This is a genomic window from Burkholderia sp. AU45274 (assembly GCF_030482505.1).
In the GTDB taxonomy this organism is placed as follows: Bacteria; Pseudomonadota; Gammaproteobacteria; order Burkholderiales; family Burkholderiaceae; genus Burkholderia.
The window spans coordinates 566589-680994 of the sequence record NZ_JAUJQE010000001.1; the positions used below are offsets into that span (position 1 = coordinate 566589).

Annotated in this window: 98 protein-coding genes and 1 tRNA gene; 55 read left to right on the forward strand and 44 right to left on the reverse strand. The window is 67.3% G+C overall.

The window, feature by feature from the left end; all coding sequences use genetic code 11:
• The first annotated feature begins 70 nt into the window (after window positions 1-70).
• The 9 genes from QZM35_RS02635 (at window position 71) to QZM35_RS02675 (ending at window position 11444) form a co-directional block, all read left to right on the forward strand.
• Window positions 71-1483 carry a UDP-glucose/GDP-mannose dehydrogenase family protein gene (locus QZM35_RS02635; RefSeq protein ID WP_089428043.1) on the forward strand — a complete coding sequence of 471 codons (1413 nt, stop codon included), beginning with the start codon at window positions 71-73 and terminating at the stop codon, window positions 1481-1483.
• Window positions 1484-1512: 29 nt separating this feature from the next.
• On the forward strand, window positions 1513-1956 hold the full coding sequence (locus tag QZM35_RS02640; protein WP_089428042.1) for a low molecular weight protein-tyrosine-phosphatase: 444 nt from the start codon (window positions 1513-1515) through the stop codon (window positions 1954-1956).
• A complete protein-coding gene (locus tag QZM35_RS02645; RefSeq protein WP_069251045.1) occupies window positions 1950-3128 on the forward strand; it encodes a polysaccharide biosynthesis/export family protein in 1179 nt (392 codons plus the stop codon). Before QZM35_RS02640 ends, QZM35_RS02645 begins: the two co-directional genes overlap by 7 nt.
• A gap of 50 nt (window positions 3129-3178) precedes the next feature.
• A complete protein-coding gene (locus QZM35_RS02650; protein ID WP_089428041.1) occupies window positions 3179-5404 on the forward strand; it encodes a polysaccharide biosynthesis tyrosine autokinase in 2226 nt (741 codons plus the stop codon).
• Between the two features lie 64 nt (window positions 5405-5468).
• A complete protein-coding gene (locus tag QZM35_RS02655; protein WP_089428040.1) occupies window positions 5469-6428 on the forward strand; it encodes a glycosyltransferase family 2 protein in 960 nt (319 codons plus the stop codon).
• 43 nt (window positions 6429-6471) lie between these two features.
• Window positions 6472-7620, forward strand: coding sequence for a glycosyltransferase family 4 protein (locus QZM35_RS02660; RefSeq protein ID WP_089432343.1), 1149 nt, complete (start codon window positions 6472-6474; stop codon window positions 7618-7620).
• Window positions 7621-7630: 10 nt separating this feature from the next.
• Window positions 7631-9097 carry a glucose-6-phosphate isomerase gene (locus QZM35_RS02665; RefSeq protein WP_089428038.1) on the forward strand — a complete coding sequence of 489 codons (1467 nt, stop codon included), beginning with the start codon at window positions 7631-7633 and terminating at the stop codon, window positions 9095-9097.
• Window positions 9094-10278: a glycosyltransferase family 4 protein gene (locus QZM35_RS02670; RefSeq protein ID WP_089428037.1), complete on the forward strand. Its 1185-nt coding sequence runs from the start codon at window positions 9094-9096 to the stop codon at window positions 10276-10278. The genes QZM35_RS02665 and QZM35_RS02670 overlap by 4 nt, the downstream gene beginning before the upstream one ends.
• A complete protein-coding gene (locus QZM35_RS02675) occupies window positions 10278-11444 on the forward strand; it encodes a glycosyltransferase family 4 protein (protein ID WP_046549987.1) in 1167 nt (388 codons plus the stop codon). Before QZM35_RS02670 ends, QZM35_RS02675 begins: the two co-directional genes overlap by 1 nt.
• Window positions 11445-11590: 146 nt before the next feature.
• Here QZM35_RS02675 and QZM35_RS02680 read toward each other — a convergent pair whose 3' ends face one another.
• Window positions 11591-12826, reverse strand: a complete 1236-nt coding sequence (locus QZM35_RS02680) for an MFS transporter (protein WP_301775351.1) — start codon at window positions 12824-12826, stop codon at window positions 11591-11593.
• A gap of 154 nt (window positions 12827-12980) precedes the next feature.
• Here QZM35_RS02680 and QZM35_RS02685 point away from each other — a divergent pair, with 154 nt between their 5' ends.
• Entirely contained in the window at window positions 12981-13433 is a 453-nt protein-coding gene (locus QZM35_RS02685; protein ID WP_301775809.1) for a helix-turn-helix domain-containing protein, read from the forward strand.
• A 27-nt stretch (window positions 13434-13460) separates the two neighbouring features.
• Here QZM35_RS02685 and QZM35_RS02690 read toward each other — a convergent pair whose 3' ends face one another.
• Window positions 13461-14894, reverse strand: a complete 1434-nt coding sequence (locus QZM35_RS02690; RefSeq protein ID WP_301775352.1) for an MFS transporter — start codon at window positions 14892-14894, stop codon at window positions 13461-13463.
• A 142-nt stretch (window positions 14895-15036) separates the two neighbouring features.
• Between QZM35_RS02690 and QZM35_RS02695 the strand changes: the two genes are divergently transcribed.
• Window positions 15037-15480, forward strand: coding sequence for a GNAT family N-acetyltransferase (locus QZM35_RS02695; RefSeq protein WP_089457794.1), 444 nt, complete (start codon window positions 15037-15039; stop codon window positions 15478-15480).
• A gap of 61 nt (window positions 15481-15541) precedes the next feature.
• Here QZM35_RS02695 and QZM35_RS02700 read toward each other — a convergent pair whose 3' ends face one another.
• Window positions 15542-16315, reverse strand: a complete 774-nt coding sequence (locus QZM35_RS02700; RefSeq protein WP_089432347.1) for an AraC family transcriptional regulator — start codon at window positions 16313-16315, stop codon at window positions 15542-15544.
• Window positions 16316-16350: 35 nt separating this feature from the next.
• A complete protein-coding gene (locus QZM35_RS02705; RefSeq protein ID WP_011355854.1) occupies window positions 16351-16692 on the reverse strand; it encodes an FKBP-type peptidyl-prolyl cis-trans isomerase in 342 nt (113 codons plus the stop codon).
• A gap of 581 nt (window positions 16693-17273) precedes the next feature.
• On the opposite strand from QZM35_RS02705, the gene QZM35_RS02710 reads away from it, so the two are divergent.
• Both QZM35_RS02710 and QZM35_RS02715 read left to right on the forward strand, forming a co-directional pair.
• On the forward strand, window positions 17274-18191 hold the full coding sequence (locus QZM35_RS02710; RefSeq protein WP_301775353.1) for a metal-dependent hydrolase: 918 nt from the start codon (window positions 17274-17276) through the stop codon (window positions 18189-18191).
• A 450-nt stretch (window positions 18192-18641) separates the two neighbouring features.
• On the forward strand, window positions 18642-20123 hold the full coding sequence (locus QZM35_RS02715) for a sigma-54 dependent transcriptional regulator (protein WP_089432348.1): 1482 nt from the start codon (window positions 18642-18644) through the stop codon (window positions 20121-20123).
• Window positions 20124-20151: 28 nt separating this feature from the next.
• Here QZM35_RS02715 and QZM35_RS02720 read toward each other — a convergent pair whose 3' ends face one another.
• On the reverse strand, window positions 20152-20538 hold the full coding sequence (locus QZM35_RS02720) for a GtrA family protein (protein ID WP_089428031.1): 387 nt from the start codon (window positions 20536-20538) through the stop codon (window positions 20152-20154).
• Between the two features lie 1094 nt (window positions 20539-21632).
• A complete protein-coding gene (locus tag QZM35_RS02725) occupies window positions 21633-22415 on the reverse strand; it encodes an ABC transporter substrate-binding protein (protein WP_089428030.1) in 783 nt (260 codons plus the stop codon).
• Window positions 22416-22649: 234 nt separating this feature from the next.
• Between QZM35_RS02725 and QZM35_RS02730 the strand changes: the two genes are divergently transcribed.
• Window positions 22650-23069 carry an MbcA/ParS/Xre antitoxin family protein gene (locus tag QZM35_RS02730; RefSeq protein WP_089428029.1) on the forward strand — a complete coding sequence of 140 codons (420 nt, stop codon included), beginning with the start codon at window positions 22650-22652 and terminating at the stop codon, window positions 23067-23069.
• 2 nt (window positions 23070-23071) lie between these two features.
• Complete coding sequence (locus QZM35_RS02735; RefSeq protein WP_089432349.1) at window positions 23072-23767, forward strand: RES family NAD+ phosphorylase; 696 nt, start codon at window positions 23072-23074, stop codon at window positions 23765-23767.
• 44 nt (window positions 23768-23811) lie between these two features.
• Here QZM35_RS02735 and QZM35_RS02740 read toward each other — a convergent pair whose 3' ends face one another.
• Complete coding sequence (locus QZM35_RS02740; protein ID WP_089432350.1) at window positions 23812-24543, reverse strand: metallophosphoesterase; 732 nt, start codon at window positions 24541-24543, stop codon at window positions 23812-23814.
• Between the two features lie 139 nt (window positions 24544-24682).
• Here QZM35_RS02740 and QZM35_RS02745 point away from each other — a divergent pair, with 139 nt between their 5' ends.
• Window positions 24683-25336: a DUF1345 domain-containing protein gene (locus QZM35_RS02745; RefSeq protein WP_089433271.1), complete on the forward strand. Its 654-nt coding sequence runs from the start codon at window positions 24683-24685 to the stop codon at window positions 25334-25336.
• Between the two features lie 24 nt (window positions 25337-25360).
• Here the strand turns inward: QZM35_RS02745 and QZM35_RS02750 are convergent, their stop codons facing one another.
• Entirely contained in the window at window positions 25361-26029 is a 669-nt protein-coding gene (locus tag QZM35_RS02750; protein WP_089432351.1) for a glutathione S-transferase, read from the reverse strand.
• A 125-nt stretch (window positions 26030-26154) separates the two neighbouring features.
• On the reverse strand, window positions 26155-26862 hold the full coding sequence (locus QZM35_RS02755; RefSeq protein ID WP_089432352.1) for a class I SAM-dependent methyltransferase: 708 nt from the start codon (window positions 26860-26862) through the stop codon (window positions 26155-26157).
• Between the two features lie 310 nt (window positions 26863-27172).
• Between QZM35_RS02755 and QZM35_RS02760 the strand changes: the two genes are divergently transcribed.
• On the forward strand, window positions 27173-28825 hold the full coding sequence (locus tag QZM35_RS02760) for a DUF3459 domain-containing protein (protein ID WP_089433272.1): 1653 nt from the start codon (window positions 27173-27175) through the stop codon (window positions 28823-28825).
• 72 nt (window positions 28826-28897) lie between these two features.
• Here QZM35_RS02760 and QZM35_RS02765 read toward each other — a convergent pair whose 3' ends face one another.
• From QZM35_RS02765 to QZM35_RS02785, 5 genes are all read right to left on the reverse strand, one after another.
• Entirely contained in the window at window positions 28898-29482 is a 585-nt protein-coding gene (locus QZM35_RS02765; RefSeq protein ID WP_089432353.1) for a thiamine phosphate synthase, read from the reverse strand.
• Window positions 29483-29504: 22 nt separating this feature from the next.
• Window positions 29505-30848: a hemolysin family protein gene (locus QZM35_RS02770; protein ID WP_089428023.1), complete on the reverse strand. Its 1344-nt coding sequence runs from the start codon at window positions 30846-30848 to the stop codon at window positions 29505-29507.
• A 76-nt stretch (window positions 30849-30924) separates the two neighbouring features.
• Window positions 30925-31704 carry a sensor histidine kinase KdpD gene (locus tag QZM35_RS02775; protein ID WP_089432354.1) on the reverse strand — a complete coding sequence of 260 codons (780 nt, stop codon included), beginning with the start codon at window positions 31702-31704 and terminating at the stop codon, window positions 30925-30927.
• A gap of 67 nt (window positions 31705-31771) precedes the next feature.
• Complete coding sequence (locus QZM35_RS02780; protein ID WP_089432355.1) at window positions 31772-32695, reverse strand: DMT family transporter; 924 nt, start codon at window positions 32693-32695, stop codon at window positions 31772-31774.
• 41 nt (window positions 32696-32736) lie between these two features.
• Window positions 32737-33594: a LysR substrate-binding domain-containing protein gene (locus QZM35_RS02785; protein ID WP_039358052.1), complete on the reverse strand. Its 858-nt coding sequence runs from the start codon at window positions 33592-33594 to the stop codon at window positions 32737-32739.
• Between the two features lie 115 nt (window positions 33595-33709).
• Between QZM35_RS02785 and QZM35_RS02790 the strand changes: the two genes are divergently transcribed.
• From QZM35_RS02790 to QZM35_RS02800, 3 genes are all read left to right on the forward strand, one after another.
• On the forward strand, window positions 33710-34093 hold the full coding sequence (locus QZM35_RS02790; protein ID WP_089428020.1) for a tautomerase family protein: 384 nt from the start codon (window positions 33710-33712) through the stop codon (window positions 34091-34093).
• A gap of 126 nt (window positions 34094-34219) precedes the next feature.
• Window positions 34220-35854, forward strand: a complete 1635-nt coding sequence (locus QZM35_RS02795) for a CHAD domain-containing protein (RefSeq protein ID WP_089432356.1) — start codon at window positions 34220-34222, stop codon at window positions 35852-35854.
• A 48-nt stretch (window positions 35855-35902) separates the two neighbouring features.
• Window positions 35903-36739 carry a TOBE domain-containing protein gene (locus tag QZM35_RS02800; RefSeq protein ID WP_089432357.1) on the forward strand — a complete coding sequence of 279 codons (837 nt, stop codon included), beginning with the start codon at window positions 35903-35905 and terminating at the stop codon, window positions 36737-36739.
• A 167-nt stretch (window positions 36740-36906) separates the two neighbouring features.
• Here the strand turns inward: QZM35_RS02800 and QZM35_RS02805 are convergent, their stop codons facing one another.
• The 4 genes from QZM35_RS02805 to QZM35_RS02820 all read right to left on the reverse strand — a co-directional run bounded on the left by QZM35_RS02805 (window position 36907) and on the right by QZM35_RS02820 (window position 39988).
• Window positions 36907-37608 (reverse strand): sulfate/molybdate ABC transporter ATP-binding protein, encoded by a 702-nt coding sequence (locus tag QZM35_RS02805; RefSeq protein WP_089432358.1) that lies wholly within the window; start codon window positions 37606-37608, stop codon window positions 36907-36909.
• A 55-nt stretch (window positions 37609-37663) separates the two neighbouring features.
• On the reverse strand, window positions 37664-38341 hold the full coding sequence (modB, locus tag QZM35_RS02810) for a molybdate ABC transporter permease subunit (RefSeq protein ID WP_069251074.1): 678 nt from the start codon (window positions 38339-38341) through the stop codon (window positions 37664-37666).
• A 10-nt stretch (window positions 38342-38351) separates the two neighbouring features.
• A complete protein-coding gene (gene modA, locus QZM35_RS02815; RefSeq protein ID WP_089432359.1) occupies window positions 38352-39152 on the reverse strand; it encodes a molybdate ABC transporter substrate-binding protein in 801 nt (266 codons plus the stop codon).
• A 137-nt stretch (window positions 39153-39289) separates the two neighbouring features.
• Entirely contained in the window at window positions 39290-39988 is a 699-nt protein-coding gene (locus QZM35_RS02820; protein WP_089428015.1) for a phosphatase PAP2 family protein, read from the reverse strand.
• 248 nt (window positions 39989-40236) lie between these two features.
• Between QZM35_RS02820 and QZM35_RS02825 the strand changes: the two genes are divergently transcribed.
• Both QZM35_RS02825 and QZM35_RS02830 read left to right on the forward strand, forming a co-directional pair.
• Window positions 40237-41331 (forward strand): PHB depolymerase family esterase, encoded by a 1095-nt coding sequence (locus tag QZM35_RS02825; protein ID WP_089432360.1) that lies wholly within the window; start codon window positions 40237-40239, stop codon window positions 41329-41331.
• Between the two features lie 96 nt (window positions 41332-41427).
• On the forward strand, window positions 41428-41604 hold the full coding sequence (locus QZM35_RS02830; protein WP_069251078.1) for a DUF3563 family protein: 177 nt from the start codon (window positions 41428-41430) through the stop codon (window positions 41602-41604).
• A 113-nt stretch (window positions 41605-41717) separates the two neighbouring features.
• Here QZM35_RS02830 and QZM35_RS02835 read toward each other — a convergent pair whose 3' ends face one another.
• The 5 genes from QZM35_RS02835 to QZM35_RS02855 form a co-directional block, all read right to left on the reverse strand.
• Window positions 41718-42137, reverse strand: a complete 420-nt coding sequence (locus QZM35_RS02835; protein ID WP_011355825.1) for an organic hydroperoxide resistance protein — start codon at window positions 42135-42137, stop codon at window positions 41718-41720.
• A 156-nt stretch (window positions 42138-42293) separates the two neighbouring features.
• Window positions 42294-42746: a MarR family winged helix-turn-helix transcriptional regulator gene (locus QZM35_RS02840; RefSeq protein WP_089432361.1), complete on the reverse strand. Its 453-nt coding sequence runs from the start codon at window positions 42744-42746 to the stop codon at window positions 42294-42296.
• Window positions 42747-42932: 186 nt separating this feature from the next.
• The gene (locus QZM35_RS02845) at window positions 42933-43742 is read right to left on the reverse strand and encodes a BPSS1780 family membrane protein (RefSeq protein WP_089428012.1); all 810 of its coding nucleotides are present in this window, start codon (window positions 43740-43742) and stop codon (window positions 42933-42935) included.
• Window positions 43733-44731 (reverse strand): homoserine kinase, encoded by a 999-nt coding sequence (locus QZM35_RS02850; protein ID WP_089428011.1) that lies wholly within the window; start codon window positions 44729-44731, stop codon window positions 43733-43735. The genes QZM35_RS02845 and QZM35_RS02850 overlap by 10 nt, the downstream gene beginning before the upstream one ends.
• Window positions 44732-44832: 101 nt before the next feature.
• Entirely contained in the window at window positions 44833-45228 is a 396-nt protein-coding gene (locus tag QZM35_RS02855; protein WP_039358086.1) for a hypothetical protein, read from the reverse strand.
• 129 nt (window positions 45229-45357) lie between these two features.
• On the opposite strand from QZM35_RS02855, the gene QZM35_RS02860 reads away from it, so the two are divergent.
• On the forward strand, window positions 45358-46884 hold the full coding sequence (locus QZM35_RS02860) for an AMP nucleosidase (protein ID WP_089428010.1): 1527 nt from the start codon (window positions 45358-45360) through the stop codon (window positions 46882-46884).
• A gap of 126 nt (window positions 46885-47010) precedes the next feature.
• Here QZM35_RS02860 and QZM35_RS02865 read toward each other — a convergent pair whose 3' ends face one another.
• Together QZM35_RS02865 and QZM35_RS02870 are read right to left on the reverse strand one after the other, a co-directional pair.
• On the reverse strand, window positions 47011-47307 hold the full coding sequence (locus QZM35_RS02865) for a hypothetical protein (RefSeq protein ID WP_089428009.1): 297 nt from the start codon (window positions 47305-47307) through the stop codon (window positions 47011-47013).
• 386 nt (window positions 47308-47693) lie between these two features.
• A complete protein-coding gene (locus tag QZM35_RS02870) occupies window positions 47694-48452 on the reverse strand; it encodes a TIGR00730 family Rossman fold protein (protein ID WP_039358092.1) in 759 nt (252 codons plus the stop codon).
• A gap of 1 nt (window position 48453) precedes the next feature.
• Between QZM35_RS02870 and polA the strand changes: the two genes are divergently transcribed.
• From polA to QZM35_RS02885, 3 genes are all read left to right on the forward strand, one after another.
• Window positions 48454-51207 carry a DNA polymerase I gene (gene polA, locus QZM35_RS02875; RefSeq protein WP_301775354.1) on the forward strand — a complete coding sequence of 918 codons (2754 nt, stop codon included), beginning with the start codon at window positions 48454-48456 and terminating at the stop codon, window positions 51205-51207.
• 270 nt (window positions 51208-51477) lie between these two features.
• Window positions 51478-52812, forward strand: a complete 1335-nt coding sequence (locus tag QZM35_RS02880; RefSeq protein WP_089474427.1) for an NAD(P)/FAD-dependent oxidoreductase — start codon at window positions 51478-51480, stop codon at window positions 52810-52812.
• Between the two features lie 424 nt (window positions 52813-53236).
• Window positions 53237-54112, forward strand: coding sequence for a dienelactone hydrolase family protein (locus tag QZM35_RS02885; protein WP_069251089.1), 876 nt, complete (start codon window positions 53237-53239; stop codon window positions 54110-54112).
• A gap of 54 nt (window positions 54113-54166) precedes the next feature.
• Here the strand turns inward: QZM35_RS02885 and QZM35_RS02890 are convergent, their stop codons facing one another.
• Together QZM35_RS02890 and QZM35_RS02895 are read right to left on the reverse strand one after the other, a co-directional pair.
• Window positions 54167-55036, reverse strand: coding sequence for a sulfurtransferase (locus QZM35_RS02890; RefSeq protein WP_069251090.1), 870 nt, complete (start codon window positions 55034-55036; stop codon window positions 54167-54169).
• A 117-nt stretch (window positions 55037-55153) separates the two neighbouring features.
• Window positions 55154-56260 carry an aromatic ring-hydroxylating dioxygenase subunit alpha gene (locus QZM35_RS02895; RefSeq protein WP_301775355.1) on the reverse strand — a complete coding sequence of 369 codons (1107 nt, stop codon included), beginning with the start codon at window positions 56258-56260 and terminating at the stop codon, window positions 55154-55156.
• A gap of 270 nt (window positions 56261-56530) precedes the next feature.
• Here QZM35_RS02895 and QZM35_RS02900 point away from each other — a divergent pair, with 270 nt between their 5' ends.
• The 3 genes from QZM35_RS02900 to dxs all read left to right on the forward strand — a co-directional run bounded on the left by QZM35_RS02900 (window position 56531) and on the right by dxs (window position 59691).
• A complete protein-coding gene (locus tag QZM35_RS02900) occupies window positions 56531-56824 on the forward strand; it encodes an exodeoxyribonuclease VII small subunit (protein ID WP_027791079.1) in 294 nt (97 codons plus the stop codon).
• Window positions 56821-57705, forward strand: coding sequence for a polyprenyl synthetase family protein (locus tag QZM35_RS02905; protein WP_301775356.1), 885 nt, complete (start codon window positions 56821-56823; stop codon window positions 57703-57705). The genes QZM35_RS02900 and QZM35_RS02905 overlap by 4 nt, the downstream gene beginning before the upstream one ends.
• 81 nt (window positions 57706-57786) lie before the next feature.
• A complete protein-coding gene (gene dxs, locus QZM35_RS02910) occupies window positions 57787-59691 on the forward strand; it encodes a 1-deoxy-D-xylulose-5-phosphate synthase (RefSeq protein ID WP_089474432.1) in 1905 nt (634 codons plus the stop codon).
• 171 nt (window positions 59692-59862) lie between these two features.
• On the opposite strand, the gene QZM35_RS02915 is transcribed toward dxs, so the two are convergent.
• Window positions 59863-60915 (reverse strand): transposase, encoded by a 1053-nt coding sequence (locus QZM35_RS02915; protein WP_301775357.1) that lies wholly within the window; start codon window positions 60913-60915, stop codon window positions 59863-59865.
• Window positions 60916-61001: 86 nt separating this feature from the next.
• Here QZM35_RS02915 and folE2 point away from each other — a divergent pair, with 86 nt between their 5' ends.
• Window positions 61002-61811, forward strand: coding sequence for a GTP cyclohydrolase FolE2 (gene folE2, locus QZM35_RS02920; RefSeq protein ID WP_089428001.1), 810 nt, complete (start codon window positions 61002-61004; stop codon window positions 61809-61811).
• A gap of 98 nt (window positions 61812-61909) precedes the next feature.
• Here the strand turns inward: folE2 and tsaD are convergent, their stop codons facing one another.
• Window positions 61910-62950 carry a tRNA (adenosine(37)-N6)-threonylcarbamoyltransferase complex transferase subunit TsaD gene (gene tsaD, locus QZM35_RS02925; protein ID WP_011355802.1) on the reverse strand — a complete coding sequence of 347 codons (1041 nt, stop codon included), beginning with the start codon at window positions 62948-62950 and terminating at the stop codon, window positions 61910-61912.
• 130 nt (window positions 62951-63080) lie between these two features.
• Here tsaD and QZM35_RS02930 point away from each other — a divergent pair, with 130 nt between their 5' ends.
• The 7 genes from QZM35_RS02930 to QZM35_RS02960 all read left to right on the forward strand — a co-directional run bounded on the left by QZM35_RS02930 (window position 63081) and on the right by QZM35_RS02960 (window position 71749).
• Entirely contained in the window at window positions 63081-64301 is a 1221-nt protein-coding gene (locus QZM35_RS02930) for an NAD(P)/FAD-dependent oxidoreductase (protein ID WP_089428000.1), read from the forward strand.
• Between the two features lie 107 nt (window positions 64302-64408).
• Window positions 64409-64621, forward strand: coding sequence for a 30S ribosomal protein S21 (gene rpsU / locus QZM35_RS02935; protein WP_006479415.1), 213 nt, complete (start codon window positions 64409-64411; stop codon window positions 64619-64621).
• A gap of 208 nt (window positions 64622-64829) precedes the next feature.
• Window positions 64830-65276 (forward strand): GatB/YqeY domain-containing protein, encoded by a 447-nt coding sequence (locus QZM35_RS02940; protein ID WP_301775358.1) that lies wholly within the window; start codon window positions 64830-64832, stop codon window positions 65274-65276.
• A gap of 70 nt (window positions 65277-65346) precedes the next feature.
• The gene (gene dnaG, locus QZM35_RS02945) at window positions 65347-67224 is read left to right on the forward strand and encodes a DNA primase (protein WP_089433274.1); all 1878 of its coding nucleotides are present in this window, start codon (window positions 65347-65349) and stop codon (window positions 67222-67224) included.
• A gap of 88 nt (window positions 67225-67312) precedes the next feature.
• A complete protein-coding gene (rpoD, locus tag QZM35_RS02950) occupies window positions 67313-69733 on the forward strand; it encodes an RNA polymerase sigma factor RpoD (protein ID WP_089427997.1) in 2421 nt (806 codons plus the stop codon).
• A 129-nt stretch (window positions 69734-69862) separates the two neighbouring features.
• Window positions 69863-69938 (forward strand) — tRNA-Ile (locus tag QZM35_RS02955).
• Between the two features lie 260 nt (window positions 69939-70198).
• Window positions 70199-71749 carry a phospholipase D family protein gene (locus QZM35_RS02960; RefSeq protein WP_301775359.1) on the forward strand — a complete coding sequence of 517 codons (1551 nt, stop codon included), beginning with the start codon at window positions 70199-70201 and terminating at the stop codon, window positions 71747-71749.
• A gap of 22 nt (window positions 71750-71771) precedes the next feature.
• On the opposite strand, the gene QZM35_RS02965 is transcribed toward QZM35_RS02960, so the two are convergent.
• Complete coding sequence (locus QZM35_RS02965) at window positions 71772-73238, reverse strand: PLP-dependent aminotransferase family protein (RefSeq protein WP_301775360.1); 1467 nt, start codon at window positions 73236-73238, stop codon at window positions 71772-71774.
• Window positions 73239-73550: 312 nt separating this feature from the next.
• Between QZM35_RS02965 and QZM35_RS02970 the strand changes: the two genes are divergently transcribed.
• Window positions 73551-74201 carry a pyridoxamine 5'-phosphate oxidase family protein gene (locus QZM35_RS02970; RefSeq protein ID WP_301775361.1) on the forward strand — a complete coding sequence of 217 codons (651 nt, stop codon included), beginning with the start codon at window positions 73551-73553 and terminating at the stop codon, window positions 74199-74201.
• Window positions 74202-74338: 137 nt separating this feature from the next.
• Here QZM35_RS02970 and QZM35_RS02975 read toward each other — a convergent pair whose 3' ends face one another.
• The 7 genes from QZM35_RS02975 to QZM35_RS03005 all read right to left on the reverse strand — a co-directional run bounded on the left by QZM35_RS02975 (window position 74339) and on the right by QZM35_RS03005 (window position 85773).
• Window positions 74339-76039, reverse strand: a complete 1701-nt coding sequence (locus tag QZM35_RS02975; protein WP_301775362.1) for a DUF3300 domain-containing protein — start codon at window positions 76037-76039, stop codon at window positions 74339-74341.
• A gap of 449 nt (window positions 76040-76488) precedes the next feature.
• Window positions 76489-78321, reverse strand: a complete 1833-nt coding sequence (locus QZM35_RS02980; protein WP_089427992.1) for a protease pro-enzyme activation domain-containing protein — start codon at window positions 78319-78321, stop codon at window positions 76489-76491.
• 718 nt (window positions 78322-79039) lie between these two features.
• Complete coding sequence (locus QZM35_RS02985) at window positions 79040-79651, reverse strand: ankyrin repeat domain-containing protein (protein ID WP_301775363.1); 612 nt, start codon at window positions 79649-79651, stop codon at window positions 79040-79042.
• Window positions 79652-79728: 77 nt separating this feature from the next.
• Window positions 79729-81264 carry a catalase gene (locus QZM35_RS02990; RefSeq protein ID WP_174971990.1) on the reverse strand — a complete coding sequence of 512 codons (1536 nt, stop codon included), beginning with the start codon at window positions 81262-81264 and terminating at the stop codon, window positions 79729-79731.
• 307 nt (window positions 81265-81571) lie between these two features.
• Window positions 81572-83059, reverse strand: coding sequence for an efflux transporter outer membrane subunit (locus QZM35_RS02995; RefSeq protein WP_301775364.1), 1488 nt, complete (start codon window positions 83057-83059; stop codon window positions 81572-81574).
• Between the two features lie 13 nt (window positions 83060-83072).
• Window positions 83073-84659, reverse strand: a complete 1587-nt coding sequence (locus tag QZM35_RS03000; RefSeq protein WP_301775365.1) for an MDR family MFS transporter — start codon at window positions 84657-84659, stop codon at window positions 83073-83075.
• Entirely contained in the window at window positions 84652-85773 is a 1122-nt protein-coding gene (locus QZM35_RS03005) for an HlyD family secretion protein (RefSeq protein WP_301775366.1), read from the reverse strand. The genes QZM35_RS03000 and QZM35_RS03005 overlap by 8 nt, the downstream gene beginning before the upstream one ends.
• Window positions 85774-85865: 92 nt before the next feature.
• Here QZM35_RS03005 and QZM35_RS03010 point away from each other — a divergent pair, with 92 nt between their 5' ends.
• Window positions 85866-86699: a CerR family C-terminal domain-containing protein gene (locus tag QZM35_RS03010; RefSeq protein ID WP_089432375.1), complete on the forward strand. Its 834-nt coding sequence runs from the start codon at window positions 85866-85868 to the stop codon at window positions 86697-86699.
• A gap of 27 nt (window positions 86700-86726) precedes the next feature.
• On the opposite strand, the gene QZM35_RS03015 is transcribed toward QZM35_RS03010, so the two are convergent.
• Window positions 86727-89219 carry a mechanosensitive ion channel family protein gene (locus QZM35_RS03015; protein WP_301775367.1) on the reverse strand — a complete coding sequence of 831 codons (2493 nt, stop codon included), beginning with the start codon at window positions 89217-89219 and terminating at the stop codon, window positions 86727-86729.
• A 299-nt stretch (window positions 89220-89518) separates the two neighbouring features.
• Window positions 89519-90478 carry an LLM class oxidoreductase gene (locus QZM35_RS03020; protein ID WP_089427984.1) on the reverse strand — a complete coding sequence of 320 codons (960 nt, stop codon included), beginning with the start codon at window positions 90476-90478 and terminating at the stop codon, window positions 89519-89521.
• A gap of 185 nt (window positions 90479-90663) precedes the next feature.
• On the opposite strand from QZM35_RS03020, the gene QZM35_RS03025 reads away from it, so the two are divergent.
• The gene (locus QZM35_RS03025) at window positions 90664-91062 is read left to right on the forward strand and encodes a lysozyme inhibitor LprI family protein (RefSeq protein ID WP_089427983.1); all 399 of its coding nucleotides are present in this window, start codon (window positions 90664-90666) and stop codon (window positions 91060-91062) included.
• A gap of 21 nt (window positions 91063-91083) precedes the next feature.
• On the opposite strand, the gene QZM35_RS03030 is transcribed toward QZM35_RS03025, so the two are convergent.
• Window positions 91084-91815: a GNAT family N-acetyltransferase gene (locus tag QZM35_RS03030; RefSeq protein WP_089427982.1), complete on the reverse strand. Its 732-nt coding sequence runs from the start codon at window positions 91813-91815 to the stop codon at window positions 91084-91086.
• A 1032-nt stretch (window positions 91816-92847) separates the two neighbouring features.
• Between QZM35_RS03030 and QZM35_RS03035 the strand changes: the two genes are divergently transcribed.
• From QZM35_RS03035 to QZM35_RS03050, 4 genes are all read left to right on the forward strand, one after another.
• On the forward strand, window positions 92848-93744 hold the full coding sequence (locus QZM35_RS03035; RefSeq protein WP_089432380.1) for an NAD-dependent protein deacetylase: 897 nt from the start codon (window positions 92848-92850) through the stop codon (window positions 93742-93744).
• Complete coding sequence (locus QZM35_RS03040) at window positions 93741-94382, forward strand: DUF938 domain-containing protein (RefSeq protein ID WP_301775368.1); 642 nt, start codon at window positions 93741-93743, stop codon at window positions 94380-94382. The genes QZM35_RS03035 and QZM35_RS03040 overlap by 4 nt, the downstream gene beginning before the upstream one ends.
• 97 nt (window positions 94383-94479) lie before the next feature.
• Window positions 94480-95892: an NADP-dependent phosphogluconate dehydrogenase gene (gene gndA / locus QZM35_RS03045; RefSeq protein ID WP_301775369.1), complete on the forward strand. Its 1413-nt coding sequence runs from the start codon at window positions 94480-94482 to the stop codon at window positions 95890-95892.
• A 200-nt stretch (window positions 95893-96092) separates the two neighbouring features.
• Entirely contained in the window at window positions 96093-96437 is a 345-nt protein-coding gene (locus QZM35_RS03050) for a DUF4148 domain-containing protein (RefSeq protein ID WP_043177725.1), read from the forward strand.
• A gap of 123 nt (window positions 96438-96560) precedes the next feature.
• Here the strand turns inward: QZM35_RS03050 and QZM35_RS03055 are convergent, their stop codons facing one another.
• Window positions 96561-96881, reverse strand: a complete 321-nt coding sequence (locus tag QZM35_RS03055; protein ID WP_175237045.1) for a hypothetical protein — start codon at window positions 96879-96881, stop codon at window positions 96561-96563.
• Window positions 96882-97305: 424 nt separating this feature from the next.
• On the opposite strand from QZM35_RS03055, the gene QZM35_RS03060 reads away from it, so the two are divergent.
• Complete coding sequence (locus QZM35_RS03060; protein WP_089427977.1) at window positions 97306-98040, forward strand: peptidoglycan DD-metalloendopeptidase family protein; 735 nt, start codon at window positions 97306-97308, stop codon at window positions 98038-98040.
• 48 nt (window positions 98041-98088) lie between these two features.
• On the opposite strand, the gene QZM35_RS03065 is transcribed toward QZM35_RS03060, so the two are convergent.
• Window positions 98089-98727: a Pr6Pr family membrane protein gene (locus QZM35_RS03065; RefSeq protein ID WP_301775370.1), complete on the reverse strand. Its 639-nt coding sequence runs from the start codon at window positions 98725-98727 to the stop codon at window positions 98089-98091.
• 225 nt (window positions 98728-98952) lie between these two features.
• Here QZM35_RS03065 and QZM35_RS03070 point away from each other — a divergent pair, with 225 nt between their 5' ends.
• The 5 genes from QZM35_RS03070 (at window position 98953) to QZM35_RS03090 (ending at window position 104592) form a co-directional block, all read left to right on the forward strand.
• On the forward strand, window positions 98953-99489 hold the full coding sequence (locus tag QZM35_RS03070; protein ID WP_046549930.1) for a cytochrome b: 537 nt from the start codon (window positions 98953-98955) through the stop codon (window positions 99487-99489).
• A 155-nt stretch (window positions 99490-99644) separates the two neighbouring features.
• On the forward strand, window positions 99645-100013 hold the full coding sequence (locus tag QZM35_RS03075; RefSeq protein WP_089427976.1) for a DUF2946 domain-containing protein: 369 nt from the start codon (window positions 99645-99647) through the stop codon (window positions 100011-100013).
• Between the two features lie 82 nt (window positions 100014-100095).
• The gene (locus QZM35_RS03080; RefSeq protein ID WP_301775371.1) at window positions 100096-102228 is read left to right on the forward strand and encodes a TonB-dependent copper receptor; all 2133 of its coding nucleotides are present in this window, start codon (window positions 100096-100098) and stop codon (window positions 102226-102228) included.
• Window positions 102229-102456: 228 nt separating this feature from the next.
• Complete coding sequence (locus QZM35_RS03085) at window positions 102457-103551, forward strand: triacylglycerol lipase (protein ID WP_089432385.1); 1095 nt, start codon at window positions 102457-102459, stop codon at window positions 103549-103551.
• Between the two features lie 3 nt (window positions 103552-103554).
• The gene (locus QZM35_RS03090) at window positions 103555-104592 is read left to right on the forward strand and encodes a lipase secretion chaperone (RefSeq protein ID WP_301775372.1); all 1038 of its coding nucleotides are present in this window, start codon (window positions 103555-103557) and stop codon (window positions 104590-104592) included.
• Between the two features lie 36 nt (window positions 104593-104628).
• Here QZM35_RS03090 and QZM35_RS03095 read toward each other — a convergent pair whose 3' ends face one another.
• Complete coding sequence (locus tag QZM35_RS03095) at window positions 104629-106152, reverse strand: PLP-dependent aminotransferase family protein (RefSeq protein WP_174971972.1); 1524 nt, start codon at window positions 106150-106152, stop codon at window positions 104629-104631.
• A 108-nt stretch (window positions 106153-106260) separates the two neighbouring features.
• Between QZM35_RS03095 and QZM35_RS03100 the strand changes: the two genes are divergently transcribed.
• From QZM35_RS03100 to QZM35_RS03120, 5 genes are all read left to right on the forward strand, one after another.
• Entirely contained in the window at window positions 106261-107367 is a 1107-nt protein-coding gene (locus QZM35_RS03100; RefSeq protein WP_089427971.1) for an ABC transporter ATP-binding protein, read from the forward strand.
• 78 nt (window positions 107368-107445) lie between these two features.
• A complete protein-coding gene (locus QZM35_RS03105) occupies window positions 107446-108492 on the forward strand; it encodes an ABC transporter substrate-binding protein (protein WP_301775373.1) in 1047 nt (348 codons plus the stop codon).
• Between the two features lie 102 nt (window positions 108493-108594).
• Window positions 108595-109851: an ABC transporter permease gene (locus QZM35_RS03110; protein ID WP_179255124.1), complete on the forward strand. Its 1257-nt coding sequence runs from the start codon at window positions 108595-108597 to the stop codon at window positions 109849-109851.
• A 48-nt stretch (window positions 109852-109899) separates the two neighbouring features.
• Window positions 109900-110736, forward strand: a complete 837-nt coding sequence (locus QZM35_RS03115) for an ABC transporter permease (protein WP_047901362.1) — start codon at window positions 109900-109902, stop codon at window positions 110734-110736.
• A 208-nt stretch (window positions 110737-110944) separates the two neighbouring features.
• Entirely contained in the window at window positions 110945-112363 is a 1419-nt protein-coding gene (locus QZM35_RS03120) for an MFS transporter (RefSeq protein WP_301775374.1), read from the forward strand.
• A gap of 106 nt (window positions 112364-112469) precedes the next feature.
• On the opposite strand, the gene QZM35_RS03125 is transcribed toward QZM35_RS03120, so the two are convergent.
• The gene (locus tag QZM35_RS03125; RefSeq protein WP_301775375.1) at window positions 112470-114203 is read right to left on the reverse strand and encodes a protease pro-enzyme activation domain-containing protein; all 1734 of its coding nucleotides are present in this window, start codon (window positions 114201-114203) and stop codon (window positions 112470-112472) included.
• Window positions 114204-114406: the final 203 nt, after the last annotated feature.

Here is a 114406-nt window from a genome sequence, read left to right on the forward strand (position 1 = left end):
CCGAGATCGCGCCGCGCAGGCATTCCGGTTTTACGAATTTCGAATCATTGGTCAAGAGGTCCGACACATCATGAATCTGACTATCATCGGCAGCGGTTACGTAGGGCTGGTCACCGGCGCATGTCTGGCCGACATCGGGCACGACGTGTTCTGTCTCGACGTCGACCAGGCAAAGATCGACATCCTGAACAACGGCGGCGTGCCGATCCACGAGCCGGGCCTCAAGGAAGTGATCGCGCGCAACCGCTCGGCGGGCCGCCTGCGCTTCTCGACCGATATCGAGGCCGCGGTCGCGCACGGCGACGTGCAGTTCATCGCGGTCGGCACGCCGCCCGACGAGGACGGTTCGGCCGACCTGCAATACGTGCTCGCGGCCGCACGCAACATCGGCCGCTACATGACGGGCTTCAAGGTGATCGTCGACAAGTCGACGGTGCCCGTCGGCACGGCCGAGCGCGTGCGCGCGGCGGTGGCGGAAGAACTCGCGAAGCGCGGCGGCGACCAGATGTTCTCGGTCGTGTCGAATCCGGAATTCCTGAAGGAAGGCGCGGCGGTGGACGATTTCACGCGGCCTGACCGCATCGTGATCGGCTGCGACGACGACGTGCCGGGTGAGCGCGCCCGCGAGCTGATGAAGAAGCTCTACGCGCCGTTCAACCGCAACCACGAGCGCACGCTGTACATGGACGTGCGCTCGGCCGAGTTCACGAAATACGCGGCGAACGCGATGCTCGCGACCCGCATCTCGTTCATGAACGAGCTGGCGAACCTGGCTGACCGCTTCGGCGCGGACATCGAGGCCGTGCGCCGCGGGATCGGCTCCGATCCGCGCATCGGCTATCACTTCCTGTATGCCGGCTGCGGCTACGGCGGCTCGTGCTTTCCGAAGGACGTCGAGGCGCTGATCCGCACCGCCGACGAGCACGGGCAGGCACTGCAGATCCTGAAGGCGGTGTCGTCGGTCAACGCCACGCAAAAGCGCGTGCTCGCCGAGAAGATCGTCGCGCGCTTCGGCGAGGACCTGAGCGGCCGCACGTTCGCCATCTGGGGCCTCGCGTTCAAGCCGAACACCGACGACATGCGTGAAGCGCCGAGCCGCGAGCTGATCGCCGAGCTGCTGTCGCGCGGGGCGCGCATCGCCGCGTACGACCCGGTCGCGCAGGAGGAAGCGCGCCGCGTGATCGCGCTCGATCTCGCCGATCACCCGAGCTGGCTCGAGCGCCTGAGCTTCGTCGACGACGAGGCGCAGGCCGCGCGCGATGCCGACGCGCTCGTGATCGTCACCGAATGGAAGATCTTCAAGAGCCCCGACTTCGTCGCGCTCGGCCGCTTGTGGAAATCGCCGGTGATCTTCGACGGCCGCAACCTGTACGAGCCGGAGACGATGAGCGAGCAGGGCATCGAATACCACCCGATCGGCCGGCCGGGCTCGCGCCAGGCCGTCGCCGCCCGTGTGCCGGGCACCGCGCCCGCCAGCGCGTAACCCGTTTCCGTCACTCGTTACGAGACGCCATGTTCCGGAACATCCTGATCGTCTGCCACGCGAACGTCTGCCGCAGCCCGGCAGCGGAACTGCTGTTCAAGTCGCACGCCGCGTCGCGCGGCGGCCCGCGCCCGACGTTTCACTCGGCGGGCGTGCATGCGAACGACGGCGACGGCATCGATCCGGTGATGCGTCAGCTGCTCGCCGAGCGGGGCGTCGATGCGACGACCCACCGCTCGCGGCGGCTGTCGCGCCGGATCGTGCGCGACGCCGACCTGATTCTCGTCAGCGAGCGCGGACAGATCAAGGCCGTCGAATCGGTCGATCCGTTCGCGCGCGGCAAGGTCCACCTGCTCGGCAAGTGGGAAGGGGCCGAGATTGCCGACCCGCACGGCGGCCCCGAGGCCGATTACCGCGAGAGCTACTCACTGATCGAACGTCTGGTTCAAGGATGGCTACAGAAACTATGCTGAAACGCCCGATGCGCCCGGTGGCGCTTGCCGTCGCGCTGACGACTTTCCTGTCAGCCTGTGCAACCGCGCCCGGCAACTACCTCGACTCGTCGAACCTGAAGGACGAAGGCCGGCAGCAAGCGGCCGAAACCTATCCGGTTCATTACATCGACGCCAAAGTGGTGATGGACCAGCTGCAGAAAGCGCAGGTGGACCATCCGCTGCCGCCCGGACGTTATACCGATCCGTCGGAGTACGTGTACCGCGTCGGCCCGCAGGACATCCTCGGCGTCACCGTGTGGGACCACCCCGAGCTGACGACGCCGCAGGGCCAGTCGTTCTCGAGCGGCGGCAACACGACGCAGTCGGTCGCGGGTGCGTTGCAGCAGCCGTATACGACCGCGCTGCCGGGCCAGGCCGATCCGTACGGCCAGACGGTGGCCTCGGACGGCACGATCTTCTTCCCGTTCGTCGGCCGCATCAAGGTGGCCGGCAAGACGGTCGCGCAGATCCGCGAGCAGATGGCCACCACGCTGTCGCGCTACGTGAAGAATCCGCAGCTCGACGTGCGCGTGCTGTCGTTCCGCAGCCAGAAGGTGCAGGTGACGGGCGAGGTGAAGCAGCCGGGCCCGCTCGCGGTGAGCGACGTGCCGCTGACGCTCGTCGACGCGATCTCGCGCTCCGGCGGCTCGACCAACGAGGCCGACCTGCAGCGCGTGCGCCTGACGCGCGACGGCAAGCTCTACACGCTCGACGCGAACGGCGTGCTCGATCGCGGCGAGGTGAAGCAGAACGTGATGCTGCAGCCGGGCGACATCGTCAACGTGCCGGACCGCAGCGACAGCCGCGTGTTCATCATGGGCGAGGTCAAGACGCCGGTCACGGTGCCGATGCTCAAGGGCAAGCTGACCATCGCCGACGCGCTGACCGCGGGCGGCGGCATCCTCGACACCGACGCGAACCCGCGCAAGATCTACGTGATGCGCGGGATGCGCGACAACCCGACGAAGCCTGAAGTGTTCCGCCTCGACATGACGCAGCCGGATGCGCTGATGCTGTCGAGCCGCTTCCCGCTTCAACCGCTCGACGTCGTCTACGTCAGCACGGCCAGCTCGGTGCAGTTCAACCGTGTGCTGCAGCAGGTGCTGCCGACGATCCAGACGATCTTCTACATGCGGCAAATCACGCGCTGATAGCCCGCCGGGGCGGCGCCTCCGCCCCGGCACCACTCAAGCGGGAACGAATGGTGAACACGCAAGCGAAACACACCTACGCGGATCTGTCCGCGAAAACCGAGGAAGAGGACGTCGTCCTCGGCCAGCTGCTCCAGGTGATCATGGACGACATCTGGCTGTTGCTCGGCATCGCGGTCACGGTCGTCGCGCTCGCCGGCCTCTACTGCTACATCGCGAAGCCGGTCTACCAGGCCGACGTGCACGTGCGGGTCGAGGGCAACGACAACACGTCGCAGGCGCTCACGCAGACGCAGACGGGCGCGATGATCAACAGCGGCCCGCAGCAGGCGCCGACCGACGCGGAAATCGAGATCATCAAGAGCCGCGGCGTGGTCGCGCCGGTGGTCGAGCAGTTCAAGCTGAACTTCTCGGTCGTGCCGAAGACGCTGCCGGTGATCGGCAGCCTCGCCGCGCGCATCTCGACGCCGGGCGAGCCGGCGAAGCCGTGGCTCGGCCTGAAGTCGTACGCATGGGGCGGTGAAGTGGCCGACGTCGATTCGATCACCGTCGTGCCCGCGCTCGAAGGCAAGAAGCTGACGCTGACGGCCGGCCCGAACGGCACCTATTCGATCGTCGACCAGAACGGCATGCGGCTGCTGTCGGGCCATGTCGGCGAATCGGCGCAGGGCGGCGGCGTGACGTTGCTCGTGTCGAAGCTCGTCGCGCGCCCCGGCACGCAGTTCACGGTGGTCCGCTACAACGACCTCGACGCGATCAGCGGCTTCCAGACCGGCATCCAGGTGACCGAGCAGGGCAAGCAGACGGGCGTCGTGCAGATCTCGCTCGAAGGCAAGGACCCGGACCAGACCGCCGCGATCGCGAACGCGCTCGCGCAGTCGTACCTGAACCAGCACGTGGTCGCGAAGCAGGCCGAAGCGACCAAGATGCTCGACTTCCTGAAGGGCGAGGAGCCGCGCCTGAAGGCCGACCTCGAACGCGCGGAAGCCGCGCTGACGCAGTACCAGCGCACGTCGGGCTCGATCAACGCGAGCGACGAGGCGAAGGTCTACCTCGAAGGCAGCGTGCAGTACGAACAGCAGATCGCCGCGCAGCGCCTGCAGCTCGCATCGCTCGCGCAGCGCTTCACCGATTCGCACCCGATGGTGATCGCCGCGAAGCAGCAGCTCGCGGAGCTGCAGGGCGAGAAGGACAAGTTCAGCAACCGCTTCCGCAGCCTGCCGGCCACCGAAGTGAAGGCCGTCCAGCTGCAGCGTGACGCGAAGGTGGCCGAGGACATCTACGTGCTGCTGCTGAACCGCGTGCAGGAGCTGTCGGTGCAGAAGGCCGGCACGGGCGGCAACATCCACCTGATCGATTCGGCGCTGCGTCCGGGCGATCCGGTCAAGCCGAAGAAGGTGCTGATCCTGTCGGCCGCCGTGTTCCTCGGGCTGATCCTCGGCACCGGCGTCGTGTTCCTGCGCCGCAACATGTTCCAGGGCATCGAGGACCCCGACCGCATCGAGCGCGCGTTCAACCTGCCGCTGTACGGGCTGGTGCCGCAAAGCGCCGAGCAGGTGAAGCTCGACGCGCAGGCCGAGAAGGGCGGCAGCCGTACCCGGCCGATCCTCGCGAGCCTGCGTCCGAAGGATCTCAGCGTCGAGAGCCTGCGCAGCCTGCGCACCGCGATGCAGTTCGCGATGATGGATGCGAAGAACCGCGTGATCGTGCTGACGGGCCCGACGCCGGGCATCGGCAAGAGCTTCCTGACGGTCAACCTCGCGGTGCTGCTCGCCCATTCGGGCAAGCGCGTGCTGCTGATCGACGCCGACATGCGTCGCGGCCTGCTCGACCGCTACTTCGGCCTCACGTCGCAGCCGGGCCTGTCCGAGCTGCTGAGCGACCAGTCGGCGCTCGAGGACGCCGTGCGCGAAACGCCGGTGCAGGGCCTGTCGTTCATCTCGGCCGGCACGCGCCCGCCGAACCCGTCGGAGCTGCTGATGTCGTCGCGCCTGCCGCAATACCTCGAAGGGCTCGGCAAGCGCTACGACGTCGTGCTGATCGACTCGCCGCCGGTGCTGGCGGTGACCGACGCGACCATCATCGGCCGCATGGCCGGCTCGACGTTCCTCGTGCTGCGCTCGGGCATGCATACCGAAGGCGAGATCGCCGACGCGATCAAGCGCCTGCGCACCGCGGGCGTCGACCTGGAAGGCGGGATCTTCAACGGCGTGCCGCCGAAGGCGCGCGGCTACGGCCGCGGCTATGCGGCCGTGCATGAATACCTGAGCGCCTGATCCGCATCGCACGTAACCGGGCGGGCAGCGCGTGTTGCCTGCCCGGCCGACAGGAGAATCAACGATGAAAATTTCCGTGCTCGTTCCGACCTATCGGCGTCCCGCCGACCTCGCGCGCTGCCTGCTGGCGCTGCAGCGGCAGCACCGGCTGCCCGACGAGGTGATCGTCGTCGCGCGCCCGGAGGATGACGCCACGCACGAACGGCTCGCCGATCCGGCGGTCGGCGGCGCGCTGCCGCTGCGCATCGTGCCGGTCGAGGTGCCGGGCCAGGTCGCCGCGCTGAACAAGGGGCTCGACTCGGCGCACGGCGACATCGTCGCGATCACCGACGACGACGCGGCGCCGCATCCCGACTGGCTCGCGCGCGTCGAGTCGGTGTTCGAGGCCGATCCGCGCGTGGGCGCGGTCGGCGGGCGCGACTGGGTGCACGAGAAGGGCCGCGTGCTCGACGAATCGCGCGAGCTCGTCGGCCAGCTCACGCTGTCCGGCAAGATCGTCGGCAACCATCATCTCGGCGTCGGCGGCCTGCGCGAAGTCGACATGCTGAAAGGCGCGAACATGAGCTACCGCCGCGCCGCGATCGAGCGGCTGCGCTTCGACACGCGGCTGCGCGGCGCCGGCGCGCAGGTGCACAACGACATGGGTTTCAGCATGCGCGTGCAGCGCGACGGCTGGAAGCTCGTCTACGACCCGGCGATCGCGGTCGATCATTTCCCGGCCGAGCGTTTCGACGACGACCGGCGCGATGCCGCGTCGCTGAATGCGATCAGCAACGGCGCGTACAACATGCACCTGATCCTGCGCGAGCATCTGCCGCCGGTCCGGCGCGAGATCGCGTGGTGGTGGTGGACGCTGGTCGGCACGCGCGTCTACCCGGGCCTCGCGCACGTGCTGCTGTCGCTGCATACGGCGCAGCGCGAGCGGATCCGCGAGCACTGGCGCGCGGTGCGCCGCGGCGCGCGCGACGCCCGCCGCGCGAACCTTGCCCCCCATCGTGCGGCGATGCCGCCGGTGACGTCTTGAACGGCCTGCGCGCCCCGCGCGCGGCCACCCACGGAGGGCTCGCATGACTGCAACGAAAGCTGCCACGAACGTCCACGTTCACCTGTTTTACGGCGCCGATCCGCGTACTTACCGGAAAGGCGAGAACATCGGCTGCCTGTACGGCTATCACCATGCCGAATCCGACGAATTCCGGCTGACCTATTCGCAGGACGGCGGCGAGAACCGCGTCGCCAGCCTCGCGCGCCGCGCGCTGAAGGCGGCGCTCGGCTTCGACGTCGTGCATGCGTGGCGCAACCGCGCCGCGCTGCTGAACACCGACGTGATCTGGACGCACACGGAGCAGGAGCATCTGGCCGCTGCGCTGATCCTGAAGCTGGCCGGCGCGCAGGGCAAGCGCCCGCTGCTGCTCGCGCAGAGCGTATGGCTGTTCGACAAGTGGAACAGCTTCGGCGGTCCGCGCCGCTGGCTGTACCGCAAGCTGATCGCGCGCGCCGACGCGCTGACCACGCTGGCCCGCGACAACGCCGACCTGTGCCGCCGCTATCTCGGCCGCGACGCCGAGTTCGTCTACTACGGGCTGAACACGCAGGATTTCCCGATCACCGAGCCGCGGCAATGGCAACCGAACCGGCCGCTGCGGATCGCGGCGATCGGCAACGATCGCGACCGCGACTGGCGCACCTTCCTCGCCGCGTTCGGCGGCGACGAGCGTTATGACGTGCGGCTCGCGACGCGCCGCCGCGTGCCGCGCGAGTGGCATGCGCCGAACGTGAAGATCGGCTCGGCGTCGGGGCTCGCGAAGCAGCACGAGCTGTACGCGTGGGCCGACGTGATCGTCGTGCCGCTGCGGCCGAACTTCCATGCGTCGGGCATCACGGTGATGCTCGAGGCCGCCGCTGTCGGCAAGCCGATGATCGTGTCGGATGTCGGCGGGCTCAGTGACTACTTCCCGCACGATACGGCCGCCTATGTGCCGGCGTTCGACGCGCAGGCGATGCGCCAGGCCGCCGATCGCTTCGTGGCCGATCCGGTCGCGGCGCTCGCCTGCGCGCAGGCCGCCGCCGCGTGCCTGCGCGACCGTGACCTGACCACGCAGGCGTTCGCCGAGCAGCACGTGCGGATCACGCGCGACATGCTGCGCCGGCGCCGGACGCCGGCTGCCGCGGGCCTCGCGATGCCGCTCGCGGATTCGCGCCCGTCGTCGCGGTAAGAGCGGATCGATGAGTACGATTGCCGCCGAACGCGCACCGTCGCGCAAACGCAACTGGCTTCCCGAACCGAGGCACTGGGTCGGGCAGGCCGGGCTGTGGACGTTCACGGCCGCGCTGATCGCCATTCACCAGGGCAAGGTGCTGACGCTCGCGTTTCCGGTGCTGGCCATCGCGGTCGGCCTCTGGCTGTATTTCAAGAGTCCGGCGCGCTACGTCGGCTTCATGTGGTGGGTGTGGTTCCTGAGCCCGGAAGTGCGGCGTCTCGCCGACTGGTCGAAGGGCGCGTTCACGCCGACGAGCCTGATCCAGGTCGCGCCGCTCGCGGTGACGATGATCGCCGGCCTCGGGCTGATCCGGCATTACCGCGTGCTCGCGCAGCGGCGCGGGATCCCGATCCTGCTGATGCTGTTCGGGCTCGCGTACGCCTACCTCGTCGGGATCGTGTCGAGCGGCGTGATGGCCGCGACCTACGACCTCGCGAACTGGGTGTACCCGCTGCTGATCGGCTTTCACATCATGGTCAACGCGCGCGACTACCCCGAGTACCGCGACGTGCTGCTGTCCACGTTCATGTGGGGCATGCTCGTGATGGGCCTGTACGGCGTCGTGCAGTACTTCGTGATGCCGCAGTGGGACGTGCTGTGGATGATCGGCTCCGACATGGGCTCGCAGGGTGAGCCGGTGCCGTACGGCGTGCGCGTGTTCAGCACGATGAACTCGTCGGGGCCGTTCGCGTTCGCGATCATGGGCGCGCTGGTGTTCGTGTTCGCCGCGCCGCAGAAGATCCGCTGGTTCGCCGGGGCGGCCGGCTTCGTGTCGTTCGCGCTGTGTCTCGTGCGCTCGACGTGGGGCGGCTGGGTGATCGCGCTCGCGATCCAGCTCGCGCAGTCGAACAACCGCGTGCGGATGCGGATCCTGATCAGCGGCGTCGTGCTGGTCGGCCTGTGCGTGCCGCTGCTGACCGTCGGGCCGGTGGCCGACCGTCTCGGCGCGCGCCTGCAGTCGATCACGAACCTGAAGGACGACCGCAGCTACGACGACCGCAACAAGTTCTACGCCACCTTCGCGCAGACGGCGTTCACCGACGTCGCCGGCGAAGGGATGGGCGCGACGGGTGCATCCACGAAGCTGTCGAGCGACAGCGGCGAGCTCGGCAAGTACGGCAGCTTCGACAGCGGCGTGATGAACGTGCCGTTCGTGCTCGGCTGGCCCGGCACGCTGCTGTACCTGTCGGGCGTCGTGATGCTGTTCGGCCGCACGCTGCGCGCGGCGTTCAAGTTGCGCAAGGACAAGTTCGTCGGCGCGTGCCTGAGCCTGTGCCTGTCGACCTTCGCGATGCTCGTGTTCACGAACTCGCTGATCGGCACGGGCGGCCTGCTGATGTTCACAGCCATTTTTTCGATTCTTTCCGCGGCGCACTGGCAAAAGGCACAACGCCTGCTGGCCGCCGCGCGTTTACGGGGAGGCGACCATTGAGAATCGCGATCGTCACGCACGTCGTGCGACATAACGACGGGCAAGGCCGCGTCAATTACGAAATCGCGCGCGCGGCGCTGGCCGAGAACTACGAGGTCACGCTGGTCGCGTCGCACGTCGCGCCCGAGCTGCTGGCCGACCCGCGCGTGCGCTGGGTGCCCGTGAAGGTCGGCGGCTTCTGGCCGTCGAATCTCGTCAAGCAGCAGGTGTTCGCGCTGAAGAGCGCGGCCTGGCTGCGATCGCACCGCAGCGAGTACGACGTGCTGCACGTGAACGGCTTCATTTCGTGGATCAAGGCCGACGTCAATACCGCGCACTTCGTGCACGGCGGCTGGTTCAAGAGTCCGTACTATCCGTTCGGGCCGACGAAGGGGCTGTGGTCGGCCTACCAGTACGTCTATACGCGTGTGAACACCACGCTCGAGCGCTGGGCGTACCGGCGTTCGCGCGCGATCACGGCCGTCTCGCAGAAGGTGGCCGACGAGATCGCCGGGCTCGGCATCGACAGCCGCAAGATCAGCGTGATCTACAACGGTGTCGACGCCGGCGCGTTCGCGGGCGCACAGGCCGACCGCGCGGCATTCAAGCTGCCGGACGATGCGTTCCTGCTGCTGTTCGTCGGCGACCTGCGCACGCCGCGCAAGAACCTCGGCACCGTGCTGAAGGCGCTGACGAAGCTGCCGGCGAACGTGCACCTGGCGGTGGCGGGCTACTTGCCCGGCAGCCCGTATCCGGAGGAGGCGCGCGCGCTCGGCATCGATTCGCGCGTGCATTTCCTCGGCCTCGTTAAAAACATGCCGACGCTGATGCGCTCGGTCGACGCCTACGTGTTCCCGTCGCGCTACGAAGCGATGAGCCTGTCGCTGCTCGAGGCGATGGCGGCCGGGCTGCCGGTCGTCACCGCGCGCACGGCGGGCGGCGCGGAAATCATCACGCGCGAATGCGGGATCGTGCTGGAGGATCCGGACGATCCGGCGGCGCTCGCGCAGGCGATCGGCTCGCTCGCGGCATCGCGCGACACCTGTCGCACGATGGGCGAAGCCGCCCGCGAACTGATGACCCGTTTCGGCTGGGCGCACATGGGCGCCCAGTATGTCGCGCTTTACCGGCGCATCGGCCAACCCACGCAGCCGTCCGCTTTCGAGCGGGCCGAGCATGCAGTCACGCAGGAGCAAACGTGATGTCCCAATCTTCCCGGCCGATCAAATCGTTGCAAATCGGCATGCACTGGTTCCCCGAGCGCGCGGGCGGCCTCGACCGGATGTACTACTCGCTCGTCGGCGCGCTGCCGGGCGCGGGCGTCGAGGTGCGCGGGCTCGTCGCCGGCTCGCCGAAGGTCGCCGACGACACGGACGGCGCGATCCAGGGCTTCGGCCCCGCATCGGAGTCGCTTGCACGCCGGATGCTCGCCGCGCGGCGCGCGTTGCGCGAGGAGATCCGCAGCGAGCGGCCGGACGTGATCTCGTCGCACTTCGCGCTGTACACGTTCCCGGGCCTCGACGTCACGCGCGGGATTCCGCAGGTGTCGCATTTCCAGGGGCCGTGGGCCGACGAAAGCCAGGTCGAGGGCGCCGCATCGCTCGGCCAGCGCGCGAAGCGCTATCTCGAACAGGCGGTCTATACGCGTTCGTCGCGGCTGATCGTGCTGTCGCAGGCGTTCGGCCAGATCCTGACGAATCGCTACGGGATCGATCCGTCGCGCGTGCGCGTGATTCCCGGCTGCGTCGATACCGCGCAGTTCGATACGCCGCTCACGCCGGCCGAGGCGCGGCACAAGCTGCAACTGCCGCAGGACCGGCCGATCGTGCTGGCCGTGCGCCGGCTCGTGCGGCGCATGGGGCTGGAGGACCTGATCGACGCGATCGGCCTCCTCAAGCACCGTCACCCGGACGTGCTGCTGCTGATCGCCGGCAAGGGCAAGATTGGCGAGGAACTGCAGCAGCGCATCGATGCCGCCGGGCTGCAGGACAACGTGAAGCTGCTCGGCTTCGTGCCCGACAACCATCTCGCGGCGCTGTACCGCGCGGCGACGGTCAGCGTCGTGCCGACGGTCGCGCTCGAAGGCTTCGGGCTGATCACCGTCGAATCGCTCGCGTCCGGCACGCCCGTGCTGGTCACGCCGGTGGGCGGGCTGCCGGAGGCGGTGGCCGGGCTGTCCGACGATCTCGTGCTGCCGTCCACGGGCGCGGACGCGATCGCGGAAGGGCTCGGCGCGGCGTTGTCGGGCGCGATCACGCTGCCCGACGAGGCCGCGTGCAAGCGCTATGCACGGGACCATTTCGACAACGCGGTGATCGCGCGGCGCGTTGCCGGCGTGTACGAAGAGGCGATCCAGGCGGCAGGTTGAGTGTGCCGCGGCGCGCGACCTGCGTGCCGAACCGAAAGCCGAACCGAAAGCCGAACCGGCGCGCGCGCGTGGCCGGTTCGCGTGCCGACCGCCCGTAGCGGGCGGGCCGGCCTTCTTCTTCTTCCGATGCACGGCGCCGGCACGCGTCACGCGCGCCTGAGCGTGGCAGCCCACACGCCGAGCGCCGCCACGCTCACGACCGCACCGAGCACGCAGACGCCCGTCCATCCGGCGCGTGCATACATCATCGTCGACGCAATCGCGCCGAGCCCGCTGCCGGCCGAATAGAACAGCATGTAGCAGCCGACGAGGCGCGCATGCGCATCGGGCCGCGCGCCGAGAATCATGCTCTGGTTGACGACGTGGACGGCCTGCCCGCCGACATCGAGCAGCACGATGCCGACGATCAGCCATGCAATCGATGTCGCGCCGAACGCGAGCGGCAGCCACGAGCACGCGAGCAACGCGAGCGCGGCGCCGGTCGTCGCTTCGCCGCGCCCACGATCCGCGAGCCGGCCCGCGCGGGCGGCCGCTGCCGCGCCCAGTGCGCCGACGAGGCCGAACGCGCCGATCTGCGTATGCGACATCGCGTGCGGCGGCGCGCTCAGCGGCAGCACCAGTGCGCTCCAGAAGATGCTGAAGGCCGCGAACATCAGCAGCGCGATCGCGCCACGCACGCGCAGCACGCGTTCATCGCGCAGCAGCGACACCATCGATCGCAGCAGCGCCGCGTAGCCGATGCGCTCGCGCGGGCCGTTCTCGTCCGGCAATAGCCGCGACAGCACGACGAGCATCGCGATCGCGAGCGCGCCCGACACCAGATAGACGGCCCGCCAGCCCGCGATGTCGGTGACGACGCCCGCCAGCGAGCGCGCGGCCAGCAACCCGACCACGACGCCGCCCTGCGCGGCGCCCACCACGCGCCCGCGTTCGCCGGCGCCCGCGAGCGCGGCCGAGCACGCGATCAGCCCTTGCGTCATCGCGGTGCCGAGCAGCCCGACCGCGACCATTCCTGCCAGCAGCGCGACACGCGTCGACGAGGCGGTGACCCCGATGCAGGCCGCCGTCAGCAGCAATAGCTGCACGGTGATCAGGCGCTTGCGGTTCAGCAGGTCGCCGAGCGGCACGACGAATAGCAGCGCGAGCGCACAGCCGAGCTGCGTCGCGGTGATGACGCCGCCGACGGCCGCCTGCGATACGCCGAAATCCCGCGCGATCGAATCGAGCAGCGGCTGCGCATAGTAGACGTTCGCGACACTGGCCGCGCAGCAGACGGCCAGCAACGTGACGCGCGCCGCGGACAGGCGGTCGCCGTCGGCCGGATGCGCGGCACGTGTCGGCACGTTCGATGCAACGGTGCTGGAATGGCAGGAAGACTCCATGGGTTCCCTTGTGCAAAGTAGTTGCAAATTGAAACTGGTGTGGAGTATAGGAAAAGTAGTTTTAAAATGCAACCTGTTGTGCGGCGGGCGAGAGGTCCGCGCACGGATGACCGGCGTTGCCGCGAAGGCGGCCGGCAAGATTGCGGAGAGGAACATGGCCAGGCAGAAAAGTCTTGCGGATTCGCCGTGCCCGGTGGCGCGGGCGACCGATATCGTCGGCGATCGCTGGGCGTTGCTGATCGTGCGCGATGCGTTCGACGGCGTGCGTCGGTTCGGCGATTTCCGCGCGAGCCTCGGTGTCGCGAGCAACATCCTGTCCGACCGGCTGAAGATGCTGGTGGATGCCGGCGTGTTCGACGTCGTGCCGGCATCCGACGGCACCGCGTATCAGGAATACGCGCTCACCAAAAAGGGCGAAGGGCTGTTTCCGGTGATCGTGATGTTGCGGCAGTGGGGTGAGGCGAACCTGTTCGCGCGCGGCGAGCCGCATTCGGTGCTGGTCGACCGCGGCACGGGGCGCGCGGTCCGCAAGCTCGCGCTGCGGCATGACGACGGGCGGCCTTTGAAGGCGGCCGAGACGGTCGTGAGGAGGGTCGGTGACGCGTGACCGCACCCGTTGTTCAATCGGCCGTCGTCACGACCTGACGACCTGACGCGCGGACGACGCGCCGCGATGCGCATCGGGCCGCACCCGCGTCGCGAGCAGTGCGGCGGTGATGAGCAGCGCGGCCGACACGGCCGTTTCGATCCGCAACCCGTCCACGACCTGCTCCGCGCCGCCACCGCCGGCGAGCGCGCCGAATGCAGCCACGCCGATCGCGCCGCCGGCCTGCCGCGCGGTATTCAGCACGGCCGACGCGATGCCGGCCCGTTCGGGCGTGACCGACGCGAGCACGGCGGTCGTCATCGCGGGCACCGCGAACCCCATGCCCGACGGAATCAGCAGGAACGGCACGAGCAGCACGCCGAGCGGCGTCGATGCGTCGATGAAATGCAGCGACCCGTAGCCGAGCGCGGCGACGAGCGCGCCGGCCACCATCGGCACGCGCGGGCCGTGGCGGGCGACGGCGCGTCCGCTCGCGAGATTCGACAGCAGGAAGCCGCCCGTCAGCGGCAGGAACGCAAGGCCCGCCTGCAGCGCCGATTCGCCGCGTGCGCGTTGCAGGTACAGCGCAAGCACGAACACGGTGCCGTAGTACGTGAGGTTCACCCAGATTCCGAACAGCACGGCCGCGCTGAAGGTGCGATGGCGGAACAGCGATAGCGGCAGCATCGGCGTGGCCGTGTGCGCTTCCACCGCGACGAACGCGAGCGCGGCCAGCGCCGCCAGCACGAAGCCACCGGCCACGACCGGATGCGTGAAGCCGAGCGGCCGCCATTCGATCACGGCGCCGGTCAGCGCGGTCAGCATCGCGATCGCGATGAACTGGCCGCGCGGATCGAGCGAACCGGGTGAGCGGGCCGGCGCGGCCTGCTCGCGGCGCGCAGGCACCCATGCGAGCGTCGCGGCGAGTCCGGCCGCACACAGCGGCAGGTTCACGAGGAAGATGCCGCGCCAGCCCCACGCCGCGATCAGCACGCCGCCGACCACCGGGCCGGCGGCAATCGAAATCGAGCCGGCCGCCGTCCACCCGCCCACGGCTCGCGCCCGCAGGTGCGGGTCGTGCCGGCACGCGTCGTTGAGCAGCGCGAGCGAATTGGGCAGCATCGCCGCGGCGCCGACACCTTGCAGCGCGCGGGCCGCGATCAGCATTGCGGGCGCGACGGCGGCGCCGCACGCGAGCGACGCGAGCGCGAACAACAGCAGGCCCGCGATATACAGGCGCCGCGCGCCGAAGCGGTCGCCGAGCGCGCCGCCCGACAGCATCAGCACCGCGAACGCGAGCGTGTACGCATCGACGACCCATTGCAGGCCGGCGACCGGCAAGTGCAGGTCGCCGGCAAGATGCGCGAGCGCGATGTTGACGATCGTCACGTCGAGCTGCGTGACGACGAAGCCGATGCTGACGGTGGCGACGACGCGGGCGAGCGCGGGCGGGAAAGCGAGGGGCGGTGGGGTCCTATCCATGCGTCCATCGTAGGCGCGACGGACATGCAATGTTTCAGCGGAACGTGAAGCGTCGATACGTGCCGGTGCGCGGCGATTAACATGGCATGGCGGCGGCTCATGCCTGCCGCCGCACACATCGACTTTCGACAGGCCCGTCCGGATGACTTCCTCGAACCTGATGACGCGCGACGCGCAGATCGCCGATCACGCCGACATCGCAAGACTGATGCACCAGCTTGGCTACGATGCGACCCCCGCGATGATCCGCGACAAGCTGGCAGCCCTGCTGCCGAGCGCGGTCGACCGCATCCTGGTCGCGACGGTCGCGGGCAGCGTGGTGGGCTGCATCAGCCTGCATGCGCTTGCGCTATTTCACGCGCACGGCAATCTCGGGCGTATCACCAGCCTGGTCGTCGACGAAGGCTGTCGCGGGCAGGGTGTCGGCGGCGCGCTGATCGCGGCGGCGCACATCTGGTTCGAGTCGACGGGGTGCGTGAAACTGGAGGTGACGAGCGGCGACCTTCGGCTCGATGCGCACCGCTTTTACGCGCGGCACGGCTTCATGCGGGACGGACAACGGTTGTCGAAGCTCGTCCGGCCGTAATGCCACCGCACGAGTGCGCGGCGTAGCCGCTGTCGCGGAACAACCGGCGACGCGTGGCCGTTCAATGCCGCTCGCCGCGCCAGCGTCCCGGCGCCACGCCGAAGCGCTTCGTGAACGCATGGGTGAACGTGCTTTGATCCGCGAAGCCGACCCTCCCGGCGATATCGACGAGCGGATACCGGCCGTCCGCGAGCAGGATCACGGCCGCGTCGAGCCTGAGCCGCTGCAGGTAGCGATGCGGCGTTTCACCGAACGCGTCGACGAACAGTTGATGAAAGCGGCGCATCCCGTAGCCGCAGTGCGCGGCGAGATCGGCGATGCGCAGCGGCTCCTCGAGCCGTGCGCGCAGCCAGCGGTCGATGCGCGCGAAATCGAGGCCCGAGGCGGGCGCGGCGATGGCGCGTTCGTCGAGCAGCGCGCCACACAGCCGCGCGGCGGCCTGCCACTGGAAACGGTGCGCGGCCGCGTGCCGCGCGTCGTCGGCGGGGGCGTCGAGTTGCGCGGCGGCGGCCGCGATCTGCGCGACCAGCGACGTCAGTGCCGGATCGATCGTCACGGCGCGCGCGCTGTCGAACAGCCGCTGCGGCACCGCGAGCGACGCGAGGGGAAGATTGAGCACGAGCTGGCGGTTCTCGCCGAGGCCCGCGTAATCGTGGCGCGCGCCGGCCGGAACCAGCCACGCGCCGTGCCGGTCGAGCCGCTGGCTGACGCCGTCCACCGCCATCACCATCGCACCGTCGATGCCGAGCACGATCTGGTGAAAGTCGTGCACGTCCGACGCTTCGAGCGTGTCGTAGCGTTGCAGTGCGAGGGTGGGGGACGAAAGGTGTGCCATGGGGCAGGGCGTCAGTCGGCAGCTCGCGTACGGTGTCAGATGTCGAGCAGTTCGACTTCGAACACGAGCGTGGCATTCGGCGGAATCACGCCGCCTGCGCCGCGCGGGCCGTAGCCGAGTTGCGGCGGGATCGTCAGGCGACGCACGCCGCCGACCTTCATGCCTTGCACGCCTTCGTCCCAGCCCTTGATGACCATGCCGCCGCCGAGCACGAACGCGAACGGGTCGTTGCGATCCTTGCTCGAGTCGAATTTCTGACCGTCGGTCAGCCAGCCCGTGTAGTGGACGCTGACCGTCTGGCCGGCTTGTGCTACGTCGCCGGTGCCTTCGGTCAGGTCTTCGTATTTGAGGCCCGATTCGGTCGTGATGACAGACATGACTTCTCCTGAAAAAGGATGGGTAAAACCGCTATTGTAGGCGAGCGCGCAGCGGGCCGCCGCTCGTGGCTGTCGGCCGCTCGCACGTATGTCGCGGGCGGCGCCGGGCCGCCGTGGCCGTGATCGTCCGAAGCGCAAATGGAACGCGCGTTTGAATTTTTCGCGCGCCTCGCGACCGCGGTTGCACCGTGCGAGTGCGACGCGTGTATGAATCGGTGCTACCAGGGCGCGCCGCAGCGTATCGCGTTGCGTCGCCGATTTCCGTGGAACGCCCGCCGCACGAGGCTTTCAGGCCGTCGACGTGACACGGCACGGCGCGGCGCGTAGCGCTCGCGAGCCACCGCGCGCGTTCGAATCCCGCCCGGTCCGCACGCTGTTCGAGCGCCGTTTTTTCCGCCTTTTCGACCGTGCCCTGTTTGGAAGCGCGCATCTACCGCGCGGCTTGCGTGCGCCGCCGCGGGCGGCCTATCTTTACAGCTGTCGATGTCAAGATTTTGGCGGTGCGCGACGCGCCGCCCGGGCCTGCGCCGGCTGCGTCGGACGACGCGCCGGGCCGCTCCGGAACCAGGAGAACGATGAACATGAAGTCAGCCGCTTCCGCCACCGCAGCCGGGATCATGCCGGTGCGCCGCGACCTGCGCTTCGACCTGCCGGTCGAACGCGCGAAGGACTGGCATGGCCTCGGGTCGCACGTGACCCATTTCTTCAACGCGCTGTCGCTGCTGTTCCCGGCCGGTGAGCGTTTCTTCATGGATTCGGTGCGCAACTACCGTGACCGGATCGACGATCCCGTGCTGAATCAGCAGGTGCTCGGCTTCATCGGCCAGGAAGCGATGCACACGCGCGAGCACATCGAGTACAACGAGCTGATGCAGGCGAACCACCTGCCTGCGCGCAAGCTCGACAAGCGCGTCTGGACGGTGCTCGGCTACATGAAGCGCAAGCTGCCGCATTCGGTGCAGCTCGCGCACACGGTCGCGGCGGAGCACTACACGGCGATGCTGGCCGACTGGCTGCTGCGCGACCCGACGCGCCTCGACGGCTCGGTCGAGGGCTACCGCCAGATGTGGATCTGGCACGCGCTCGAGGAAACCGAGCACAAGGCCGTGTCGTTCGACGTCTGGAACACCGCGATGGAACCGGGGCTGCGCCGTTACCTGATCCGCATCGGCGTGTATCTGCTGACGACGCTGACGTTCTGGCCGACCGTATTCCTGATGCATGCGACGCTGCTGTGGCGCGATCGCGGCGCCGGCCATCACGTGCGCGGCATGCTGCGGATGATCGCGTTCCTGTACGGGCCGCGCCGGGGGCTGTTCCCGCGCATCGCCGGCGAATGGCTGAGCTTCTTCCGGCCGGGCTTCCATCCGTGGGATCACGACAATCACCACCATCTGGCGCGGGTCGACGCGCTCGCCGCCGCCTACGGCGAACAGGGCGGCGCACCGGCCGGCCGTGGCCGTGCCAACGCGCCGGCGCCGCTCGCATCGGGCCGCTGAGACCGCCGCTGCGCCGGCAGGCGCGGCATCGGGCCGCGCATGTTGCGTTCGTGCATCAACCGTCTTCTTCTGACGATTGACCGAAATCAATTCGAACCGGCTGCGCGGGCGTCCTGCGGGCCCGTCGACCGGTTGTGCACGCATGCGCGGGCGAGCCGATCCGGCGTGCGCGGCATCGCCCGGGAACGCCATGCGCCAGCACCGGCGCGGCTTTGCGCGCCGCGCAGCCGCCCGTTCAGGGGTCCCGCCGCGTACGCCACCGGGATAACACCCATCTAGCCGCGCACCGGCCGCATCGATATACCGTTCATGACAATGTCCACCTCACGCGCGATTCCTGCACGGGGGGATTTTATTCGGACGGAAATGCGGCCAATATGTCGGTTCGATCGAGGTCCGTCGCGCGTGACGGCGAGCCGGCGCGATACCAACGCCAAGCGGGGAACAACGATGGTTGCTAGGTCACCTGACGCAAACGGGCATGCGGTGCCCGAGATGTCGCATGTGTCCGTCACCGCGCCCGAGGACGGACGCAAGCTGTTCGTGATCATGCGCTCGCCCGATGAGCCGTTGCTTGCGCAACTGCGCGGGCTCGGCTGGGAAATCGCCGTCGCGAAGACGGCCGGCGCCGCGCAGAACATGACCTCCGGCGTGAGCGTCGCCGCTGGTCTGGTCGATTTCACCGGGTTCACGTCGCGCGACTATCCCGCGCTGAAGGCGTGCCTGAGCCAGCCGTCGATCGGCTGGATTTCCATCGCGCAGGCCGGCATCACGATCAGCCCCGCGGTGCGTGAAATGATCCGCAGCTATTGCTTCGATTACGTGACCCTTCCGTTGCCCTACGAATGGATTTCGCACGTGCTCGGCCATGCGCGCGGGATGGCCGCGCTCGATCGCGTCGATGGCGCGGCCTACGCGGCGTCGATCGGCGAACACGGGATGATCGGCAACTGCGAGGCGATGCAGCAGCTGTTCAGCACGATCCGCAAGGTCGCGAAGACCGACGCGAGCGTGTTCATCTCCGGCGAGTCGGGCACTGGCAAGGAGCTGACGGCGCTCGCGATTCACGAGCGCTCCGGTCGCGGCAAGGGGCCGTTCGTCGCGATCAATTGCGGCGCGATTCCGCATCACCTGCTGCAGTCGGAACTGTTCGGCTACGAGCGCGGCGCGTTCACCGGCGCGAACCAGCGGCGCGCGGGCCGGATCGAATCGGCGAACGGCGGCACGCTGTTTCTCGACGAAATCGGCGACATGCCGGTCGAAAGCCAGGCGAGCCTGCTGCGCTTCCTGCAGGAAGGGAAGATCGAGCGGCTCGGCGGGCAGGAATCGATTCCGGTCGACGTACGGATCATCTCGGCCACTCACGTCGACCTCGACGGCGCGGTCGAGGCCGGGCGCTTCCGCGCGGACCTTTATCACCGTCTGTGCGTGCTGCGTATCCACGAGCCGCCGCTGCGCGCACGCGGCAAGGATATCGACATCCTCGCGCACTACGTGCTGCAGAAATTCAAGTCCGACAGCGGCCGCAAGATCAGCGGCTTCACGTCGGCCGCGCTCGACGCGATGCGCCGCTATGAATGGCCGGGCAACGTGCGCGAGCTGATCAACCGCGTGCGGCGCGCGATCGTGATGGCCGAAAGCCGGCTGCTGACGCCGCACGATCTCGGGCTCGAGACGCCGGGCGAAACCGAACCCGTGACGCTCGAACAGGCGCGGGCGCTCGCCGAGCGCACCGCGATCGAGAATGCGCTGCTGCGCAACGATCACCGCATCAACAAGGCCGCGGCCGAACTCGGCATTTCACGCGTGACGCTCTACCGGATGATGATCGAGCACGGGCTGAACGATCACGACAACAACGGCGGGAACGGCGACAACGGCGGGCACGACGGCGCGCCGTCCGGCGACGCGGGGCATCAGCGGGTCGGCTGAGCGGCGCATGCGTGACGCGTGAGCCGCTTCAGCGATAGGTCCAGAGCCGGTGCAGCACGAACGTGACCGGCGGCACGCACAGCACGACCGCGACGATGCTCCACGCGCGGGCGAGGCCGAGCGTTTCGGTGGCGTGCGCCAGCAGCATCGTCATGCCGAGGCCGGCCAGCGCGACGGCGAGAAAGCGCACGAAGTTGCCCCACGTCACCGGCGACGAAAAACTCCACAGCGTGTTGGCGAGATACGAGAACGCGGTCGAGCACGCGAACGCGATCGCGTTCGCGCTTACCGGCGTCGCGTCGAACAGCGCGAACATCGCGGCCGCGATCAGCGCATGCAGCGCGGTCGAACCGACGCCCGACACCCCGAAGCGAATCAGCCTGGCGCGTTCGGCGGTATAGAGGGTGCGGATCATCGGGTGCGGTCGTTCGGGTGATGGGGCGGCGTGTGGGCGGTGTCGTGAGGGCGCCGGCGCAAACATGACGCGCGCCGGTTTCGCAGTATAGCGATGCCGCCGGCCGATGGATGCGCGGACAACCTGCGGCTCCCGTGCCGCCTGCGCCATGTAAAGCGCATGAAACATTTTCGCCTCGACGGTCACGCAAATTGGCGCGGGAAATCGGGGTGAACGGCCGGCACCCGTCGGTAAAAATGTCGCGCTGCATTGTTCAGCCTTATCCGGCAAGGCAGGGCTGCGACGCAGCCAGCTGCAGTCCGCGCGCCGCGTGTTTCAGTTTCGTAACTTCCCGCCTTTCGCACCCGTTCCGGCCACCACGCTGCCCGGTCAACCCCTTGTCCGGACGGGCTCGCGCGACGCTGGCCCGCTCCTTGCGACAGTGGGCGTGCGAAAGTCGACGATGCACGGTCCGTCCGGTTCGGCAGCGAACCCTGTCAGTACCGGCCAGGACACAGTCCGCGGGGATGCGGCGACGGCGCGCGGCACGACAGCTGCGTTCCGGCGAGCACGGAGTGTCGTCGCCTGATCGTCGGGGCACCGGTCGAGTCCGGTTGCCGGAACAACCATCAGATTGATACGGGGAAGAAAAATGATCGATCGCCACACGCCGCGGCCGGCAGGCCGCGATCGCAGTGATTCGGAGCATCGCCGGTCGAACGTCGTTCTTGCAGCCGGCCGGCATGCATCGACAGGCCATCTCTCCGCGCCCGGTGCGAGGCGGATCCGGTTGATTGCCGGTCATCCGCGCCGGGTCGGCACTTTCCTGCACGCGAACCCGATTCGCAAGGGCATGTGCACACGGGCGCCGGTACCTCGACGCCCGGTCTTCGCCTACTGACTGAAGCCGCACGATATCCGTTCGCGCGAGGCATCGTCCCCGCGGACGATCAATCTGCAATCCGAATGAAATGCGAAGCGTCGTGCGATGTGTGCGACGGATGAAGCATTCGATGCGACGGCAAACGGCGTTACGCCGGTGCCGTCCGGTGGTGAGGGGAGGGGCGGTCGGACGCGCGCGACGGGTGTGGCGCCCGTACGCGCGCGACGCCGTTTCAGCCGCCGTAGATGTCGAAGTCGAAGTACTTGGACGCGAGCCGCTTGTAGGTGCCGTCCTTGACCATCTCGAGGATGGCGCCGTCGATCTTCGCCTTCAGGTCGGTGTCCTCCTTGCGCAGCCCGATGCCGGCGCCGATGCCGAGCACCTTCTCGTCGACGAGCTCGGGGCCGACGAACGAGTAGTTCGCGCCGCGCGGCGATTTCAGGAACCCGATGGCCGCCTGCACTTCATCCTGCAGTGCCGCGTCGAGGCGGCCCGAGGTCAGGTCCGCGTACACGCCGTCCTGGTTCTGGTACGACACGACGTTCGCGCCTTGCTTGCCCCAGTACGCCTTCGCATACGTTTCCTGCGTCGTGCCCTGTTCGACGCCGATCGATTTGCCCTTCAGCGATTCGGCCGTCGGCAGCAGCGGCGAGCCCTTCTTCACGACGAGCCGCGTCGGCTGGTTGTAGATCTTCGTCGTGAAGCCGATCTGCTGCGCACGCTGCGGCGTAATCGACATCGACGACAGCACCGCATCGAACTTCTTCGCCTTCAGCGCCGGAATCATCCCGTCGAAATCGTTCTCGAGCCACACGCACTTCGCCTTCAGGCGCGCGCAGATCTCGTTGCCGAGGTCGATGTCGAAGCCGACGAGCTTGCCGTCCGGCGCCTTCGACTCGAACGGCGCGTAGCTGGCATCGGTGCCGAAGCGGATCGTGGTCCAGTCCTTCGCGACGGCGGGGCCTGCGGATACCGCGAGCAGGGCGATCGAAACAGCGGCAATCAGTCTCTTCATGGTGCGTTCCTTGGCGGGGTGCTTCCGGTTTCTGTGCGACACGGTTTCACGGATACGAACCGCGTCTGCGCGCGGTGTCCGCACGGCCATTAACGCAGAAAATAAAATCAGAGTCCAGAATGGACAAAAAATATCGTTTTGTCGGATGGGCGGATCGATCGGCGGGTCTCGACCCTTGCAAAAATACGAAAATGGACTAATCTTGTTAGTAAATTCGTTTCGAGACTAACGATCATGTCACGGCCCGCTTATGAATCGCACTCCGCCTCGCCGCAGGCCTCGGTCGCGCAGATGTCGGCGGCCGGCCTGCGCGCGTTTTTCAACATCGCACGCGACTGGGAACTGACGATCGACGAGCAGATCGTGCTGCTCGGGTCGCCCGGCCGTTCGACGTTCTTCAAGTGGAAGGCCACGCCGGAATCGGCGCGGCTGCCGCGCGATACGCTCGAACGGCTATCGCTGTTGCTCGGCATCTACAAGGCGCTGCAGATCCTGCTGCCGCAGCCGGCCGCGGCCGATGCGTGGGTCAAGCGGCCGAACGACGCGGCGCCGTTCGGCGGCAAGCGCGCACTCGACCGGATGCTCGCCGGCAACGTCGGCGATCTGGTCGCCGTCCGGCAATATCTCGACGCGATGCGAGGTGGCTGGGCGTGACCATGCCGATCCAAGCACAACAATGGCCCACGACCGCGGTCGACTGGGCGCCAGCCTATCGCGTGATCCCCACCCGTTTCCCGGCGATCAACCTGTTCGACCGCGTAGCCTCGGCGGACGATTTCGACGCGCTTTACGCACTCGAATCGCTGACCAACGACCGCATCCGCAACGAAGTCGGCACACTGGACCTCGTGCCGCCCGCCGAGCGCCGCTACGGGCAGGGCTGGGGGCCGATCATGGCCGCGTTCACGCACCTGAATCCGCAGGGCAGCCGCTTTTCCGACGGCAGCTACGGCGTGTTCTACTGCGCGCGTTCGCGCGATACGGCGATCGCCGAAACGCGGTATCACAGCGCGTTGTTCCTGGAAGCGACCAAGGAGCCGCCGATGCGCCAGCAAATGCGGCTCTATACGGTGATCGCGCAGGGCGACGTGGCCGACATCCGCGCGTGGCCGAAACGCGATCCGGCGCTGCTGCATCCGCTCGATTACAGCGCCGGGCAGGCGCTTGGTCGCGCGGTGCGCAATGCGGGCGGTGCGGGCATCGTCTATCCGTCGGTGCGCGACCCGCGCGGCGAGTGCCTGGCGGCGTTCCGCACCGCGCTGCTGCGCGACTGCCATCACGCGGCCTACCTCGAATACAACTGGAACGGCTCGGCCGTCGATGCGGTGTTCGAACTGAACCAGGTCGGCTAGGGGCCGCTCGCGGGCGTCAGTACCTATCAGCCCCTGTCGGCGCCTCAAGGCAGCGGCCAGTCGCCCGCGTGGCGTTCGCGTGCCTCGGCCTGCGTCATCGACCAGGTGCGCCCGGTGCGCGGCTCGGCGAGCGTGAGTCGCCCGGCCGGTGCGAACGCGCCCGTGTCGATGAACCACTGCGCGCCGATCCGCTGTGGCGCGCGCACCGGCGTGTGCCCGGTGCAGGTCAGCGACAGCCCGGCCTGCCGCGCCGGATCGGCGAGCCCCTGGACGAGATCGCGGCCCCACATCAGCCGCTCGCGCACGTCGTGCGCATAGCTGCCGGTGTCGAGATCGGCGTCCGAGCCGAAGAATTCCGCATGCAGCACGTTGAAGCGCCCGGGGCCGTCGCCGATCACCCGCACCAGCGGCAGCGCGTCGACGCGTGCCGCATGCGCGTGCAGCCGTTCCGGCGGCAGGTCGGCACCCCAGTCGCCGCCGATCCCGCGCCACGCGTCGGGCGACAGCTTGCCGCGCGCCACGAGGCTCAGCACTTCCTCGTGATTGCCGCGCACGACGTGGCACCACGGGCGGTCGAGCAGGTCGAGCGTGGTTTCGGAGGCCGGGCCGCGGTCGACGAGGTCGCCGACCGAGAACAGGCGGTCGCGGGCCGGATCGAAGCGGATGTCGTGCAGCAGCGCGCGCAGCACATCCACGCAGCCGTGCAGGTCGCCGACGACGAAGTCGCGGCCGACCGTGTTCGCCGGATGGTGGCAGAGGGGGGCGGTGGCAGTCATCCCAATATCTTAGGCGCTCGCGCCCCCATCGCCACGTCACGATGGAATGACGATAATCGGGGCAATACCCGCCGGTACGGCGCGGCGGTATGTCCCGCGCGCCGGCCGAATCCTTTCCATTTGCTTTCGGAATCACATGATGACGCTTTATCCGCAGGTATTACGCAACCGGCCGCGCATGGTCGCGGCGTTCGTCGCCGGCTTGCTGTGCGCGGTGCTGCTGCCGTTTTCGCTGCGTCCGACCGTGCGTGCGCTGATCGGCTGGGATTGCGCGATCTGGCTGTATCTCTTGCTGATGTGGGTGCGCATGATTACCGCGCACCATCACCAGGTGCGCGAAATCGCGATCCGCGAGGATGAAAACGCGACGACCGTGCTGACCGTCGTGTGCCTTGCAACCGTCGCGAGCGTCGCCGCGATCGCGATCGAACTCGCGACCGCCAAGAGCGTCGGCTTCAGCGCGGGGCTCAGCCATTACGCGATCACGGGCGCGACGCTGTTCGGCGCGTGGTTCCTGATCCCGACGATCTTCACGCTGCACTATGCGCGGCTCTATTACGGCTCGCCGAGCAACGATCGCGCGCTGCGCTTTCCGGACAAGAACCCCGAACCCGATTACTGGGATTTCCTGTATTTCGCGTTCACGCTCGCGGTCGCGTCGCAGACGGCCGACGTGTCGCTGGCGAACCGTTCCGCGCGACGCTCGGTGCTCGCGCAGTCGATCCTGTCGTTCTACTTCAACATGGCCGTGCTCGGGCTGTCGATCAACGTCGCGGCGGGCCTGCTGAGCTGACGCAGGCCACGGCCATTCGCAGCGTTACTTGAGCAGGTCGTACGGGCCGCCGCGTTCCAGCGCCCGCTGGTACGCGGGCCGTGCGTGGATCGCGTCGAGAAAGCGCGCGATCGCGGGATACCGGCTGCCGCCCCCGCGCGCGGTCGCGGCTTCGAGCGGAAAGCTCATCTGGATGTCGGCTGCGCTGAAACCGTCGCCGACGAACCAGCCGGTGCGGCCCAACGTGTCGTCGACATGCCCGAGATGCAGGGCGATCTGCGGATCGACGAAGCTCGACTGCAGCGTGTCGGCGATCTTGCGCGCGATCGGCCGGGCGAAGAACGGCATCGGCGCGTGCGCGATCCGCAGCGCGACGAGCTTGAGCAGCAGCGGCGGCATCGCCGACCCTTCCGCGTAGTGCAGCCAGTACGTGTAGTCGTGCCGCGCCGGCGTGCCGGGCGGCGGCGCGAGGCGCCCGTTGCCGTAGCGTTCGACCAGGTATTCGATGATCGCGCCCGATTCGGCGTACGTGCGGCCGTCGTCGGTGACGACCGGCGACTTGCCGAGCGGATGGATCGCGCGCAACTCGGGCGGCGCCAGCATCGTCTTCGGATCGCGCGCGTAGCGCACGATCTCGTACGGCACATCCAGTTCTTCGAGCAGCCAGAGCACGCGCTGCGAGCGCGAGTTGTTCAGGTGATGGACGGTGAGCATGTCGACGCCGGGAGTGGGGGCGGGAACGACATCATACCCAGCGCGGAGGGCGCATACGCGAAACGCGTTGCGCGCCGTGACGAACGGCGTCTGGCCGACCGCGCCTGGCCGGCCACCCCGCGCCATCACGCGCGCCGCACCGCGATCCACGCACCCCAGAACAGGCTCGCGAAAAAGCGCAGCGGCGCATCGAAGCCCGCATCGCGCAGCAGGCCGAACACCGCTTCCTCGGACGCGGGCGGATCGGCGCCCTGCAGGATCTTCGCGAGTTGCGCGCGCACGGCGTCGGGCGTCGCACCTTTCATGCGCCAGCGCTGCTGCCATGCGTCGAGCAGGCGCGGGTGGTCCGCGTAGCGGCGATGGTTGCCGGCGAGCACGAGCGGCGCGCCGGGTTTCAGGCGCCGCGCGATCGCATGCAGCAGCGCCGCCTTCGCTGCGTCGCCGGGGACGTGGTGCAGCACGCCGATCAGCGTCGCGCCGTCGAACGCGGGCGTGTCGGGCAACGCATCGACACCGTCCTCGACGAACGCCGTGCGTGCGCCGAAACCCGCGGCCTCGACGTTCGAGCGCGCGAGCGCGAGCATCGGCGCGGACGGGTCGACGGCCGTGAACTGCCAGCCCGGCTCGAGCGCGGCCGCCACGCAGATTTCCTGCCCGGTGCCGCCCGCGCCCGCGACGAGGATCCGCGCGTCGGGCGCCGCGATCGCCGACGCGAGCATGCACGCGGTGAGTTCGTGGCAGGCATCGTAGCCGGCGAGTGCGATGCGGGATTGCTCGGCGTATTCGTGCGCGCGTGCCGGATCGAATTTGGCGGCGCTGGCGGGAAGCGACATGGCGGGTTCCTCGGGTCGGGCGCGGACGTCGTGTCCGCGAGCATGGCGCAGAGCGTAAGCGTGCGCGGCCGGTGCAACAAGGCGAGCAGCCATTCCGGTATGGCTGCTACCCGACTCGTCGGGACCGGCGGGATTGCGGGTTTTCCCCGGGGTCGATTCGTATTTAAAAATGTCCGGATGCGATGCATCGCGGTAGCGAATCCGGCGCATACTCGGTTCTCTCCCCCCGCCTGGCCGTCGCATGCCGGGCCCCTATGCGCCGCGCCCCGCTGGCGCGGCCATGCCGCTCGGTACGCACGAGGAGCGCATGATGTCCGATTGTCCGCACGATCCGTATGCGCAGCACTACATTCACTGCTTGCCGTTCGGCGCCCAGCCCTGTGGCGCGCTCTGCGCGACGCCGCGCACGCATTTTCGCGTGTGGGCGCCGGGCAGCACGCAGGTCCAGCTCGAACTCGATACCGGCTTCGGCCCGTTGCTCGTCCCGATGACGGCGGCCGGCACGAACTGGTTCGAAGTCTTTGCCGATTGCGGTGCGGGTGCGCTTTATCGCTATCGCCTCGACGATGCGGTATCGATTCCCGATCCCGCGTCGCGCTCGCAACCCGAAGGGCTCAACGGCCCGAGCGAGGTCATCGATCCGCGCGCGTTCACGTGGCGCAACACGTTCTGGCACGGGCGCGCATGGGAAGACATCGCGCTCTATGCGATTCGCCCGCACGCGGTGGGCGGCTTCGACGGCGTGCGCCGGCGCCTGCCGCAACTCGCGCGGCTCGGCGTGACCGCGCTGGAACTGCTCGCGTCGCCGCACGACAGCCTGCCGTTCGCGCCGCTCGCGGCCGAAGGCGGCCCCGACGCGCTGAAGGCGCTGATCGACGACGCGCACGGCTACGGTCTCGCGGTGTTGCTGGAACTCGATTACGCGCGCTTCGGCAGCGGCACCGAGGCGCTGCGCCACTACGCGGCGCCGTTCTTCCATACGCGTGACGATCCGCTCCAGGCGCCGCCGCTCGCGCTCGATCATCCGGAAGTCTGCGATTTCTTCTGCGACAACGCGCTGTACTGGATCGACGAGTACCGTTGCGACGGGCTGCGCCTGCGCGAGGCCGACCGGATCGGCGTGTCGTGGCTGCGCGAGATCGCGGATCGTGTGCGCGCGGCCGTGCCGGCCGACCGGCTGATCCATCTCGTCCTCGGCAGCGAGCGGCATCCGGCGCATCTTGCCGATACCCATTTCGATGCGCAGTGGAACGGCTGCGGCGAACGCGCGCTGCATCGGCTGACGGGGCGCGATACGTCGGCCCACGAAGGCATTTCCATGCACCAGTCGATCCACACGCTCGCCCGCGCGCTGACCGCGGCCGGGGCCGCATTCCAGCCGGCCGGGTCGGGAGAAGGCATGGCTGCCGACAGCGGGCTGTCGTTGACGTCGCTGGTGCTGTCCGATGGCGCGTGGCGCGACAGCGGACAGGGCGACCACGGGCAGGCGGCCGGTCTGGCCGCACTTGCGCTGTCGCTGCTCACGCCGCAGATCCCGTTGATCTTCGACGAAACCGCGCGCGATGCCGATCGCGCGCATTTCGTGCAGTCGGCGCTCGCGGTGCGCGCGAAGCTGATCGCGCCGCGATTGTCCGATTGCCGGCCGCAGGAGGCGCGTGCGCTGAAGTCGGACGGCGACGGCGATGCCGACGCGCTGCTCGCATCCTGGCGGCTCGCCGACGACGAGACGCTGACGATCGCGTTGAACCTGTCGCCCGACGCGGTGCCGTTCGATGCGCCCAGAGGGCGGGTCGTGTTCGAGACGCCGGCACGGGCGCGCGACCGGGTCGATGAAGGGGTGTTGCCGCCATATGCGCTCGTCGCGTGGCTGACGGGTGACGTCAACCGGTATGCGCTCACGCACGATGCGCGTCGTATCGATGACGGCGCCTGGCGCGGCATGCGTCCGAACCTGAACGCATGACGACGTGAGCGGGTAAGCGTTTGAGCGGCCGGGCGCATCTGCGCCCGGCTGCACCGCAGGGCAATCTCCGAACTACCAGAACCCGCGAATGCCTGCGATGCCGTAGGCGCCGTGGCGGCGTGCATCGTCGAGGTGGGTACGTGTCATGCCGCCGAGCGCGAAGACGGGCAGGGCGGCCTCGGCGGCCAGCGCGCCGAACTGTGCCCAGCCGAGCGTCGGCGCACCGGGATGGCTGAGCGTCGGCAACACGGGCGACAGCGTGACGAAATCCGCGCCGGCGCGCGCGGCCAGCAGCAAGTCGTCGCGCGTGTGGCAGGCGGCGGACACCCAGCGTCCGGCCGGCAACGGCCGCTGCGTGGCGGCGCGCAACGCGGTGCCGTCGAGATGCCAGCCGGCGCCGTCGAGCCGCATCACGCCGGCCGCATCGATCGGCCCGTTCAGCATCAGGTGCGCGCCGGCCGCGTCGCAGCGCGCGAGCGCTTCGACGGCGAGTCGCGCGAACGCGGCTGCATCGAGCGACTTCACGCGCAGTTGCACGAGCGTCTCGCCGCGCGCGAGCACGGCCGACAGCCGGTCGAGGAACGCCGCGCAATCGGCCGCCGACGCGGACGCCGGCTCCGGCGTGATCACGCAGCAGCGCGGCAGCGTGGCGTTCATCGCGTGGGGCGCAGCGCGGCCGTCATTCGTCGGCCTCTTTCGAGATCTTCGGGTAGACGCGCACGAGCACGATGCGCGGCCCGTTCATCTTTTTCACGACGACGTCGAAGCGGTCGAACGACACGCGCTGCCCTTCGGTCGGCAGGTCGCTGAGCGCCTGGATCACGAGGCCGCCGACCGATTCCGCACGGCCTTCGTCGATGTCGATGCCGAGCGCCTGTTCGAGCGACACGACGGGCAGGCTGCCCTTGCCCATCAGCGTGCCGTCGTCGAGGCGGCTCCAGTCGGCGTCGCCCTGGCGGAACTCGTCGTGGATCTGGCCGACCAGCGCGCCGAGCAGGTTGTCGAGCGTCAGGAAGCCGATCGGCTTCTCGCCCTTGTTGCCGACCAGCGCGAAGTGCGGCGCGCCCTTGCGGAAGCGGCGGAACAGGTCGAGCGCCGGCGTGTCGGGCCGCACGTACTGCACGGGGCGGACGTAGTCCGACAGGTCTTCCAGCGCCGCACCCGCGTGACGCGCGAGCAGCAGGTCCTTCAGGTGGATCAGCCCGCTCACCTGTTCGCGCGACGCATCCTCGAACAGCGGATAGCGGCTGAAGCGGTGTCGCGCGACGATCTCCATGTTGTCGGGCAGCGGCAGGTCGCGGCGCAGGCCGATCATTTCATGGGCCGGCCGCATCAGGTCCGACACGGTCATCGACGAAAAGTCGAGCGAATGCGCGAGCGTGTTCCACTCGTCATTGCTGTACGTGCCGCGCGCCGGCTGGGCCGGGTTGCCGGCCGTGCTGCGGCGGCTGCGCAGGATCAGCTTCAGCTCGTCGGTCGAGTAGTGGGCGTCGCTGCCGTGGTCGGCGGACAGCCCCGCGAGCCGCAGCACCGCGTTGGCGCTGTTGTTGAGCACCCAGATCGCCGGATACATCGCCCAGTAGAACGCATAGAGCGGCAGCGCGACCCACAGGCCGACCTTCTCCGGCTGGCGGATCGCCATCGATTTCGGCGCCAGCTCGCCGACGACGATGTGCAGGAACGAGATCAGCGAGAACGCGAACACCAGCGAGATCAGGTGCACGACGCGTTCGGATTCCACGCCGATCAGGTCGAGCAGCGGGCCGAGCAGTTGCGCGAAGGCCGGTTCGCCGACCCAGCCGAGGCCGAGCGACGCAAGCGTGATGCCGAGCTGGCACGCGGAAAGATACGCGTCGAGCCGGCCGTGCACGATGCCGAGGATGCGGCCGCGCAGGCCGTGCTTGCGGGCCAGTGTCTTGACGCGCGTGGCGCGCAGTTTGACGAGGCCGAATTCGGCCGCAACGAAGAACCCGTTCAGGGCCACCAGGAACAACGCGCCGATGAGCGCGAAGATCTGTAACAAAGAAACACTCCGGTTATGACAGGCCCGTCAGTATAGAGCCAGAAAGGAATTTGTAATGTGTCGTGCGGCCGATTGCTTACACCGGCGCCTCACCGGGGACGGAGAGCGTGAGGGTGGCCGTGGCGCCGTCGACGAACGCGTCGTGCGCGAACGTGCCGCCGTGTGCGAGCGCGACGCGCTGGCAAAGCGCGAGCGTCCAGGCGACGCGCTTGGCGTCGCGCTCGCGCAGCATCTCGCGTCGTGCGAACGATTCGAATGCGTGCGGTTGCGCGGGATCGGCGAGCGTGTCGGCGTTCACGGTGCACGTGGCGCGCGCGGTGAACTGCAGGCCGTCGCGCGTGCACGCAAACGTCACGCGGCTGCCGGCGGCGCTGGCTTCGACCGCGGCGGTGAGCATCGTCCAGAGCGCCTGTGCGATGCGTTCGCGGTCGGCGGTCAGCGACGGTTCGCCGTCCGGCAGCGTCGCGTCGAGCGCGACCTGCCGTGCGTCGGCGAGCGCGAAACGGGCGAGCGCGATCGTGTCGTCGAGCAGCGCGCGCAGCGCGAACGGCTGCGGCTTGACGGCGAGCGTGCGCGTTTCGGCGCGCGGCGCGTCGAGCACGTCGTCGATCAGCGCAACCTGCTGGTCGATGCCCGTGCGGATGCCCGCGAGCGCGCGCTGCAGGTTCGGATCGGCGTTGGCGAGCTGGCGCTCGAGCACGTACGCCCAGCTATGCATCGCGTTCAGCGGGCTGCGCAGGTCGTGCGACGCGGTGGAGAGCGCCTGGTCGCGCAGGAACAGCGCCGCCTGGGTGGCGTAATGCGCTGCGCGTTCGCGCAGCAGGTCGGCGGCGGGATCGACGGTAGTGGACGTCACGGAGCTGGCCTGTCGGAAGCGGTTGGCGTGGAAGTCACGCGAACCGTCATTATAGGGACGGTGCGTGTCACGCCGGCAGCGCGTCTTCGTCCTTTTTCCGGGCGTCGCCGTTCGGCAGCAGCTGGCACGCGAGCAGGCCGGCCAGCATCAGCGCGCAGCCGACGAGCGCGCGCAGCGTCAGCGTTTCGCCGAGCGCGGCCCAGCCGGCGATCGCCGCGAACACGCCTTCCATGCTGAAGATCACGGCCGCGTGCGCGGGCGCCGCGTCGCGTTGCGCGACGACCTGCATCGTATAGCCGACCCCGACCGACAGCAGGCCGCCGTACAGCAGCGTCGGCAGCGCGTTGCGCAGCATCGTGCCGCTGACCGGCTCGATGACGAGGCCGACCGCGAGGCACGCCACGCCGCACACGACGAACTGCATGAACGCGAGCACGAGCGGATTGTGGCGCTTCGCGAAATGGCCGACGGCCATCACGTGCGCGGCGATGATCACGGCGCCGGCGAGCTGGAACCAGTCGCCGTACAGCACCGAGAATTGCTCGTTGATGCTGAGGAAATACAGGCCGATCGCCGCGAGCAGCGCGCCGAACCACGTGCCCGGGCCGATCCGGTGACGGGCGAACACGCCCATCAGCGGCACGATCACGACGTACAGCGAGCTGATGAAGCCCGCGTTGGCGATGCGCGTGTACTGCAGGCCGATCTGCTGCAGCGAAATCGATACCGCCAGCAGCCCGCCGAGCGCGAGGCCCGGCAGCAGCAGCGTCGGCTCACGGCGGATCGCCGCGAGTTGCGTGCGCGACGCCGTGTTCAGCATCAGCAGCGGCACCAGCACCAGCGCGCCGAGCAGGAAACGGAGCCCCGTGAACAGGAACGGCCCGATCACGTCGAGACTCAGGCGCTGGGCGACGAAAGCCGAACCCCAGATCGCGGCGGCGGCGAGCATCAGCAGGTTGGCGCGGAGGTGCTTGCGGGCGTCGGGCGTCATCGGAATTCTTCTGGAGATTGCGGGCGGCGAAACCCGTTAGTTTACGCCGAGATTGCAAGGCTGTCGGCAAACCTGCGCAATGCGGCGCCGGCACGTGCGTCGCGTACGCGCGAATACAGCACGACCTGCGACAGCGGCAGCGGCGGCAGCCCGAATTTCGCGCCGACGTCGACCAGCGTGCGCGGCGCGACCCGCCGCGCCAGCGGGCAGACGGCGAGCCCCGCGGCGGCGGCGGCCGTGACCGCCGCCACGCCGCCGCCCGTAAAGCGCTCGCGCCACGGCCGCCCCGCATGGTCGAGCGCGCGCAGCGCGGCGGCCCGCACGCCGCACGGGCCGGCCAGCACCGCGAGCGGCAGCGGCTCGCCCGCGCGCGGCACCCAGTCCGGCGCGGCGAGCCAGGCCAGCGGTTCGGAAAACAGCAGCGTGCCGTCTTCGCGCGGCGGGTCTTCGCCCGGCTCGTGCCGCACGATCACCGCATCGAACCGGCGTTCGTCGTATTGCGCGAGCAGGTTCGTCGACGTGCCGAGATGCATTTCGAGCGACAACCCCGGATCCTGCCGATGCAGGCTCGTGAGCACGGCCGGCAGGTCGGGCACCGCGACGTGCTCGCTGACGCCGAGCGACAGCCGGTGCGTCCCGGCCGAGATCGCGCCCAGCGCATGATCGTGCGCATCGAGCAGCGCGCGGGCGGCCGGCAGGAAATTCTCGCCGTCGGCGGCCAGCTTGACGACGCGCGGCGTACGCGCGAGCAGCGGCTTGCCGAGGTGGGCCTCCAGTCGCTTCAGCTTCAGGCTGACGGCCGATTGGGTGGTGCCGAGCGCGTCGGCGGCGCGCGTGAAGCTGGCGAGATCGGCGACCAGCACGAACGCGCGGACCGCATCGAGATCAAGGACTTTCATTTTCAATGGAAATGGATGAAATATTCATCGATGACTGTTCATTATAGTTCGGCGCGCCTAACCTGACGCTGTGTTTCCGTTCTTCAACGTCAACTTCACCGACAGGAGCAGGACCATGCCATTCACCCGTATCGCAGTGCGCGAAGGCAAGCCGGCCGCTTATCGTGCGGCGCTCGTCGACGGCGTGCATCGTGCGCTGATGCACACGTTCAACGTGCCCGAGGACGACATCTTCATGGTCGTCACCGAGCATGCGGCCGAGAACTTCGTGTTCGGTCGTCACTACCTCGATATCGAACGCAGCGACGATCTCGTGATAATCCAGATCACCGCGAACAACACGCGTACGCTCGAGCAAAAGCGGGCGCTGTACCGGGCGATCGCGGACAACCTCGCGCAGCAGCCGGGTGTGCGGCAGCAGGACGTATTCATCAGTCTTGTCGAGGTGCTGAAGGAGGACTGGTCGTTCGGCAACGGCCTCGCGCAATACGCCGTTTGACCTGCGACAGCACGACAGGGCCAGATCGTCGCCTGCGAATTTGGGCGACGTGTACTATGGAAGCAGCTTCACGGTCGACGCCGGCGCGGATGATGCGCCGGCGATTCTTCATGTGCAGGAGCCTCCATGTCGCGTGTGCTGGAAATCGTGTTGTCGCTGTCGCTGGAAGGGTGGCCGGTCAAGGCCGCGAGTCGCGCCCGGGGGGCGCAGCGTGATTTCGGCGCCGAACTCGTGCGCGCGTGGCGCATCTGCCCGCAGGTCCGGATGCGCCGCGGCCATGAGCGCGTGACGATCGAGCCGTGCCAGATCGAGGAGGCCGAGTCGAGCCCCGGCGCGAGCTGGTGGACGTGGGTCGAGTCGAATGCGCACGGCAGGCGGGTGGTCGCGTCGCGCACGACGGCATTTGCGCCGGGCGTCACGGCGCGCGAACTGTTCGACGCGGAGCACGCGGGCATCGCCGTCGCGATGCCGCTGCCCGTGCCCGAGGCGGCCGCTGCGGCCGCCGCCGATGCACCGGCAGATGAAGTGGACGGCGTCCCGCCCGACGCCGCAGCGCCGCCGTCCCCGAGCGTGCAGCCGGAATCCTCGGCGCTGCGCCTCGTCAGCGAACGGCGGCGCGGGCGCTGGGCCGACGACGGCGGCGTCGTGGTCGAGATGACGCTCGACGACGTCACGCTGCATCGCGGCAGCGAGCCGCCGCGTCGCTTCGTCGAGCTGCGCCTTGCGGCGCCCGACTGGGAGACACTGCCCGCGCGCACCGCCGCGCTGCATGCGCTGTTTGCCGCGGCGCGCGAATTGAGCGGCGCGTGGCCCGCCTTCGTGCAATTGACGAGCGTGATCGATCGCGCATGCGCGGCCGAGCCGGCCGCCGACGGGCCCGTCAAGGCCAAGCCCGTCGACCTGACCGGCGTGCGCACGCAGCGCGCCGCACTGTTCGCGCTGTCCGGCGACATCACCGCGCAGTGGCTCGGCAACGAGGGCGGGGTGCTCGAGCATGACGATCCCGAATTCGTGCACCAGATGCGTGTCGCGCTGCGCCGCCTGCGCACGCTGATGCGCTTCTTCCCGCGCTTTGCCGACCGCCAGTGGCGCGACACGCTCGGTGTCGACCTGCACTGGCTTGCGTCGCTGCTCGGCACGGTGCGCGACTGGGACGTGTTCGCGACCGAAAGCCTGCCCGCGCTGATCGCGGCCGACGGCGGCGACGGCGAGTGGAACGGTACGCTCGACGCCGCGCGCGCGCAGTGCGCGGCCGCGCGGGTCGAGTTGCGCCAGGCGCTGCATTCGGCCCGCTATGCGCGGCTGACGCTCGGCTGGCTCGAGTGGCTGAGCTCGCTTGCGCTGCCGTCGGCCGAAGACGGCGACGCGCCTTCGCTGCGGCGCCACGCGACGAAGCGCGTGCGGCGGCTGTTCGGTCATCTGTACGCGTCACCGTCGCTGACGTCGCTCGACACGGCCGCGCGCCATCAGGTGCGGATCGATGCGAAGCGGCTGCGCTATGCGCTCGAATTCTTCGCGTCGCTGGCGTCGCGCCGCACGCGCACCGACACGGTCAAGACACTCGCGCGCGTGCAGAGCGTGCTCGGCGAAGCGAACGACACGATGGTCGCGCTGCAGCACCTCGAAAAATTGGCTGCGCCGCCGTACCAGCTCGGGTTCGTGCGTGGCTACGGCGCGGCGCTCGAGCAGCGCGCGGCGCGCGACGCCGAGACGCTGCTGGCCAGCCTGCGGCCGCCGAAGCTCGACGGCAAGCCGGGTTGACCGGCACGCGCTGACTATAATGGCCGCCCGATTTCCCTACGCATCCCGATGACTGACGCACCGCATGCTTTCCCGTCCGCCGAACCGCTCGAACTGGGCGGCGAGCTGTGGCTGCGCGCCGGCGAACAGACGCTCGGCGGCGCCACGCGCATCGCGTTGCTCGCGGCGATCGGCGACACCGGTTCGATCACGCGCGCGGCGAAGGCCGTCGGCCTCAGCTACAAGGCCGCGTGGGATGCGGTCGACACGATGAACAATCTGGCCGGCGAACCGCTCGTCGCGCGCTCGACGGGCGGCAAGGGCGGCGGCGGCACGACGCTGACGCCGCGCGCCACTTCGCTGATCGCCGCGTTCCGCACGATCGAGCGCGAGCATCGCCGGTTCATCGAGGCAGCAAGCGCGGCCGTGGCCGGATTCGACGTCGACTGGGCGCTGATCGGCCGGATCGGGATGAAGACCAGCGCACGCAACCAGTGGTTCGGCAAGGTCGCATCGATCGTGCGCGGCACCGTCAACGACGAAGTCACGCTCACGCTGCCCGGCGGGCAGCCGATCGTTGCCGTGCTGACGCACGAGAGCGCCGATGCGCTCGGCCTGCAGGTCGGCGCGAACGCCTGCGCGCTGGTGAAGGCATCGTGGGTCGTGCTCGCGGTCGACGATGGCGAACCCGAGTTGAAGGTGTCCGCACGGAACCAGTTGCGCGGCAGCGTGGAAACCGTCGCGGCGGGCGCGGTGAACAGCGAGGTGACGCTGGCGCTCGACGGCGGCGGGACGCTGACGGCCGTCGTGACCAACGACAGCGTCGAGGCGTTGCAACTCGACGCCGGCGAGCGGGCGATCGCGCTGTTCAAGGCGTCGAGCGTGATTCTTGCGGTGACGGGCTGACGAAGCAGGCCGGGCGGCGCGCATCGACGATCGTGTGACGGGCGGGGCGAAGCCGGCATCGCACAGCGCCCTGCACGGCACCGGTTTCGTTTCCGCTTTCAGCAAATGCCGCTATGCGCGGCTCCTCTCAGGCTCCAACCTGCCTCCACGACCACGGCCTCGCGCGCTCAGGTGACGCGCGTCGGCCACTCGGCGTGCGGCGGAGCCGCCTGCACGCGTCCTTCGCTCAACTGCACGACCTGGTCGCCGAACGCGGCGACGTCGTCGGGGTCGTGCGAGATCAGCACCATCGGGATATCGAGTCGCGCCTGCAACTCGGCGAGCTCGTGACGCATGCGCTGGCGCATGGCGCCGTCGAGCGCCGCGAACGGTTCGTCGAGCAGCAGGATCCGCGGTTGCGCGACCAGTGCGCGCGCCAGCGCGACGCGCTGTTTCTGCCCGCCCGACAATTGCGACGGATACTGCCCCGCGAGCGCCTCGAGATCGAACGCCTGCAGCCAGTACGCGACTTCCGGCGGCACCGTCTTCGCGCGCGGGTTGCGCAGCCCCGACGTGAGCCCGAATGCAATGTTCTGGCGCACGTTCAGATGCGGAAACAGCGCGTAATCCTGGAACAGGTACGCGACGCGCCGCTCGCGGGTCGGCACGTCGATGCGGCGAGCGGCGTCGAACAGCGGTTCGTCGTTCAGCGTGATCGTGCCTTCGTCGGGCGACAGCAGGCCGGCGATCGCCTGCAGCGTCATGCTCTTGCCCGCACCGGACGGCCCGAACAGCACGACGCGCTGCGTCGTTGCCGTGAACGACATGTCGAGCGTGAAGCGGCGCTCGGCGTTCGCGTAGGTCTTGCGGATGTCGACGACGAGGCTCATGCGTGCCTCCGTCGAAGCCGCTCAATGGCGAAAGACGATGAACGAGGCGAGCGCATCATGTCAGCTGGTCCCGCCGGGCACGCGACGGCACGAGCCAGCCGGTCGCGAGCAGTACGAGCACGCAGGTGATCGACGTCACCAGCACGAGGAAGTTGGCCGTATTGTCGTCGCCGGCCTGGACGGCCGCGTAGATCGCGACCGACAGCGTCTGCGTGCGGCCGGGCAGGTTGCCCGCGATCATCAGCGTTGCGCCGAACTCGCCGAGCGCGCGTGCGAACGCGAGCAGCGCACCCGCGAGAATGCCGCGCGTGGCGAGCGGCAGCGTCACGCGGAAAAACACCGCGACTTCGCCGAGCCCGAGCGTGCGCGCCGCGCGTTCGAGGTGCGGATCCACGCCTTCGAACGCCGCCCGTGCCGACTTCAGGATCAATGGAAACGCGACGACCATCGATGCGATCACCGCGCCTTGCCACGTGAAGACGAGCTCGATGCCGAGCGTGTCGAGCCACGCGCCGAACACGCCGCGTCGGCCGAGCAGCACGAGCAGGTAATAGCCGAGTACCGTCGGCGGCAGCACGAGCGGCAGCGTCAGCACGGAATCGACGACGTCGCGCAGCGGCGAGCGCCAGCGCGCGAGCATGAACGCGGCCGCGACGCCGAGCACGATGTCGAGCGCGGTTGCCCAGCCGGCAACCTTCAACGACAGCAGCAGCGGTACCCAGGCGTCTTGCATCGCGCTACGCTCACTTGCCCGCGGGCTTGAAGCCGAATGTCGACAGCACGGCCTGGCCCTGCGGCGACGCGACGAAGTCGATGAACGACTGCGCCTGCGCGGCGTGGCGGCTGTCCTTGACCACGGCGATCGGATAGGTGATGGCCGTCTTCGTCGGCACCGTCAGCGCGACCTTCACGCGGCCCGGCATGATCGCGGCGTCGGTGCCGAACACGAAGCCCGCATCGACTTCGCCGCGCGCGACATAGTCGAGGCTCTGGCGCACGTTGGCGGCCAGCACGCCCTTCGCGCTGACGGCATCCCACACGCCGGCCGCGCGCAGCGCGCCTTCCGTGTAGCGGCCGACCGGCACCGATGCCGGGTCGCCATACGCGATGCGTTTCACGCCGGGCGCGGTCAGGTCGTTCAGCGCCGTCGGCGCGGCGGCCTTGCTGTCCGCCGGCACGATCAGCACGAGCGAGTTCGCCGCGAAATCGCGACGCGTGGCGGGCACGATCACCTTTTCGTCCGCCGCGCGATCCATCGCCTTCTGGTCGGCCGACGCGAACACGTCGGCCGGCGCGCCCTTGGCGATCTGCTGCATCAGCACGTCCGACGCGCCGAAGTTGAACAGCACCTTGGTCTCCGGATGCTGCTTCTCGTACGCGTCACCGACGGCCTTGAACGCGTTCGTCAGGCTGGCGGCGGCCGACACGACCAGTTCGTCGGCCGCGGAAGCGGGCGCGCTGAACGCGATACCGGCAGCGGCAAGCGTGGCGATCGGCAGCAGGCGAAGCAGGGTGCGGCGAAGCGGACGGACGGTTGAGCGCATGGTGGATTCGTTTTGAATGGGTGGAAACCGTAATCGTAATATAGGGCGGGTTATAACGCTCGACATACCGCTCATGCGACGGCGCGCATGGAATGGTCAGACGTGAAAAGTGGCGAACGCGACGGCCGGATGGCCGGTCACGTACGGAGCGTGTGCGGCGACGATTGGGTGCGCTGCAGCGACGACGGCTGCGAAGCAGGGCGGTAGTTCGGGTTGGCCTTCCAGCGCGCGCGGACGAACGGACGCTCGTGGCCCGACAGTTGCAGCGCCACCTTGGTGACCCAGCGATGTGACGGCACCGTGATGCCGTGCAGCGCCACGGTCACGAGCGCGAGGCTCGCGACGACCGCGGGCACCGACCAGCGGTGCGGCACCGCGCGCCACGAACCGGCGATGAACGCGATCGCGGCGATCGCGCCGACGATGCAGCCGGTGATCGATTCGGACGGCGAATGGGCGTCGAGCGCGACGCGCGACACGCCGACCGCGACGCCGGCCGCGAGCCCGAGCGCGATGCCGGCGAGTCGCACCGGCGTGCGGGTGCGGATCAGCGCCAGGAAAATCGCGACCGGATAGACCGACGTCGACAGCATCGCATGGCCGCTGAACCCCGTGAAATCCCACTTGCGGATGCCGATCCCCCAGCCGAGGAACGCGATCTTCGTGAGCGCGACCACGCCGATCGCGGCCGCGAGCACGCCGAGCCACGCCGCCGCGCGCTGCCACGAATAGCCGAGCGCCAGCCAGACGGCGATCGTGATCGCGAGCGGCAAGGTCAGGCCGGCGCCGCCGAACGCGGTGATCATGATCCACAGGTGAGACGACAGGTCAAACATCGGGAAGGGGACGAACGAAGGCGGGGAGGATGCTTAAATCAACGCGCGAGCCGGAAAGAACGACTACAACGGATACAAGCGGCGAAGCCCCAGTATAGCGCCGCGTGCGCATGAGCCCCGTTTTTTGCGCGGCCGGGAACGATCCGCATGCAGGAAAAGTCCGAGAAACAATGTTATGGTGCATTGCACAAAGACGAACGATGCATCCGCTGTGGTGCCCCTATTTTTCCTGACTGCGAGCCCGATCGATGACCAAAAGTCTGACCAAGGTGTGGCTGGGCGGCATGAAACGCATGCTGTCTCCGGCCGCCAAACGCTCGGCGCGCGATGCGCAGCGCATCACACGCGATGCACTCGAGGCTGCGGCCTCCGCCGCCGTATCCGATCTGTCCCCGCCGCGCGAATCGCGCGTGCGACCGCGCGCGGCCGCATGGGCGGCCGGCGAGTGGACGCGCGGCGAACATCCGATGGCCCCCGCGCTCGGGCGCCTCGTCCAGAATCTCGCATACGGCCTTTATGTGCCGCCCGGCCGCCGGCGTGGCGCGATGCCGCTCGTGGTGATGCTGCACGGCTGCCAGCAGTCCGTCGACGAATTCGTGCAAGGCACGCGGATGAACCTGCTGGCCGACACGCACGGCTTTGCGGTGCTGTATCCGGAGCAGTCGCTGCGCGCCCACGCGCACGGCTGCTGGCACTGGTATGAAGATACCGACCGCGCGGGCCGCGGCGAGGCGAACGCGGTGGCGTCGCTCGTCGACGCGCTCGTCGACGAACACGGTTTCGACGCGTCGCGTGTCTATGTCGCGGGGTTGTCGGCCGGCGCGGGTCTCGCGTCGCTTCTCGCACTGCACCATCCGGACCGTTTCGCGGCGGTGGCGCTGCATTCGGGCCCTGCGCTCGGCGAGGCGACCTCGGGCATTACCGCGATGGATGTGATGCGGCGCGGCGTGCGCCAGAACCCGGCGGCGGCCGTCGACGCGCTGGTCGATGCCGCCGCGTATCCGGGCATGCCGGCGCTGGTCGTCCAGGGCGACGGTGACCACGTGGTCGCGCCGAAGAATGCCGACCAGCTGACGGTGCAGTTCATGCGCCTGAACGGGCTGGCCGACAGCCGCGGCGCGTTGCGTGGCGGCGAACGGGTCGAGAAGCGCGACGCAGGCGCGCAGATCACCGATGTCTGCCGCGACGGCGAGCCGGTCGTCCGGCTCTGTCATGTGAAAGGGCTCGACCATGCGTGGGCCGGCGGCGACGAAGCCGTGCCGTTCCACGCGGCGGTCGGCCCCGATGCGAGCGCGATGATCTGGGCCTTTTTCGAAACCCAGCGCCGCACTGTGGCGACCTAACGACGCACCTTCTGATCGACGCTGGCCAAAGACTAGGGTTTTCCCTATAATTCGGGAAAACCCTAGTCAAAGAACCTTTGGATTGCGAGATCAACCATGTACCTGCTGAGCCACCTCTTCCTGATGCTGACCAAGAACGCCGAAAAGGCCTCGAAAGAGCGCGCCGACGCGTACCTGGCCGAAGCCACCGACATCTATGATCTCGAATTCCGCATGCGCAAGATCGATCGCGAAGCGGCGATGAACCGCCCGTACACGTTCGGTTCGCGCTAACGAGCGCAGGGCGGGCAGTCAGGTCCGCCGCTCCGGCGAGTCACGCAGCAGAAAAGGGCGCGTGCGGCACCATGCCGCACGCGCCCTTTTTGCATTGCAGGCTTTGTGTCGCGTCAGACGACCGTCAGGCGCACCGGCACGTTGTTGCGCGTCGCGTTCGAATACGGGCACACGTGGTGCGCCTTTTCGACCAGCGCTTGCGCGTCGGCCTTGTCGAACCCCGGCAGCGAGACGCGCAGTTCGACGTCCAGCCCGAAGCCGCCTGCGTCGTTCGGGCCGATGCCGACTTCCGCCGTGACCTGCGTGTCGGCCGGCAGTGCCTTCTTGTCCTGGCCGGCGACGAATTTCATCGCGCTCAGGAAACAGGCCGAGTAACCTGCGGCAAACAGCTGCTCCGGATTCGTGCCTTCCGCGCCCGTGCCGCCGAGTTCGCGCGGCGCGGCCAGCTTCACTTCCAGCTTGTTGTCAGCGGATACCGCGCGGCCGTCGCGGCCACCCGTGCTCGTGGCGCTGGTCTTGTACAGAATGTTCATCGTGCAGCTCCTGTCTGGAAAAGGGAGGAAAAGCGGCCCGGTCGAACGGGGTGTCGCCGGCCACGCACAAACAATAGAACACAAATCATTTGTGTGCAAATGAATTTTTGAAGAAAAGGCCCGACAGTGTCGGGCCGGTTGATCGAGGCTCGGCCGTCAGCGTTCGTTGGCGGCCGACAGTGCGTCGCGCAACTGCTGAAGATCGGCGCGCAGCCTGATCAGGAAGTCGGGCGATTGCTGCATCGCGCAAAAGAGATCGGCGGGCACCGAGCGCGCGCGCTCCTTCAACGCACGGCCTTCCGGCGTCACAAGCACGTTCACGATGCGTTCGTCGGCTGCGCTGCGCACACGCTCGACGTAGCCGAGCGCCTCCAGCCGCTTCAGCAGGGGCGTGACCGTGGCGGGGTCGAGGTCGAGCCGCGCGGCGATGTCCTTCACGGCGATGTCGTCGCGTTCCCACAGCACGAGCATCGCGAGATATTGGGGATAGGTCAGCGACAGCTTGTCGAGCAGCGGCTTGTACGCCTTCGTCATCGCGTGCGAAGTCGAGTAGAGCGCGAAGCAGAGTTGCTCGTCGAGTGTCTGGGGCAGCGGAGGCAGGCGGTCCATGATTCGGGTGGCGCGGCGAACGCGCGAACAATTTGTACGCAAATTATTTTGCGCGCAAAAGATCGGGATGAACAGGGGCGGTCGGCGACGAGCGGGGCTGCCGGAGGCGGGGGAAGGGCGAGGGCGCCGGGAGGCCACCCGGTGCGAAGAACGGCGGGCCGGCGCCGCGCGCCGGCCGGAGAGACTTCAGCGGCCCGACGTGGTGGTGGTCGCGCCCGGTTCCTGTACGCCGAAGCAGCCGCGATAGGTCGCGTAGAACGAGCAGTACAGCATCGTGACGATGATGATCGTCACCGGCATCATGATCGTCAGCGCATAGGCGCCGGCGCCGAGCGCCTGCAGCAGCAGCGACAGCGCGAGCGACGTGCCGAGCGCGACGGCGAACCACAGCACGCCATACACGACGAACGCGCCGCGATTGCGCCAGCAGCTGACGACGCTGAAGAACAGCGCCTTGGCGGGCGGGACGTCATGCCACGCGACCAGCACCGGCGCGAACCAGAACAGCATCGCGACCGGCAGGTACAGCAGCGTCGCGAAGAACAGCGCGCCGAGCGTGCCTTGCGCGGCGAGCGCTTCCGGCGTCGTGCTGGCTTCGTCGGCCGCGCCCATCATCACGTGGAACAGCGCGCCGCCGTCCACGAACGACGAAGCGGCGAACACGACCACCATCGACGCGACGTAGAGCACGCCGAGCACGAGCAGCCGCTGGGTCGCGACGGTGCCGTACGAGCGGAAGCCGTCGACGAGGATCGTCGGCATCACGGGCTTGCCGGCCACCGTGTCGCGGCACGCGGCCATGAAGCCGACCGCGACGCCGGGAATGAATACCAGCGGCAACGCGGAGCCGATCACGGGCACCATCGATATCAGCGTGATCGCCAGCAGGTACGTGAAGAACAGCGTGATGAACGCGAGCGGGTTCCGGCGGAACAGCCAGACGCCTTGACGGAACCAGACATAGCCCGTTTTGGCGGGCACTTCGATCAGTTGCATGCGGTGTGGATCTCGGGAAGCGCGGGCGTATGCGCGATACGCTCGCGCAGGATGCGTTCGAAATGGCCGGGGTCGTGCGGCTTGAGCATCTCGGCCGCGCGCGGCAGGTAGAAGTCGTACAGGCGCGACACCCAGAAGCGGTACGCGCCCGCGCGCAGCATGTCGCTCCAGTGGCGGCGCTCCTCGGCCGTGAACGGCCGCACGGTCTGGTACGCGCGCAGCAGCGCGTCGGCGCGCGCGACGTCGAGCACGCCGGTCGCGAGGTCGACGCACCAGTCGTTGACCGTGACCGCGACGTCGAACAGCCACTTGTCGCAGCCCGCGAAATAGAAGTCGAAGAAACCGCCGAGCCGCACGTCGTGGCCGGTGCCGGGCGCCGCGTGCGCGAACAGCACGTTGTCGCGGAACAGGTCGCAATGGCACGGCCCGGCCGGCAGCGCCGCGTAGTCGGCCGACGCGAAGAAGCTGGCCTGGTGCGCGAGTTCGCCTTCCAGCAGCGCGCGCTGCTCATCCGTGATGAACGGCACGATCGCCGGCACGTTTTCCCGCCACCACGGCAGGCTGCGCAGGTTCGGCTGGGTGCGCGGATAGTCGCGGCCGGCGAGGTGCAGGCGCGCGAGCATCTGCCCGACCTCGATGCAGTGTTCGACCCCCGGCGCCAGTTCGGCCGAACCGTCGAGCTTCGTGACGATCGCGGCCGGCTTGCCGTGCAGCTCGCCGAACAGCGCGCCGTCGTCACGCGGGATCGGATCCGGCACCGGCACGCCGTGGCCGGCCAGATGGCGCATCAGGTCGAGATAGAACGGCAGTTGCTGCGCCGTGAGCTTTTCGAAGATCGTGAGGACGTACTCGCCGCGCGTCGTCGTCAGGAAGAAGTTGCTGTTTTCGATACCGGACGGAATGCCGCGGAACGCAAGCACGTCGCCCAGTTCGTAGTGGCGCATCCATTGCGCGAGATCGGAGTCGGAAACAGCAGTGAAAACGGCCATGCGGGATGCGTCAGGTCAGGGTGTCGGCACGCGGGCGGCGTGCGTCGCGACATCAGGTGAAGGGAGGCGGCGCGCGGCATTCGGTGCCGCGCGCCACGGAATCAGTAGCGCAGGTTCAGCGACGGCAGGCGCGTGATCGGGATGCCCGCGTCGTGCGGCTTCGGCGACGTGTCGGGCGTCGAGCTCATCTGGTAGCGCGTGCCGAAGTTCGACTTCACGTCGATCTCGACCGGCTTGCCGCGATCGCGGTACTCGGTGACTTCGGTGCCGTTCTTGCTCTTTTCGTGGAAGCTCGGCGTGCGGCGGATGTCGGCGAAGTCGACTTTCGACGTGACTTCGGCGCCCGGCCGGTTGATCTTGCGGAGATCGGGCAGGCCGGCGGCCTCGTTGGCCTCGGCCCGGGCCTGCGCGTCGGCGTCAGGCGTGCCGCCGGCGGCGTAAGCGACGCTGGCGGCGGCAAACGCGGCGGCAGCGGCGACGAGAATGAGCGGCTTCATGATGAGTCTCCAGTGAACCCGCCGATTTTAGCAAATACTGCGCCCCATCCGGCCCTCGCGTGCGTAGGGGCAGCCATAAAGGCGACCGGGTTCCGTGGTAATGTCGTCGGATCAGACGAGGTAATCAAAATGAAGAACGACTTGAGCCGCCGGCACCGTGTGCTGACGCCCGAAAGCCCGTCGGTCGAGGCTTTCGACGATCCGATCGCCGCCGTCGCGCGGCTGTCCGCCATTTACGACACGAACACGGGCTTCCTGCGCGACGCATTCGCGCGCTATCGCCGCCACGAATCGATTACCGAGCACGTGCGCGCGTGCTACCCGTTCGTGCGGATCCGCACCGACGTCAACACGCACGTCGATTCGCGCCGCTCGTACGGTTTCGTCGCGGGCCCCGGCGTATTCGAGACGACGGTCACACGCCCCGATCTCTTCGCGAACTACTATCGCGAGCAGCTGCGCCTGCTGGCGAAGAACCACCATGTGAAGATCGAGATCGGCGTGTCGTCGCAGCCGATTCCGATTCATTTCGCATTTCCGGAAGGCATCCATCTCGAGGGCGAGCTCGACCGCGACCGCCTGCTCGCGATGCGCGACATCTTCGACACGCCCGACCTGTCGTATCTCGACGATCGCATCGTCAACGGCACGTTCGAGCCGGCGCCGGGCGAGCCGCATCCGCTCGCGCTGTTCACGGCCGCGCGCGTCGACTTCTCGCTGCACCGGCTGCGCCACTACACGGCGACGTCGCCCACGCATTTCCAGAACTACGTGCTCTACACGAACTACCAGTTCTACATCGACGAGTTCGTGAAGCTGGGCCGCACGGTGATGACCGAGAGCGACGATCCCGAGGTGCGTGCCTACCGCAGCCAGTACAGCGCGTTCGTCGAGCCGGGCGATGTCGTCACCTACAACGCGAACCTCGGCAGCGAGCCGGCCGAAGGCAACGCGCCGCCGCGCCTGCCGCAGATGCCCGCGTATCACCTGAAGCGCGCGGACGGCAGCGGGATCACGATGGTCAACATCGGCGTCGGCCCGTCGAACGCGAAGACGATCACCGATCACATCGCGGTGCTGCGTCCGCACGCGTGGGTGATGCTCGGCCACTGCGCGGGGCTGCGCAACACGCAGCGTCTCGGCGACTACGTGCTCGCGCACGGCTACGTGCGCGAGGATCACGTGCTCGACGCCGACCTGCCGCTGTGGGTGCCGATTCCGGCGCTGGCCGAAGTGCAGCTCGCGCTCGAACGCGGGGTGGCCGAGGTCACGCAGCTTGATGGCGTCGAACTGAAGCGCGTGATGCGCACGGGCACGGTCGCGAGCGTCGACAACCGCAACTGGGAGCTGCGCGACCATCGCGAACCCGTGCAGCGCCTGTCGCAGAGCCGCGCGATCGCGCTCGACATGGAAAGCGCGACGATCGCCGCGAACGGCTTCCGCTTCCGCGTGCCGTACGGCACGCTGCTGTGTGTCTCGGACAAGCCGCTGCACGGCGAGCTGAAACTGCCGGGCATGGCCGATACGTTCTATCGCGGGCAGGTCGACCAGCATCTGCAGATCGGCGTGAAGGCAATGGAGATCCTGCGCACGAACGGGCTCGACAAGCTGCATAGCCGGAAGCTGCGGAGCTTTGCGGAAGTGGCGTTCCAGTAACGTCGACGGCACCGCGCCGCAGCACCCGCAACGGCAAAGGCCGCACGCGAATGTTGGTTCGCGTGCGGCCTTTTGTTTTTTGCCAGTGCTTCAGTGCCCGGGCCGAACGGCCCGGCGATCATGCGCTCAGCATTCACCCTTCTTCGCGTGTCCCGGCGGGCAGTGATAGCCGCGATCGCCGTGGCCGCGATGACGCTGATAGTCGTCCCACTCGCGGCGTTCCCAGTAGCGGCGGCCGTCCCAGTAGCGGTCGCCATGCCAGCCGACGATCACCGCGGGTGCCGGGGCGACCATGACGGGCGCGGGCGCGACGACGACCGGCGCGGGCGTGCCGATGTTGACGTCGACATTGACGGCGTGGGCGAGGCCGGACAGCGAAAGGCCGAGGCCGGCGAAGGCAAGGGCGATCAGCGAGCGTTGCATGTTCTTTTCCGTGGTGTCGTTATAAAAGGCCGGCGCGACGCGATGGAAGCGAGGGGGACCGTTCCACCGGGGGAACGCCGCACCGACACATGCAGTGTGCTGGCGCGCGACGGAAAATGCGAGGCGGGGTTGTTACGGAGGATTGCGGCCGGCAGGCGCCGGATGCGGGCGTCGGGCCGTGTCATTTGACAATGGCGGCCTGCGTGTGCGGATGATGGCGCGCGTCGCACGGCACCGGCGGCGCGGATTTCACATTCGGTGGCGCGCGGCCACGAAGCGCGATTAATGGCGCGTTACAAAGTGACACGCGGCAGGTGGCGGAATCGCCACGTCTGCCGCGCGGGAGGGGCGCGCCGGCCGTCGGGCCGGCGGTCGTCATGGATGGATTACAGGTAGAACATCCGGTCTTCTTCGGGGCGCGGCGGATGGCCTTCATCGTCCGAACCTTCTTCCTCGCCGCTGTCCTCGTAGAACGCGAGCACCGCGTCGAGCACCTGGTCGGGATCGTCGATCACCTGCATCAGATCCATGTCTTCCGGATTGATGAGGCCCATCGGAATCAGCTGGTCGCGGAACCACTGCAGCAGCCCCTTCCAGAACTCGCTGCCGACGAGAATGATCGGCACGAGGCGCGACTTCTTCGTCTGGATCAGCGTGAGCACTTCCGATAGTTCGTCGAGCGTGCCGAAGCCGCCCGGCATCACGATCACCGCATCCGAATTCTTCACGAACGTGACCTTGCGCGTGAAGAAATGGCGGAAGCGCAGCGAGATGTCCTGGTAGTGGTTGCCGGCCTGTTCGTGCGGCAACTCGATGTTCAGGCCGACCGACGGCGCCTTGCCGGCGTGCGCGCCCTTGTTCGCCGCTTCCATGATGCCGGGGCCGCCGCCGGAGATCACGGCGAAGCCTGCGTCGGACAGCTTGCGCGCGATCTGCGCGGCGAGCTTGTAGTGCGGCGTATCGGGTTTGAGGCGGGCAGAACCGTAGATGCTGACAGCCGGGCGGATCTCCGACAGGTACTCGGTCGCCTCGATAAACTCTGCCATAATCGTGAACATCTGCCACGATGCGCGCGCCTTCTTGGCCGTCGCGCGTTCTTGATCTGCGAGCGAACGCAGACTCGGAATCACTTTTCTCTTGTTCATAATGCCTGAAGAACGAAATCTGGAAGGTAAGACCCTGCTATTGGTTGACGGTTCGAGCTATCTGTATCGGGCTTACCATGCGATGCCTGATTTGCGTGGCCCTGGCGGGGAGCCGACCGGAGCGCTCTACGGAATCATCAACATGCTGCGCCGTATGCGCAAGGAAGTCAGTGCAGAGTATAGCGCTTGCGTGTTCGATGCAAAGGGCAAGACGTTCCGTGACGACCTTTATGCCGACTATAAGGCAAACCGTCCGTCGATGCCGCCCGACCTCGCATTGCAGGTCGAACCGATCCACGGCGCCGTGCGTGCGCTCGGCTGGCCGCTGCTGATGGTCGAAGGCGTCGAGGCCGACGACGTGATCGGCACGCTTGCGCGCGAAGCCGAGCGGCACGGGATGAACGTGATCGTGTCGACCGGCGACAAGGATCTCGCGCAGCTCGTCACCGATCACGTCACGCTCGTCAACACGATGACCAACGAGACGCTCGACCGCGACGGGGTGATCGCGAAGTTCGGCGTGCCGCCGGAGCGCATCATCGACTACCTCGCATTGATCGGCGACACCGTCGACAACGTGCCGGGCGTCGAGAAGTGCGGGCCGAAGACGGCCGTGAAATGGCTGGCGCAGTACGACAGCCTCGACGGCGTGATCGAGCATGCGGGCGACATCAAGGGCGTGGTCGGCGACAACCTGCGCCGCGCGCTCGACTTCCTGCCGCTCGGCCGCAAGCTCGTGACCGTCGAGACGGCCTGCGATCTCGCACCGCATCTCGAATCGATCGAAGCGTCGTTGAAGACCGACGGCGAAGCGCGCGACCTGCTGCGCGACATCTTCGCGCGCTACGGCTTCAAGACCTGGCTGCGCGAAGTCGACAGCGCGCCGGCGGAAGGCGGCGGCGCCGACGCGCCGGAAGGCGAGCCGGCGCCGGTGGTGGCGGCCGACATCGTGCGCGAATACGACACGATCCAGACCTGGGCGCAATTCGACGCGTGGTTCGCGAAGATCGACGCGGCCGAGCTCACCGCATTCGACACCGAGACGACCGCGCTCGACCCGATGCTCGCGCGGCTCGTGGGCCTGTCGTTCTCGGTCGAGCCGGGCAAGGCGGCGTATCTGCCGGTTGCGCATCGCGGCCCCGACATGCCCGAACAGCTTCCGCTCGACGAAGTGCTCGCGCGCCTGAAGCCGTGGCTCGAATCGGCTGATCGCAAGAAGGTCGGCCAGCACCTGAAGTACGACGCGCAGGTGCTCGCGAACTACGACATCGCGCTGAACGGCATCGAGCACGACACGCTGCTCGAATCGTACGTGGTCGAATCGCATCGCACGCACGACATGGACAGCCTTGCGCTGCGTCATCTCGGTGTCAAGACGATCAAGTACGAAGACGTGGCCGGCAAGGGCGCGAAGCAGATCGGCTTCGACGAAGTCGCGCTCACGCAGGCCGCCGAATACGCGGCCGAAGATGCGGACATCACGCTGCAACTGCATCACGCGCTGTATCCGCAGGTTGCGCGCGAACCGGGCCTCTTGCACGTGTACCGCGAGATCGAGATGCCCGTGTCGCTCGTGCTGCGCAAGATGGAGCGCACGGGCGTGCTGATCGATGATGCGCTGCTGCAGGCGCAGAGCACCGAAATCGCGACGCGCCTGATCGAGCTCGAAGGGCAGGCGTACGAACTGGCCGGCGGCGAATTCAATCTCGGCTCGCCGAAGCAGATCGGGCAGATCTTCTTCGACAAGCTGCAGTTGCCCGTCGTGAAAAAGACGCCGAGCGGCGCACCGTCGACCGACGAGGAAGTGCTGCAGAAGCTGGCCGAGGACTACCCGCTGCCGAAGCTGCTGCTCGAGCATCGCGGGCTGTCGAAGCTGAAGTCGACCTATACCGACAAGCTGCCGCGCATGGTGAACCCGTCAACGGGCCGCGTGCACACGAACTACGCGCAGGCCGTCGCGGTCACGGGCCGCCTGGCATCGAACGATCCGAATCTTCAGAACATTCCGGTGCGCACGGCCGAGGGGCGGCGGATCCGCGAGGCGTTCATCGCGTCGCCGGGCCACCGCATCGTGTCGGCCGATTATTCGCAGATCGAACTGCGGATCATGGCGCACATCTCGGGTGACGCGTCGCTGCTGCGCGCGTTCTCGCAGGGCGAGGACATCCACCGCGCGACGGCCGCCGAGGTGTTCGGCGTGACGCCGCTGGAGGTCAATTCCGACCAGCGCCGGATTGCGAAGATGATCAACTTCGGGCTCATCTACGGGATGAGCGCGTTCGGGCTCGCGTCGAACCTCGGCATCACGCGCGATGCGGCGAAGCTCTACATCGACCGCTATTTCGCCCGCTACCCGGGTGTCGCGCAGTACATGGAAGACACGCGCTCGGTTGCGAAGGAGAAGGGCTACGTCGAAACCGTTTTCGGCCGCCGCCTGTGGCTGCCCGAGATCAACGGCGGCAACGGCCCGCGCCGCCAGGCGGCGGAGCGCGCGGCCATCAATGCGCCGATGCAGGGCACGGCGGCCGACCTGATCAAGCTGTCGATGATCGCGGTGGACGACTGGCTCACGCGCGACAAGCTCGCGTCGCGGATGATCATGCAGGTGCACGATGAACTGGTGCTCGAGGTGCCCGACGGCGAGCTGTCGCTGGTGCGCGAGAAACTGCCCGAAATGATGTGCGGCGTGGCGAAGCTGAAGGTGCCGCTGGTGGCCGAAGTGGGCGCCGGCGCGAACTGGGAAGAGGCACACTGACGCACCGTTGCGCGGTTCCCGATTCCTGCGGCATATTGTTGCAGGGATGCTGAATATCGAGATGGTTTGCTTGTGGTCAACGCGCAAGCTCCCGGACAATGCATGTCATTGACACGGGGGCATGCGCGCCCCGCGTTCCGGGTTGGGCGCATCGAAGTGCTTCGAACTGCACATCGATGATGTCCGAACCGGTTAATCCACCGGGTCGCGCGAATGCATCGCGTTCGCATCGTCCGGCGGCAGCAGTTTCGAATCGCAAAGGGGGAACAGATGCATCGGATCATCATCGTAGGTGGAGGCGCGGGCGGCCTGGAACTGGCGACGCGGCTCGGCGACCGTTACGGCGCGCGCGGCAATCGTTCTGCGCGTGCGCTTGTCACGCTCGTCGACCGCAATCCGACCCACATCTGGAAACCGCTGCTGCACGAGGTCGCGGCCGGCAGCATGGACCCGTTCACGCAGGAGCTCGAATATGCGGCGCAGGCGCGCTGGCATGGCTTCGAGTTCCAGCAGGGCGGGCTGACTGGGCTCGACCGCGCGGCGAAGCGCATCACGCTGTCGCCCGTCAACGACAGCGACGGCGAGGAGTTGTTGCCGGCGCGCGAGCTGGAATATGACACGCTCGTGATCGCGATCGGCAGCACGACTCACTTCTTTGGCGTGCAGGGCGCGGCGGAAAACGCGATCGCGCTCGATACCGTGGGCGAGGCCGAGCGTTTCCGCAAGCGGCTGATCGCCGCGTGCATGCGCGCCGAGCATCAGGCGCCGGCGCCGACCGCGCCGGGTGAGGCGGCCGAGCCGCGCATCCAGGTCGCGATCGTCGGTGGCGGCGCGACCGGCGTCGAGCTGTCCGCCGAGCTGCGCAACACCGCGCAGGTGTTGTCGGCCTACGGGCTGCACAAGCTCGACCCGCGGCACGACGTCGGCATCGTGCTGATCGAATCGGGGCCGCGGATCCTCCCGGCGTTGCCGGAGCGCGTGTCGTCGGCGACGGCCGAACTGCTCGAAAAGATCGGCGTGCGGCTGATGCTCGCCGAGCGCGTGACCGAGGTGGCGCCCGGGGCCGTCCATACGGCGAGCGGCAAGACAATACGTGCCGACCTGACGGTCTGGGCCGCGGGCATCAAGGCGCCGGCCGTGCTCGCCAATCTCGATGGCCTCCAGGTCAACAAGCTCGGCCAGCTCGACGTGCGCCGCACGCTGCAGACCTTCACCGACGACAACGTGTTCGCGCTCGGCGATTGTGCGGCATGCGCATGGCCCGGCAACGAGCGCAACGTGCCGCCGCGCGCGCAGGCTGCGCACCAGCAGGCGAGCTTCCTGCTGAAGGCAATCGGCTGCCGGCTCGATGGGCGTCCGCTGCCCGAATTCACCTATCGCGACCTGGGCTCGCTCGTGTCGCTCGGCCATTTCAGCGCGGTCGGTAACCTGATGGGCGGGCTGATCGGCGGCAACATGCTGATCGAGGGGCTGTTCGCGCGCTTCATGTACATGTCGCTGTACCGGATGCATATCGCCGCGCTGCACGGCTATCCGCGCATGATGCTCGACACGGTCGCGCACTGGCTGCGGCGCACGACGCTGCCGCGCGTCAAGCTGCACTGAGCGCGCGTTCGCGCGAGAGGCGGGCGGGGCGCGCGCAGGTCGTGCGTCGTTCTCCGCCCGTTGTTCCTTGCGGGCAGCCGGGCTGTCGTGCCGGCGTGTGACGGGCAACATCGACCGCGTGTTTTTCGTTTCAATCGGCAAGCATCCGATCGCGCAACGGCGATCGGCATGCGGCCTGTTGCATCGCGATTCGACGGGGCGCCCGCGGTGTTTGGCGCGACGCTCGACGTGGCGAATCAACACGCCGTAATCGAGTCTTACATATCCGACAGTTGACGCGACAACGGATTATTGGGCATCTTGTCCGGGTTTCCGTTCGCGGCGGGGTGCCAACCGCCGCGACATCCGCGCCGTGCGCCGGCGCGATGCCCCGTCATGCCGTGTCCGTGATCGTGACGGCGGCCCCCAATCGAGGAGTGCATTCATGTTGAAACCCGAAGTCGACAGCCTGGTTCCCCACGTTCCGTTCTCGCGCCGCAAGTTCATGCAGGCCGCGCTGGGCGGTGCCTTCGCGGCGGCCGTGCTGCCCGTGTCGGCGCAGACGGTCACGACCGACAGCGAAGGGCTGGACGTCGACACCGTCGAGATCCGCTCGGGCGACGCGAGCGTGCCCGCGTATCGCGCGCAGCCGAAGGACAAGACGAACCTGCCGGTCGTCATCGTGATCCACGAGATCTTCGGCGTGCACGCGCACATCGCCGATGTCTGCCGCCGCTTCGCGAAGCTCGGCTATCTCGCGATCGCGCCGGACCTGTTCGCGCGGCAGGGCAATGCGGAGAAGTATCCGACGATCAAGGATCTGGTCGAGCACATCGTCAGCAAGGTGCCGGACCGGCAGGTGACCGAGGATCTCGATGCGACCGTCGCGTGGGCCGGCAAGAACGGCGGCGACCTGTCGCGTCTCGGCGTGGTCGGGTTCTGTTGGGGCGGCCGCCAGAGCTGGCTGTATGCGGAGCACAACCCGCACGTGCGTGCGGCCGTTGCATGGTACGGGTTCGTCGAAGGCAAGACCGACGAGATGACGCCGTTCAACCCGGTCGATCATGCATCGTTGCTGAAGGTTCCCGTGCTCGGGCTGTATGGCGAGAAGGATGCGAACATCACGCAGGCGTCGCTCGCCGACATGCGCAAGGCAATCCAGACGAGCGATTCGAAGCTCGCGCGCGAATCGGAGATCGTCGTGTACCCGGATGCCGGTCACGCGTTCTTTGCCGATTACCGGCCGAGCTATGTGAAGGCCGACGCGGAGGAGAGCTGGAAGCGCGCGATCGCGTGGCTCCGCAAGTACGGCGTGATGTAAACGGCAAGCGGCGGCATGGGCCGCCGCTTCGTTGTGACTGCGCCGCGCCGGCGCTTACGGCGTCGGGCCGGTTGCGATCGGCCGCGACGGGTCCGCGCTCCACTCGCTCCACGAGCCCGGATACAGCGATGCGCCGTGCAGGCCCGCAACTTCCAGCGCCAGTGCGTTGTGGCATGCGGTGACACCGGAGCCGCATTGCAGGATCACGCGATTCGGTTCGGTGCCCGCCAGCACGGCGGAAAACGCCTCGCGCAGTTCATGGCCGGTCTTGAAGCGGCCGTCGGCGGTCAGGTTGTCCTTGAAGAAGCGGTTGCGCGCGCCGGGGATGTGGCCGCCCACACGATCGATCGTTTCGTTTTCGCCGCGGTAGCGATCGGGTGCGCGCGCATCGATCACGACACGCGTGGGTGCGTTCACGTTGGCGAGCACGGCCGCCGCGTCGACTGTCGATTCGAGCGGCGCGGCCGCGCGGAAATCGCCGGCGGCCGGGTGCGGTACGTCGGCCGTCAGCGGCTGGCCGGCTGCTTCCCAGGCCTGCAGGCCGCCGTCGAGCACGGCAACCGAATCATGCCCGAGCCAGCGCAGCAGCCACCACAGGCGCGCCGCATAGGCGCCGCCTTGTGCGTCGTACGCGACGACCTGCTGGCCTTGCTTGAGGCCGCGGCTCGCGAGCAGCGTGGCGAGTGCGTCGCGGGTCGGCAGCGGATGGCGGCCGTTGGTGCCCGTCTTGCGGCCCGACAGGTCGCGGTCGAGATGGAGATACTGGGCGCCGGGGATATGGCCGGCCGCGTAGGCGGCCTCACCGGCGGCGGGATCGACGAGATCGAAGCGGCAGTCGAACAGCGCGACGCTGCCGGGCGCCGCCGCCAGGCGCTCGGCGAGATTGGCGGCGGAGATGAGCGTGGTGTAGTGAGTGTGTGGCATGACGGCTCCCTGGAGTGCGAATGGCCTGACATTCCAAGTCTAAACAAAAAAAGACGAGCCGAAGCCCGTCTTTTCGTCTGCCGGATACCGTGCGGCGTCAAAGCGCCGCACCAGTTATCAGATGTCGCCGAGGTGGCGGCGCAGGAACTCGTGGAAGTGCTGCATGCCATCTTCCATCGGGCTCTGGTACGGACCGACCTGCGACTCGCCGCGTGCCATCAGTGCACGGCGGCCTGCGTCCATCCGCATCGCGATCTCGTCGTCCTCGACGGCCGTTTCCATGTAGGCGGCGCGTTCGGCCTCGACGAACTCGCGTTCGAACAGCGCGATTTCCTCGGGGTAATAGAACTCGACGATGTTGGTCGTCTTTTGCGGGCCTTGCGGAATCAGCCACGACACGACGAGCACGTGCGGATACCACTCGATCATCAGGCCCGGGTAGTAGACCATCCAGATCGCGCCGAACTCCGGCGGCACGCCGTTGCGGAACTTCAGCACCTGCTCGTGCCATTTCTGGTAAGTCGCGCTGCCTGGTTTCGCGAGCGCGTTGTGCACGCCGACCGTCTGCACGCTGTACCAGTCGCCGAACTCCCACTTGAGGTCGTCGCACGACACGAAGCTGCCGAGGCCCGGGTGGAACGGGACGACGTGGTAATCCTCGAGGTAGACCTCGATGAACGTCTTCCAGTTGTAATCGCACTCGTGCACTTCGACGTGATCGAAGAGGTACTCGGAGAAGTCGAAGTGATGCTTCGTGCCGAGATTGGCGAGGTCGCGCGCGACATTCCGGCCCTCGGCCTCGAACAGCAGCCCCTGCCAGTTCTGCAGCGGGCTCTTGCCGAGGTTCAGGCACGGCTTGTCGGGGAAGTGCGGTGCGCCGAGCAACTCGCCTTCCAGATCGTAGGTCCAGCGGTGCAGCGGGCACACGATGTTCTGCGTGTGGCCGCGCCCATTGAGCATGATCGCCTGCCGGTGGCGGCACACGTTCGACAGCAGTTCGATCTGGTTCGCCTGGTTGCGAACCAGCACGCGGCCTTCCTGCTCGGACGGCAGCGCAAAATAATCCCCCGCCTCGGGCACCATCAACTCGTGCCCGACGTAACGAGGTCCTTTCTTGAAGAGGGTTTCGATCTCGCGCTCGAGTAGCGCCTCATCGAAGTATGCAGTGACTGGAAGCTGGCTGTGAGCCGACTTCAACTGAAGCGCATCGCTCAGATTGGACATTCCCACTCCCGGTGTTAGCGTGAAAGCAGTGAACAACCCAACCATCGAAAAATCGATTTAGGGAAACGGGGAATTATACCCGGTTCGCCTCGCAAGGCTAGGATTAAGTGCCTGATTTGTGTCAATTTTTTGTCGGGCGACAATCGGAAGGCGCACAATGTGTGTCGAAGGTGGGGCCGGAAGATGTACCCGGGTGCCACGACGGCAGGTCGGAAAATTCTCTTTTGCCGTAGAATGTCCGACTTGTTTTGAAATTTGACACCCTCGTCCATGGCGAAAACCGCATCCCCAGGCGCCACGCCGCCCGGCAATGGTACCGAACCGTTGCCGGACAATTACGAAACGGCGCTCGCGGAACTCGAGACGCTGGTTGCCCGGATGGAAGGCGGCGCGTTGAGCCTCGAGGATTCACTGACGGCGTATCGCCGCGGTGCGACCCTCGTTGCGTTTTGCCAACAGCAGCTCGAGAAAGTGGAGCAGCAGGTTCGCGTGCTCGACGGCGCGACGCTGAAGCCGCTTTCGTCCGGAACGGCCGCCACGGACGGCGAAGACGACGATCTATGACATTCGAACAATGGATGCGGTCCGTGCTTGACCGTGTCGAGGACGCACTCGGCCACTATTTGCCCGCTGAAACCGCGGTGCCGGAGAAACTCCACGAGGCGATGCGCTATGCGGTCCTCGGCGGCGGCAAACGCGTTCGCCCGCTGCTGTGCCATGCAGCAGGCGAACTGACCGGCGCGACCGAAGCGGCCCGCAACGCGGCGGCGGCGGCACTGGAGATGATCCACGTCTACTCGCTCGTGCACGACGACATGCCGTGCATGGACGACGATGCGCTGCGTCGCGGCAAGCCGACCGTGCACGTGCAGTACGACGAGCCGACGGCACTGCTCGTCGGTGACGCGCTGCAATCGCAGGCGTTCGTTGCGCTGACCGATGCCGCCGCGCTGTCGCCGGCGCAGCAGGCCGCGCTCGTGCGCGAGCTGGCGCTCGCAAGCGGCTCGGTCGGCATGGCCGGCGGGCAGGCGATCGACCTGGCGAGCGTCGGCCTCAAGCTGACGCTCGAGCAGCTCGAGACGATGCACCGGAAGAAGACGGGCGCACTGCTGCGCGCGGCCGTGCGGATGGGCGCGCTGGCCGGCGAGACGCCGTCCGCGGAAACGATGGCGGCGCTCGACGTATACGCGGGGGCCGTGGGTCTGGCCTTCCAGGTCGTCGACGACATTCTCGACGTCACGACCGATTCGGCGACGCTCGGCAAGACGGCCGGCAAGGATGCGGCGAATGACAAGCCGACCTATGTATCGATCCTCGGCCTCGACGCGTCGCGCGAGCTCGCAGCACAACTGCGCGCCGAAGCGCACGACGCGCTGAAACCGTTCGGCGCGCGCGCACAGCGTCTGGCCGAACTTGCCGACCTGGTAGTGAACCGGGTCAGCTGACGCGAAAGCCCGCCGCCGCGCACATGCTACGGTGCGTGCATCAGAATGCGGGCGCGTTTGATTTCCTACAATGGAACGACGATGTACGACTTGCTGAAAACCATCGACGACCCGGCGGATTTGCGCCGCCTCGATCGTCGCCAACTTCAACCGCTCGCGGATGAACTGCGCGCGTTCGTGCTCGACAGCGTGTCGAAGACGGGCGGCCATTTGTCGTCCAACCTCGGGACGGTCGAGCTGACGATCGCGTTGCACTACGTGTTCAACACGCCGAACGATCGGATCGTCTGGGACGTGGGCCACCAGACCTACCCGCACAAGATCCTGACGGGGCGCCGCGACCAGATGCATTCGCTGCGCCAGCAGGACGGCATCTCGGGCTTCCCGCGCCGCAGCGAGTCCGAATACGACACGTTCGGCACCGCGCACTCGAGCACGTCGATCTCGGCCGCGCTCGGCATGGCGATCGGCAGCCAGCTGAACGGCGACGACCGCTTCTCGATCGCCGTGATCGGTGACGGCGCGATGACGGCCGGCATGGCGTTCGAGGCGATGAACAACGCGGGCGTGTCGGAAGATGCGAAAGTGCTCGTGATCCTGAACGACAACGACATGTCGATCTCGCCGCCGGTCGGCGCGCTGAATCGCCATCTCGCACGCCTGATGTCGGGCCGCTTCTATGCGGCTGCGCGCGCAGGCGTCGAGCGCGTGCTGAGCGTTGCGCCGCCGGTGCTCGAACTTGCCCGCAAGCTCGAAGAGCACGCGAAGGGCATGGTTGTGCCGGCTACCCTGTTCGAGGAGTTCGGCTTCAACTACATCGGCCCGATCGACGGTCACGATCTCGATTCGCTGATCCCGACGCTGCAGAACATCCGCGAACTGCGCGGCCCGCAGTTCCTGCACGTGGTGACGAAGAAAGGCCAGGGCTACAAGCTCGCCGAAGCCGATCCCGTGCTCTACCACGGCCCCGGCAAGTTCAACCCGGCCGAAGGCATCAAGCCGTCGACCACGCCCGCGAAGAAGACGTACACGCAGGTGTTCGGCGAGTGGCTGTGCGACGAAGCCGAGCGCGATACGCGCGTCGTCGGCATCACGCCCGCGATGCGCGAAGGCTCGGGCATGGTCGAGTTCGAGAAGCGCTTCAAGGATCGCTACTACGACGTCGGCATCGCCGAGCAGCACGCGGTGACGTTCGCGGGCGGCATGGCAACCGAAGGCCTCAAGCCGGTCGTCGCGATCTACTCGACGTTCCTGCAGCGTGCATACGACCAGCTGATCCACGACGTCGCGCTGCAGAACCTGCCGGTCGTGTTCGCGATCGACCGCGCGGGCCTCGTCGGCGCGGACGGTGCGACGCACGCGGGCGCGTACGATCTCGCGTTCATGCGCTGCATCCCGAACATGACGATCATGGCTGCGTCCGACGAGAACGAATGCCGCCAGATGCTGCACACGGCACTGCAGCAGCCGAACCCGACCGCAGTGCGCTATCCGCGCGGCGCGGGCACCGGCGTGCCGACGGTGAAGGAATTCACCGAGATCCCGCTCGGCAAGGGTGAAGTGCGTCGCCAGACGTCGCAGCCGGAAGGCAAGCGCGTCGCGATCCTCGCGTTCGGCACGATGGTCGCGCCGTCGCTCGCCGCGGCCGAGGAGCTCGACGCAACCGTCGCGAACATGCGCTTCGTGAAGCCGATCGATGCGGCGCTCGTGCGCGAACTCGCCGAGACGCATGACTACCTCGTCACGGTCGAGGAAGGCTGCGTGATGGGTGGCGCGGGCTCGGCCTGCGTGGAAGCCCTGATGGAGAGTGGGGTTATCCGACCCGTACTACAATTGGGCCTCCCTGACCTGTTCATCGATCACGGCGACCCCGCGAAGCTGCTGTCGCAATGCGGTCTCGACGGCGCGGGTATCGCGAAATCGATTCGCGAACGCTTTCTGAATCCGGCGGCCGACGTCGCCGGTCAGGCGAAGCGCGTCGCATAAGCTGGCGCCGCCCGCGGGCGGTGTCGGTGCGACTGGCGCAACCGGTCTTCATTGATGCGGAAAACATGGGCCTGCGGGCCCATGTTGCTTTTCCGGCTGCCGCGTGACGCGGCGTGCGCGTCGTCGAACGCGCGGCTTACAAGGATTGAACAAGTTGACGTCCTCCCCCGCCTAAAGGCGAGCGATTCCCACGACTGGCGATGCACGTCCGCATCGGAGAATGTTCAGAGCCGCATTGACATCGCGATCATGCACGACACCACATTCACTGCAGGTCCACTCTCTTATTCGCAGTCCTGCGATACCTTTCGGCCGCGTCTTGCTGTCTTTCGACCCGCACGACGAACAGGACTGGGTAGAACCGCTTTCGTCGACTTCCTCGAACGTGACTCCGTGCGCGATCGCTTTGTAGCGGAGCCTGTTTCGGAAAGACGACCAGGATGCGTCGTAGACGCTCTTCGCCATCCTGGTTCTGGCGAGCTTCGCGGCCGACACGTTGCCGACCGCGATGTAATCGAAACGCCGCACCAGATCGAGCGCGAGCTTGTGTTGGAAATCGGCACGGGCGTTCGCCACCTTGGCGTGCAGCTTCGCGATATGCCGCTTGTGCTTTCGCGCCCGTTGCGCTTTCGCCAGCTTTTCCGCCGCGCGTCGACCGAACTGGTCATTGGGCAGCTTCTCGCCGGTCGAAAGTGTGGCGAAATCTTTCAGGCCGAGATCGATACTCACACCGGAACCGATCGGGCGCGCCCGGACATCGGGCATTTCAATCACGATGTTCAGGAACCAGTTGCCGCGCGCATCCTGCGCAAAGTTGGTTCCGTCCTTGACCTTGCCGTCGGGAAGCGGGCGGCTGCTGAATACGCGGAAAGTGTTGCCGGCGAAACGGAACGCGTCGCCCTCGCGTTTCAGATCACGCCCCTTCAGTGGTACCCAGCCGAGCGATTTCCTGCCGCGATAGCGCAGGTAGGGCCGACGGCGCTGGCTACGCGACTTCGCGTATTGCTCGCACGTCGCGTTGATCGTGCCGGAGTGTATACCGAGTTCCTTGCTGCTACCGGTGGTCAGCACGTTCAGATCAAATCCCGACGGCCACCTCTTGCGCCACTTGAGCGCATGCTTTTGCGTGTCGTTGCAGAAGTTCCAGACGTAGTTCACCGCGCGGCTCTGCTTGTTAAGCAGTCCGTTGAGCGATTTCACCCGGTAGCGATAGACAAGAATCATGCCGGTCATTCTAACGATGGAACGTCGTCTGTCGACGGCGCTCTTTTCCTTCCCGCCATCAGTGGCGGGGTTTCTCGGAGTAACAGATGAACCAGATGAATCCCGCCTTCGTGATGCCCGACGTGCAGAGCACGGTGGATACCCGCCAGATTCCGATTCAGCGTGTGGGCGTGAAGGCGGTCCGGCATCCGTTGACGGTGTGCACCGAAAGCGGCGACGTGCAGCCGACCGTCGGTGTCTGGAACCTCGATGTCCGCCTGCCGGCCGACCAGAAGGGCACGCACATGTCGCGCTTCGTCGCGCTGCTCGAAGAGAACCGTGCACCGCTGACGGTCGAGCGTTTTCGCGCGATGCTCGCATCGATGCTCGAGAAGCTGGAAGCCGAAGCCGGTCGCATCGAAGTCACGTTCCCGTACTTCGTGAACAAGACGGCGCCGGTGTCGGGCGTGCAGAGCCTGCTCGACTATGAAGTGACGCTCGCGGGCGAAAGCCGCAACGGCGATACGCGCCTGTTCCTGAAGGTGCTCGTGCCCGTGACGAGCCTGTGCCCGTGCTCGAAGAAGATCTCGCAGTACGGCGCGCACAACCAGCGTTCGCACGTGACGATTGACGCCGAGCTCGCGGCCGACCTGCCGGTCGAGGCGCTGATCCGCATCGCCGAGGAAGAGGCATCGTGCGAGCTGTGGGGCCTGCTGAAGCGTCCGGACGAGAAGTTCGTCACCGAGCGCGCTTACGAGAACCCGAAGTTCGTCGAGGATCTCGTGCGTGACGTCGCGCAGCGTCTCGATGCGGACGAGCGTGTGGTGGCATACGTGCTCGAAGCCGAGAACTTCGAGTCGATCCACAATCACAGCGCGTATGCGCTGATCGAACGCGACAAGCGACTGGCTGCATAACGCCGCGGCGTTTTGTCGCGTCGATGAAGAAAGGCCGCTCAAAATTGAGCGGCCTTCCTGTTTGCCGGTGCGACGTTGCGTCGCGTGCGCGGCGCGGCTCAGCGCGCGAGCGACGCGAGATCCCAGCGCGGCTTCACCGTGAATGCGTAGTCGGCATTCGCCTGCTCGGGCCAGCGGCCGAGCCGCAACGCGCCTGCCAGCGCGATCATCGCGCCGTTGTCGGTGCAAAGCGCGAGATCGGGGTAGTGCACGTCGAAGCCGCGCTTGGCTGCCGCGGCCGACAGCGCGGCGCGAAGCTGGCGGTTCGCGCCGACCCCGCCCGCGACCACGAGGCGCTTGAGCTTCGTCTTCTTCAGCGCGGCGAGCGACTTGGCGACGAGCACGTCGACGGCCGCGTCGACGAAGCCGCGCGCGAGGTCGGCCTTCGCGCGTTCGAGTGCTTCACCTTCGAGCTTCGCCGCTTCGAACTTCTTCATCTGCGTGAGTACGGCCGTCTTCAGGCCGCTGAAGCTGAAGTCGAGGTCGCCAGAGTGCAGCATCGGGCGCGGCAGCACGACCGCACCCGGCGTGCCGGTTTCCGCGAGCTTCGACACTTCCGGGCCGCCGGGGTAGCCAAGGCCGATCAGCTTGGCCGTCTTGTCGAATGCTTCGCCGGCCGCGTCGTCGAGCGTTTCGCCGAGCGTCTCGTACACGCCGACGTCGGTCACGCGCATCAGCTGCGTGTGGCCGCCGGACACCAGCAGCGCGACGAACGGGAACGGCGGCGGCTGGTCGACGAGCAGCGGCGACAGCAGGTGGCCTTCGAGGTGGTGGATGCCGACGGTCGGCTTGTTCCAGGCGAGCGCGAGCGCATTCGCGATGCTCGCGCCGACCAGCAGCGCGCCGGCGAGGCCGGGGCCCTGCGTGAACGCGATCGCGTCGATGTCGTCGCGGCGCGTGCCGCTTTGCGCCATCACTTCCTCGAGCAGCGGCAGCGCGCGGCGGATGTGGTCGCGCGATGCGAGCTCGGGCACGACGCCGCCGTATTCGCGGTGCATGGCGATCTGCGAGTGGAGCGCGTGCGCGAGCAGGCCGCGCTGCGTGTCGTAGAGCGCGAGGCCGGTTTCGTCACAGGAGCTTTCGATGCCGAGAACGAGCATGGGTACGGGCAGGGCACGCCGTATCGGGCGCGCCGCAGGAAGGTCAACGTAACCGGAAAGTATAGCAGGCGAGGGCCTGCCCCCGCTGGCAGCGGCCCGGGCCGGATGCCGGGCAGGTACAATCCGCGCCATGGAAACTTATGACATCGCCGTGATCGGCGCGGGCGCCGCCGGAATGATGAGCGCCGCGGTGGCCGGGCAACTCGGCCGCCGCGTCGTGCTGATCGATCACGCGCCGCGGCTCGCCGAGAAGATCCGCATCTCGGGCGGCGGCCGCTGCAACTTCACGAACCTGTACGCCGGCCCCGACAACTATCTGTCGTCGAATCCGCATTTCGCGCGCTCGGCGCTGGCGCGCTATACGCCGCGCGACTTCCTCGGGCTGCTCAAGCGCCATCACGTGACCTGGCACGAAAAGCACAAGGGCCAGCTCTTTTGCGACCACGGCAGCGACGCGATCATCGACGTGCTGAAGCACGAGTGCGACGCGGGCGGTATCGCGTGGCGCCGGCCCGTCGTCGTCGACGCGGTGCGCCACGCGCCGTCCGACGGCTTCACGCTCGACACGCAGCAGGCGGGGACGATCGGTGCGCGCGCACTGATCATCGCGACCGGCGGCCTGTCGATCCCGAAGATCGGCGCGACCGACTTCGGTTACCGGATCGCCAAGCAGTTCGGCCACAAGCTCATCGATACGCGGCCCGCGCTCGTGCCGTTGACGTTCGCGCAGCAGGACTGGGAGCCGTTCGCGGCGTTGTCCGGCGTATCGCTCGAGGTGCGCGTATCGACCGGCGACAAGAAGCGCGGCGGCGAATTCGTCGAGGACCTGCTGCTGACCCATCGTGGCCTGTCCGGGCCCGGGATCCTGCAGATCTCGAGTTACTGGCAGCCCGGCGACCCGATTCGCGTCGATCTGTTGCCGCAGCGCGACACGGTGGCCGACCTGCTCGACGCGAAGCGCACGTCGAAGCGCCAGATCGGTTCGCTGCTCGCCGACTGGGTGCCGTCGCGCCTCGCGCATGCGTGGCTCGACACGCATCGCGTCGCGGCCGACGCGCGGCTCGCGGACCTGCCCGACAAGACGCTGCGCCAGATCGGCGACGCGCTGTCCGGCTGGACGCTGACGCCGAACGGCACCGAGGGCTATAAGAAGGCCGAAGTGACGAAGGGTGGGGTCGATACGCGCGACCTGTCGTCGGCGACGATGATGAGCGCGCGCGTACCGGGGCTGTTCTTCGTCGGCGAGGCGGTGGACGTGACGGGCTGGCTCGGCGGCTACAACTTCCAGTGGGCGTGGGCGTCCGGCACGGCGGCCGGACAGGCCGCGGCGGAGTATGCGCGCGGCGCCTGACGGGGCTGGGGCGACGCCGTTTTGGCGGGGCCGGGCCCCGTGCCTTTAGACAATCGCTCTGCTATACTCGGTAGTCTTTCCCTGCAAACCTTTATTCGTGTCGGATCATGACGATCATTCGCGTTAAAGAGAACGAGCCGTTCGAAGTTGCAATGCGTCGCTTCAAGCGTACGATCGAGAAGAATGGTCTGTTGACCGAGCTTCGTGCGCGCGAGTTTTACGAGAAGCCGACCGCGGAGCGCAAGCGCAAGAAGGCTGCTGCAGTGAAGCGTCATTACAAGCGCATCCGCAGCCAGACACTGCCGAAGAAGCTGTACTGAACGATTGGGCGCCGCGCGGTTCGCTGAGCGGCGCACCGGCGACTCCGTGCGATCAGGTGATCGCGAAAGATCGAGCATGATCGTGCGACCGATCGGGCGAGCCGCCGATGCCGGATTCGAGCAACCCGCTTGAGACTTTGTCCCAAGCGGGTTTTTGTGTTGACGCCCTTGGCGGGCGTCGGATTCACGTTTCCTTCCCGGGTGAAAGATGAGTTTGAAAGAGCAGATCAGCGAAGACATGAAGGCCGCGATGCGCGCGAAGGACAGCGAGCGCTTGGCAACGATTCGCCTGCTGATGGCCGCGATCAAGCAGCGCGAAGTCGACGATCAGATCACCCTCGTCGATGCGGGCATCACGGCCGTGATCGACAAGATGATCAAGCAGCGCAAGGATTCGATCAGCCAGTTCCAGGCAGCCAGCCGTGACGACCTCGTCGCGAAGGAGCAGGCCGAACTGGTCGTGCTGAGCGGCTACATGCCCGAGCAGCTGTCGGAGGCCGAGGTGGCCGCCGAAGTGCAGGCAGCGGTCGCGCAGACGGGCGCCGCCGGCCCGCAGGACATGGGCAAGGTGATGGGCGTGCTGAAGGGCAAGCTCGCCGGCCGCGCCGACATGACGGCCATTTCCGCGCTGGTCAAGGCCGCGCTCACGAAGTAACACCTGTTTCCCCGGCGTGCGCGGTGCGTGCGCCGGGGTGTCGTATTGTCTTTTTTCGCTCGATCCCACGGTGATTCCGCATTCGTTCCTGCAGGACTTGCTGAACCGCGTCGATATCGTCGACGTGGTGGGCAAGTACGTGCAGCTCAAGAAGGGCGGCGCCAATTTCATGGGGCTGTGCCCGTTCCACAACGAGAAGAGCCCGTCGTTTACCGTTAGTCCAACCAAGCAGTTCTATCACTGCTTCGGTTGCGGGGCGCACGGCACCGCGATCGGCTTCCTGATGGAACACGCGGGGCTCACGTTCCCGGAGGCCGTGCAGGATCTCGCGCAGTCCGTCGGGCTGACCGTGCCGCACGAGCCGTCGATGCGTGGCGGCGGTGGGGGCGGCGGCGGTGGTGGTGACTATCCGGCGCCGGTGTCGAAATCGGTCGCGACTGCGTTGTCCGATGCGATGACCGCCGCGTGTGACTACTACCGCAAGCAGTTGCGCGGCGCGACCGTCGCGATCCAGTACCTGAAGAACCGGGGCCTGACCGGCGAGATTGCCGCGCGCTTCGGGCTCGGTTATGCGCCGGACGGCTGGCAGAACCTCGAGGCCGCGTTCCCGGATTATCGCGACGAGTCGCTCGTCGAGTCGGGGCTCGTGATCGTCAGCGAGAAGACCGATGCGCAGGGCGTTGCGCGCCGCTACGACCGGTTCCGCGAGCGGATCATGTTCCCGATCCGCAATGTGAAGGGCCAGGTGATCGGCTTCGGCGGGCGCGTGCTCGGCAGCGGCGAGCCGAAGTATCTGAACTCGCCTGAAACCCCGCTGTTCAACAAGGGCAGTGAGCTGTACGGCCTGTTCGAGGCGCGGCTCGCGATTCGCGAGCGCAAGTACGTGCTGGTCGTCGAAGGCTACATGGACGTCGTCGCGCTCGCCCAGCTCGGGTTCCCGAACGCGGTCGCGACGCTCGGCACCGCGTGCACGCCGATTCACGTGCAGAAGCTGCTGCGCCAGACCGATACGGTCATTTTCAGCTTCGACGGCGATTCGGCCGGGCGGCGCGCGGCCCGGCGAGCGCTCGAGGCCTGCCTGCCGCATGCGGGGGACAACCGCACGATCCGGTTCCTTTTTCTGCCGGCCGAGCACGATCCGGACAGCTATGTGCGCGAGTTCGGCGAGGCGGCGTTCTCCGAGCAGGTCGAGCGCGCGATGCCGCTGTCGCAATTTTTGCTGAACGAAGCAATTGCCGGCAAGGCGCTCGATCAGCCGGAAGGCCGCGCGAAGGCGCTGTTCGATGCGAAGCCGTTGTTGCAGGCGCTGCCCGCGAACGCGTTGCGCGCGCAGATCATGCACATGTTCGCCGACCGCCTCGATATCCCGTTCGAAGAGGTCGCGGCGCTGTCCGACGTCGATACGCGGATCGCGGCACCGCCGCGCCAGGCGCCCCCGCGCAGCGAGCGGCGCCGCGTGACGGACAGTGAAAAGCGTGCATTGCGCACGCTGGTGATGCATCCGCGCATCGCGTCGCAGCTCGACGATGAGCAGCTGGCGACCCTGCGCGCATTGCCGCGCATCGGCGAGCTGTTCGCGGAAGTCGTCGATCATGCGCGCGCGCTGGGCGAAGGCGCGGAGTTCCGGCTGCTGTCGGATGTCCTGCGGACGTCCTCGAATGGAGCGACTTACGAGGAAATCTTCCGCGAAATTCTGGACTATGATGAAAACGTCCGCGACTTGCTGTTACAGAATCCGGAAGACGAGACGGTGCCCGAGCGGCAGCGTGAACAGGAACGGATCGCGGGGGAGGAACTGCAGGCGGCGGTGCTCAAGATGCGTTACGACGCTTGTTGCGACCGGCTTGACAGGCTGGCGCGGCAATCTACCTTCACACCCGAGGAATTGGCCGAATTGACGGAATTGAACCAGCAGCGGACCGACATGAAGCGTCGGCTCGGGCTGTAGGCGGCTGGAGAGCTTAGAGAGGGCTCCCCAGCGTGCTATAATATAAGGTTTCCAGCGGTTTGTTTTCTAAGCAGAGGCGAGAATCGCGATGGCAAAGACGACAGGCGGAAAGAAAGCAACAGGCAAGGGCTCGACGGAGCCGACCAAAAAGGTCACAGCGGCCAAGTCTGCTTCTTCCACCAGGACAACGTCTTCAGCCACGTCAGCCCCGGCAGGAAAGAAAACCGCGGCCGGCACTGCTCAGGCTGCGCCGGCGCCGGCAGCCAGAACACGGGCTGCCGCCAGACCCGACTCCGGGCCGGCCAAGCCGGCGGCGAAGCGGGCAAGTGCGAAAAGCGCAAGGGACACGACTGCCGCCGCGGACGAAACGGCAGTACGTACTACTCATGCACCCACGGTTCAACCGGCTGTCGTCCAGCAGCCGCGAGTCGATATAGCCGGTACGGCGAACTCCATGACCAAAAAGCTGAACGAAGTATCCGTCGAAGACGACGCAAATCAGAGCGACGAGCAGCCCGCAGCAGCGGCGGCTGCCCCGGGCAAATCCAAGGTGCGCGATCGTCGCGCCAAGGAAAAGGCGCTACTGAAGGAAGCGTTCGCGACGAGCACGCCGGGTACGGCCGAGGAGCTCGAAGAGCGCCGCGTGAAACTGCGCGCGCTGATCAAGCTCGGCAAGGAGCGCGGCTTCCTGACGTACGCCGAAATCAACGACCACCTGCCGGACAACTTCACCGAGACCGAAGCCCTCGAAGGCATCATCGGCACGTTCAACGACATGGGCGTGGCGGTCTACGAGCAGGCGCCGGACGCGGAAACGCTGCTCCTGAACGACAACGCGCCCGCCGCGTCGTCGGACGATGAAGTCGAAGAGGAAGCGGAAGTCGCGCTGTCCACCGTCGATTCGGAATTCGGCCGCACGACCGATCCGGTCCGGATGTACATGCGTGAAATGGGCACGGTCGAGCTGCTCACGCGCGAAGGCGAAATCGAGATCGCGAAGCGGATCGAGGACGGCCTGCGTCACATGGTGATGGCCATCTCCGCGTGCCCGACGACGATTGCCGACATCCTCGCGATGGCCGAACGCGTCGCGAACGAAGAGATCCGCGTCGACGAGCTCGTCGACGGCCTGCTCGATCCGAATGCTTCGGACTCCGCCGATACCGACGGCTTCTCCGCGAAGGAAGCGGAAGCCATCGAGAACGAGGACGAGGAAGCCGAAGAGGAAGAGGAAGAAGAGGAAGAGGAGGAAGATGACGGTGCCGCGCAGGCATCGGCCAACGCCGCCCAGCTCGAAGCCCTCAAGCGTGCGTCGCTCGAGAAGTTCTCGCAGATCAGCGAGTGGTTCGACAAGATGCGCCGCGCATTCGAAAAGGAAGGCTACAAGTCGAAGGCCTACCTGAAGGCGCAGGAAACGATCCAGACCGAACTGATGACGATCCGCTTCACCGCGCGTACCGTCGAACGCCTGTGCGACACGCTGCGTGCGCAGGTGGACGAAGTGCGTCAGGTCGAACGTCAGATCCTGCACATCGTCGTCGACAAGTGCGGCATGCCGCGCTCGGAATTCATCGCGCGCTTCCCGGGCAGCGAGACCGATCTCGACTGGGCCGAGAAGATCATGGCCGAAGGCCATTCGTACAGCGCGGTGCTGTCGCGTAACATCCCGGCGATCCGCGAACAGCAGCAGCGCCTGCTCGACCTGCAGGCGCGCGTCGTGCTGCCGCTGAAGGACCTGAAGGAAACCAACCGCCAGATGGCGGCCGGCGAACTGAAGGCGCGCCAGGCGAAGCGCGAAATGACCGAGGCGAACCTGCGTCTCGTGATCTCGATCGCGAAGAAGTACACGAACCGCGGCCTGCAGTTCCTCGACCTGATCCAGGAAGGCAACATCGGCCTGATGAAGGCGGTGGACAAGTTCGAATACCGTCGTGGCTACAAGTTCTCGACCTATGCGACGTGGTGGATCCGTCAGGCCATCACGCGCTCGATCGCGGACCAGGCGCGCACGATCCGTATTCCGGTTCACATGATCGAGACGATCAACAAGATGAACCGCATCTCGCGGCAGATCCTGCAGGAAACCGGTCTCGAGCCGGATCCGGCAACGCTCGCCGAGAAGATGGAGATGCCGGAAGACAAGATCCGCAAGATCATGAAGATCGCGAAGGAGCCGATCTCGATGGAAACGCCGATCGGTGACGACGACGATTCCCATCTCGGCGACTTCATCGAGGACACCAACACGGTCGCGCCGGCGGATGCCGCGCTGCATGCGAGCATGCGCGACGTCGTGAAGGACGTGCTCGATTCGCTGACGCCGCGCGAGGCGAAGGTGCTGCGGATGCGCTTCGGTATCGAGATGAGCACCGATCACACGCTCGAGGAAGTCGGCAAGCAGTTCGACGTCACGCGTGAGCGGATCCGTCAGATCGAGGCCAAGGCGCTGCGCAAGCTGCGTCATCCGAGCCGTTCCGACAAGCTGAAGTCGTTCCTCGAAGGGAACTGATTTCCAGCGTCTCTCCTGCGAACGCCGCCGGCATCCGCGTGATGCCGGTGGCGTTTCTCTCCTTTGTTGTTACAATGCCGGCCCGGCTTCGTCGTCGGGGCAGCGTGTGACACGCTTCGCTTCTCATCAGGGCTTGTAGCTCAGCGGTTAGAGCAGTCGACTCATAATCGATTGGTCGCGGGTTCGAACCCCGCCGGGCCCACCAGATTTCATGCGCGCGTTCGCGTGGCATGCCGAAAACCCGCGATGGCTTCATGCGTCGCGGGTTTTTCTTTGCGTGGGCGCGTGACCCATGTCGTGATCAGGAAAGTACCGAGAGGGTGCCGCGTCGCCGTCAATCGAAGTATGCTGTAGCGCGGCCGTTTCACACGCGATACCGATTGCGGCCCAAGGCAAGCCAAACAGCCCCGCGATCCATCCGGCGGCGAGAACAAACAGACTTCGGCCGGGAGTGGGACGGCAATCATGACCATGCTGCGTTCGTGGGGTGCGCTTCTTTCGTTGCTGGCGCTCGTTGCATGCGCGAGCCTGCCGCCGCAGGCAGATCGCGCGCCGACGCACGCGTACACCGATACGGACAACACGCGGCTGGGCGTCGCGTTCCAGCAGCAGGCCAGTACGCATCCGGGGCAGGACGCGTTTCATCTGCTGACCGATCCGATCGACGCGCTGGATGCGCGCGTGTTGCTCGCCGATCGCGCGGACCGCTCGATCGATCTTCAGTACTACATCTGGCATGACGACTTGACCGGGCACGAACTGGCCGATGCGATCATTCGCGCGGCCGATCGCGGCGTGCGCGTGCGTGCGCTGCTCGACGATCTCGGCACGAACGCGGACGATCGCAAGCTGCTCGAGATCAGTTCGCATCCGAACATCGAGATCCGGCTGTTCAATCCGGTCGCCACGCGCCGGTTCAAGAAGATCGGCACGGTGTTCGAGTTCTCGCGCGTCAACCGGCGCATGCACAACAAGGCGATGATCGCGGACAACCAGGCGGCGATCGTCGGCGGCCGCAATATCGGCGACGAGTATTTCGGCGCATCGTCGATGGTGGAGTTCGGCGATCTCGACGTCGTCGTCCATGGCCCGGTCGTGAAGAACATCTCGACCGAATTCGACACGTTCTGGAATTCCCCGTACGCGTATCCGATCAGTGCGCTGGTCGGGCACGATGCGGCGCCGGGCGGGCTGGACCGCGAGCGCGAACGGTTGCGCGACTACCTGAGGACCATGGAGGACAATCCGTACGTGCTCGAGGCGAGGCAACGGCTCGACCGGATCGTTCACGGGGAAGGCACGGAACTGTCGTGGGGTCACGCGACGGTGCTGTATGACGATCCGTCGAAGATCGCGCACGCGCCGAAGGACAGCGACGGGCACCTGATGCCGCAATTGCGGGCGCTCGCGTTACAGCCCGAGCATGACTTGCTGATCGTGTCGCCGTATTTCGTGCCGGGCAAGGAGGTCGTCGCGCGGCTGCGCGCGCTCACGGCGCGCGGCGTACGTGTGACGGTGCTGACCAATTCGCTCGCGTCGACTGACGTGGCGGCCGTGCACGCAGGCTACCGGCGATACCGCAGCGACCTCGTGGCGGCCGGCGTGCGGCTTTACGAACGGCGGCCGTCGGGCGACAAGAGCATTTCGAAGAAGGTGATCATCGGCTCGTCGCGTGCATCGCTGCATGCGAAGACCTACGTGTTCGACCGCAAGAGCATTTTCATCGGATCGATGAATCTCGATCCGCGCTCGCTGAACCTCAATACGGAGATCGGCGTCTACTGCGAGAGTCCGGCGATTGCGTCGCAAGTGGCAGACAATCTGGACGGACGGCTCGATCGAATTGCGTGGCGTGTCGAGCTGAGAACCGATCCGGCGGGCAACGGGCAGCTCAAGTGGATTCAGACCGATTCGGACGGGAAGGTCACGGAACTCGATCGCGAGCCGGAAGTTTCGGTCCCGCGGCGGATGGAAGTCTGGTTTCTCGGGCTGTTTCCGCTCGAGTCGCAACTGTGAGCGACGATGCCGCGCACGACATTCAGCAACCCGTGCGGCCGTGCTGCTCGATGACGGCCGCGAGCTGCCTCGTCGCGGTCTCGATCGTCGTGTCGCTCAGCCCCGAGTACCCGAGCACGAAGCCGTTGTACGGCCGGCCGTCGCCGACCCGATAGCTGCTCAGCGACTGAAGCAGCAGGCCATGCGCGGCTGCCGCGCGGGCGACATCGGTATCGTGCAGCGGCATCGCGAGATCGGCCGACAGATGCATGCCGCCCGGGCTTTCGCGAACGCTCAGCACGGTGCCGAGGTGGCGGGCGAGTGCGGCTTCGAGGCTGCTCCGACGCTCGGCGTAGAGCGTCCTCATCCTGCGCAGGTGTCGTGCAAAGAGGCCGGTGTCGATGAATTCGGCCATCGCCAGTTGATCGGCCGAGTGGCCGCGATGGACGAGTTCGCGTAGCGTGCGGGTGAAGCGGTCGACCAGCGTCGGCGGAACCACCATGAAGCCGAGCCGGAGGGCGGGAAACATGGTCTTGCTGAAGGTGCCGAGATAGCAGACCGGTGCGTCGGCATCGAGGCCCTGGATCGCGGGCAGTGGCTGGCCGCCGTGGCGGAACTCGCTGTCGTAATCGTCCTCGATGATCCACGCGCCGCACGCACGTGCGTGCTCGACGAGCGCTGCGCGCCGACTGGGGCTCATCAGCGCGCCGAGCGGGTACTGGTGCGACGGTGTCGTATAGATCAGCCGGGGCGGCCGGGTGCGCCATTGTTCGTCGGTTGGCGCCATTCCTTCGTGGTCGACCTCGATCGGCACGAGATCCAGCCCGGTCGACCGGAATGCGGTTCGGGCGCCGTTGTAGCAGGGATTCTCTAGCCAGCCGTATTCACCGGGATTCGCCAGCATGCGCGCGCACAGTTCGAGGCTGCTTTGCGTGCCGTCGGTGATGAATACCTGGCCTGTTTCGCAGCGCACGCCGCGCGAGACCCGGATGTAGGCGGCCACGGCACGCCGCAATTCGGGCAGCCCTTCGACCGGGCCGTAGGCGAGCTGCGCGGGCTGGATGACTCTCCACGCGCGCTCGATGCAACGGCGCCATTGGGCGACGGGGAATTCATCGAGCGAAGGGAGGCCGGGAACGAACGGCAGCATGCGTTCGGGTTCGGGATCGGCGTTCTCCAGCCCATGTACGCGCTCGGACAATCGAACCGGGGCCGGGCCGCGTTCGGGCCCTGCGCCAGAACAGCCGCACCCGTCCCATAGCGTGATCGTCCCGTTGCGCGTGGCCGCCACGAAGCCTTCCTCGGCAAGGCGCTCGTACGCATAGACCGCCGAGTTGCGCGCGATGCCCAGCTCGGCCGCGAGCACGCGCGTCGATACGAGCCGCGTGCCGGGCGGGATGTGCCCGTCCAGCAGCATGTTGCGCAGGCTCCGGTAGAGGGCTTCCTGCTGGCTGTGGCGTGTCGTGCCGTCCTGTCTGGAAAGCGATGAGACGAGCAGCGCGAGATCCATGGGCTGGTTCTAGAATTTTTGGGTGAGCTGGTTCTTTTGAAGATGCGACGCGCGTCGTATCGTTCACGTTCCCGTGGCGCCGGCCGGTGCGCGGGCATGTCCAGCGATCGTCACGGATAGCCGCGCGCGTATTTTGATTGATTTGGCCAGAGACTGTCGATGGGCTGATCGACCGGTCATTCGCGCGTGCAAAGCTGTATCGTTCAATTCTATTAACTTCGTAGTGCAAATATATTTCGAGTGAGTGCCTGCGCCTGGCCGAAACGCGGGCCGCTCGCTGCGCGCCAGGGCGTGCAAATAGGAAAACGAAACATGAAAGACCAGACCGTCATCTCCCCCACGTCCCGCACCACCATTCGCCGCCTGCCGGAACTGGCAAGCCACGATCGCGAGACGCTTCATCGCATCGTGGACGAGGCCTACGTGTGCCACATCGCATTCGGTTCGGGCGAGGACACGCACTGCATCCCGACCGCGCACTGGAGACGGGGCGATCACCTCTATATTCACGGGTCGAACGGCAGCCGGATGATCAAGATGCTGGCGGCGGGCACACAGGCCTCCATCGCGGTGACGTTGCTGGACGGTCTCGTGTTGGCCAGATCGGCTTTCAACCATTCGATGAATTATCGATCCGCGGTGATCTACGGGCGGTTCGAGATGGTGGAGGGCCGTGCGGACAAGCTGGCGGCGCTGGATGCATTGATGGACAAGATCGCGCCCGGTCGCAAGCATGACGCGCGGCCCGGCAACGACAAGGAAATCAACGCGACCAGCGTGCTGCGGATTGCGCTTGCGGAAGCAGCCGTGAAGGTCAGCGACTCAATGCCGTCCGACAAGGACGAAGATCTCGCGCTTGCTGTCTGGACGGGGATCCTGCCGCTGAAGATGACGCGCGGTGCGCCGGTCCATGCCGAGGGCAGCGTACCGGTGCCGGATTATGTCCGGAACTGGGAGGCGTAAGTTGCACGGCAGGGCCGTGCGGTTTCGCTGAGAATGGTGGCGCGCGGAAGGTTGCGCCGAGCTGCGTTCGCACGGCAACGAGATGCGGTTTCGCCAGCCGGCAGTGCGAATACCGCGCTGCCGTCACGGCGTGCATATCACTCGGTGCGATGCTCGTGCGTCTCGTGTGGCGGATGCGACTCCGCAGGGTGCGGATGCGGTGCAGGTGCGTGCTCGCGGGCCGGTTGCCGCGGCTGCGCTGCCGCGTGTTCCTGGGGTTGCGCTTCGTTGTGCGGTGGCGCCTCTTTTTGCACGTGCTGCTGAGTCTCGGTGCGTTGCTGCATGGCTTCGCGCTGCCGTTGCTGCTCCGCATTGTGTTGCTGCAACGCCTCGCGCTGCTGTTGTTCTGCGGCGCTGTGTTGCTGCATTTCCTCGCGTTGCTGCTGTACTGCGTTGTGCTGTTGCATCGCTTCGCGTTGTTGCTGAGCCTCGTTGCGACGTTGCTGCTGCAATTGCTGCTGCTGGGCGGCCACGCGATTTTCCTGCGCGGCGTGCGCCTGCTGCATGGCCTGCTGCCGCTCCTCGCGCATCACGCCGGGCGCATGTTGCGCCGGTGCTTCGGTATGCGGTTCGTTCGCACGGTTCTGTGCGAACGCGCCGGGCGACGGCCGCACGCCGGGGCGCGCGTCGTTTGCGCCGAAGTGCGGGATCGTCATCGGCACGGCGCCCGGGCGTTGCTGCATGGCCTGCCCGCGCATTGGCTCTGCGCCCGGCTGCATCGTGTTGCGTTCGATCGTCGTGTTCGTCGTATTGTTGGTGACGTTGCCGCCGTAGTTGTTCGTGATTCGCGTGTTGCGGATGTTGGTGATGTTGTTGATCACGGTGGTCGACTTCGACACGTACGTGGTGTGGTTGTACACCACGGCCGGGCGCTGCCAGCCGCCGTTCCAGCCGGGGCCTTCCGGACGCGGCGCGCCCCAGTTCATGCCCCATGCATGCCAGCCCCAGTCGTGATGCCCGAAGATCGCGGCGCCGACGGCGATGCCGACGCCGAACGTGATCACGCCGGCGGCAACGACATCCCCCGTGCTGTATGAAGGCGGTCGGTACACGTAGCCGGGGTAGGCCGAAACCGGCTCGCCGTAGACGACCGTCGGGTTGTACGACGGGACATAGACGACCTCGGGCTGTGCCGATTCGATCTCGATGGCCTGGGCGGGGGGCGGCACGATCGCCGGCCCCGCGTAGACCACGGGCGCGTCGGTAGCCGGCGTATAACTGGCCGGTGCGGCCTGCGCGACTTGCGTGACTCGCATCTGGCTGCCCGAGCGCAGATGGCCGGACGTCTGCGCGCGCTGGCGCATCACCTGGATCGCGTTCATCACGTCGGTAGGGTCGTTGTAGTAGGCCTGGCCGAGCGACGTGGTCCAGGCCGGGTTCGACGCCATCTGCGACAGCACCGCGGGGAACGCGGTCAATGCCTTGACCGACGGATCCCACGGCTGCGTATCGGTGGCGGTGGCGAGTGCCTGTCCCTTCAACGACGGATTCTGCATGACCCAGTTATTGGCGGCCGTGACCTGGTCCGGGTAGGTTGCACCCGCAAGCACCAGCGCGACGAGCTTGTCAGGGAACAGTGCGATCGGCGCGACCATCTGGTAGAGCTGGTCGGCAGTCGGCGGCGTGTAGGCGACGGGCGTCGAGGCGGGCTGCGCCGCGGCGGCCGCGCTTGCGTCGCTGGCCGGAGTGGCGGCGCTGCTGTCGCCGTTCTTGTTGCAGGCCGAGAGGCCGAGCAGCGACACGATGAGGGACGATGCGATCAACGTTCTGACGGGGCGGTGTGCACGTGTGTTGTTCATGTTGTTCGTTCGGGGTTGTGTCGGCGTTGGCAGGCACGCGGGCCGCGCGATCGGCCTGAGCACTGTGCCGCGGCCGTCAGCGCATGCTCCGGGGGCATCGGCCGGGGCCGGCGGCAGGGTCGTGCTCGCAGGGGGCTGTCCCGCGACGAATCGATATATCCAGTTAAACGCACGACACGCGCGGAAGTTGTCTGCGCGTTGTGTAACAGTGTGTACCTTGCAGTCCGTAAGCGGGCCGGCACTACTCGGGTAATGGACATGAAAGTTGCTTGCGCAACGATTGCAAGGTTGGCGAGGGCATCATCGCGCCGCAGGCTGCGCCTCGAGATCGCGCGGAATACAAAAAACCCGCGAAGGCCTTGCGGCCCTCGCGGGTTTTTCAAGCGATCACATCCCGTTCCATATATGCGCTGTGGTGCGCATGCGGAACCGGGGCGGTCATCTTTCCATCAGCGTGCGAAATCCGACGTGCTTTGGATGAACGTGTTCAGCTTCGAGATGTTCACGCTGCCGAAGCCCGTCGTCGCGTCCCAGCCGGCCTTCGCCTTGTAGCCGTAGGTGCCGCTGCCGTTGTTGCCGGACGTGACGTCGTGCAGCAGTGCCGCGTTGCTCGGGAAGTACTTGTAGATGCTCGACGCGGGGAACCCGAGCGCATTGTTGTTGGCGGACTGCAGGCGCGCCCAGATGCCCGTGAAGATCGGCGCGGCGAGGCTCGTGCCGCCTTCGTTGTTGAGGTAGCCGGAGCCCCACAGCGTGTCGGACGTCTGGCCGTTGACGACGAGAATCGCGCCGGTGCGCAGGTCTGCGTCGAAGCCGACGTCAGGCAGTGCGCGCTTGGTCGATCCCGTGAGGCTCGACGATTGCCACGACGGCGCGGCTTCGTACTTGCTGTACCCGCCGCCCGTCGACCATACGGTGCCCGGCTGCCAGCTCGGATCGTTCCAGACGATCTCGCTGTTGTACGCGTTGGTCGACGTATTGGTGAACAGCGTCGTGCCGCCCACGGCGATCACGTACGGCGACGTTGCCGGCTCGCTCACCGTGTAGGTCGAGCGCGACGGCGTGCCGCTCGCACATTCGTACGCGCCATGGTCGCCGGCGGATACCGAGAAGGTCTGCCCCTGCGCGACTGCCTGCTTGAAGATGGTGTCGTCGGTGGCCTGCGAGCCGGTGCTGTTCGCGGACGATTCGCACACGCCGAGCGACACGTTGATCACCTTCGCGACGTTGTCGGTCACGGCCTTGTTGTACGCGGCGGTGATCGCCGTGAGCGTCATCGACGGCGCGACGTAGAACACGACCTGCTTCACGCTGCCGCCGGCCGCGCCGACGATCGACTGGCTGTCGAGGTTCCATTCGACGGTGCCGTCGGTGTCGGTGTACGCGCTGCCGGACGGGCCCGTCTTCACGATGCTGCTGCTGATCGTGCCGAGGCTGTTGTTTGCGGCGAACGTATTGAGGTCGCTCACCGTCTGCGACAGGTCGCCTTCAGAGATGATGCCGACGGTGGTCTGCGACGCGGTCGGCGTGCCGTCGCCGCCGTAGATCGACGAGAATTCGGTCGGGTTGTGCGGCACCGCCGATGCGCCGGCCGGAATCGTCAGGTTGCTGGTGTTGCCTTGCGGCTGGCTGCCCGCGCCCGTGTGCATCAGCTCGACGTTCTGCAGGCCCAGCACCGAACCCACGACGCCGCCGATCGCGTTCGGCACTTGCGCGGCGTCGGTATTCGCGTAGACGCTGCGGCCGTTGCGCGTGAAGCGCTTGAGCGTCGTGCGGAACGCGGACTTGATGGTGGCCGCGGTGCCGGACGCGGAGACCAGCAGACGGTTCGGCGCGACGACGATGTTCACGAAGCCTGCCTTGCGCAGATGCGCGACGACCGAGGCGACCTGCTGGTCGGTCGGCGCATATTGCGACGCGAACTGCGCCGGCGTGAGGAACTGCCGGTAGTGCGGCGAACCAGGCGTGTGCAGGTCGTGCAGAAACTGGTCGAGTTGCGCCTCGTTGCGCAGGTTCAGCCCGAGCACGATGTCCACCGACTCGCCCGGCGCCATCTCGACGGCGGCTGCTGCAGCCGCGGCCGTGCTCGCGGCGGGCGCGCCGGCCGTACCGGCTTCGCTCTGCTGCACGAGCGGCAGGAAACCCTTGGTGTGCGTTTCCGTCCAGCCGGCCGCAGGCGCGGCATGGGCGGTCGCCATGCCGAACGATGCGGCTGCCGCGGCGGCGAATGCGAGTTTGACGAAGCGATTGTGCTTTTGATTCTTGTCTGCAACCTGATTCATTTGAATTACCCCTCCGGTTGAACATCGAACAGCACGAACAACAATGGTCGACAGCGGTGCGGGTCATGCACCGCCGATTTCTGTCGCATGCGTGCGGATGGCACGGACGCGACAGGGCCTTTCGCCCGGTCCGGAACGGTGTCTTTTCTCCGGGGGCGAAATACGGAAAATGCGGTAACGGGAAGGCTGCGCCGCGATACGACGCAACTGCGCCGGACGTGACGCGGGCGGGGTTGCTAGAGCAACAGTTTCGTTGTCCTGCTCATTTGATTCGATCCTTCGACCCGCTGCCGGATGGCAGTTGTCCAATGAGATGCATCGGGATGTTGCATGCGTCGGCGCGCGAACGATGCGGCCGGCGGCGAGCACTGCGGTGCGGCGAAAGCGAAAAAAACGTCGAGCGGAAGCGATTGCGTAATGAGCAATTCGTCAGATTGCTTGCATCGGACGGTATCAAGAACGAAAGCGAGGTGTCAAACTTTTTTTGATTATATGAAACTAAATTAAAGCGAATAGGCGCAATGTTTTTGAAAATATTGGCAGTGTTTTGTAATATTCGAGGCCGCCACAGAAAGTAATGCGGAATGCGAATTGCCGATCATTTCCGGTTTGATGCGTAATGGGCGCAATTCGCCGATCGTGTTCGAGGCGTGACTCGAATCGCTGGGTCGCGGTGAAGCAAGGCGAGCACGCGGGCATCAGGAAGCAGGGCATGAAGCTACTGCCGCGCACCTGCATGCCGCAGCGCGTCCACGGCTTCCGTGTTGTCGTGCGACCGCGCGAGCTGCAGCAGCGACTGACCGCGCCGATCGACATGATTCGGATTCGCGCCACGCGCGACGAGGAGTGGAATCAGGTCGAAGCGATTGAACAGCGTGGCGAATCCCAGCGCGGTTTCCCCGGCGCCGTTCGTCTGGTCGATCGGGCATGGCGTATCGATCAGGCGCCGCGCGATGTCGGGTTCGTTCTTGAAGAGGGCACCCATCAGCGCCGTGTTTCCGTGGCGGTCGCCGGCGCATGCGTTTGCGCCGGCCGACAGCAGGTAGTCGAGCGCGGTGGGCTGGCCGTCGTAGGACGCGAGTATCACGGCCGTAAAGCCATGGCTGTCGGTGGCATCGACGGGATAGCCGGCGTCGTGCAATGCGCGCAGGATGTCGACTCGTCCGACACGGGCAGCGTCGAACCAGTCGCCGTCGTAGCGGCGCAGCGCGGCAGGGTCGGCCGGCGCATACGCCGGCTGGTCGGGAAGGTGCGCGCAACCGGCGAGCGCGGCCAGCGCCAGAACTGTTGCGGTGGAGCGGATCGCGCGCGTCAGGCGTTCGGATTGCATGAGAATGTCCTGATGGGTGGGTGAGGTCGACGTGCGCGGCGCAACCCCGCACGTCGACGGCGACCGGAGTCGCGGGATCAGTTCTCGTTCAGCTTCGCGGCGAGCGCCTGCACTTGCCCGACGTCGGCGTGCACGGCCTGCGCGAGACGCGTGCCGTAGTCGGCATCGGCCTTGTAGAAGTACGACAGCATCGCGTACTGGTTGTGCGCGTTCGTCACCTTGCCGAGATCGCCGGACAGCGCGGTGATCAGGTCGTCCCTGTCCTGCAGCGACAGGCTGCGGTAGTACTCGCCCGCCTGACGGAACCGCAGCTTCTTGTGGATCGCTTCCTGCTGCGTCGTTCCGTTTAGCGTCATGCGCACGGACTTGTATTGCGGATCCGGCGCGAGTTCATGCAGCGTCGACGGTTCGTAGTTCACCTCGCCCTTGCGGTCGCCGGCGTTCATCTTGCCGTCCTGGTTGTTGTTGACCACCGGCACGACGGGCCGGTTGATCGGCAGGTCCATGTAGTTCGCGCCGAGCCGGTACATCTGCGTGTCGGCGTACGCGAACAGCCGGTCCTGCAGCATGCGGTCTTCTGACGGCTCGATGCCGGGCACGAGTCGCGACGGCGCGAACGCCGATTCCTCGGTCGACTGGAAGTAGTTGTCGGGCACGCGGTTCAGCGTCATCGTGCCGATCTTGCGCTCGGGCACGCCCGTCCATACCTTCGTGTCGTCCAGCGCATCGAAGTCGAAACGGTTCAGGTCCTGCGGCGTGAGCACCTGCACGTACAGATCCCACTTCGGGAAGTCGCCTTGCTTCAGCGCGCCGTACAGGTCGTTCGTCATCATGTTCCAGTCGCGCCCGATCGATGCATTGATGTCTTGCGGACGCAGGCCGTGCACGCCTTGCTGGCTCTTCCAGTGGAACTTTACGTAGTGCACGTCGCCGTGCGCATTGACGAACTTGAACGCGTGCACCGCGAAGCCGTCCATGTGACGATACGAATCGGGCATGCCCGCATTCGTGTATAGCATCGTCAGCATGTTCGTCGCTTCAGGTGTGTGCGCGAAGAAGTCGAATGCGAGGTTCGGATCCTGCACGCCGGTCACGGCGCTCGGCTTGTTCGCGTGAACGAAGTCGGGGAACTTGATGCCGTCGCGAATGAAGAACACGGGCCAGTTGATGCCGACCATGTCCCAGTTGCCCTGTTGCGTATAGAACTTCACCGCGAAACCGCGCGGATCGCGCGCCTGTTCAGGCGAGCCGCGATAGCCCATCACGGTGGAGAAGCGCACGAACACGGGCGTGCGGGTGCCGGGTGTGAAGACCTTCGCTTTCGTCAGGTTCGAGATGTCGGCGGTCGGCACGAACTCGCCGAATGCGCCGGTGCCGCGTGCATGCACGACCCGTTCCGGAATGCGTTCGCGATCGAAGCGCTGCAGTTTCTCGATGAGAGCGGAGTCTTGCAGGAGCACGGGGCCGGCAGGGCCGGCCGTCTGCGAATTCTCGTTGTCGCCGACGGGGGCGCCCGTGTCTCGCGTGAGTTCGGCGGCATGGGGGGACGCGGAAAGTGCAACGCAGATCGCGGCGACTGCGTGTCTCAGCACGCGATGGGAGGATGAGGACATGACGATGGAACTCCTTGAATCCGATCGGTGGTGGGGAAGCCGACTGAATTAGAAGAGATCGTCAGACGATTGGCTAATTGATATTCGATATGTTTCCGATAGCGACGGCGTCGATGCGGCATGGGTGCGGTTCTCATCGGCGCAGGCGATGAATATTGTTGCGTGCGCAATGAGTTGTTGCGTCACGCGCCGTGAAGCGATCCACAAGCATCGAACGCGGCCGCGTTGGACTTGCGATCCACATCTAGAGCATCGGCGCCGCCGCAGTCTCGACAAACCTGGCTGTGCGGCACCGATCAACCCGGCATCAACCCGCGCCTGCCTGCCACCCGAGCCCGAGGTTCTTCTGCAACGACACGTAGTCCTTGATCAGCTCGGCCTGCCCGGCGATCACGTTCTGCTGCGCGGCCAACGCTTCGCGTTGCGTATCGAGCAGGTCGATCATCGATGCGACGCCCGCGCGATAGCGCTCGTCCATCAGCGACCGGGAATGCACGGCCGACGTCTGCACCTTGGTGAGCGCAACGACATGCTCGCGCTGGTGCCCGTAACGTTGCAATGCCGTGTTGGCGTCCTGCAAGGCCCCCAGCACCGCCTTCCGATAATTCGCTTCCGCCTCGTCTCGCGATGCTTCGGCCGCGCGCACCGCACCGCGCGTACGCCCGAAGTCGAGAATGTTCCATTGCAGATACGGCGCGCCGACCCAGGTGAAGTTCTGCTTGCGGAACAGGTGGCCCGGGTCCGTCGCGCTGAAGCCGAGATCGCCGAGCAGCGTCACCTTCGGGAAATAATCGGCGACGTGCTCGCCGATCTGCGCATTGCTCGATGCGAGCCGGCGCTCGGCCGCGCGAATGTCGGGGCGCTGTTTCAGTAGCGTGGCCGGATCGCCGATCGCGACGCTGCCGGGCAGCGTCGGCAGCGGCGCATCCGATGTCGACAGTGCGGCGTCGAGCGCACCGGGCGCGCGGCCCGTCAGGATCGCGAGCCGGTCGAGCGATTCCGTCACCTGCGCGTCGAGCGGGATCAGCGATGCACGCGTGTTTTCGACTTGCGTCGTCAGGCGTTCGATGTCGGCATCGGCGGCAACGCCACGCGCGCGACGCTGCTGCGTGAGTTCGAGCATCTTCTGCTGCAGTTCGGCAGTGCGCCGCGACAGCGCAAGCCGCTGCTGTTGATCGCGCAGGTCGATGTACGCGTTGGCGACTTCGGCAGCGATCGACACCTGCGTGTCGGCGAGATCGGCGTCGACCGCTTCCGCTTGCGCAGATGCCGCTTCGACCGCGCGGCGCGTGCCGCCGAACAGGTCGATTTCCCAGGTTGCGTCGAAGCCTGCCGAATAGAGCTGCAGCGGGCCCGAGCCACCCAGCGACGGCGAGGTGCCGCCCGATTGACTCGAACCGTTCGACGGCAGCAGCGAACCGAGCGCGCTCACGTCCGGCTCGCGCATGCGGATGGCGGCGACGGTGGCCGACGACTTCGGCAGCTGGGCCGCACGTTGTTGCGAGAGCTGCGCGCGTGATGCGCGCAAGCGGGCTTGTGCCGCGTGCAGATCGGGGTTGTACGCGAGCGCGGCGGTGATCAGGTCGTCGAGCTGGCGATCGTTGAGCGCGTGCCACCATGCGCTCGGCGCGGGCGCCGCGGGGTCGACGCCGGTGGCCGGCGCGCGCACGAAGGTCGGCGCATCCGGTGCGGCGGGCGCGCCGCGATAGTCGGGGCCGACCGTGCAGCCGGCGAGCAGGCACGCGGCCGCGCACAGCGTGAGCGCGGGGCGGCGGGGCAGGGAGAAGGGTTTCATCGCGTAAGACGGTTCAGTGGCCGGACGACATCGGCTGCGGCCCGCGCGGCGTTCTCAGCAGCAGCGCGAGCGGCACGCAGGCAAGCAGCGCGAGGCCCAGCAGATAAAAGGTTTCGGAATAGGTCATCACGACGGCCTGGATCTGGATCTGCTGCGCCAACTGTCCGAGCGCGCGCATGTTCGAATACGCGAGGTCGCCGGTGTGCGAGAACCAGTTGGCCGCGTAGGCCGACAGCCGGTCCTGCCCGATCAGCGAGTTCGCCGTCACCGATTCGCGGAGCGCGGCCGTATGGAAGGTCGTGCGCCGGTCGATCACGGTGCCGATGCTCGCGAGCCCGATCGAGCCGCCGAGATTGCGTGCCATGTTGTAGAGCCCGGCCGCATCGCCCGAGTCTTCGCGTGCGACGGCCGCCATCGAGGCCTGGTTCAGCGGCATCATCGCGAGCATCTGCGCGACGCCGCGAATCAGTTGCGACCAGACGAAGTCGTGGCCGACGCTCTGCGCGGTCAGGCTGATGTCGAGCATGCAGCTCAGGCAGAACAGCAGCAGCCCCGAGATCACGAGGATGCGGAAATCGACCTTGCCGAGCAGGCGCGGCAGGATCGGCATCACGAGGAAGGCGGGCAACCCCGACAGCAGCATGATCGCGCCTGCCTGTTCCGCGTTGTAGCCGGCGACGATCGCAAGGAACTGCGGCAGCAGGTAGGACACGCCGTACAGCCCGGCGCCCACCGCGGACACGATCACGATCACGCTCGCGTAGCGCGGGTTGCGCATCAGCGACAGCCGCATGATCGGCCGCTTTGCAAAGATCTGCGACAACGCGATCAGGATCATTCCGGCAAGCGACACGAGGCTCAACGTGACGATCATCTGCGATTCGAACCAGCGCTCGCGCTGGCCTTCCTCGAGCACGACGGTGAGCGAGCTCAGCCCGATCGCAAGACCAAAGATCCCGAGCCAGTCCGCGTTCAGGAATGCATGCCATTGCGGGCGGTCCGACGGCAGCCCGAATATCAACAACGCCATCAGCAACAGGCACACCGGCAGGTTCAGGAAAAAGCACCAGCTCCAGCTGACGTTCTCCGCGAGCCAGCCGCCGAGCACGGGGCCGAACAGCGGCCCGAGCAGCACGATCAGGCCAAACAGCGTCATGCCGACCGGCAACTGCGACAGCGGCAGCCGCGTGCGGATGATGGTTTGCGCAGTCGGAATCAGCGCACCGCCGGTGAAGCCCTGGCCGATCCGGCCGGCGATCATCATCGGCAGCGAATGCGACCAGCCGCACATCATCGAGAAGGCAATGAACAGCGCGGAGTTCGTCAGCAGGAAATTGCGCAGCCCGAACACGCGCGTGAGCCACGCGGCGAGCGGGATCATCACGATCTCCGACATCAGGTAGCCGGTCGAGATCCATGTGCCTTCGGTGCCGGTCGCGCCGATTTCACCCTGAATCTGCGGCAGCGCGGAGTTCGTGATCGAGATGTCGAGGGTCGCCATCAGCGCGCCGAGCGCGCCGGCCGCGACCGCGATCCAGTCGGTCACGCTCGCACGGCCTTCGTGCGGCGGCATGGGCATCGTGGCGGACGGTTCAGCCATGATGCGTCTCGTCGCGGGCCGGGCGCGTATCGACGTCGACCGTCACCGACAGCCCCGGCAGCAGCATGCGCTGCGCGCGGGCGTCCGCGGCGAGGCGGATGCGCACCGGCACGCGCTGGACGATCTTCGTGAAGTTGCCGGTCGCGTTCTCGGGCGGCAGCAGCGCGAATTGCGCGCCCGTGCCGGGGGCGAAGCTGTCGACCACGCCGGACAGCGCGCCGTCCGGCAGCGCGTCGACGTGCAGTTCGACGGGCTGGCCGATGCGCATGTTGCCGATCTGCGTTTCCTTGAAGTTCGCGACGAGGTAGATCGAGTCGACGGGCACGACGGTCAGCAGGCGCGTGCCGGGCTGCACGTATTGACCGACGCGCACGGTGCGATCGCCGACGCGGCCGGCGAGGGTGCTGCGCACGATCGTGTTGTCGAGGTCGAGCTGCGCCTGTGCGGCGCTGGCCTGCGCGGCTTCGAGCTGCGCGCGCGCCTGCTGGAGCTGCGCGGTGTACGACGCGATCTGCGTGCGGGCGGCCGCGATCGACGCATTGTTCGCGGCGAGCGTCGCGGCCGCCTGATCGCGCGTGCTCTTCAGGTCGGCCACGCGTTCGCGCGTTTCCGCGCCGGTCGCGGCGAGCGGCGCATAGCGCGTGTATTCGTCGCTGGCGTGCTGCGCATTGATGCGCGACACCTTCGCCTGTGCGTCGGCCTGTTCGAGATTCGCGTGCTGCTGGCGGATGTCGGCCTCGGCGCGTGCGATGTCGGCGCGGCGCGCATCGACGGTCGCAAGCGACTGCGCGAGCGCGACCTGGTACTGGCGGACGTCGAGCCGCACGAGCGGATCGCCGGCCTTCACGGCCTGGTTGTCGCGCACGTACACATCGGTCACGTAGCCGGCGACCTTCGGCGCGGCGGTCATGCTGTCCGCCTGCAGGTACGCGTCGTTGGTGCTTTCGATGAAGCGGCCGACCGTCCACCAGCGGCCGAGCCAGACGGCGCCGCCGATCGCCGCGAGCACGGCGACGACGAGCAGGATGCGCCGTTTCGATCCGTTGCCGTTGCGCGGGGTTGTTCCGTTTTCCTGACGATCTGCTTTCTGTGGCGGGTCTTGCGGCGTCGACATGCTGGCATCCAATTTATTCCAAGTGGAAGAATTATTCCAGTTGATAAAATTGTGTCAAGTAGAATGTCGGTCGATCGAATGACGAGGAAGGCATGAACGAAGCGAAGAAGCTGCGCCGTACGTCGGCGGGCGGCTACGCCCGCGGCGACGAAACGCGCCAGCGGATCATCGAGGCGGCGATCGAACTGTTCGGCGAGCGCGGGTTCGCGGGGGCGTCGACACGCGAGATCGCCGCGATGGCCGGCGTGAACGCGCCGGCGCTCCAGTACTACTTCGAGAACAAGGAAGGCGTGTACCGCGCGTGCGTGGAGACGATCGCGGAGCACGGCTGGGAAGTGTTCGCGCCGGCGGTCGGCCATGCGTGGGCGATGCTCGATGCGGACGCGGACGTCGACGTGCTGATCGATGCGTTCGTCGGGCTGCTGCGCGCGCTGTCGGACCGGATGTTCACGGCGCCGAAGACGATGAACCAGCGGATGTTCTTTGCACGCGAGCAAGGCGGCCAGGAGCCGGCGAGCGCGAGCGAAATCCTGATGAAGCGCATGCGCAAGCCGCTGAACGACGTGAGCGCCGAGCTGATCGGCCGCATCTCGGGGCGGCCGGCCAACGATCCCGTCACGCGCCTGCGTGCACTGAGCCTGTTCGGGCAGATCACGGTGTTCCACATCGCGCAGCGTTCGGCGCTGCAGTTGCTCGAATGGGAGGCATTCGAAGGCGAGCGCGCGGAATTGCTGATCGACACGATTGCCGAGCAGACGCGGGTGCTGCTCCAGCAATGGCACGTGCAGCGTGACGTATTGGCCGCCGAATCTGAAGCCGGCTCGAAGCGGGAGCCGGGTGCGACGGCGAAACGTACGGCGAAGGCCGGGGCGTCGACGCCCGCCGCGAAAGGCCCGCGGCGCGGGAGCAAGCCCGCCGCGCGTTGAACGCGGCGCGCCGTCGGCCCCGGCCGGTCAACCCGGCTTGCGCTCCGGTGCGGCCGGCGACGGCGGCCGGGCCGTCACTTCGGCAGCATGGCTGCTGTCGCCGTGGGTGCCGTTTTCGTCATCGACCACCGGCCGCGATCCGTCCGCGTACGCAACGACGCTGCGCTGCGGATTGGCGATCCGGATGCCGCGTTCGCGGAACGTCTCCGCGATCCGCCGGTTGAATTCACGCTGTACGCTCCAGCGCGTCGAGTCCGTGCATTGCATCTGTCCGGCCAGCGCGAGCGTCGCGCCGTCGACCTGGTCGATACCCCAGTAGCTGAAGTCCGACAGGATGCCGTCGCGGTACTTCGGATCGTCGCGCAAGGCCGCACCGATCTCCTTCAGCGTCGCGATCGCGCGATCGATATCCTCGCCGTAGGCAATGCTGATCTTGACGGCCGCGTTGCCGAGTCCGCGATTCGTATTGTTGACGGTCGTCACCGAGCTGAACGGAATCGTGTACAACGACCCGTCGCCGGCGCGCAGCCGCACGGTGCGGATCGACAGGTACTCGACCGTGCCCGACACGCCGGCGAGCGTGACCCAGTCGCCCACCTGCATCGCGTTTTCCATCAGCAGGAAGATCCCGGTGATGAAATCCTGCACGAGCTTCTGCGAGCCGAACCCGAGCGCGACACCGAAGATGCTGGCGCCGGCAAGCAGCGGGCCGACGTTCACACCGAGCTGGCTGAGGCCCGTCAGCACGACGACGAGCGCGATCATCACGAACAGCAGTGTGCGCAGCATCGGCAGCAGCGTGCGCAGCCGCGCCGCGCGCATGAGATTGCCTTCGCGCGTCCAGCGCTGCAGGCGGCGCTCGATGGCGATGTTCGCGGCTTCCCACACGACGAGCGCGACGATGGCCGCGATGGCGATCGTCACCAGCGCCGACGCGAGCCGGTGGCCGATCGTGCCGGTCTCGAACGCGCGGAAGATCGGTACGCCCCAGATTTGCAGCAGCAGCACGATGGTCACGATGCCGATCGCGCCCGACACGATCTGGCGCAGCAGCGGGTAGTAGCGGTACGCGTGCGCATGGACGATCGTGCGATCTTCGTCGCGGCCCTGGAACAGCCGCGCGAGCGCGCCGAACACGACGATCGACACGATCCGCATGCCGATCATCACGGCGATCGAGTGGCCGCCGAGCGTGATCAGCACGCGGTAGCCGTTGTGGACGTCGAGCGCCCACACGAACCACAGGGCCATCACGATGAAGACCGATACGGGCGCCCATGCGTCCGCGAGCGCGTTGGCGATCATCGCGAAGGACGGGCGATCCTCGCCGGCCGCGCGGATCCGCGCGGCGACCGGCAGGCGGCACTGGAGGATCAGCGCCGAGACCATCAGGTGCCCGACGAGCGCGACGGCTTTCAGCAGCGCGACGTGACCGGCGTCGCTGAGGCCGAAGTTCGCGGCGATCTCGACCGCGGCCGTGCAGGCGCCGACCACGATCACGATCCGCGCGATCGAGCGTTGCGCGAAGTCGGCCCATGCGTCGCTGATGTGCAGCAACCGCAATTGCCGCGCATCGGGCTGGAAGAACAGCCGGCTGACGATCGTGACGAGTCGGCAGATCACGTAGATGTCGATCAGCGCTTCGAGCGCGGATTCGACCGGGGCGCCCGCATCGCCGATCACCGACATCGTCAGGCTCGCGACGCCGACGAACACGAGCAGCGGTACGGCCCGTAACGCAAGGCTGACCAGCGCGCGCGGCATCCGGTGCAGCAGCGTGGTGTGGCGGCGCGCGTGGCCGCGGCCTTGCGACGACGCGGGCGCGGCGTCGGGGACGTTGGAAGCGTCTGGCGGGGCGGCTGCGCCGGGTGGTGCGTTGTCTTCGTCGAGCGTCGCGGAGTCGGGTGTAACGGACTCGGGCGCGGACTCGGACTCGGGCGCGGTGCGGCGCGACGTGTCGGCGCGCCGAGCGGCCACTGCGGCCAGCGCACGTCGCAGCAGCCGCTTCGCGAACCATTCGACGACGAGCGCGGGCACGAGCACGGCGATGATGATCCACAGCGCGTGTGCAAGATCCGCGCGCTCGTCGGCGCGCACCAGCTTGTCATGCCACCAGCTGCCGACCGAGCCGACATCGAGCAGCGAGTGCAGCGATTCCTTCAGCGCACCGCCGATTTCGATGGTCCAGCGCGATCCCTGCCGGACGAGCATCGATGCGAGCCCGTTCGACGTCAGTGCCGCCGGGGCCGCGGCGGCCGACGCGGCGCTGGCCGCAGCCGCATCGCTCGCCGCGAACGCGGGCGCGCTCAACGCGCCGACGGCCGCGATCGCACGCAGCGTCGTTTCGACCTGCGCGCGATCGCGCGGATTTTCGAGCACATTGAGTGCCTGCTGCGCCTGTTGCGGCGTCAGCGCGGGCGCGGTGGCGGAAGCGGCCGACGCGGCGGCCGGGGCGGGAGCGGCCGCATGGGCGGCCGAGACGACGGCGGCCAGCAGCCAGCCGAGGAGGAAATGTCGCATGGAGTAGGCATGCGGGCGCGCATCGGCGCGCGGCCCGCCAGGCTGAACGATGGACGGAAGTTAACATGATTGCGATGGGAACCGAATAGTTCCGTCGACGATCATTCGAATCGGGCATACCCGGCGCGGCGCGGGCGTTTGCGGCGCGTGTGCGCAATCATGGGTCCGACGCGGACCGCGGGTCGTCGGACAGGTTGGGGCGTTTCAATGATCAACGCGTAAGACATTTGTAATGCCGGCTCGTCGACAACGATGAGCCACGCACGCGCCGGGTCGAATTAATCTGGAATCCTGCTGAATCACGCGGGCTCGTCGTGAAAAACCGGCAGTACGTGTTCCGCGATTTCCTCGATGACTTCGCGCACGGGCCGGTCCGAGCCCGGATTCAGCGTGACGTGGTGCGTGCCCGCGGCGTGCATGTCCCGCAGGATGTCGATCAATGCGCGGCGTCCGGTTGCATAGCCGAGCGGCAATGCGGTAGCCGGCGCATCGGGATCCGCGACGAGGTCGAGCCGCATCGATACGCCGAACGCGCGAAAGGCGGGCGTCGCGAGCCGGTCGACCGCCGCGCGCCACATCGAATGGCGTGCGCGCTGCGTGTCCGGATCGCGGTGGTACGTCATCCAGCCGAGCGAGTGCCGCGCGATCCAGTCGACACTTTGTCCGCCCGAGCCGACCGCCAGCATCGGCACGGCGTCGGCGCCGCGCGGCAGCAGCGTGAATTCGGGCGCATCGGGCGGCGCTTCGTCGGGCACCACGCGCGATGGCACGCCGAGCGCGGCCGCGACGACGTCCCAGTGGGCGCGGTAGCGGTCGCGCCGCGTCTCTGCGTCGACGCCGAACGCCGCATATTCAGGCGGCCGGTCGCCGGAGCCGAGCCCGAGGATGAAGCGGCCGCCCGACAGCGTCGCGACCGACAGCGCGCCTTTCGCGATATGCAGCGGATGACGCAGCGGCAGCACGATCGCGCCGCTGGCGAGCGCGATCCGGCGCGTGCGTGCCGCCAGTGCGCCGAGCAGGACCCACGGGTCGAGGTGGCCGACCGGATCGGGGTAGTCGGCGCTGTTCAGCGGCACGTCGCGAATCCACAGTGCGCGAAAGCCGAGCGCGTCGGCCAGCGCCGCGAGTTCGAGCTGCTCGTCGAAGTCGGCGACGATATGGCCGGTGCGAAGCAGCGGAAGCGTGAGGCCGATCGACAACCGTCCGTCCGAAAAGACGCGATGCGCGACATCGGGGCGGGCAGGGGCGGGCGTGGTCATGTCGAGTCCTTGGAGGCAGCGCGAAGCGAACGCGCGACGTTGCGTGTTCGAATGCTAGCGTGTTTGCACGACGGTTGCCCGGTATGGCATGCGCAGTGACCGGTTGACGTCGAGGCAACGCAGGGCATGCGGGCAGCGGGCCGGGCATAATCGGGGCCTTCCGTCATTGAAGACAACAAATCCGCATGAATATGCTTCGACACATGGCGATCGGTCTGGCGGCAAGCGCGATGCTGTTCGCGGTCGCGTCGGACGCGCTCGCGGACGATGCGCAGCGCGCCGCTATTTGCAAGACCGCCGAGGAAACGGGCTACACGGCCGACATCCGCAATTGCCTCGGACTGAAATACGAAGCAGCCGACAAGCGCTTGAATGCGGTCTACAAGACGAAGATGGCGAGCCTGGATGCGCAGGGGCAGGCGAGACTGCGCAACGACGAGCGCCGCTGGCTCAAGGCGCGGGACGCGACGTGTGCCGAATCGCGGCAGCCCGATGCGGGCGGCACGCTCGGGCTCGTGGAGGTCGACAGTTGCTTTGTCAACGAAACCGAGCGTCGCATCAAGGTGATCGACGCCTTTCGTTGAGGGGTCGCGCCGGCTCCAGTGCTATGCCACTCGCAGCGTCGTGCCGCGCAGCGTGAGGCCGAGGCGCGACGCCACGCGTCGTGACGCGCGGTTGTCGCTGTCGGTGCTGTAGAACAGCGTGCGCGTTTGAAGCGACGGCAGCCGCGACCACGCCGCGGTCACCGCCGCCGCGAGCCCGCGCCCGCGAAATGCAGGGGCCGTCGCGAGACCGAGTTCGGCACCGGCTTCGGACAGCCGCGCGGCAAACGCGACCGACGCGACTTCTCCATCGACGACGGCCGCGCACCACGGCGCCCACAGATCGGCGGCGCTTCGAAATCCCATCGAGTACAGGCCTTCGGGCATCCCGTGCGTGGACAGCGCGTGCAGCAGATGCCGGCCCGCGTCGCTGTCGCCGTCGATCAGCGCGACGCGCGCGTCGGTGTCGAAACCGAGTGCGTGCGGCAGCGGGTAGACGAGGCCGATATTCCAGTGCGGAACAGGGGCGAGCAGCGCGAGATAGCGATCGAGGTGCGCGGGCTGCATGCGGTCCGCCAACGGCGGTTCGCTGCTGGCCAGGTGCGCGAGTTCGTCTGCAACAGCAGTGGGCACGTCGGCGCGTATGCCCGCCAGGTTGCCGTCGGCGCTTCGGCCGAGCCAGAAGCGCGGCCCGGGCGAGCAGTCGGGATCGTTCTCGCGTTCGATCCGGCGATCCGGATGCAGGCGGAACAGCGTGCGGTAGTCGGTATCCAGCCAGTCGTGTGCGTCAGGCATGTGTCGGGTAGTGGGCTCCGGTCGGGTGGTGCGTGCCGCGCGAGGAAGGCCAGGACGGCGCCGCGCGCCGGTTCATGCGGCACTGTGGGCCGATTGTAAGCCGTTCGGCGGTCGCGCGCCGATGCAACGTCGCGCCGCCCGCCTGGGCCGGGCGGGTGCGGCGTGACGGCTCGCCCGGCCGATGCCCGCCGATCCCGCAGGCGTTTCAGTTTCGAAACGTTCGCGCTGCTTGCCGGTGCGCGATGCGCGTCGATGGCCCCGTTTTGACCCGCGCGGCCTTGCGGCGTGAAGCATGGTGCGCTCCTTGCATATCTGTGCAGGCCGTGAGCGCGGTCGCGGACGCAGTCGGTCCGGCGATCGCTTCAGTGGGTCGGACGTATCGGAGACGGGGACAAGAGAATGAAAACAGACCGAATCGCAACGTGTCGTGTTGCAAACATGAATCGCCGACCTGCCGGACCATTCGCTTCGCCGTTTATCGAGGCGACGTGAGCGCGCGGCTTTCCGTTCCATCCGAGCAATCGGGTTTGTTCTGAACGACGACGTGCAGGCATGACGCACGAGGCCGACTGGTGCCAGTCGGCCGTCGGGGATGAACCGTGAATGCCTGCGGATGGCCCGGCCCGGATCCCGGATCGTCAATCTGCCGCGCGCAACGCAAGTCGTCGTGCGGCGTAGGCGTGTGCGTGCCGTGCATTGCGGCGGCGCGACGGGGCCGAACCGGAACGCACCGGAAAGCCAGCAGCGCATCGATGCATTCGGCATCGCGGAACACATGGAGTCCAGGGGAAGCGTTCACCCGCCGCAGCAGGGCGGACGCCGCGAAATTGTGCTGTCAGTTGATCCACTACCCCGATGGATCAATTGTTGAAGCGCCCATCGCCGAGTGGCGGATGGGCGTCTTTTTTTGTGCGCCGATGTGCGACGCGGGCCATCGGCCCGATCGCGCGGCGTTCTGTATCATGTGCTGGCGTGTCTGGCCGCCCGTGCGGGCGCACGGCTTGCCGACCCGCCCGATCACGCGTTGCCAACATGAACGACACAGCTCAGAACGATCCCTCAACCGCCGACGTCGATCCGGCCGCACTCGATGCGCTGCACACGTTCGTCGAGCGTCATCCGCGCCTGCTGGTGCTGACCGGCGCGGGCATCAGCACCGATTCCGGCATTCCCGGCTATCGCGACCGCAACGGCCAATGGATGCGCTCGCCGCCGATCCAGCTCCACGAATTCCTCGGCTCCGATGCCGCGCGGCGGCGCTATTGGGCGCGCAGCATGATCGGCTGGCCCGTCGTCGGCCGCGCGCGGCCGAACGGGTCGCACGTGGCACTGGCGCGGCTCGGCAGCGCGGGACGGATCGAGCGTCTTGTCACGCAGAACGTCGACGGCCTGCACCAGCGCGCGGGCAGCGGCGACGTGATTGAACTGCATGGCGGAATCGACGGCGTCACGTGCCTCGGCTGCGGCGCGCATCATGCGCGCGCGACGATCCAGGTCATGCTCGAGGCCGACAATCCCGAACTGCTGGGCGCGCAGGCCGAGCCGGCCGCGGATGGCGACGCGCACCTCGAATGGGCCGCGCTCGACACGTTCCGCATTCCGGCGTGCCCCGCGTGCGGCGGGCTGCTGAAGCCGGCGGTCGTGTTCTTCGGCGAAAACGTGCCGCGCGAGCGCGTGGCGCTCGCGTCGCAGGCGCTCGAGGCGGCCGATGCGCTGCTGGTCGTCGGCTCGTCGCTGATGGTGTATTCCGGCTACCGCTTTTGCGTGTGGGCGCAGGCACAGAACAAGCCGGTCGCCGCGCTCAATCTCGGCCACACGCGCGCCGATCCGATGCTGACGCTGAAGGTCGAGGCGCGCTGCGCACCCGCGCTCGACGCGCTGACTGCGCGGCTGGGCCTCGCGAACCACGCACGGGAGCACGCATCGTGACCGATCCGACCGCTTCGCCCGATCCGTCCGCGCGGCTGTCGGCGCCGGCGGCCGAACGCAATCGCGGGCCGATCCTCGACGTCTTGCGCCGCGTGCTGCCGGTGAGCGGCCGCGTGCTCGAAATCGCGAGCGGCACGGGGCAGCACGCGGTCCACTTCGCGCAGGCGCTGCCGGCCCTGCACTGGCAGCCGAGCGATCCCGATGCGCAGGCGCGGCGCTCGATCGCCGCGTGGGTTGCCCATGCCGGCCTCGCCAACGTTGCCGGGCCGCTCGCGTTCGACGTGCGCGACGCGTCGTGGCCGGTCGACACGCTCGATGCCATCGTCTGCATCAACATGATTCACATCTCGCCGTGGGCCTGCACCGACGCGCTGTTCGCGGGTGCGTCGCGCCTGCTGCGGCCGGGCGGCGTGCTGTTCCTGTACGGGCCGTATCGCCGCGAGGGCCGGCATACGGCGCCGTCGAACGAAGCGTTCGACCTGCAACTGCGCGGCCGCGACCCGTCGTGGGGCGTGCGCGATCTCGAGACCGTCGTCGCGCTCGGCCTCGATCGCGGGCTCGACTGCATCGAGGTGGTCGAGATGCCGGCGAACAACCTGAGCGTCGTGTTCCGGCGGCTGCCGTACACGGAGCAATGACAGGCAAGCGCGCATCGCCGCCGGGTTTCCACTATCCTTTCGCCTGTGCGCGCGACCCGGCTCGGGTCGCGCCCCGTTTTTTCCGGAGAATTGACTAATGGGCAAACAAGCAATCGGTGTGATCGGGCTCGCGGTGATGGGCCGCAATCTCGCACTCAATATCGAGAGCCGCGGTTACGCGGTGTCGGTGTACAACCGCAGCCGCGAGAAAACCGACGAACTGATCGCCGAATTCCCCGGCCGCAATCTGGTGCCGACCTATACGCTCGAGGAGTTCGTCGCGTCGCTCGAAACGCCGCGCCGGATCCTGATGATGGTGAAGGCCGGCGAAGCGACCGATGCGACGATCGCGTCGCTCAAGCCGCTGCTCGAGAAGGGCGACGTGCTGATCGACGGCGGCAATACGCACTTCACCGACACGATCCGCCGCAACCAGGAGCTCGCGCAATCGGGCCTGCACTTCATCGGCACGGGCGTGTCGGGGGGCGAAGAGGGCGCGCTGCGCGGCCCGTCGATCATGCCCGGCGGCCAGCGTGATGCATACGACCTCGTCGAGCCGATCCTCAAGCAGATCGCCGCCAAGGCGCCGTCGGACGGCGAGCCGTGCGTCGCGTACATGGGCCCGGACGGTGCGGGCCATTACGTGAAGATGGTCCACAACGGCATCGAATACGGCGACATGCAGCTGATCGCCGAAAGCTATGCGGTGCTGAAGGACGTCGCGGGCCTGACCAACGACGAACTCGGCGCGGTGTACACCGAGTGGAACCAGGGCGAGCTCGACAGCTACCTGATGGAGATCACGTCGAAGATCTTCGGCAAGAAGGACGAGGAAACCGGCAAGCACCTGGTCGACGTGATCCTCGATCGCGCCGCGCAGAAGGGCACCGGCAAGTGGACGAGCCAGAATGCGCTGGATCTCGGCGTGCCGCTGCCGCTGATCACCGAATCGGTGTTCGCGCGCGTGCTGTCGTCGCTGAAGACCGAGCGCGTTGCGGCCAGCAAGGTCCTGTCGGGCCCGGACGCCGCGCCGTTCGAAGGCGATCGCGCCGCGTTCGTCGAAGCGGTGCGCCGCGCGCTGTACCTGAGCAAGGTGATCTCGTACGCGCAGGGCTTCGCGCAACTGCGCACGGCGTCGGAAGAGTACGGCTGGAACCTCGATCTCGGGACGATCGCGAAGATCTTCCGTGCAGGCTGCATCATCCGCGCGCGCTTCCTGCAGAAGATCACGGACGCGTACGCGAAGGATTCCGCGCTCGCGAACCTGCTGCTCGATCCGTACTTCAAGGACATCGCCGCGAATTACCAGGCATCGCTGCGCGACGTCGTGGTCGCCGCGGTGAAGGCCGGCGTGCCGGTACCGGCGTTCGCGTCGGCGGTCGCGTATTTCGACAGCTACCGCTCCGAGCGGCTGCCGGCGAACCTCGTGCAGGCGCAGCGAGATTTCTTCGGCGCGCACACGTTCGAGCGTACCGACAAGCCGGGCAGCTTCCACGCGAACTGGTCGTAACCGGCTGGCGAGGGCGGCATTGTTGCGAAAATCTATTCTATCGATAGGGTTTTTCGATACCGGATGCCGGGATTGTTGGTTCCTGGGAAATAGTGTTTTCGTCGTTTCATGGTTTTCCCTAGGTGTTGCCGGGACTAAACTCTGTTCCATCGCTGCAGACATGGTGTGTGCGGCGGAGCAAAAAAATCCCGGAGGTAATCATGAAATCGCTGATCGCAACGTTCGCCGCAGCTGCCGTCCTCGCCGTTCCCGCCGTCTCGTTCGCCCAACAGAACGCGCCCGTCACCCGTGCACAAGTGAAGGCCGACCTGGTCGCCGTGCAACAGGCCGGCTACAAGCTGGGCAGCGACCGTACGAACTACCCGGAAGGCATCCAGGCTGCTGAAGCCCGTCTGAACCCGCAACAGAACGTCGCCGCTGCCGACACGACCGGCTACGGCGCGCAACCGGCTGCCGCGCAGGAATCCGGCGCGCCGGCCAAGGCCAAGACCGGCTGGCAAGTCAAGCGTATCGCTGACGACGCCCCGATCTACAAGGGTCGTTAATGGTGCGGCCGCCTCGGCGGCCTGATCCGACCCTGGAAGCACAAACAGCCCGTCGTTCCGTCATGCGGAACGGCGGGCTGTTTTCATTGGCGGCGCGCCTATCGCGCCAGCCGCTAGTTCAGTTCAGTGCAGCGCGTGCCGGCGGTGCCCGATATCCCGGACCAGCGCTTCGGCCGGTTCCAGCACCTGCAGCCACGTTTCGTCGTAGCCGCTCAACGTGTCGAGCGCATCGCGCAGTCGCTCGATCGCGAGGACCGGCAGCTCGACGCTGTGGCGCGGGGCGCCGGTCATATGCGCGACGCTCGCCAGCTGGACGAGCGCATCGGCCGCCTCGGCGACGTCGGTCGCGAACAGCAGGTGCCGGTTGAGCAATTCGACCAGGCCGCTGGAACCGGAGAAGTCGTCGGCGTTGAGCTGCACGGAAAGAAACGTCGCGTTGTTCATTGTCATGCTCCTCGTTGTCGTTGGATCGCGCAGTGCATCACCGAGTATAGGTGGCGAACGACGGGGAGAATGTGACGGGATCGAGACTGCCCGCAAGGGCGGCGCGGCGAGCGGAAGCGCCGCTAAAGCCCGCCCGACGGCCCGCGCGGCGCGGCTTGCAGGCCACCGGCACGCCGGTGCGACGCCGCAAGATTGTTGCCGGATCAGGCACCTGACGCGGCCTTGACCGCCACAAATGGTATCTTTGCCGGTCGGGACGACGCGAAAAAGGGGCCGGTGAGCCCATTCGCACCCACGTCCCGCTGTGGAAACTGACGGCCGCGAGCGCGGTCGGATACTGGTTGATCCGGCCGTTCGGCCGGACATCGTGCGTCGCGCGCCGGGGGGCGGTAGGCGGCGCAACGACGCAAATCCGGGAGGACCCTTGAGAGAAACTATTCCCATCCACGATGCGCTGACGCGCTGGCTGCCGCAGGCGGCGCTCGTTGCCGCAGCCATCGCGCTGACGGGCTGCACGATGACGCCGTGGACCGACAGCTGGCAGCCGGCGCGCCAGCCGGCACCCACGTCGGCCGCGACGCCGGGCGTGATCGCCGGCTATTACCGCGTGAATCCGGGCGATACGCTCGCGGGCGTCGCGAACGCCTATGGGCAGCGCGTCCAGGACGTGGCCAGCTGGAACCACATGGCGCCGACCGATGCCGTGTATCCCGGCCAGGTGCTGCGCGTCGCGCCGCCGCCTGCCGCGACGTCGCTCGGGCAGCCGCCCGCGGCGGCCGCGCAGCCGGGCTCGCTCGCCTGGCCGGCCACCGGTGTCGTGGCGACGCCGTTCTCGGCCGGCAAGACGCGCGGCCTCGTGATCGCTGCGTCCGGGCCCGACCATTCGGTGCGGGCCGCGGCGGCCGGGCGCGTGGTATACGCCGGATCCGGCGTCAAGGCCTACGGGCCGCTCGTGATCCTGAAGCATGAGAACGGGCTCATCACGGCCTACGGACACAACGGCAAGCTGCTCGTCAACGAAGGCGACGCGGTGCGCCAGGGCCAGCCGGTCGCCGAAATGGGCACCGACGCGAGCGGCCGTTCGACGTTCGAGTTCGAAGTCCGCCAGAACGGCAAGGTCGTCGACCCGATGAACTTCCTGCCGCGCAACGGCGGCTGATCGCCCGCTTCATCCCGTGTGCGCCGGGCGGCGCACACGCTCCCGCCTTCATCCTTTCCTGAGCGTCACCGCACCGGACGGTCTCGCGTGATTGCCGAGCCAGCGAATACCCATTGCGAGCGCCACCGCGCCCAGCGCGATCAGCGAACACTGGATCGCGACCGGCAGGTAGCCGTGCGGCCGCGGATCGACGAACGGGTAGGGGTACCAGTTCTCGAATGAGCCGCGCACGAGCGTATAGCTGAGATAGACGATCGGGAAGCCGAGCCACGCGAATGCGCTGCGCCGCGGGATCGGCAGGCGCGGCTCCACATACAGCCAGTCGCACAGCACGACGAGCGGCACGATCCGGTGCAGCACCCAGTTGTTGAACGCCGGCGTGACGTGGTGCAGCGCATCGAGCCGCGCGAGCAGGAGTTCGTAGACGATTGCGGTGATCAATACATACAGCACTGCGGCGCCGCGCATCGATTCGTAGCGGGCCGAGCTGGGGCGCGCGATGCGCCAGAGCCCGACGGCGAGCATCGCGGCCGCGTAGAGGCTGCTCAGTTGCGTGAAGTAGCTGAGATAGTTGCCGAGATGAAAGCCCGGCAGGTGCCAGTAGTCGGCGACGCTGTGCAGCGTGGTGGATACCGCGAGCAACGCGGCGGTCAGCCGATAGGCCGCAACGAAGAACGCCTTGCTCATGATGCCCGCGCGCCGTCGCACCAAAGCTTCATCGTGCCACAGCCGTCCGGGCGCGCGATGCGGACTTTCCATATGGTGCGCTGCGCGGCGTGCGTGGACGATTCGTCGGATATTTGCGCGCGTCGTGCAAAACCGGTTGCCCGTGCGGCTACAATCGGGGCAGTTTTGCCGGGCGCCGGCCGGTGGCTGCATGCGCCCATCCCCGCATACAACACGAGACGAAGCATGAGAAACATCCTCGCGAAACAGACGCGCTACAGCTCGCCCGCGATCTTCTTCCACTGGGCCGTCTTCCTGCTGGTGGCGCTGGCCTACCTGGCCATCGAGATCCGCGGACCGAAAGGCAGCGACAGCCGGGTGTTCTGGATGAACGTGCATCTCACCGCGGGCACGCTCGTGCTCGTGCTGTCGGTGCTGCGCGTGCTGTGGCGAGCCGTCAGCCGGGTGCCGCAGGCCATTCCGCAAGCGGCGCTGCTGCGCTGGCTGTCGAAGCTCGCGCATGTCGCGCTCTACGTGTTCATCATCGCGCAGCCGCTGCTCGGCATCATGATGATCAACCTGGGCGGCAAGCCGGTGTCGCTCGACTGGCTCGGCATCTCGTTCACGCTGTTCGGCCCCGACAAGGCGCTGCGGCCGACGATCAAGGAAGCGCACGAGCTGATCGGCAACGCGTTCTACTTCGTGATCGGCCTGCACGCGCTGGCCGCGCTTTATCATCATTTCATCCGGCGCGACGACGTGCTGCGGCGCATGGCGCCCTGAACGCCACGTTCCGCAAGCATGCAGCAGGCGGGGGCGCTTGGTTGTGTTGACAACCATGTGCCCCCGGTTCGTTTACCGCCATCCGCGCTGGCCATCGCGTTGAACATTCTGTAACATCTCGGCTGTTTTTACATTCCGCTTACTCGTTGCCGAGCATGCTGCACCGACATCGTCACCTGACCGCCTGGCTTGGCGTGCTCGCGATCTGGTTCGCGATCGCGGCGCCGCTGGTGTCGCAGTGGCGCGTCGCGCAGGCGGCCACGCCCGACGCAATCGTCTGCAGTACGGAGCATGGCGCGCACCCATCGCCCGATGCCGACCGCATGCACGATCATGCGCTGCATCTCGATGCGTGCGGCTATTGCGGTTTCTTCGCGCACAGCCCCGCGATCGGCGCGCCAGCCGCCGCGGCTCTCGCTTCCGTTCCCGTCGTTTCCGTTTCCGCCGTCGCGTCGCCTGCCGTCGCGGCGCGCGCCGACCGCTATCCGCGCGCGTACCCGCGCGCCCCGCCCGAGCGCGCCTGACGCGCTGTTTCCGTTCCATTCATCGCCGATATCCGTGCGGCCCGTCGAGGCCGCGTGGAGGGCGTCACTCGGGCTTTCGATCATGACCATTTTCCAGTTGCGTGCGCCGCGGGCGTCACGCAATGCCGGTGCGCGGCGCATGCCGCGCGTGCTGAAACTCACCGTTCCCGCGCTCGCCGTCGGCGCATTGGCCGCGAGCGCCGCGGCCGCCGAACCGGCGCGCGCATCCGGCACGCCGACCGGCGATACGGCCGCGCCGCTGCCGGCCATTGAAGTCGTTGCATCGCCGCTGTCGACGCCGCTCGTCGTCGTCACCAATCCGAAGACCCCGCGCCAGCCGCTGCCCGCCAGCGACGGCGCGGATTACCTGAAAACGATCCCCGGTTTCACGTCGATCCGCAGCGGCGGCACCAACGGCGACCTCGTGCTGCGCGGGATGTTCGGCTCGCGGCTGAACATCCTGGCGAACGGGATGTCGACGCTCGGCGCATGTCCGGGCCGGATGGACGCGCCGACGTCGTATATCGCGCCGGAAAGCTATGACAAGGTCACCGTCGTGAAGGGGCCGCAGACCGTGCTGTACGGCCCCGGCGCATCGGCCGGCACCGTGATGTTCGAGCGCGTGACGCCGCGCTTCGACAAGCCCGGCATGCGCTTCGACGGCAGCCTGGTCGGCGGGTCGTTCGGCCGCAACGACCAGAACATCGACGTGACGGCCGGCACGCCGGACGTCTATGGCCGCGTGACCGCGAACCACGCGCATTCGCAGGACTACGAGGACGGTAACGGCAACACCGTGCCGTCGCAGTGGGACAAGTGGAACGCCGATGCGGCGCTCGGCTGGACGCCGGACGACCATACACGCGTCGAGCTGACCGCCGGCACCGGCGACGGCTATGCGCGCTACGCGGGGCGCGGGATGGACGGCGCGCATTTCCGCCGCGAGACGTTCGGCCTGTCGTTCGACAAGCAGCATCTCGGCGACGTGCTCGACCGGATCGAAGCGCGCGTGTACTACAACGAAGCCGATCACGTGATGGACAACTATTCGTTGCGGCAACCGGACCCGACCAGCAGCATGCCGATGCGGATGGCGTCGGAAGTGCGGCGGCGCACGTTCGGTGCGCGCGCGGCCGCGACGTTCCGTCTTGCCGACGACTTCAAGCTCGTGACGGGCGTCGATGCACAATCGAACCGGCTCGACTCGCGCTCGGCGATGGGGCGGCAGAACTACGGCGACAAGCCGTGGGATGCGCAGGCGACGATGTGGAACGCAGGCTTGTTCGGCGAGCTGACGTGGTATGCGAGCGACGTGTCGCGCGTGATCGGCGGCGCGCGCGTCGACTATGCGAGCGCACGCGACAAGCGCGCGACGACGAGCGGCATGATGAAGCGCATGCCGAACCCGACCTTCGACGACGATCGCACGCGCGTGCTGCCGAGCGGTTTCGTCCGCTATGAGCGCGATCTCGCGTCGCTGCCCGTCACGTGGTACGCGGGCGTCGGCCATACGGAGCGCTATCCCGACTACTGGGAGCTGTTTTCCGCGAAGCGCGGGCCGGCCGGTTCGATCAACGCATTCTCGGCGGTGCAGCCGGAGAAGACCACGCAGCTCGACATCGGCGCGCAATACAAGAGCGACCGGCTCGATGCGTGGGTGTCGGCGTATGCGGGTTATGTTCAGGACTTCATCCTGTTCAACTACGCAGCCGGCATGATGGGCCCGACCACGCAGGCAACCAATGTCAACGCGCAGATCATGGGTGGCGAAGCGGGCGTGTCGTGGAAACCGGTTTCGCCGCTGCGCGTCGAGACGTCGCTCGCGTATGCGTGGGGGCGCAACGTCGCAACCGGCGATCCGTTGCCGCAGATGCCGCCGCTCGAGGCGCGCATCGGGCTCGAATACACGCGGGGTGCGTGGTCGGCAGGGGGGCTGTGGCGCATCGTTGCGCCGCAACATCGCTATGCCCTGAACGAGGGCAACGTGGTCGGCAAGGACTTCGGCCCGAGCGCCGGATTCGGTGTGCTCTCGCTGCATACGCAATACAACGTCAGCAAGACCGTGCAGATCTCGGTCGGCGTCGACAACGTACTGAACAAGGCCTACACCGAGCACCTGAACCTCGCCGGCAACGCGGGCTTCGGCTATCCGGCGAACTCGCCGGTGATGGAGCCGGGCCGGACCGCGTGGGTGCGCGTGAGTGCGAAGCTGTAACGCATCGCGCGTGTGCGTTGCAGCATGCGCACGCATGAACGCGGCCCCGCCCGAACGGGCGGGGCGCGTCAACCGATTAGAGAACCGTGTCTAGTCAGGGCGCAAACGTTCGCGACTCGTGATTCACTCCCGCATTCGACGCACACGGTGGTCGCGATGTTGGCGACGCATAGTGCGTGTCGATCCGGCTTCATTCGCACCGGCAGCACAATAATCAGGAGAACATGCATGGCCAATACGATGCGTTCCAGGGTGGTGGCAGGGGCAGTGGCATGCGCGATGAGCATCGCGCCGTTCGCGGGGACGACTGCGGCAATGACGCTCGCGACGACGCACGCGGCGATGGCGGCGACCGCGCCCGCCGATAGCTACGCGGCGACGCGTTATCCGATCATCCTCGTGCATGGGTTGACCGGTACCGACAAGTACGCCGGCGTGCTCGATTATTGGTACGGCATCCAGGCAGACCTGCAGCAGAACGGTGCGACCGTCTACGTCGCGAACCTGTCGGGTTTCCAGAGCGATGACGGCCCGAACGGGCGCGGCGAACAGTTGCTCGCTTACGTGAAGACGGTGCTCGCGGCGACGGGCGCGACCAAGGTCAATCTCGTCGGCCACAGCCAGGGCGGCCTCTCGTCGCGCTATGTCGCGGCCGTCGCGCCCGATCTCGTCGCGTCGGTGACGACGATCGGCACGCCGCATCGCGGCTCCGAGTTCGCCGACTTCGTGCAGAACGTGCTTGCATACGATCCGACCGGACTTTCGTCATCGGTGATCGCCGCGTTCGTCAATGTGTTCGGCATCCTGACGAGCAGCACCCACAACACGAACCAGGACGCGCTCGCCGCACTGCAGACGCTGACGACCGCACGCGCTGCCACGTACAACCAGAACTACCCGAGTGCGGGCCTGGGTGCGCCGGGCAGTTGCCAGACCGGTGCGCCGACCGAAACCGTCGGCGGCAACACGCACCTGCTGTACTCGTGGGCCGGCACGGCGATCCAGCCGACGCTCTCCGTGTTGGGTGTCACGGGCGCCACGGACACGAGCACCCTTCCGGTCGTCGATCCGGCGAACGCACTCGATCTGTCGACGCTCGCGCTGCTCGGCACGGGCACGGTGATGATCAACCGCGGCTCCGGGCAGAACGACGGGGTCGTGTCGAAGTGCAGTGCGCTGTACGGCAAGGTGCTGAGCACGAGCTACAAGTGGAACCATCTCGACGAGATCAACCAGCTGCTCGGCGTGCGCGGCGCGTATGCGGAAGATCCGGTCGCGGTGATCCGCACGCATGCGAACCGTCTGAAGCTGGCGGGCGTGTAATCGATGACGGCACGTGAAGGACGCGCGCCGCTGGCGCGGCGCGCCGTGGTCTACGGTGTCGTGGGGCTGGCGGCGATTGCCGGTGTGGCGATGTGGAGCGGCGCGGGCTGGCATCGAGGGACTGGCGCCGGCGGCGAGTCGCCGGATGCGGGGGCGGCGGTGGGTAGCGTGGCAGCTTCGCCGCCGCAGGCCGCCGTGCCGGCAAGCGCGGGCCTGCCGCCGTCGCTCGCCGGCTCCAGCGCGCCCCGGTTGCCGCTCGATGCCGGCGGCCATCTCGCGAAGTCGCGTGCAGTGCGCGATTTCTTCGACTATTGCCTGACCGCGCAGAGCGACCTGAGTGCGACCGCGCTCGATGCGTTCGTCGTGCGGGAGATTGCCGCGCAACTCGACGGCACCGTGGCGCAGGCCGAGGCGCTCGACGTATGGCACCGCTATCGCGCGTATCTCGACGCACTCGCGAAGCTGCGCGATGCCGGCGCGGTCGACAAGTCCGACCTCGGCGCGCTGCAGCTCGCGCTCGACCAGCGTGCATCGATTGCATATCGCACGCTCGGTGACTGGAGCCAGCCGTTTTTCGGTGCGGAGCAGTGGCGGCAGCGCTACGACCTCGCGCGGCTGAAGATCACGCAGGATCGGACGCTGACGGATGCGCAGAAGGCCGAACGACTCGCTACGCTCGAACAGCAGATGCCGGCCGACGAGCGCGCCGCGCAGCAGCGCATCGATAAGCAGCGCGCCGCGATCGACCAGATCGCGCAATTGCAGAAGAGCGGGGCGACGCCCGATGCGATGCGCGCGCAACTGACGCAGACGCTCGGCGCCGAAGCCGCCGCGCGCGTCGCGCAGCTGCAGCAGGACGACGCATCGTGGCAAAGCCGCTATACGGACTATGCGGCGCAGCGTGCGCAGATCGAGTCGGCGGGCCTGTCGCCGCAGGATCGCGACGCGCAGATCGCCGCGCTGCGGCAGCGCGTGTTCACGAAGCCCGGCGAAGCCGTGCGCGCGGCATCGCTCGATCGCGGGGCGGGCGGCGCGCGGTAAGGTGAGAAGCGCGGGCGGCGCGGCGCATGAGCGCCGCTATGCCGCGCGCGTGAGGTCCCGCGGCAGGTGTCGCTCGATGGTATTCGCGAGCGTGTCGAACGCGGGGCCGATGCCTTCGTGCGGGACGCACGCATAGCCGAGCAGCAGGCCGCGCCGCGCGGTGTCGTGGCTGCTGTAGTAGCTGGTGAGCGGGCGCACGATCACGCCCGCATCGAACGCGCTCTGCGTGACCGCGCGATCGTCGCAGGCGTCGGGCAGGCCGAGCACGAGATGCAGGCCTGCCTCGTCGCCCATCACGGGCAGCGCGTCGCCGAAGCGCGCGCGGATCGCGTCGATCATCAGTTGCCGGCGCTCGCCGTACAGCGTGCGCATTCGTCTGACGTGCGAAGTCAGGTGGCCGTCCATGATGAATTCGGCGAGCACGGCCTGCTGCATCAGCTGGCCCTCGCGGTACAGCTCCGACAGCCCGGTGCGGAACGTGTCGACCAGATGCTCGGGCACGACCATGTAGCCCATCCGCAGCCCCGGGAACAGCATCTTGCCGAGGCTGCCGACGTAGATCACGCGGCCGCCGTCGTCGAGCCCCTGCAGCGATGCGAGCGGGCGGCTGCCGTAGCGGAACTCGCTGTCGTAGTCGTCCTCGATGATCCAGCAGCGGTGCTGGCGCGCGTATTCGAGCAGCATCCGGCGTCGCGCGAGGCTCATCACCATCCCGAGTGGGTACTGATGCGACGGCGTGACGAGCACGAGCCGCGGCGGATGCTGCATGTCGCTGGCACGCGGGTCGAGCCCTTCCTGGTCGACCGGCACCGGCGTCAGCGTGAGGCCGGCCGCCTGCAATACGCTGCGCACGCCCCAGTAGCACGGCTCCTCGACCCATGCGCGATCGCCGATGTCGGACAGCAGCCGCACCGCGAGATCGATCGACTGGTGGATGCCTGTCGTGATGATCACCTGGTCCGGCGAGCATTTGACCGAGCGCGCGACGCGCAGGTAATCGGCGAGCGCCCGCCGCAATGGCCGGTAGCCGCCGCCCGGCGCATAGGTCAGCAACTCGGGATTCGCCTCCTTCCACAGCCGCGCCTGCAGGCGGCTCCACGTCCGGCTCGGGAATTCCGACACGTCCGGCACGCCCGGCATGAACGCGCCCCACTGGCGCCGCGACACGCCCGCGTGCTCGATCAGTTGCCGGCCGCGCATCGACAGGCCGCCCTGCGCGTCCGGCAGCGGCGGTTCATCGGCGCTCGACGGGGGCGGTGCGGCGCCCGGCACGTGGATCGCGGCGGCGTCCGGCCGCGTGTCGGCCACATAGGTGCCGCTGCCGGTGGTCGTCAGCACGTAGCCTTCGGCCGTCAGCTGGTCGTACACGTGCAGCACGGTATTGCGCGCGATCGACAGGTCGGCCGCGAGCGTGCGCGAACTCGGCAGCTTCGTACCTGGCCCCAATTCCCCGGTCAGGATGGCCTGCTGCATCTGCTGCAGCAACTGCCGGTACATCGGCTCGGGCGAGCTGCGGTCGAGGCGGGCAGAGAGCCAGTCGGCGAGGATCACGGTATCCAAAGTGGTCCTACTAGTAATATTGAAATGGTTCCCTATTGTAGAACCGTGGGCGCCGTATAGTGGCTCGCATCTCAAAATCAATTGTCGCGAAGCAAGGGGACAGCCACGATGAAGTCCGATGATGTGATCGTCAGCTTTCGCGGCGTGCGGAAGACCTACGACGGCGAAACGCTGGTCGTCAAATCGCTCGACCTCGATATCCACCGCGGGGAATTCCTGACGCTGCTCGGGCCGTCGGGCTCGGGCAAGACCACCTGCCTGATGATGCTGGCCGGCTTCGAATTCCCGACCGGCGGCGAGATCCGCCTCGACGGCGAGCTGCTGAACAACGTGCCGCCGCACAAGCGCAACATCGGCATGGTGTTCCAGAACTACGCGCTGTTTCCGCACCTGACGGTCGAGCAGAACGTCGCGTATCCGCTGACCGTGCGCAAGCTGCCGGCGGCCGAGCGCGCGGAACGCGTCGCGCACGCGCTGAAGATGGTGCAGATGGAGCGCTTCGCGAAGCGCTACCCGGCGCAGTTGTCGGGCGGCCAGCAGCAGCGCATCGCGCTGGCGCGGGCGCTCGTGTTCGAGCCGAAGCTGGTGCTGATGGACGAGCCGCTCGGTGCGCTCGACAAGCAGCTGCGCGAACACATGCAGTACGAACTGAAGGCGCTGCACGAAAAACTCGGCGTGACCTTCGTGTACGTGACGCACGACCAGGGCGAGGCGCTGACGATGTCCGATCGCGTCGCCGTGTTCGACAAGGGCATCGTGCAGCAGCTCGACACCGTGGACCGCCTGTACGAATCGCCGTGCAACGAATTCGTCGCGAACTTCATCGGCGACAGCAACCGGCTGCGCGGCACCATCGCGCGCGTAGACGGCGAATTCTGCGAATTCCGGCTCGACGACGGCACGAAGCTCGTCGGCCGCCGCATCGGCGACGCGGCCGAGGGAGCGCCGGCCGTCGCGTGCATCCGCCCCGAACGCATGAGCCTCGCCGCGCACGGCGCGAACGGGCACGCGAACGGCGCGGCCGCCAACCAGTTGAGCGGCGAGGCGCGCAGCCTCATCTATTTCGGCGACCACGTGCGCATGCGCTGCGCGCTGCCCGGCCAGGACGAATGCTTCGTGAAGGTGCCGCTCGGCACCGGCGCGCTCGATGCGTTCTCGCCCGGCGCACCGGTCGCGCTCGCGTTCTCGCCCGAACACCTGCGCGTGTTCGCTTGAGCAGGGTTTCCCCCGATTTTCCGTAGCACGTCGTCAACAACAACTGCCCACTTCCACCACGAGAGGAGAGGAACCACCATGAACCGAGCACGCATTACCGCACGGCGCACCGCGCTGGCATTGGCGCTCGCCGTCGTCGGCGCATCGGCATCGGCTGCCGAACTCACGGTCGTCAACTTCGGCGGCGCGAACGGCGACGCACAGAAGGCCGCGTTCAACCAGCCGTTCGAGAAGGCGACCGGCAACAAGGTCACGGCCGTCGAATACAACGGCGAGCAGGCGAAAGTGAAGGCGATGGTCGAGGCGAAGCACGTCAACTGGGACGTGGTCGAAGTCGAATCGGGCGACCTGAACCGCGGCTGCGACGAAGGCCTGTACGAGAAGCTCGACTGGTCGAAGATCGCGAAGAAATCCGACCTGATTCCGGAAGCGCAGCAGGTGTGCGGCGTCGGCTTCTTCGTGTGGTCGACGGCGCTGTCGTACAACGCGGACAAGCTGAAATCGGCGCCGACCGGCTGGGCCGATTTCTGGAACGTGAAGAAATTCCCCGGCAAGCGCGGCATGCGCAAGGGCGCGCGCTACAACCTCGAATTCGCGCTGATGGCCGACGGCGTCGCGCCGAAGGACGTGTACAAGGTGCTCGGCACGAAGGCCGGCCAGGACCGCGCGTTCAAGAAGCTCGACGAGCTGAAGCCGAACATCCAGTGGTGGGAAGCGGGCGCGCAGCCGCCGCAGTTCCTCGTCGCCGGCGACGTCGTGATGTCGACCGCGTACAACGGCCGCATCGACGCCGCGCAGAAGGAAGGCAAGAACCTGAAGGTCGTGTGGAACGGCAGCATCTACGACCTCGACTACTGGGCGATTCCGAAGGGCTCGCCGAACAAGGCGCTGGCCGAGCAGTACATCGCGTACACGCTGACGCCGAAGCCGCAGCAGGCGTATGCACAGCACATCGCGTACGGCCCGGCGAACATCGCGGCGATCAAGTCGCTCGACGCGAAGACGCTCGCGAACCTGCCGAACTCGCCGGCCAACGGCAAGAACGCGGTGCTGGAAGACATCGGCTTCTGGACCGACCACAGCGACGAGCTCGAGCAGCGTTTCGCCGCGTGGGCGACGAAGTAACCGTCGTTCAGGCATCCTGATGCAACCGGCCGCGCGACGCGTCGATCGTGTCGCGCGGCCTTCCGCCGGATCGTGCCCGGCCGGAGAGAACCGTTGAATACGATGACGATCGCGCCTTCCTCGCCGTCGAACGCCGCGCTCAAGCGCGAGCTGAAGGCCGCCGAGGCCCGCAAGCGCACGATGGCACTGCTGCTGGTCGCGCCGCTCGCGATTTTTCTGCTGCTGATTTTCGTCGTGCCGATCGGCACGCTGCTCACGCGCGCGGTGCAGAACCCCGAGATCGCCGCAGCGCTGCCGAACACGGTCAGGGCGCTGTCGGGCTGGGACCGCAAGGCGCCGCCGGCCGACGCCGCGTATGTCGCGCTCGCGGCCGACATGACGAAGGTGGCCGACAGCGAGGCGATGGGTGCGCTCGCGCGGCGGCTGAACACCGAGATTCCGGGCTATCGCTCGCTCGTCGCGAAGACGGCGCGCGCGATGCCGCTGAAGGGCGACAACGACGCGGCACTGACACCCGCGCAGACGCGTGACAAGCTGGTCGAGCTCGATGCGCGCTGGGGCGATGCCGCCTACTGGCAGGCGATCGCGAAGAACGGCAGCGCGTATTCGCCGTTCTACCTGCTCGCCGCGCTCGACCACAAGCAGGACGGCTTCGGCCACATCGTGCCGGCCGACCCCGACCAGTCGATCTATCTCGCGATCTTCGGCCGCACGTTCGTGATCGGCGTCGCCGTCACGCTGTTCGCGCTGCTGCTCGGCTATCCGCTCGCGTACTGGATCTCGACGCTGTCGGAGCGGCGTGCCAACCTCGTGATGATCCTCGTGCTGATTCCGTTCTGGACGTCGGTGCTCGTGCGCGTCGCCGCATGGATCGTGCTGCTGCAGAGCGAAGGGCTCATCAATACGGCGCTGATCGGCAGCGGGCTGATCTCGCATCCGCTGACGCTGCTGTTCAACCGCATCGGCGTGTACATCTCGATGACGCACATCCTGCTGCCGTTCATGATCCTGCCGCTGTACAGCGTGATGAAGTCGATCCCGCCGACCTACCAGCGCGCGGCCGTGTCGCTCGGCAGCCATCCGTTCGCCGCGTTCTGGCGCGTGTACGTGCCGCAGACCTACCCGGGCGTCGGCGCGGGCGCCTTGCTCGTGTTCATCCTCGCGATCGGCTACTACATCACGCCCGCGCTGCTCGGCGGGCCGAACGACCAGATGGTCAGCTACTACGTCGCGTACTTCACGAACGTGACGATCAACTGGGGCATGGCGTGCGCGCTCGGCGGGCTGCTGCTCGCGGCGACGCTCGTGCTGTACGCGGTGTACGGGCGCTTCACGCGCACCAACGTGAGCCTCGGCTGAGCCTCGGCTGAGCGCCGCGTGCAACGAAACGGGAAGGGGAATCCGACCATGAAACTCGCCAGGCCGCTGTTCGCGCCGCACATGTCGTTCGTCGAGCGCGCGTGGTACGTCGCATTGCGCGTGCTCGTCGTGCTGACGCTGCTGTACCTGATCCTGCCGGTGCTCGCGATCGTGCCGCTGTCGTTTTCGTCGAGCACGTTCCTCGTCTATCCGATCCCGGGCTTCTCGATGCGCTGGTACGAGAACCTGATCGCATCGGACGAGTGGCGGATGGCCGCGAAGAACAGCTTCATCGTCGCACCGTCGGCAACCGTCGTCGCGACCGTGCTCGGCACGCTTGCCGCGATCGGTCTCACGAAGGCCGACTTCCGCGGCAAGGGGCTGCTGATGGCCGTGCTGCTGTCGCCGATGATCGTGCCGGTCGTCGTGGTCGGTGTCGGCATGTACCTGTTCTTCGCGCCGCTCGGGCTCGCGAACACCTACACGGGGCTGATCGCTGCCCACGCGGCGCTCGGCGTGCCGTTTGTCGTGACGACGGTGGCGGCAACCCTGCAGGGCTTCAACCAGAACCTCGTGCGCGCGAGCCTGTCGCTCGGCGCGAATCCGGTGTCGACGTTCTTCCGCGTGACGCTGCCGGTGATCGCACCGGGTGTGATGTCCGGCGCGCTGTTCGCGTTCGCGACGTCGTTCGACGAAGTTGTCGTCACGCTGTTCCTCGCGGGCGCGGACCAGACGACGCTGCCGCGCCAGATGTTCACCGGTATCCGCGAGAACATCAGCCCGACGATCGCTGCGCTCGCAACGATCCTGATCATCTTCTCGACGAGCCTGCTGCTGGCGCTCGAATGGCTGCGCGGTCGCAATGCGCGGCGCGCGGTGACCTGACGCGGCGCGCCTGCGTTGCCGTGCATCCTGCGCGGCCACGCATTTGCTTTCATTTCGCTGACTGACGAGGCGGCCGCCTGCACGTTCGATACGGCTCTGCAACAATACGGGGCGCGGCGGCGCGCGTTCCGTGCGGTGCGACTGGAACGCCGCCGCGAGTCCAATCCGCGACGCGGCGCAACGCGTCGCTCGTCAGCCGAGCCTCATCTTGTCCGAATTCGCTTCCCCCGCCGGCGCGCATGAGCCGGCCGTCAACTGGCGTGCGATGTCCGCCGTGCTGCTGGCCGTCGCGCTCGCGACGCTCGACACCGCGATCGCGAACACCGCGCTGCCCGCGATCGCCGCCGACCTGCATGCATCGCCGGCCGCGTCCGTCTGGATCATCAACGCGTACCAGCTCGCGATGGTCGCGACGCTGCTGCCGTTCGCGTCGCTCGGCGACATCGTCGGCCACAAGCGCGTGTATGTCGCCGGGCTCGCGGTGTTCACGGTTGCGTCGCTCGGCTGCTCGCTCGCGTCGACGCTGCCGATGCTGACGGCCGCGCGGATCGTGCAGGGCTTCGGCGCGAGCGCGATCATGAGCGTCAACGTCGCGCTGATCCGCGGCCTGTTTCCCGCGCACCGGCTCGGGCGCGGCGTCGGCTTCAACGCGCTCGTGGTCGGCGTGTCGTTCGCGGTGGGGCCGACCATCGCGTCGTTGATCCTGTCGGTCGCCGCATGGCCGTGGCTGTTCGCGGTGAACGTGCCGCTCGGCGTGTTCGCGCTTGCCGTGGCGATTCCGTCGCTGCCGCAGACGGCACGCGGCAAGCATGCGTTCGATCCGGTCGCGGCGTTGTTCAACGTGATCACGTTCGCGTCGCTGATCTTCGCGCTCGGCGAATTCGCGCAGCGCGGGCCGCTTTCCATCGTGTTCGCGGCGGCGGCGGTCGCGCTCACCTTCGGCTGGCTGCTGATCCGCCGTCAGGCGGGGCACCCGGCGCCGATGCTGCCGGTCGACCTGTTTCGCCGGCCGGTGTTCACGCTGTCCGCGCTGACCGCGGTGTGCGCGTTTGCCGCGCAGGGGCTCGCGTTCGTGTCGCTGCCGTTCTATTTCGAAACCGTCCTGCATCGCAATGCGGTCGAGACGGGCTTCCTGATGACGCCGTGGTCGGTCATCGTCGCGCTCGCCGCGCCCATCGCGGGGCGCTTGTCGGATCGCTATCCGCCCGGCCTGCTCGGCGCGATCGGTCTGGCGTTGCTGAGCGCGGGCATGGTGTCGCTCGCCGCGTTGCCGGCGGCGCCCGGCGTCATCGACATCGGCTGGCGGATGATGCTGTGCGGCGCCGGCTTCGGTTTCTTTCAGTCGCCGAACCTGAAGGCGCTGATGTCGAGCGCACCGCCCGAGCGCAGCGGCGGCGCGAGCGGGATCATCGCGACCGCGCGGCTGATCGGGCAGGCGACGGGCGCGGCGCTCGTCGCGCTGTCGTTCGGGATCGCGGGACGCCACGGGCCGACGCTTGCGTTGATGCTCGGCTCGGGCTTCGCCGGGGCCGCGAGCGTCGCGAGCGGATTGCGGCTCTTTGCGCCGTCGCATCGGGCCGGTGTGCCGGCGGCCTCGGAGCGCGTGGGCGAGCAGGCGACGGAGTAGGGTGGCGCGCGGTTGCGGCGCAAGCCGATGGCCGAACGACCATCGCGGGAAATTTTCGAGCCGGCGCGCAACGAACCACCGCCACGCGCCGGCCTTCACGCTTCGCTTAGAACCCGCCCGACTTGATCAGCTGGTTGAGGTTCGCGATGTTCAGGCTGCCGAAGCCGGTCGTGTAATCCCAGCCGGTGCCTGCGTTGTAGCCATACCCCTGATAGCCGTTGTTCCCCGACACCACGTCGTAGCGCACGAGCGACGGGTTCGACGGAATGTCGACGTAGAACTTGCCGGCCGGGAAGCCGAGGCCCGTGCCGTTCGCTGCGAGCAGGCGCGCCCAGAGGCCGGTGAAGATCGGCGCGGCGAGGCTCGTGCCGCCGATCTGCTGCAACTGGCCGTAGTTGTAGATGTACGCACCCGTGCTTTGCGCGGCGTCGAACGAGACGTCCGGCAACTGGCGGTTGCTGCCCGATTGCCACGACGGCGCGGGCAGGATCGTGCTGACGCCGCCACCCGTCGCCCACAGCTTGCCGTTGCCGTCGAGCCCTTCGTTCCACACCGTCTCGCTCGAGAACGCCCCCGACGACGTCGTGTAGAGCGTCGTGCCGCCGATCGCGAGCACGTGCGGCGACGATGCCGGCCACGATACCGTGTAGTTCGAGCCGTCCGGATAGCCGCGGTTGTTGCACTCGTACACACCTTCGTCGCCCGACGAAACGGAGAACGTCTGGCCTTGCGCCGCGGCGGTCGTGAAGATCTGTTCCTCGGCGTCGAGCGTGCCGTCCGCGTTCGCGTCGGTCTCGCACCAGCCGAGCGATACGTTGATCACCTTCGCGGTGTTGTCCGACACGGCGCGGTTGAACGCCTGCGTGAGGCCCGTGTTGCCGCTCGCATTGAGGTCGGCCATGTAGAACACGAGCTTGCCGACCTGGCCGCCGGCCGAGCCGACGATCGACTGGCTGTCGAGATCCCACTCGCCCTGGCCGTCCTGGTCGTCGGTGTAGCTGCCGCCCGAGCCGTTGGTCTTGATGGTCTGCGTCGACACCGTGCCGTAACCGTTGCTCGACGTGAACTGCTTCAGGTCCTGCAGCGTCTGCGACACGCCGCCGATCGTGATGATGCCGACGGTGACGCCGGCTGCGGTCGGCACGCCGGTTGCGTTGTAGAGGCCCGGGAATTCCTTCGGATAGTGGCCGGTCGCCGTGCCGGCTGCAAGCGCCAGCGGCTTCGACACGTTGCCGATGCGCAGCAGCGGCCGCGCATGTGCGACGCTCTGCAGCCCGAGCACCGAGCCGACGACGTCGCCGAGCGCGCGCGGCACCTGCGCAGTCGACGTGTTCGCGAAGCCCGAGTGACCCGCGTAGTCGAAGTGCACGAGCGACGTGTTGAATGCGGTCTTCACGGTGGCGGCCGTGCCGCTGGCGGAGACCAGCAGGCGGTTCGGCGCAACCTCGACGTTCACGAAGCCGCTCTTGTGCAGATAGTCGACGACCGACTTGACCTGCGCATCGGTCGGCGCGTAGTTGGCGAGGAACTGCTCGTGCGTGAGGTACTGGCGGTAATGCGCGCTGCCGGGCCGGTTCACGTCGCGCGCCAGTTGCTTGAGCTGCGCGGCGTTACGCAGTTTCAGGCTGACGACGACGTTGGTCGTTTCACCGCCTGCCAGTTCGAGCGACGGCGCCGCGCTGCGCGCCATCAACTGCGGGCCGGTCAGAAAGGCCTTCGTATGCGTATCGACCCAATCCGTCGTCGCATGCGCCGCGGCGGCGGCGAACACGAACGGTGCCACGCACGCGAGGCGGCGGGGCGACGGAAGGGGAAGGGCAAACCAGGTGTTCCTTTTCATCGGGAGTCCTTTTTTAGGAGAGGCGACGTTACTGGAACCCCCGGCCCTTGTGGGGCCGCGAGCGGTGACGAGCGTAGGGCGTCGCTGTCGTTCGGGTAGCTGCCATTTTCCATAGCTGTCAGTTCTGACATCGGCGCGGGTGCACGCATGTGCTGCGTCATGCGCGTAAGCGAATTGCGGCAGCGGCGAGCGGAACCGGTTCG

Coding starts and splice junctions, on each gene's coding strand:
- QZM35_RS02890 (WP_069251090.1), bottom strand. CDS start 55,036: ATGCCACACACTCACTACACCACGCTCATCTCCGCCGCCAATCTCGCC.
- dxs (WP_089474432.1), top strand. CDS start 57,787: ATGTACGACTTGCTGAAAACCATCGACGACCCGGCGGATTTGCGCCGC.
- QZM35_RS02870 (WP_039358092.1), bottom strand. CDS start 48,452: ATGAACAAGAGAAAAGTGATTCCGAGTCTGCGTTCGCTCGCAGATCAA.
- QZM35_RS03115 (WP_047901362.1), top strand. CDS start 109,900: ATGAAACTCGCCAGGCCGCTGTTCGCGCCGCACATGTCGTTCGTCGAG.
- QZM35_RS02970 (WP_301775361.1), top strand. CDS start 73,551: ATGAAAGACCAGACCGTCATCTCCCCCACGTCCCGCACCACCATTCGC.
- folE2 (WP_089428001.1), top strand. CDS start 61,002: ATGAACCAGATGAATCCCGCCTTCGTGATGCCCGACGTGCAGAGCACG.
- polA (WP_301775354.1), top strand. CDS start 48,454: ATGCCTGAAGAACGAAATCTGGAAGGTAAGACCCTGCTATTGGTTGAC.
- QZM35_RS02865 (WP_089428009.1), bottom strand. CDS start 47,307: ATGCAACGCTCGCTGATCGCCCTTGCCTTCGCCGGCCTCGGCCTTTCG.
- QZM35_RS02745 (WP_089433271.1), top strand. CDS start 24,683: ATGACGCTTTATCCGCAGGTATTACGCAACCGGCCGCGCATGGTCGCG.
- QZM35_RS02895 (WP_301775355.1), bottom strand. CDS start 56,260: ATGTCCAATCTGAGCGATGCGCTTCAGTTGAAGTCGGCTCACAGCCAG.
- QZM35_RS02855 (WP_039358086.1), bottom strand. CDS start 45,228: ATGAAGCCGCTCATTCTCGTCGCCGCTGCCGCCGCGTTTGCCGCCGCC.
- QZM35_RS02735 (WP_089432349.1), top strand. CDS start 23,072: ATGCCGATCCAAGCACAACAATGGCCCACGACCGCGGTCGACTGGGCG.
- QZM35_RS02800 (WP_089432357.1), top strand. CDS start 35,903: ATGACTGACGCACCGCATGCTTTCCCGTCCGCCGAACCGCTCGAACTG.
- QZM35_RS02645 (WP_069251045.1), top strand. CDS start 1,950: ATGCTGAAACGCCCGATGCGCCCGGTGGCGCTTGCCGTCGCGCTGACG.
- modB (WP_069251074.1), bottom strand. CDS start 38,341: ATGCAAGACGCCTGGGTACCGCTGCTGCTGTCGTTGAAGGTTGCCGGC.
- QZM35_RS02905 (WP_301775356.1), top strand. CDS start 56,821: ATGACATTCGAACAATGGATGCGGTCCGTGCTTGACCGTGTCGAGGAC.
- QZM35_RS02660 (WP_089432343.1), top strand. CDS start 6,472: ATGACTGCAACGAAAGCTGCCACGAACGTCCACGTTCACCTGTTTTAC.
- QZM35_RS02665 (WP_089428038.1), top strand. CDS start 7,631: ATGAGTACGATTGCCGCCGAACGCGCACCGTCGCGCAAACGCAACTGG.
- QZM35_RS02850 (WP_089428011.1), bottom strand. CDS start 44,731: ATGGCCGTTTTCACTGCTGTTTCCGACTCCGATCTCGCGCAATGGATG.
- QZM35_RS02755 (WP_089432352.1), bottom strand. CDS start 26,862: ATGTCGCTTCCCGCCAGCGCCGCCAAATTCGATCCGGCACGCGCGCAC.
- QZM35_RS03055 (WP_175237045.1), bottom strand. CDS start 96,881: ATGAACAACGCGACGTTTCTTTCCGTGCAGCTCAACGCCGACGACTTC.
- QZM35_RS03085 (WP_089432385.1), top strand. CDS start 102,457: ATGGCCAATACGATGCGTTCCAGGGTGGTGGCAGGGGCAGTGGCATGC.
- QZM35_RS03050 (WP_043177725.1), top strand. CDS start 96,093: ATGAAATCGCTGATCGCAACGTTCGCCGCAGCTGCCGTCCTCGCCGTT.
- QZM35_RS02700 (WP_089432347.1), bottom strand. CDS start 16,315: ATGGCACACCTTTCGTCCCCCACCCTCGCACTGCAACGCTACGACACG.
- QZM35_RS02975 (WP_301775362.1), bottom strand. CDS start 76,039: ATGAACAACACACGTGCACACCGCCCCGTCAGAACGTTGATCGCATCG.
- QZM35_RS02730 (WP_089428029.1), top strand. CDS start 22,650: ATGTCACGGCCCGCTTATGAATCGCACTCCGCCTCGCCGCAGGCCTCG.
- QZM35_RS03100 (WP_089427971.1), top strand. CDS start 106,261: ATGAAGTCCGATGATGTGATCGTCAGCTTTCGCGGCGTGCGGAAGACC.
- QZM35_RS02880 (WP_089474427.1), top strand. CDS start 51,478: ATGCATCGGATCATCATCGTAGGTGGAGGCGCGGGCGGCCTGGAACTG.
- QZM35_RS02765 (WP_089432353.1), bottom strand. CDS start 29,482: ATGAACGCCACGCTGCCGCGCTGCTGCGTGATCACGCCGGAGCCGGCG.
- QZM35_RS02915 (WP_301775357.1), bottom strand. CDS start 60,915: ATGATTCTTGTCTATCGCTACCGGGTGAAATCGCTCAACGGACTGCTT.
- QZM35_RS02695 (WP_089457794.1), top strand. CDS start 15,037: ATGACTTCCTCGAACCTGATGACGCGCGACGCGCAGATCGCCGATCAC.
- QZM35_RS02640 (WP_089428042.1), top strand. CDS start 1,513: ATGTTCCGGAACATCCTGATCGTCTGCCACGCGAACGTCTGCCGCAGC.
- QZM35_RS02995 (WP_301775364.1), bottom strand. CDS start 83,059: ATGAAACCCTTCTCCCTGCCCCGCCGCCCCGCGCTCACGCTGTGCGCG.
- QZM35_RS02760 (WP_089433272.1), top strand. CDS start 27,173: ATGTCCGATTGTCCGCACGATCCGTATGCGCAGCACTACATTCACTGC.
- QZM35_RS02705 (WP_011355854.1), bottom strand. CDS start 16,692: ATGTCTGTCATCACGACCGAATCGGGCCTCAAATACGAAGACCTGACC.
- QZM35_RS02790 (WP_089428020.1), top strand. CDS start 33,710: ATGCCATTCACCCGTATCGCAGTGCGCGAAGGCAAGCCGGCCGCTTAT.
- QZM35_RS02690 (WP_301775352.1), bottom strand. CDS start 14,894: ATGGATAGGACCCCACCGCCCCTCGCTTTCCCGCCCGCGCTCGCCCGC.
- modA (WP_089432359.1), bottom strand. CDS start 39,152: ATGCGCTCAACCGTCCGTCCGCTTCGCCGCACCCTGCTTCGCCTGCTG.
- QZM35_RS02650 (WP_089428041.1), top strand. CDS start 3,179: ATGGTGAACACGCAAGCGAAACACACCTACGCGGATCTGTCCGCGAAA.
- QZM35_RS02740 (WP_089432350.1), bottom strand. CDS start 24,543: ATGACTGCCACCGCCCCCCTCTGCCACCATCCGGCGAACACGGTCGGC.
- QZM35_RS03035 (WP_089432380.1), top strand. CDS start 92,848: ATGAACGACACAGCTCAGAACGATCCCTCAACCGCCGACGTCGATCCG.
- QZM35_RS02750 (WP_089432351.1), bottom strand. CDS start 26,029: ATGCTCACCGTCCATCACCTGAACAACTCGCGCTCGCAGCGCGTGCTC.
- QZM35_RS02835 (WP_011355825.1), bottom strand. CDS start 42,137: ATGAACATTCTGTACAAGACCAGCGCCACGAGCACGGGTGGCCGCGAC.
- QZM35_RS02795 (WP_089432356.1), top strand. CDS start 34,220: ATGTCGCGTGTGCTGGAAATCGTGTTGTCGCTGTCGCTGGAAGGGTGG.
- QZM35_RS02635 (WP_089428043.1), top strand. CDS start 71: ATGAATCTGACTATCATCGGCAGCGGTTACGTAGGGCTGGTCACCGGC.
- QZM35_RS02960 (WP_301775359.1), top strand. CDS start 70,199: ATGACCATGCTGCGTTCGTGGGGTGCGCTTCTTTCGTTGCTGGCGCTC.
- QZM35_RS02900 (WP_027791079.1), top strand. CDS start 56,531: ATGGCGAAAACCGCATCCCCAGGCGCCACGCCGCCCGGCAATGGTACC.
- QZM35_RS02820 (WP_089428015.1), bottom strand. CDS start 39,988: ATGTTTGACCTGTCGTCTCACCTGTGGATCATGATCACCGCGTTCGGC.
- QZM35_RS03080 (WP_301775371.1), top strand. CDS start 100,096: ATGACCATTTTCCAGTTGCGTGCGCCGCGGGCGTCACGCAATGCCGGT.
- QZM35_RS03110 (WP_179255124.1), top strand. CDS start 108,595: ATGACGATCGCGCCTTCCTCGCCGTCGAACGCCGCGCTCAAGCGCGAG.
- QZM35_RS02805 (WP_089432358.1), bottom strand. CDS start 37,608: ATGAGCCTCGTCGTCGACATCCGCAAGACCTACGCGAACGCCGAGCGC.
- QZM35_RS02980 (WP_089427992.1), bottom strand. CDS start 78,321: ATGAATCAGGTTGCAGACAAGAATCAAAAGCACAATCGCTTCGTCAAA.
- QZM35_RS03065 (WP_301775370.1), bottom strand. CDS start 98,727: ATGAGCAAGGCGTTCTTCGTTGCGGCCTATCGGCTGACCGCCGCGTTG.
- QZM35_RS02825 (WP_089432360.1), top strand. CDS start 40,237: ATGACCAAAAGTCTGACCAAGGTGTGGCTGGGCGGCATGAAACGCATG.
- QZM35_RS03070 (WP_046549930.1), top strand. CDS start 98,953: ATGAGAAACATCCTCGCGAAACAGACGCGCTACAGCTCGCCCGCGATC.
- QZM35_RS02940 (WP_301775358.1), top strand. CDS start 64,830: ATGAGTTTGAAAGAGCAGATCAGCGAAGACATGAAGGCCGCGATGCGC.
- gndA (WP_301775369.1), top strand. CDS start 94,480: ATGGGCAAACAAGCAATCGGTGTGATCGGGCTCGCGGTGATGGGCCGC.
- QZM35_RS02780 (WP_089432355.1), bottom strand. CDS start 32,695: ATGACGCCCGACGCCCGCAAGCACCTCCGCGCCAACCTGCTGATGCTC.
- QZM35_RS02830 (WP_069251078.1), top strand. CDS start 41,428: ATGTACCTGCTGAGCCACCTCTTCCTGATGCTGACCAAGAACGCCGAA.
- QZM35_RS03125 (WP_301775375.1), bottom strand. CDS start 114,203: ATGAAAAGGAACACCTGGTTTGCCCTTCCCCTTCCGTCGCCCCGCCGC.
- rpsU (WP_006479415.1), top strand. CDS start 64,409: ATGACGATCATTCGCGTTAAAGAGAACGAGCCGTTCGAAGTTGCAATG.
- QZM35_RS02785 (WP_039358052.1), bottom strand. CDS start 33,594: ATGAAAGTCCTTGATCTCGATGCGGTCCGCGCGTTCGTGCTGGTCGCC.
- QZM35_RS02840 (WP_089432361.1), bottom strand. CDS start 42,746: ATGGACCGCCTGCCTCCGCTGCCCCAGACACTCGACGAGCAACTCTGC.
- rpoD (WP_089427997.1), top strand. CDS start 67,313: ATGGCAAAGACGACAGGCGGAAAGAAAGCAACAGGCAAGGGCTCGACG.
- QZM35_RS03105 (WP_301775373.1), top strand. CDS start 107,446: ATGAACCGAGCACGCATTACCGCACGGCGCACCGCGCTGGCATTGGCG.
- QZM35_RS02710 (WP_301775353.1), top strand. CDS start 17,274: ATGAAGTCAGCCGCTTCCGCCACCGCAGCCGGGATCATGCCGGTGCGC.
- QZM35_RS02680 (WP_301775351.1), bottom strand. CDS start 12,826: ATGGAGTCTTCCTGCCATTCCAGCACCGTTGCATCGAACGTGCCGACA.
- QZM35_RS02655 (WP_089428040.1), top strand. CDS start 5,469: ATGAAAATTTCCGTGCTCGTTCCGACCTATCGGCGTCCCGCCGACCTC.
- QZM35_RS03020 (WP_089427984.1), bottom strand. CDS start 90,478: ATGACCACGCCCGCCCCTGCCCGCCCCGATGTCGCGCATCGCGTCTTT.
- QZM35_RS02885 (WP_069251089.1), top strand. CDS start 53,237: ATGTTGAAACCCGAAGTCGACAGCCTGGTTCCCCACGTTCCGTTCTCG.
- QZM35_RS02720 (WP_089428031.1), bottom strand. CDS start 20,538: ATGATCCGCACCCTCTATACCGCCGAACGCGCCAGGCTGATTCGCTTC.
- QZM35_RS03005 (WP_301775366.1), bottom strand. CDS start 85,773: ATGTCGACGCCGCAAGACCCGCCACAGAAAGCAGATCGTCAGGAAAAC.
- QZM35_RS02715 (WP_089432348.1), top strand. CDS start 18,642: ATGGTTGCTAGGTCACCTGACGCAAACGGGCATGCGGTGCCCGAGATG.
- QZM35_RS02990 (WP_174971990.1), bottom strand. CDS start 81,264: ATGTCCTCATCCTCCCATCGCGTGCTGAGACACGCAGTCGCCGCGATC.
- QZM35_RS03010 (WP_089432375.1), top strand. CDS start 85,866: ATGAACGAAGCGAAGAAGCTGCGCCGTACGTCGGCGGGCGGCTACGCC.
- QZM35_RS03075 (WP_089427976.1), top strand. CDS start 99,645: ATGCTGCACCGACATCGTCACCTGACCGCCTGGCTTGGCGTGCTCGCG.
- QZM35_RS02685 (WP_301775809.1), top strand. CDS start 12,981: ATGGCCAGGCAGAAAAGTCTTGCGGATTCGCCGTGCCCGGTGGCGCGG.
- QZM35_RS02860 (WP_089428010.1), top strand. CDS start 45,358: ATGAAGAACGACTTGAGCCGCCGGCACCGTGTGCTGACGCCCGAAAGC.
- QZM35_RS03090 (WP_301775372.1), top strand. CDS start 103,555: ATGACGGCACGTGAAGGACGCGCGCCGCTGGCGCGGCGCGCCGTGGTC.
- QZM35_RS02845 (WP_089428012.1), bottom strand. CDS start 43,742: ATGCAACTGATCGAAGTGCCCGCCAAAACGGGCTATGTCTGGTTCCGT.
- QZM35_RS03030 (WP_089427982.1), bottom strand. CDS start 91,815: ATGCCTGACGCACACGACTGGCTGGATACCGACTACCGCACGCTGTTC.
- QZM35_RS03025 (WP_089427983.1), top strand. CDS start 90,664: ATGAATATGCTTCGACACATGGCGATCGGTCTGGCGGCAAGCGCGATG.
- QZM35_RS02985 (WP_301775363.1), bottom strand. CDS start 79,651: ATGCAATCCGAACGCCTGACGCGCGCGATCCGCTCCACCGCAACAGTT.
- QZM35_RS02930 (WP_089428000.1), top strand. CDS start 63,081: ATGGAAACTTATGACATCGCCGTGATCGGCGCGGGCGCCGCCGGAATG.
- QZM35_RS03000 (WP_301775365.1), bottom strand. CDS start 84,659: ATGGCTGAACCGTCCGCCACGATGCCCATGCCGCCGCACGAAGGCCGT.
- QZM35_RS02725 (WP_089428030.1), bottom strand. CDS start 22,415: ATGAAGAGACTGATTGCCGCTGTTTCGATCGCCCTGCTCGCGGTATCC.
- QZM35_RS02675 (WP_046549987.1), top strand. CDS start 10,278: ATGTCCCAATCTTCCCGGCCGATCAAATCGTTGCAAATCGGCATGCAC.
- QZM35_RS03015 (WP_301775367.1), bottom strand. CDS start 89,219: ATGCGACATTTCCTCCTCGGCTGGCTGCTGGCCGCCGTCGTCTCGGCC.
- tsaD (WP_011355802.1), bottom strand. CDS start 62,950: ATGCTCGTTCTCGGCATCGAAAGCTCCTGTGACGAAACCGGCCTCGCG.
- QZM35_RS02965 (WP_301775360.1), bottom strand. CDS start 73,238: ATGGATCTCGCGCTGCTCGTCTCATCGCTTTCCAGACAGGACGGCACG.